Source organism: Catenulispora pinistramenti, assembly GCF_018274385.1.
In the GTDB taxonomy this organism is placed as follows: domain Bacteria; phylum Actinomycetota; class Actinomycetes; order Streptomycetales; family Catenulisporaceae; genus Catenulispora; species Catenulispora pinistramenti.
This window is the reverse complement of sequence record NZ_JAAFYZ010000003.1, coordinates 57,672-142,234: the sequence shown is the minus strand read 5'-3', so window position 1 is coordinate 142,234 and position 84,563 is coordinate 57,672. Positions and strand designations below refer to the sequence as shown.

78 protein-coding genes, 1 tRNA gene and 2 pseudogenes (1 of these 81 only partly in view) are annotated in these 84,563 nt (G+C 66.7%); 36 read left to right on the top strand and 45 right to left on the bottom strand.

Annotation, left to right across the window (positions count from 1 at the left end; all coding sequences use genetic code 11):
- Nucleotides 1–38 precede the first annotated feature (38 nt).
- On the bottom strand, nucleotides 39–1,496 hold the full coding sequence (locus tag KGQ19_RS01595) for a class II fumarate hydratase (protein WP_212007216.1): 1,458 nt from the start codon (nucleotides 1,494–1,496) through the stop codon (nucleotides 39–41).
- 151 nt (nucleotides 1,497–1,647) lie between these two features.
- On the opposite strand from KGQ19_RS01595, the gene KGQ19_RS01590 reads away from it, so the two are divergent.
- On the top strand, nucleotides 1,648–2,304 hold the full coding sequence (locus KGQ19_RS01590; RefSeq protein ID WP_212007215.1) for a Bax inhibitor-1/YccA family protein: 657 nt from the start codon (nucleotides 1,648–1,650) through the stop codon (nucleotides 2,302–2,304).
- Between the two features lie 67 nt (nucleotides 2,305–2,371).
- Here the strand turns inward: KGQ19_RS01590 and KGQ19_RS01585 are convergent, their stop codons facing one another.
- On the bottom strand, nucleotides 2,372–3,595 hold the full coding sequence (locus tag KGQ19_RS01585; protein WP_212007214.1) for an LCP family protein: 1,224 nt from the start codon (nucleotides 3,593–3,595) through the stop codon (nucleotides 2,372–2,374).
- 356 nt (nucleotides 3,596–3,951) lie between these two features.
- Between KGQ19_RS01585 and KGQ19_RS01580 the strand changes: the two genes are divergently transcribed.
- Nucleotides 3,952–4,824 (top strand): DUF1003 domain-containing protein, encoded by an 873-nt coding sequence (locus tag KGQ19_RS01580; protein WP_212007213.1) that lies wholly within the window; start codon nucleotides 3,952–3,954, stop codon nucleotides 4,822–4,824.
- Nucleotides 4,825–4,844: 20 nt separating this feature from the next.
- Here the strand turns inward: KGQ19_RS01580 and KGQ19_RS01575 are convergent, their stop codons facing one another.
- The 3 genes from KGQ19_RS01575 to KGQ19_RS01565 all read right to left on the bottom strand — a co-directional run bounded on the left by KGQ19_RS01575 (nucleotide 4,845) and on the right by KGQ19_RS01565 (nucleotide 7,802).
- A complete protein-coding gene (locus KGQ19_RS01575) occupies nucleotides 4,845–5,609 on the bottom strand; it encodes a hypothetical protein (RefSeq protein WP_307856310.1) in 765 nt (254 codons plus the stop codon).
- A 91-nt stretch (nucleotides 5,610–5,700) separates the two neighbouring features.
- The gene (locus KGQ19_RS01570) at nucleotides 5,701–6,585 is read right to left on the bottom strand and encodes an RNA polymerase sigma-70 factor (RefSeq protein ID WP_212007211.1); all 885 of its coding nucleotides are present in this window, start codon (nucleotides 6,583–6,585) and stop codon (nucleotides 5,701–5,703) included.
- Nucleotides 6,582–7,802 carry an NAD(P)/FAD-dependent oxidoreductase gene (locus KGQ19_RS01565; protein WP_212007210.1) on the bottom strand — a complete coding sequence of 407 codons (1,221 nt, stop codon included), beginning with the start codon at nucleotides 7,800–7,802 and terminating at the stop codon, nucleotides 6,582–6,584. Before KGQ19_RS01565 ends, KGQ19_RS01570 begins: the two co-directional genes overlap by 4 nt.
- A 166-nt stretch (nucleotides 7,803–7,968) precedes the next feature.
- Here KGQ19_RS01565 and KGQ19_RS01560 point away from each other — a divergent pair, with 166 nt between their 5' ends.
- The gene (locus tag KGQ19_RS01560) at nucleotides 7,969–8,406 is read left to right on the top strand and encodes an SRPBCC family protein (RefSeq protein ID WP_212007209.1); all 438 of its coding nucleotides are present in this window, start codon (nucleotides 7,969–7,971) and stop codon (nucleotides 8,404–8,406) included.
- 143 nt (nucleotides 8,407–8,549) lie between these two features.
- Nucleotides 8,550–8,972 (top strand): annotated as a pseudogene (locus KGQ19_RS01555) (MarR family winged helix-turn-helix transcriptional regulator); the annotation flags it as partial.
- A gap of 33 nt (nucleotides 8,973–9,005) precedes the next feature.
- Here the strand turns inward: KGQ19_RS01555 and abc-f are convergent.
- The 3 genes from abc-f to KGQ19_RS01540 all read right to left on the bottom strand — a co-directional run bounded on the left by abc-f (nucleotide 9,006) and on the right by KGQ19_RS01540 (nucleotide 12,699).
- Nucleotides 9,006–10,631: a ribosomal protection-like ABC-F family protein gene (gene abc-f, locus KGQ19_RS01550; RefSeq protein WP_212007207.1), complete on the bottom strand. Its 1,626-nt coding sequence runs from the start codon at nucleotides 10,629–10,631 to the stop codon at nucleotides 9,006–9,008.
- Between the two features lie 244 nt (nucleotides 10,632–10,875).
- Nucleotides 10,876–11,586, bottom strand: coding sequence for a TetR family transcriptional regulator (locus KGQ19_RS01545; RefSeq protein ID WP_212007206.1), 711 nt, complete (start codon nucleotides 11,584–11,586; stop codon nucleotides 10,876–10,878).
- A 156-nt stretch (nucleotides 11,587–11,742) separates the two neighbouring features.
- Nucleotides 11,743–12,699, bottom strand: coding sequence for an amidohydrolase family protein (locus tag KGQ19_RS01540; protein ID WP_212007205.1), 957 nt, complete (start codon nucleotides 12,697–12,699; stop codon nucleotides 11,743–11,745).
- A gap of 203 nt (nucleotides 12,700–12,902) precedes the next feature.
- Here KGQ19_RS01540 and KGQ19_RS01535 point away from each other — a divergent pair, with 203 nt between their 5' ends.
- Both KGQ19_RS01535 and KGQ19_RS01530 read left to right on the top strand, forming a co-directional pair.
- Entirely contained in the window at nucleotides 12,903–13,319 is a 417-nt protein-coding gene (locus tag KGQ19_RS01535; RefSeq protein WP_212007204.1) for a YidB family protein, read from the top strand.
- A gap of 183 nt (nucleotides 13,320–13,502) precedes the next feature.
- Nucleotides 13,503–13,575 (top strand) — tRNA-Ala (locus tag KGQ19_RS01530).
- Between the two features lie 301 nt (nucleotides 13,576–13,876).
- Here KGQ19_RS01530 and KGQ19_RS01525 read toward each other — a convergent pair.
- The 5 genes from KGQ19_RS01525 to KGQ19_RS01505 all read right to left on the bottom strand — a co-directional run bounded on the left by KGQ19_RS01525 (nucleotide 13,877) and on the right by KGQ19_RS01505 (nucleotide 17,601).
- On the bottom strand, nucleotides 13,877–15,238 hold the full coding sequence (locus tag KGQ19_RS01525) for a tyrosine-type recombinase/integrase (RefSeq protein WP_212007203.1): 1,362 nt from the start codon (nucleotides 15,236–15,238) through the stop codon (nucleotides 13,877–13,879).
- Between the two features lie 66 nt (nucleotides 15,239–15,304).
- The gene (locus KGQ19_RS01520; RefSeq protein ID WP_212007202.1) at nucleotides 15,305–15,532 is read right to left on the bottom strand and encodes a helix-turn-helix transcriptional regulator; all 228 of its coding nucleotides are present in this window, start codon (nucleotides 15,530–15,532) and stop codon (nucleotides 15,305–15,307) included.
- Nucleotides 15,472–15,810 (bottom strand): hypothetical protein, encoded by a 339-nt coding sequence (locus tag KGQ19_RS01515; RefSeq protein WP_212007222.1) that lies wholly within the window; start codon nucleotides 15,808–15,810, stop codon nucleotides 15,472–15,474. Before KGQ19_RS01515 ends, KGQ19_RS01520 begins: the two co-directional genes overlap by 61 nt.
- A complete protein-coding gene (locus KGQ19_RS01510; protein WP_212007201.1) occupies nucleotides 15,807–16,736 on the bottom strand; it encodes a TRM11 family SAM-dependent methyltransferase in 930 nt (309 codons plus the stop codon). The genes KGQ19_RS01515 and KGQ19_RS01510 overlap by 4 nt, the downstream gene beginning before the upstream one ends.
- A gap of 349 nt (nucleotides 16,737–17,085) precedes the next feature.
- Nucleotides 17,086–17,601 (bottom strand): hypothetical protein, encoded by a 516-nt coding sequence (locus tag KGQ19_RS01505; RefSeq protein WP_212007200.1) that lies wholly within the window; start codon nucleotides 17,599–17,601, stop codon nucleotides 17,086–17,088.
- A gap of 919 nt (nucleotides 17,602–18,520) precedes the next feature.
- On the opposite strand from KGQ19_RS01505, the gene KGQ19_RS01500 reads away from it, so the two are divergent.
- Complete coding sequence (locus KGQ19_RS01500) at nucleotides 18,521–18,775, top strand: hypothetical protein (protein ID WP_212007199.1); 255 nt, start codon at nucleotides 18,521–18,523, stop codon at nucleotides 18,773–18,775.
- Between the two features lie 11 nt (nucleotides 18,776–18,786).
- The gene (imuA', locus tag KGQ19_RS01495; RefSeq protein ID WP_212007198.1) at nucleotides 18,787–19,509 is read left to right on the top strand and encodes a DnaE2-dependent mutagenesis accessory factor ImuA'; all 723 of its coding nucleotides are present in this window, start codon (nucleotides 18,787–18,789) and stop codon (nucleotides 19,507–19,509) included.
- A gap of 102 nt (nucleotides 19,510–19,611) precedes the next feature.
- Here imuA' and KGQ19_RS01490 read toward each other — a convergent pair whose 3' ends face one another.
- From KGQ19_RS01490 to KGQ19_RS01465, 6 genes are all read right to left on the bottom strand, one after another.
- Entirely contained in the window at nucleotides 19,612–20,445 is an 834-nt protein-coding gene (locus KGQ19_RS01490; RefSeq protein WP_212007197.1) for a hypothetical protein, read from the bottom strand.
- A 143-nt stretch (nucleotides 20,446–20,588) separates the two neighbouring features.
- Entirely contained in the window at nucleotides 20,589–20,957 is a 369-nt protein-coding gene (locus KGQ19_RS01485; protein ID WP_212007196.1) for a PadR family transcriptional regulator, read from the bottom strand.
- 112 nt (nucleotides 20,958–21,069) lie between these two features.
- Nucleotides 21,070–21,510: a hypothetical protein gene (locus KGQ19_RS01480; RefSeq protein WP_212007195.1), complete on the bottom strand. Its 441-nt coding sequence runs from the start codon at nucleotides 21,508–21,510 to the stop codon at nucleotides 21,070–21,072.
- The gene (locus KGQ19_RS01475; protein WP_212007194.1) at nucleotides 21,501–23,657 is read right to left on the bottom strand and encodes a site-specific integrase; all 2,157 of its coding nucleotides are present in this window, start codon (nucleotides 23,655–23,657) and stop codon (nucleotides 21,501–21,503) included. The genes KGQ19_RS01480 and KGQ19_RS01475 overlap by 10 nt, the downstream gene beginning before the upstream one ends.
- Nucleotides 23,654–25,516 (bottom strand): hypothetical protein, encoded by a 1,863-nt coding sequence (locus tag KGQ19_RS01470; protein WP_212007193.1) that lies wholly within the window; start codon nucleotides 25,514–25,516, stop codon nucleotides 23,654–23,656. The genes KGQ19_RS01475 and KGQ19_RS01470 overlap by 4 nt, the downstream gene beginning before the upstream one ends.
- 27 nt (nucleotides 25,517–25,543) lie before the next feature.
- Nucleotides 25,544–27,001 carry a site-specific integrase gene (locus KGQ19_RS01465; RefSeq protein ID WP_212007192.1) on the bottom strand — a complete coding sequence of 486 codons (1,458 nt, stop codon included), beginning with the start codon at nucleotides 26,999–27,001 and terminating at the stop codon, nucleotides 25,544–25,546.
- Between the two features lie 356 nt (nucleotides 27,002–27,357).
- Here KGQ19_RS01465 and KGQ19_RS01460 point away from each other — a divergent pair, with 356 nt between their 5' ends.
- From KGQ19_RS01460 to KGQ19_RS01365, 20 genes are all read left to right on the top strand, one after another.
- Nucleotides 27,358–28,143: an RNA polymerase sigma factor gene (locus KGQ19_RS01460; RefSeq protein ID WP_212007191.1), complete on the top strand. Its 786-nt coding sequence runs from the start codon at nucleotides 27,358–27,360 to the stop codon at nucleotides 28,141–28,143.
- Nucleotides 28,144–28,241: 98 nt separating this feature from the next.
- Nucleotides 28,242–28,601, top strand: a complete 360-nt coding sequence (locus KGQ19_RS01455) for a pilin (protein WP_212007190.1) — start codon at nucleotides 28,242–28,244, stop codon at nucleotides 28,599–28,601.
- Nucleotides 28,602–28,604: 3 nt separating this feature from the next.
- On the top strand, nucleotides 28,605–30,350 hold the full coding sequence (locus KGQ19_RS01450) for a TrbL/VirB6 family protein (RefSeq protein ID WP_212007189.1): 1,746 nt from the start codon (nucleotides 28,605–28,607) through the stop codon (nucleotides 30,348–30,350).
- A gap of 5 nt (nucleotides 30,351–30,355) precedes the next feature.
- The gene (locus tag KGQ19_RS01445) at nucleotides 30,356–31,240 is read left to right on the top strand and encodes a PrgI family protein (protein ID WP_212007188.1); all 885 of its coding nucleotides are present in this window, start codon (nucleotides 30,356–30,358) and stop codon (nucleotides 31,238–31,240) included.
- Between the two features lie 12 nt (nucleotides 31,241–31,252).
- The gene (locus tag KGQ19_RS01440) at nucleotides 31,253–33,076 is read left to right on the top strand and encodes a VirB4 family type IV secretion system protein (RefSeq protein ID WP_212007187.1); all 1,824 of its coding nucleotides are present in this window, start codon (nucleotides 31,253–31,255) and stop codon (nucleotides 33,074–33,076) included.
- Nucleotides 33,077–35,584, top strand: a complete 2,508-nt coding sequence (locus tag KGQ19_RS01435; RefSeq protein WP_212007186.1) for a helicase HerA domain-containing protein — start codon at nucleotides 33,077–33,079, stop codon at nucleotides 35,582–35,584.
- Nucleotides 35,581–36,405, top strand: a complete 825-nt coding sequence (locus KGQ19_RS01430; protein WP_212007185.1) for a replication-relaxation family protein — start codon at nucleotides 35,581–35,583, stop codon at nucleotides 36,403–36,405. Before KGQ19_RS01435 ends, KGQ19_RS01430 begins: the two co-directional genes overlap by 4 nt.
- Before the next feature lie 26 nt (nucleotides 36,406–36,431).
- Nucleotides 36,432–37,025, top strand: a complete 594-nt coding sequence (locus KGQ19_RS01425) for a C40 family peptidase (RefSeq protein WP_212007184.1) — start codon at nucleotides 36,432–36,434, stop codon at nucleotides 37,023–37,025.
- A gap of 648 nt (nucleotides 37,026–37,673) precedes the next feature.
- Nucleotides 37,674–37,898: a hypothetical protein gene (locus KGQ19_RS01420; protein ID WP_212007183.1), complete on the top strand. Its 225-nt coding sequence runs from the start codon at nucleotides 37,674–37,676 to the stop codon at nucleotides 37,896–37,898.
- 341 nt (nucleotides 37,899–38,239) lie between these two features.
- Nucleotides 38,240–38,629: a hypothetical protein gene (locus tag KGQ19_RS01415; protein ID WP_212007182.1), complete on the top strand. Its 390-nt coding sequence runs from the start codon at nucleotides 38,240–38,242 to the stop codon at nucleotides 38,627–38,629.
- A 41-nt stretch (nucleotides 38,630–38,670) separates the two neighbouring features.
- A complete protein-coding gene (locus tag KGQ19_RS01410; protein ID WP_212007181.1) occupies nucleotides 38,671–40,038 on the top strand; it encodes an AAA family ATPase in 1,368 nt (455 codons plus the stop codon).
- A gap of 95 nt (nucleotides 40,039–40,133) precedes the next feature.
- Nucleotides 40,134–41,930, top strand: coding sequence for a vWA domain-containing protein (locus KGQ19_RS01405; protein ID WP_212007180.1), 1,797 nt, complete (start codon nucleotides 40,134–40,136; stop codon nucleotides 41,928–41,930).
- A gap of 182 nt (nucleotides 41,931–42,112) precedes the next feature.
- Nucleotides 42,113–42,529, top strand: a complete 417-nt coding sequence (locus KGQ19_RS01400) for a hypothetical protein (protein WP_212007179.1) — start codon at nucleotides 42,113–42,115, stop codon at nucleotides 42,527–42,529.
- Nucleotides 42,530–42,633: 104 nt separating this feature from the next.
- Nucleotides 42,634–43,326, top strand: coding sequence for a hypothetical protein (locus KGQ19_RS01395; RefSeq protein WP_212007178.1), 693 nt, complete (start codon nucleotides 42,634–42,636; stop codon nucleotides 43,324–43,326).
- Entirely contained in the window at nucleotides 43,323–43,898 is a 576-nt protein-coding gene (locus KGQ19_RS01390; RefSeq protein WP_212007177.1) for a hypothetical protein, read from the top strand. Before KGQ19_RS01395 ends, KGQ19_RS01390 begins: the two co-directional genes overlap by 4 nt.
- Nucleotides 43,895–44,200: a hypothetical protein gene (locus KGQ19_RS01385; RefSeq protein WP_212007176.1), complete on the top strand. Its 306-nt coding sequence runs from the start codon at nucleotides 43,895–43,897 to the stop codon at nucleotides 44,198–44,200. The genes KGQ19_RS01390 and KGQ19_RS01385 overlap by 4 nt, the downstream gene beginning before the upstream one ends.
- Nucleotides 44,201–44,233: 33 nt before the next feature.
- Nucleotides 44,234–44,470: a hypothetical protein gene (locus KGQ19_RS01380; protein ID WP_212007175.1), complete on the top strand. Its 237-nt coding sequence runs from the start codon at nucleotides 44,234–44,236 to the stop codon at nucleotides 44,468–44,470.
- A 22-nt stretch (nucleotides 44,471–44,492) separates the two neighbouring features.
- Nucleotides 44,493–44,960: a hypothetical protein gene (locus KGQ19_RS01375; RefSeq protein ID WP_212007174.1), complete on the top strand. Its 468-nt coding sequence runs from the start codon at nucleotides 44,493–44,495 to the stop codon at nucleotides 44,958–44,960.
- A 225-nt stretch (nucleotides 44,961–45,185) separates the two neighbouring features.
- Nucleotides 45,186–45,980, top strand: coding sequence for a hypothetical protein (locus KGQ19_RS01370; RefSeq protein WP_212007173.1), 795 nt, complete (start codon nucleotides 45,186–45,188; stop codon nucleotides 45,978–45,980).
- Between the two features lie 312 nt (nucleotides 45,981–46,292).
- Nucleotides 46,293–47,402 (top strand): beta/alpha barrel domain-containing protein, encoded by a 1,110-nt coding sequence (locus KGQ19_RS01365; protein ID WP_212007172.1) that lies wholly within the window; start codon nucleotides 46,293–46,295, stop codon nucleotides 47,400–47,402.
- On the opposite strand, the pseudogene KGQ19_RS53355 reads toward KGQ19_RS01365, so the two are convergent.
- The 3 genes and pseudogenes from KGQ19_RS53355 to KGQ19_RS01350 all read right to left on the bottom strand — a co-directional run bounded on the left by KGQ19_RS53355 (nucleotide 47,396) and on the right by KGQ19_RS01350 (nucleotide 50,957).
- A pseudogene (locus tag KGQ19_RS53355) lies at nucleotides 47,396–48,426 on the bottom strand (transposase). The gene KGQ19_RS01365 and the pseudogene KGQ19_RS53355 overlap by 7 nt on opposite strands.
- Before the next feature lie 106 nt (nucleotides 48,427–48,532).
- A complete protein-coding gene (locus tag KGQ19_RS51630) occupies nucleotides 48,533–49,459 on the bottom strand; it encodes a VRR-NUC domain-containing protein (protein WP_212007170.1) in 927 nt (308 codons plus the stop codon).
- A 538-nt stretch (nucleotides 49,460–49,997) separates the two neighbouring features.
- The gene (locus tag KGQ19_RS01350) at nucleotides 49,998–50,957 is read right to left on the bottom strand and encodes a restriction endonuclease (protein ID WP_212007169.1); all 960 of its coding nucleotides are present in this window, start codon (nucleotides 50,955–50,957) and stop codon (nucleotides 49,998–50,000) included.
- A gap of 126 nt (nucleotides 50,958–51,083) precedes the next feature.
- Between KGQ19_RS01350 and KGQ19_RS01345 the strand changes: the two genes are divergently transcribed.
- The gene (locus tag KGQ19_RS01345; protein WP_212007168.1) at nucleotides 51,084–51,476 is read left to right on the top strand and encodes a transposase; all 393 of its coding nucleotides are present in this window, start codon (nucleotides 51,084–51,086) and stop codon (nucleotides 51,474–51,476) included.
- Nucleotides 51,477–51,493: 17 nt separating this feature from the next.
- Here KGQ19_RS01345 and KGQ19_RS01340 read toward each other — a convergent pair whose 3' ends face one another.
- From KGQ19_RS01340 to KGQ19_RS01320, 5 genes are all read right to left on the bottom strand, one after another.
- Nucleotides 51,494–51,916, bottom strand: coding sequence for an ATP-binding protein (locus KGQ19_RS01340; RefSeq protein ID WP_212007167.1), 423 nt, complete (start codon nucleotides 51,914–51,916; stop codon nucleotides 51,494–51,496).
- 9 nt (nucleotides 51,917–51,925) lie between these two features.
- Nucleotides 51,926–52,222, bottom strand: coding sequence for a hypothetical protein (locus KGQ19_RS01335; RefSeq protein ID WP_212007166.1), 297 nt, complete (start codon nucleotides 52,220–52,222; stop codon nucleotides 51,926–51,928).
- Entirely contained in the window at nucleotides 52,215–52,958 is a 744-nt protein-coding gene (locus tag KGQ19_RS01330) for a class I SAM-dependent methyltransferase (protein ID WP_212007165.1), read from the bottom strand. The genes KGQ19_RS01335 and KGQ19_RS01330 overlap by 8 nt, the downstream gene beginning before the upstream one ends.
- A gap of 14 nt (nucleotides 52,959–52,972) precedes the next feature.
- Entirely contained in the window at nucleotides 52,973–54,427 is a 1,455-nt protein-coding gene (locus tag KGQ19_RS01325) for an asparagine synthetase B family protein (protein WP_212007164.1), read from the bottom strand.
- A 92-nt stretch (nucleotides 54,428–54,519) separates the two neighbouring features.
- Nucleotides 54,520–54,678 (bottom strand): hypothetical protein, encoded by a 159-nt coding sequence (locus KGQ19_RS01320; protein WP_212007221.1) that lies wholly within the window; start codon nucleotides 54,676–54,678, stop codon nucleotides 54,520–54,522.
- A gap of 105 nt (nucleotides 54,679–54,783) precedes the next feature.
- Here KGQ19_RS01320 and KGQ19_RS01315 point away from each other — a divergent pair, with 105 nt between their 5' ends.
- Nucleotides 54,784–56,073: a helix-turn-helix domain-containing protein gene (locus KGQ19_RS01315; RefSeq protein ID WP_212007163.1), complete on the top strand. Its 1,290-nt coding sequence runs from the start codon at nucleotides 54,784–54,786 to the stop codon at nucleotides 56,071–56,073.
- Here KGQ19_RS01315 and KGQ19_RS01310 read toward each other — a convergent pair.
- The gene (locus KGQ19_RS01310; RefSeq protein WP_212007162.1) at nucleotides 56,059–56,682 is read right to left on the bottom strand and encodes an HAD family hydrolase; all 624 of its coding nucleotides are present in this window, start codon (nucleotides 56,680–56,682) and stop codon (nucleotides 56,059–56,061) included. The genes KGQ19_RS01315 and KGQ19_RS01310 overlap by 15 nt on opposite strands.
- Nucleotides 56,683–56,877: 195 nt before the next feature.
- Between KGQ19_RS01310 and KGQ19_RS01305 the strand changes: the two genes are divergently transcribed.
- On the top strand, nucleotides 56,878–58,425 hold the full coding sequence (locus tag KGQ19_RS01305; protein ID WP_212007161.1) for a P-loop ATPase, Sll1717 family: 1,548 nt from the start codon (nucleotides 56,878–56,880) through the stop codon (nucleotides 58,423–58,425).
- A gap of 90 nt (nucleotides 58,426–58,515) precedes the next feature.
- On the opposite strand, the gene KGQ19_RS52525 is transcribed toward KGQ19_RS01305, so the two are convergent.
- The 14 genes from KGQ19_RS52525 to KGQ19_RS01235 form a co-directional block, all read right to left on the bottom strand.
- Nucleotides 58,516–59,091: an ATP-binding protein gene (locus KGQ19_RS52525; protein ID WP_212007160.1), complete on the bottom strand. Its 576-nt coding sequence runs from the start codon at nucleotides 59,089–59,091 to the stop codon at nucleotides 58,516–58,518.
- 11 nt (nucleotides 59,092–59,102) lie between these two features.
- A complete protein-coding gene (locus KGQ19_RS01295) occupies nucleotides 59,103–59,819 on the bottom strand; it encodes a MarR family transcriptional regulator (RefSeq protein ID WP_212007159.1) in 717 nt (238 codons plus the stop codon).
- A 1,305-nt stretch (nucleotides 59,820–61,124) separates the two neighbouring features.
- Nucleotides 61,125–63,746 carry an AfsR/SARP family transcriptional regulator gene (locus tag KGQ19_RS01290; protein WP_212007158.1) on the bottom strand — a complete coding sequence of 874 codons (2,622 nt, stop codon included), beginning with the start codon at nucleotides 63,744–63,746 and terminating at the stop codon, nucleotides 61,125–61,127.
- Between the two features lie 212 nt (nucleotides 63,747–63,958).
- Nucleotides 63,959–64,384: a hypothetical protein gene (locus KGQ19_RS01285; protein WP_212007157.1), complete on the bottom strand. Its 426-nt coding sequence runs from the start codon at nucleotides 64,382–64,384 to the stop codon at nucleotides 63,959–63,961.
- Nucleotides 64,381–64,845 carry a TadE/TadG family type IV pilus assembly protein gene (locus KGQ19_RS01280; RefSeq protein ID WP_212007156.1) on the bottom strand — a complete coding sequence of 155 codons (465 nt, stop codon included), beginning with the start codon at nucleotides 64,843–64,845 and terminating at the stop codon, nucleotides 64,381–64,383. Before KGQ19_RS01280 ends, KGQ19_RS01285 begins: the two co-directional genes overlap by 4 nt.
- The gene (locus KGQ19_RS01275; protein WP_268907662.1) at nucleotides 64,838–65,242 is read right to left on the bottom strand and encodes a TadE family protein; all 405 of its coding nucleotides are present in this window, start codon (nucleotides 65,240–65,242) and stop codon (nucleotides 64,838–64,840) included. The genes KGQ19_RS01280 and KGQ19_RS01275 overlap by 8 nt, the downstream gene beginning before the upstream one ends.
- Complete coding sequence (locus KGQ19_RS01270) at nucleotides 65,239–65,424, bottom strand: hypothetical protein (RefSeq protein ID WP_212007154.1); 186 nt, start codon at nucleotides 65,422–65,424, stop codon at nucleotides 65,239–65,241. Before KGQ19_RS01270 ends, KGQ19_RS01275 begins: the two co-directional genes overlap by 4 nt.
- A gap of 75 nt (nucleotides 65,425–65,499) precedes the next feature.
- Nucleotides 65,500–66,393, bottom strand: a complete 894-nt coding sequence (locus KGQ19_RS01265) for a type II secretion system F family protein (protein WP_212007153.1) — start codon at nucleotides 66,391–66,393, stop codon at nucleotides 65,500–65,502.
- Nucleotides 66,394–67,266 (bottom strand): type II secretion system F family protein, encoded by an 873-nt coding sequence (locus tag KGQ19_RS01260; protein ID WP_212007152.1) that lies wholly within the window; start codon nucleotides 67,264–67,266, stop codon nucleotides 66,394–66,396.
- A 4-nt stretch (nucleotides 67,267–67,270) separates the two neighbouring features.
- Nucleotides 67,271–68,641, bottom strand: coding sequence for a TadA family conjugal transfer-associated ATPase (locus KGQ19_RS01255; protein WP_212007151.1), 1,371 nt, complete (start codon nucleotides 68,639–68,641; stop codon nucleotides 67,271–67,273).
- Nucleotides 68,638–69,387 (bottom strand): hypothetical protein, encoded by a 750-nt coding sequence (locus KGQ19_RS01250; RefSeq protein ID WP_212007150.1) that lies wholly within the window; start codon nucleotides 69,385–69,387, stop codon nucleotides 68,638–68,640. The genes KGQ19_RS01255 and KGQ19_RS01250 overlap by 4 nt, the downstream gene beginning before the upstream one ends.
- A 3-nt stretch (nucleotides 69,388–69,390) precedes the next feature.
- Nucleotides 69,391–69,933 (bottom strand): SAF domain-containing protein, encoded by a 543-nt coding sequence (locus KGQ19_RS01245; protein ID WP_212007149.1) that lies wholly within the window; start codon nucleotides 69,931–69,933, stop codon nucleotides 69,391–69,393.
- Between the two features lie 184 nt (nucleotides 69,934–70,117).
- Nucleotides 70,118–70,438 (bottom strand): hypothetical protein, encoded by a 321-nt coding sequence (locus tag KGQ19_RS01240; RefSeq protein ID WP_212007148.1) that lies wholly within the window; start codon nucleotides 70,436–70,438, stop codon nucleotides 70,118–70,120.
- Nucleotides 70,439–71,019: 581 nt separating this feature from the next.
- Nucleotides 71,020–71,391 carry a hypothetical protein gene (locus tag KGQ19_RS01235; RefSeq protein ID WP_212007147.1) on the bottom strand — a complete coding sequence of 124 codons (372 nt, stop codon included), beginning with the start codon at nucleotides 71,389–71,391 and terminating at the stop codon, nucleotides 71,020–71,022.
- Nucleotides 71,392–71,856: 465 nt separating this feature from the next.
- Between KGQ19_RS01235 and KGQ19_RS01230 the strand changes: the two genes are divergently transcribed.
- The gene (locus KGQ19_RS01230) at nucleotides 71,857–73,830 is read left to right on the top strand and encodes an ATP-binding protein (protein ID WP_212007146.1); all 1,974 of its coding nucleotides are present in this window, start codon (nucleotides 71,857–71,859) and stop codon (nucleotides 73,828–73,830) included.
- 430 nt (nucleotides 73,831–74,260) lie between these two features.
- Here the strand turns inward: KGQ19_RS01230 and KGQ19_RS01225 are convergent, their stop codons facing one another.
- The 3 genes from KGQ19_RS01225 to KGQ19_RS01215 all read right to left on the bottom strand — a co-directional run bounded on the left by KGQ19_RS01225 (nucleotide 74,261) and on the right by KGQ19_RS01215 (nucleotide 81,142).
- A complete protein-coding gene (locus tag KGQ19_RS01225; RefSeq protein ID WP_212007145.1) occupies nucleotides 74,261–74,674 on the bottom strand; it encodes an Imm1 family immunity protein in 414 nt (137 codons plus the stop codon).
- A gap of 23 nt (nucleotides 74,675–74,697) precedes the next feature.
- Nucleotides 74,698–79,113 carry a polymorphic toxin-type HINT domain-containing protein gene (locus KGQ19_RS01220; RefSeq protein ID WP_212007144.1) on the bottom strand — a complete coding sequence of 1,472 codons (4,416 nt, stop codon included), beginning with the start codon at nucleotides 79,111–79,113 and terminating at the stop codon, nucleotides 74,698–74,700.
- Between the two features lie 742 nt (nucleotides 79,114–79,855).
- The gene (locus KGQ19_RS01215; protein WP_212007143.1) at nucleotides 79,856–81,142 is read right to left on the bottom strand and encodes a plasmid pRiA4b ORF-3 family protein; all 1,287 of its coding nucleotides are present in this window, start codon (nucleotides 81,140–81,142) and stop codon (nucleotides 79,856–79,858) included.
- Nucleotides 81,143–81,394: 252 nt separating this feature from the next.
- On the opposite strand from KGQ19_RS01215, the gene KGQ19_RS01210 reads away from it, so the two are divergent.
- From KGQ19_RS01210 to KGQ19_RS01195, 4 genes are all read left to right on the top strand, one after another.
- Nucleotides 81,395–81,826, top strand: coding sequence for a hypothetical protein (locus KGQ19_RS01210; protein ID WP_212007142.1), 432 nt, complete (start codon nucleotides 81,395–81,397; stop codon nucleotides 81,824–81,826).
- Nucleotides 81,827–82,510: 684 nt separating this feature from the next.
- On the top strand, nucleotides 82,511–82,723 hold the full coding sequence (locus KGQ19_RS01205) for a DDE-type integrase/transposase/recombinase (protein WP_212007141.1): 213 nt from the start codon (nucleotides 82,511–82,513) through the stop codon (nucleotides 82,721–82,723).
- A gap of 75 nt (nucleotides 82,724–82,798) precedes the next feature.
- Complete coding sequence (locus KGQ19_RS01200) at nucleotides 82,799–82,996, top strand: IS3 family transposase (protein ID WP_212007140.1); 198 nt, start codon at nucleotides 82,799–82,801, stop codon at nucleotides 82,994–82,996.
- A gap of 515 nt (nucleotides 82,997–83,511) precedes the next feature.
- Nucleotides 83,512–84,563 carry the 5' portion of an RNase A-like domain-containing protein gene (locus KGQ19_RS01195; RefSeq protein ID WP_212007139.1) on the top strand. Its footprint extends 391 nt past the window's final position, so the window shows 1,052 of its 1,443 coding nt (coding positions 1–1,052); the start codon lies at nucleotides 83,512–83,514; its stop codon lies beyond the right edge, outside the window.

Below are 84,563 nucleotides of genomic sequence, written 5' to 3'. Positions count from 1 at the left end.
TTCGCTCCCCCGCCCTCCCCGCCCTACCCGTCAGCCCGTCAGCCCTCGCCCTGCCCGGTCATCTTCCGCGGATCGACGATCGCGTCGAACGCCTCGGCCGTGAGCCACCCGCTCCGCACCGCCGCCTCGCGCAGCGTCGTGCCCTCGGCGTCGGCCGTGTGCGCGATCTGGGCCGCGCGGTCGTAGCCGATCTCCGGCGTCAGTGCGGTCACCAGCATCAGCGAGCGCCCCAGGTCCCGGTCGATCCGGTCCCGGTCCAGCTCGATGCCCTCCAGGCAGTACACCCGCAGGTTCCGGACGGCGTCGGTGAGGATCCGCGCGGAATGCAGGAAGGAGGATGCGATCAGCGGTCGCATGGTGTTGAGCTCGAAGTTGCCCATACCGGCGGCGGTGGCCAGCGCGCCGTCGTCGGCCAGCACCCGCAGGCAGACCATCATCGTGGCCTCGCACTGCGTCGGGTTGACCTTGCCGGGCATGATCGAGCTGCCCGGCTCGTTCTCCGGCAGCCGCAGCTCGCCCAGGCCGTTGCGGGGGCCGGAGCCGAGCCAGCGGATGTCGTTGGCGATCTTGAGCAGGGCGGTGGCCACGCCGCGCAGCCCGGCCGAGGCCGCGACCATCGCCTCGGCGCCGGCCAGCGCGGCGAACTTGTTGGGCGCGGTGACGAACGGCTCGCCGGTCAGCTGGGCGAGTTCGGCGGCGAAGCGCTCGGCGAAGCCGGGCGGGGCGTTCAGGCCGGTGCCGACGGCCGTGCCACCGGCTGCCAGCTCGTATAGACCCGGCAGCGCCGATTCCAGCCGGTCGGTCGCGGCGGCGATCTGCGCCGCGTAGCCGGACCACTCCTGGCCGACGGTGAGCGGGACGGCGTCCTGCAGGTGCGTGCGGCCGGTCTTGGGGACGTCGGCCCACAGCCGCGCCTTGTCGTCGAGGACCGCGTGCAGCGTCCTGAGCTCGGGCAGCACGTGGTTCCGCAACGCCAGCACCGCGGCGACGTGGGTCGCGGTCGGGAAGCTGTCGTTGGAGGACTGGCCGAGGTTGACGTGGTCGTTCGGGTGGACCGGGGACTTGCTGCCCAGGGTGCCGCCGACCAGCTGGATGGCGCGGTTGCTGATGACCTCGTTGACGTTCATGTTGGTCTGGGTGCCCGAGCCGGTCTGCCAGACGTAGAGCGGGAAGTGCTCGTCGAGGTCGCCGGCGACGACCTCGGCGGCGACCCGGGCGATCAGGTCGGCCAACCACCGCGGCAGCCGTCCGGCCTCGCCGTTGACCAGGGCCGCGGCCATCTTGACGTAGCCGTAGGCGTGGTGGATGCCCTGTGGCATGTGGTCGTCGCCGACCGTGAAGTGCTCCAGCGACCGCTGGGTCTGGGCGCCCCAGTAGCGGTCGGCGGGGACTTCGATCGCCCCCATCGCGTCGGTCTCGCGTCGGGTGCCGGTCGCCTCGATGCCCACCGGGAGGTTCAGAATCTCCGGAGGGGTCCGCTGCTCCGAGTCCGTCATGCGACCTCCAGTCCGGGACACCAGAATCCGATGCGGTAACGCTAGCGGCCCAGCGTCGACTGTGCCTTCCGGGCAGGCCCGCCGGTAGGAGAGCATGGAGGCCAGCAGGCCCGCACTACTGAACGCCCCCGACCGGGGGTAGGAGGTGACCGTGTACGACACGACAATGCCCCGACGCGGCTATGGGATCTCGACGAACACCCTGTTCGCGCGCACCATGGCCTTCGTCGCCGCCACGGCGGCACTGTTCGCGCTCGGCGCCTACGCCGGCCGGAACCTGTCCAACGCCGCGGTCTTCATCGGCTTCATCGCGGCCTTCGTGTGCCTGATCGCGATGCGCTTCACGGCCGCGCGCTCACCGCAGGCCACGGTGGTGCTGCTCGGCGCCTTCGGCCTGCTGATGGGCATCGCGGTGTCCCCGACGCTGGTCTACTACGCGACCGCGAACCCGAAGGCCCTGTGGCAGGCCGGCGCCGCGACCGCGCTGTTCATCGGCGCCTTGGGCTCGGCCGGGTACGCCACCGAGCGCGACCTGTCCGGAGTGGCCCGGGCCAGCTTCTGGGCCCTGGTGGCGCTGCTGGTCTTCGGGGTGGTCGCGATCTTCGTGAACATCCCGCACGCCTCGGTCATCTACAGCGTGGCCGGCCTGGTGATCTTCGCCGGGTTCACGCTGGTGGACTTCCAGCGGCTGCGCCGGTCCCAGAACATCGCCTCGGCCCCGTTGCTGGCCGCGTCGATCTTCCTGGACATCCTGAACGTGTTCTTGTTCTTCCTCAGCCTGTTCGGCGGGGGCGGGCGCCGGAACTGACCGCTGTCTCCCGGCGCCGCCGCACCTCCATGTGGGCTAGTCCGGACTAGGTGGGGGCTAGTCCGGACTAGTTCACACAGGCGATGCCGTCCTTGGTCGTGGTGTCGGACTGCTGCCGCGGCGCGGCAGCCAGTCCGGCCCGCACGACCGAGTCTTGCTGGCTGCTGGCGCCGCTGCCGGAGCTGGTGTCTGTGCTGGATCCGGTGCCTGCGCTGGATCCGGAAGTAGTGCCTGTCCCGCTGCCAGTCCCATCGCCCGCATCGCCGGTGCCCGCATCGCCGGCCGTCCCGGACTTGGCATCCGAGAGGTACGTCTTCATCGCCGCCTGGATCTTCGCCGGATCGACCAGGTTGACGTCCTCCCCGTCCCGGGTCGCGAAGCCCTCGATCGGCAGCGTGTGGAACTGGATCCGGCCGGCCTTCAGGCTCCCGGCCTTGGAGATCAGGGACAGCACGTCGAAGCTGTCGTCCACCACGACGTCCCGCTTCACCGCGTCGATCAGGTCCGAGAGCTTGCCGACGTCCGACAGCACGCCGTCATCGGCGAGCTTGCGCTGCACCGCGGACAGGAACGCCTGCTGCCGCCGGGTCCGGTCCAGGTCGCCGCCGGGCAGGCCGTGCCGCTGCCGGACGAAGGCCAGGGCCTTCGAGCCGTCCAGGGTCTGCACCCCGGCCGGGAAGTCGGCACCGGAGTAGTCGTCCTGCACCGCCTTGTTCAGACACACGGTCACCCCGCCGAGCGCCACCGCGACGTCGTAGAAACCGGCCAGGTTGACCTCGGCGAAGTGGTCGATCGGCACGTTCAGCAGGCTCTGCACCGCGGCGATCGCCGAGGCCCGCCCGGCCTCCCGCCCCGCGGCCTCCAGCGCGTCCCCGGTCGGGCCGCCGGGGGTCTTGACCAGCGTGGTCTCCTGCGCCGCCTTGGCCCGGCCGTACGCCTCCTTGATCTTGTGCCAACCCAGGTTCGGGATGTCGACCCAATCGTCGCGCGGGATCGAGACCGCCGTGGCGGGTGAGCCGTCGGCCGGGACGTGCAGCAGAATCAGGGTGTTGGTGTTGTAGCCGCCGATGTCGCTGGAGGAGCCGGCGTGCAGTTTGTCCAGCATCGCGGCCGGCAGGTCGTGGCCCTGGTTGTCCTTGCGCGAGTCCAGGCCCATCAGCAGGATGTTGACCGAGCCGTCGTGCGACTTGGGGATGGTGCCGCCGAGCGCCGCCGAGCGCTGGAAGCCGCCGTCCACCGCGGCCCGCAGCCACGCTCCGGTGACGCTGATCAGCAGCACCGACATCGACATGGTCGAGGCCGTGGCCCACAGCCAGCGGGAGCGCCGGCTCCGGGGCTCGGGCTGGCGAGGCCGGACCCGGGGTCCGGGCCGGGGGCCTTGGGGGCCTTGGGGACCGCGGGGTCCTCGCGGCCCTTGGGCTCCCCGCTTCTGGGCTTCCCGACGCTGCGCTTCCCGCCCCTGTGCGTCCCGGCTCAGGGTTTCCCGACTCTGGGCTTCCCACCCCTGCGCGTCCCGACCCTGGGCTCCGGCGGCGTTCGGCGTTCCCGCTGATGGTTCGTGCACAGATCCAGCAAACCGCGTGAGGCGGCGTCGGCCGCGGGCGACACGCCTGGGTGTGTGAGGGGGTTCAGCTACTTTAGGCGTTTGTGAGCCTTTACACGTCTATGCGCCACCCGCACGTCCACATGCGGCGCCGGCACGGCCACGCCCGTATCGAGCACGAGTACGTCGGGATCAGCGGACGGCTCGCGGCGTGGATCACCCGCAGGCTGGGGTCGATGTGGACGGTCTACGCGTGCGTGGCGGTCACCGCGGTGTGGATGCTGTTGGGCTCGCGGGCACTGTTCGGCTTCGACCCGTATCCGTACCCGTTCATACTGTTCCTGGGCAACGTGGCGCAGCTCCTGCTGGTCTTCGTCATCCTGCTCGGCCAGCAGATCCTCGGCCGGACCGGCGACCGGCGCGCGGTCCAGACCTTCGAGGACGCCGAGGCGATCCTGCACGACTGCGCACAGATCCAGAACCACCTGATCGCCCAGGACCGGCACCTGGCGGCGTGCGTGGTACTGGACGAGACCGAACAGTTCCAGCTCACCGCCGCCGCCGAACGCTTCGCCGCCCCGCCCTCGATGGCCGACGAACACATCGGCCTCAACTCACGCCTGGCCGCCCGGATCACGGAGCGCTGCGGCAGCATGAGGGCCTTCTATCTGGCGGCGGCGTTCCAACTGGTGTGGATCGTGCTGGCGGAGGCCGGCCTGCTGCACTTCGACCCGTACCCGTTCGCGTTCCTGCTGTTCCTGTCCAGCCTCGCGCAGCTGCTGCTGATGTTCGTCATCATGCTCGGCCAGCAGGTCATCGGCCGCGCCGCCGACCGCCGCGCCGAGATGACGTTCCGCGACGCCGAGGCGGTGCTGCACGCCTGCGAGCGGCTACAGGCACACCTGCGGGCCCAGGACCTCGCCATCCGGCATGTGGTGGAGCACATGTCGGCGTGTGGGACGGAGGAGCCGGCGTGAGCACCGGTCCGATCAGCCGGTCAGATCAGGCCCGTCGCCACGAGACCGCCGACGAGCAGCAGCGTACCGGCGGTGAGCAGGTTGGCACCGCGGTCGATCCAGGAGGCGGTCACGAGCTTGGCCCCGGCCGCGGCGGCCACGGTCAGGCCGACGATCGTGGCGATGGTGGCCCCGGCGAACGCGGTGAGGGAGCCGATCGCGGCGCCGGTGCCCAGGGCTCCGGCGGCTAGGAAAACCGGAAGGATCGTGAGGTCCGGGGAGGCTGCCGCGCCGAAGGGGATCAGGACGGCGAAGCGGCCTCGGTTGTGGTCTCTGTTGTGGTCTCGGCCCTGGTCGCGCTCATGGTGGTCGTGGTCGCGGTGGTCGTTGCCAGCGCCATGGCTGTGGTCATCATGGCTGTGGTCATCGTGGCCATGGCCATCAGATCCGTGGCCGTGACCATCAGGCCCATGACTGTGCCCATGACTGTGCCCATGACCGCGCCCGCCAAGCTCCATGGCCAAGAACACCAACCCCGTGACCAGCAGAATCCCCCCGATCACCAAATCAGTGTGCCGCGACACCGTGTCCCGGAACTGCAACCCGACCACGATCAGCACCGCACCGAGCAACAGCGAGACCAGCACATGCGTGACCCCGGCCGCCAGCGACAGCCGCACCGTCCGCCGCGTCGAATAGCGCCGGGTCCGGGACAACACCGCCAGCGGCATCCAGTGATCGGGCATGACCGCGTGGCCGAACCCGACTCCGGCGGCGGCGAGCATCAAGGCGGGAAGCGTCTTCACGGCCCCCAGCATAGCTTCCCATCTTCGCATTGACGAATATGAGCAACCATTGCAAGGAGCTCTCACCTGCGAAGACCTCGCAGGTGAGAGCTCACCGCGCCACTGCCGCCGTCTCCACCCCGGCCCGCGTCAGCTTCTCCGGATTCAGCACGTAGTACATCCCGGCGACCCGCTCCCCCTCGACGTGCAGCGCCATGATCCCGTCGAGCACGCCGTCCACCCGCACCAGCAGCCCGGGGTGGCCGTTGACGTCCGTCAGCTCGGTCGTGACCTCGACCCCCGCCTTGCGGATCCCGCCGAGCACGTAGCGCACCACCCGCTCCGCGCCACTGATCGGCCGCAGCCCCGCGCGCCGTACCCCGCCGCCGTCGCCGATCAGCACGGCCTGCGGTGCGAGCACGTCCATCAGCCCCTGCATGTCCTGCGTCTCCAGCGCCCGCTGGAACGCCGCCACCGCCGCCTGCGCAGTACGCTGCGACGCCGACGTGCGCGGGCGCCGCGCGTCCACGTGCCGCCGGGCCCGGTGCGCGATCTGCCGGACGGCCGCCGGGGTCTTGCCGACGGCCGCCGCGATCTCGTCGTAGTCCACGTCGAACGCCTCGCGCAGGACGAACACCGCGCGCTCGGTCGGCGACAGCGTCTCCAGGACCAGCATCAGCCCGATCGACAGGTTCTCGGCCAGTTCGAAGTCCTCCGCCACGTCCGGCGTGGTCAGCAGTGGCTCGGGCAGCCAGGTCCCGACGTAGGCCTCACGCCGCCGCTTCACTGTCCGCAGCCGGTTCAGCGCCTGCCGCGTGGTGATGCGGATCAGGTACGCACGCTGGTCCTGCACCTGGTCCAGGTCCACCTCGACCCAGCGCAGCCAGGTCTCCTGCAACACATCCTCGGCGTCGGCGGCCGAACCGAGGACCTCGTAGGCGACCGTGAACAGCAGATTGCGCAGGCTGACGAAGGTCTCGGTGGCGACCGGGTTCATCGCGACGTCAGCGCCTTCTCCCGCAGAGCCTCCTCCCCCAGCGCCTGCACCCGCTCCCGGCGCTCGGCGTCCTTCGTCCACCACGTGTGCTTGCCCGGCTTGCGGCCCTCCGTCTTCAGCTGCCAGACCGTGCCCCTGCATATGAACTCCTTGATCCGAGCGCCGACGCGGCCGCCGATGTAGATGTTCTTGGGCGTGTCGTCCTTGTGCAACATCTGGAAGACCGCCGCGCGCCGGCCCAGACTGACGCACAGCGCCACGAAGCCCACGTCGATCGCCGCCGGCTCCCGACCGGCGAGCCGGGCCAGGATCGTCTCGGCGGCCTGCGGGCCGAGCTGCACCGCCGACTGGCAGCTCATCCGCAGCGGCATCCCGGACGGCGCCGCCGAGTCCCCCGCCGCCACGATCCGCGGGTCGTCCACGCTGGTCAGCGTCTCGTCGGTGAGCAGCCGACCGACCGCGTCGGTGCTCAGACCGCTGCGCGCGGCCAGATCCGGGACGCTGAACCCGGCGGCCCAGACGGTGATCGCGCTCGGCAGCTCGCGGCCGTCGGCCAGCCGCACCGCGTCCCGCTCCACCGCGGTCACCACCGACCCGGCGCCGTCGACGACCCGCACGCCGAGCTTGGCCAAGTGCCGCGCCACCGAAGCCCGGCCCTTCTCGGGCAGCGACGGGCCGAGTCGGCCGCCGCACACCAACGTCACCGCACGGCCCTGCTCGGCGAGTTCGGCGGCGGTCTCGATGCCCGCCGGACCGGCGCCGACGACCGTCACCGCGACGGACCTCGGCTGGGCGTCCAGCACCGGCTTCAACCGCTTCGCCTGCTCCAGGCTCGCGATCGGATAGCCGGACTCTGCGAGCCCGGGCACGTCCGCGCCGCTGCTGGCACTGCCGACGGCGTAGACGAGGTAGTCGTAGCGCAGCGCCTCGCCGTCGGCCAGCGCCGCAGTGCGGTTCGCGGCATCGATCCGGGTCACGCTGTCGACCACCAGCCGGACCCGCTGATTCAGGACTCTGCCGTAGTCGGCGAGCGCGGTGTGGGTCCCGGCCACGGCCTGGTGCAGCCGGATGCGCTGGACGAAGTCCGGGCGCGGGTTGACCAGCGTGACGTTCACGTCGTCCCGCTGGGTCAGGCGGTTGGCGGCCATGACGCCGGCGTAGCCGCCGCCGATCACGACGACTTCGGTGGGCGTTTCGGTGAGCGCTTCGATGTGCATGGTGTCCCTCTCGGATTCTCGCTCTTCGGCGGGTTCTCGCTCTTCGGCCCCAGGACACCGGGTGATCGATTTTTGTGACGCGATGTGGCGCAGGTCACACTGGACGAGGTAGACTGTGCACAGATAGTCTGTGCGTAGAGTAATTCGCCGACGGGAGGGGCACGCCGTGTGGAACTACGAATTCAGCGCCGAGGCCGAGGTCACCCCGCACGCCGTGTGGACGCTGTGGGCCGATCCGCTGGGCTGGCACACGTGGAACGAGGGCGCCGGCAAGGTCGAGATGGACGGGCCGTTCGCCGCCGGGACCCGCTTCACGATGACGCCGCCCGGCCAGGACCCGATCCGGATGACCATCACCGAAGTGGTGCCGGACCAGGCCTGGGTCGACGTCTGCGAGCTGCCGGAGCTGGTCATCACCACGCACCACCTGATCGAGGAGATCGGTCTGATCGGGGAGGCCGGCGACAGTCGGACGAAGGTGGTCTACCGGACCGAGATCACCGGCGAGGCGGCCGACGAGGTCGGGCCGGAGCTGGGGCCGCAGATCTGTGCCGACTTCCCGGAGGTCGTCGGGAAGCTGCTCGAGCTGGCGGCGCGCGCCTGATGGCTGAGTCCGACAGCAGCCCTGGCAAGCCCGGTAGCTCTGGCAGCCCCGGTAACCCCGGCGGCAGCAACCCAAGCAGCCGCAGTGACCCCGATACCAGTGGCACCCGTGCCACCCGTGACACCCGTGACACCCGCGGCGGCCCCGCCGACCACCCCGGCTTCCTCCTCTGGCGCGTCACCCTCAGCTGGCAACGCGAAATCGCGGCGGTTCTGGCTCCGCTGGACCTCACCCACGTCCAGTTCGTCCTGCTCGCCTGCACCTACTGGCTCAACGAGCAGGGCCTGGTCCCGAACCAGGCGACCGTCGCCGAGCAGGCCGGCACCGACGTCAAGATGACCTCGCAGGTGATCCGCACCCTGGAGACCAAGGGCCTGATCACCCGCGAGGTCGACCCGGCCGACACCCGCGCGCGCCGCCTGCGCGTGACGCCGATCGGAGCCGACCTCGCGCCGCGCGCCATGGCCGCTGTCGAAGCGACCGACGCGGTGTTCTTCGATCCGGTGACCAGCTCTCACACCATCAGCATGCTGACCAAGCTGGCCCGCATCGAGGACGGCGGCTGAGAGCGTGCGGCTTTGGCGGCCGGGCGGCGCCCTCTAGGCTTTCGGCCGTCCCAGCCGGCCGCCGGCCAGCTCGATCCGCCGCTCCACCTTGATCTCCGCCAGGAATCGCTCGTCGTGGCTGACGACGATGAACGCCCCCTGATATCCGTTCAGCGCGTTCTCCAACTGCCCCACGCTGACCAGATCCAGGTTGTTCGTCGGCTCGTCCAGCAGCAGCAAGTGCGGGGCGGGTTCGGCATACAGCACGCAAGCCAGCGTCGCCCGCAGCCGCTCTCCCCCGGACAACACCCGCACCGGCAGGTGAATACGCGCGCCACGGAACAGGAATCGCGCCAGGACGTTCAGCCGCTGCGAGTCCGGCAGCGACGGCGCGAAGGCCGCGAAGTTCTCGACGATCGTGCGGTCGTCGTCCAGCAGGTCCAGCCGTTGGGACAGGTACGCCACGCGTCCCTCGGCGCGCCGGATCGTCCCGCTGTCGGGCTCCAGATCGCCGTCGATCAGGCGCAGCAGCGTCGACTTGCCCGAGCCGTTCCCGCCGGACAGCGCGATGCGCTCCGGTCCGCGGATCGTCAGGTCCACACCGTCGCCGGCGAAGATCTCGGTCTCGCCGAGACGTTTGCGCACCTGCTCGGCGACGAACAGCGTGCGGCCGGCCGGGACCCGGGTGTCCGGCAGTTCGAGCGCGATGCTCTGATCGGCGCGTACCGCCTTGGCGGCCTGGTCGGCACGCTCCTTGGCCTCGCCGACCCGCGAAGCGTGCATCGTCTGCGCCGTGCCCGCGGACTTCTCGGCGCTGCGCTTCATGTTCCCGGCGAAGATCCTGGGCAGCCCGGCGTTCTTGAGGTTCTTCGACGCGTTACTGGCCCGCCTATCGGCCCGCTCGCGCGCCTGCTGCATCTCCCGCTTCTCGCGCTTGAGGTCCTGTTCGGCGTTGCGCAGGTTGCGCTCGGCGGTCTCCCGCTCAGCCGCGACAGCCTCCTCATATGCACTGAAGTTGCCGCCGTAGAAGCGGACCTCGCCGCCTTCGAGCTCTGCGATGCGGTCCATCCGGTCCAGCAGTTCACGATCGTGGCTGACCACCAGGACGCAGCCGCGCAGGCTGTCCAGGACGCCGTAGAGCTTCTGGCGGGCGTCGGCGTCCAGGTTGTTGGTCGGCTCGTCGAGCAGCAGCACGTCCGGCCGCCGCACCAGCAGCGCGGCCAGCCCGAGCGAGACCACCTGGCCGCCGCTGAGCGTACCGAGCGGTTCCCGGAGGGAGACGTCTCCGAGGCCGAGCCGGTCGAGTTCCACGCGGGCCCGGTCCTCGACGTCCCAGGCATCGCCGATCGTGGTGAAGTGCCGCTCGTCGGTGTCTCCGGCCTCGATCGCGTCCAGCGCGGCGATCACGTCGGCGACGCCGAGCACTTCGGCGACCGTGCGGCCGGCGGTCAGCGGCAGGTCCTGCGGCAGGTAGCCGAATTCGCCGTCGACAGTGACCGAGCCGGCGGTCGGGGTGAGCGCGCCGGCGATCAGCCGGAGCAGGGTGGACTTGCCGGCGCCGTTCGGGGCGACCAGGCCGACGCGTTCGGACTCGACGGTGAAGCTGAGGTCGTGGAAGACGGGGGTGTCGTCGGGCCAGGTGAAGGACAAGGCGGAGACGACGACGGGGGAAAATGCCATGAAGGTGCCTTCGAGGAGAAGCGACGAGGTGAGACGAGAGGGCGTTCGAGTCGCGGATCAGATGATCAGAACGCGCTCGGCGGCCCGGGACATCAGTGGGTGATGTCGTCGCTCAGCATGTCGGCCTCCTCGGTCGGGACGTTCAGCAACGTAACACGCGCCGCGTCTCCGAGCGGACCCGATTATTCGGCCCTGGCGATTCCTGGATGGCTCCTGGACGATTCCTGGACGGCTCCTGGACGGTTCAGTCCAAGGCTTCCCGGACCTGCTGCACGACCCGCCACATCGGGGTCCCGCGCCGCGCGACGACCACCATGACCTCGTCCTCCGGCTCCGCGATGCCGGGGGCTGAGGGGACGTCGTCGGTGTAGGTCGCGTAGACCCAGCCAAGGGCGTGCTCGACCAGTTCGGCGGGGTCACCTTGGCCGTCGGAGCGGAGCCAGCCGCGCAGCGCGTGGTTGTGGGCGGCAACTACGGCTGCTGAGACGACATCGGCGCGGAGGCCGCCGTCGGCGCGTCCGGCGTAGCGGGTACGCAGGAAGGCGGCGAGGGCGCTCTCGTAGCGGCGGACGACGGACAGCTCATGGGTGCGCAGGGCCGGGACCTGGCGGGTCAGCTTGTAGCGGGCCAGGGAGAACTCGGGGTCGGCGGCATACATGGCCAGGACCATGCGGGCGGCGTCGCAGACCCGGGCCACGGGATCCTCGGCGAAGCCGGACTCGTCGGCGAGGAAGTCCGACATACGGCGGAGCGTGCCCTCGTGGTCGGGGAAGACCACCGACTCCTTGGAGGGGAAGTAGCGGAAGAAGGAACGGCGGCCGACCCCGGCCCGGGCCACGATGTCGTCGACCGTGGTGGCGTCGAAGCCGTGTTCGGCGAAGAGGGCCAGGGCCGCCGAGACCAGGGCGTCGCGCATCGCCGGGCGGGGCTCGGCGGAGGGCTGGTCGGCGGGCATGGGTGGACGGTAACACCACGTGAGGGGACACCCGAAGCCGGTGCGTGCTGCGTCACAATAATGCCCGCGGCCGTGCCTGCCACTGCATCCGTGGCCACATCTCCAGCTACGTCTCCGGCTGCTTCTGCTTGCTTCGCGTGGTTCATCCCCCACTTGCTATGTGTGGTTCATTCCCAGGAAAGCCGCCGCGTTCATATCAACAATTGCCTTCGCCTGCTCATCCGCCAGCCCGGCCGCGAAGAGGTACTCGACGTGGTCCCGGAGCGAAGGCCCCTGCTCAAAGGGGTAGTCGGTGCCCAGCAACAGGCGGTCGGGGCCGACGACCTCCGCGGTCAGGCGCAGGGCCGCCGGGAGCGGGTTGGCGGTGTCGTAGGCGATGCCGCGCATCAGCTGGCCGGCGCTCGGGGCGTCGTCCGGCAGGTACCAGTCCCGGTGCCGGTCCAGGCGCTGGATGAGGAACGGCAGGTAGCCGCCCATGTGCGGGGCGATGACGCGGATGCCGGGGTATTTGACGGTGAGGCCGGCCTGGAACAGCTGCAGGATCGCGGTCGAGACCTCGGCGGCGTGGCCGATGACCCAGTCCAGCTTGGCCGCCCGCATCAGCGAGGAGCCGGCCGAGTCGCCGTTCGGGTGCACGAACAGGACCGCGTTGCGCCTGTTCAGGGCGGCGAAGACCGGCTCGAAGTCGGGGTGGCTCAGGGGGCGGCCGAGGATCGAGGTGCCGACCGCGGCGCCCGGCATGCCGTCCTGCTCCATGGCCCGGTTGAGCTCGTCGACGGAGGCCAGGATATGCGGCAGCGGGAGCGTGGCCAGGGCACGGAAGCGGTCGGGGTGCTGCGCCGCGGTGTGCGCCAGCGCCAGGTTCGCACACCTGGCCGCCTCCACCGCCGCGGTCGGATCGCCGGTGTAGGGGCCTTGCGGGCAGGTCGAGAGCAGCTGCACGTCCACGCCGACCGCGTCCATCGCCGCCAGCCGCAGGCCCAGCTCCCGCTCACTGTCACCGCCGCCCAGCTCCCGGACCTCGCGCGTGCCGTCGCCGCCGTCACCCCGCATCTCGTCCAGCAGGTCCAGGTAGACGGCGGGGAACAGGTGCGCGTGGACGTCGACTCTCATGCCGCCAGGCTGGCGGCATGGCGCGCGGGCGGCGTCCCGGGACCACGCCACACCCGGCCGTCCGGACGAAGCCGACGCCGCCGCTACCCCGAACGGCTGCCTCCACCGGCGCACCCCGGGCTGCCGTACCGAAGGCTCGTACAAGACCCGCGTACACGGCCCGACGCCACCCGGCCCGGGCCCTCCTCGAAAGGCGGAACGCCATGGCCGATACCCCGGACCTGGGCAAACTCTGGAAGCAGCTGACCGACAACGTCGGCGGCGGCATGAGCGAGGCCCTGGACAAGCTGAAGAAGAGCAGCATCGGCGAGCAGGTCCAGTCCTGGATCGGCAAGGGCGAGAACAAGCCGGTCAACGCCGACCAGGTCACCCAGGCCATCGGCCAGGACCAGATGGAGCAGATCGCCCAGCAGGCCGGCACCACCCCCGAGCAGGCGGCGCAGGCCATGGCCGACAAGCTCCCCGGCATGGTGGACAAGATGACCCCCGACGGCCAACTCCCCAACCCCCAGTCCATCAAGGACAACGTGGCCGGCGCCCAGAACACAACCAACGCCGCGACCGCGATGGGCACCGCCGCCACAGGCCAGGCCCCCCGCACCAGCCCCCCGGCGATGTAAAGACCCACCACCGAAGGCACCACCCCCACGGCCGGACCCCGCACCCCGGGGCCCGGCCGCGCCACGCCCAAACCCCCAGGTCCCGAATCGATTTCCCATCCACCGGCAGCTCTGGCTAATATAGGCAACGCCCGCCGGGGAGATCAGCAAGATCGATCGGACGATCTCACCGGGGGACCAGATGGGGCTTTAGCTCAGTTGGTAGAGCATTTGTCTGGCAGACAAAAGGTCAGGGGTTCAAGTCCCCTAAGCTCCACATAGTAAAAGTGGCGCCCTCGGAAACGGGGGCGCCACCTTGCTGCTCAGGGCGATGCCGCCCAGGTCGGGGCGGTTTTCTCGGGATAGCACGTCAAAGGAACTTGTCTCGCCACGGCTCACTATCGATCACCTCTTATCGAAGATCGCGAGCCATACGCGAGCCAGTCCCCGGCGGCTTGCCGGCGCCCGGCTGTGAGCGGTGTCACTAATCCGGGTGAACCCCCTGTCAGTGCCCCGATACACCCACTGAGCAGACCACACCACCACGTCCGATACCTGATGGCACGTTCGGTAGACGTCTAGTCGCGGAGTTGATCTTCGATGCGGCGGATGTCCCGTTGCTCGTGCCCGTCGATGCATTTGGCGTAGACGGAGAGCAAGACGTCGACACTGTGGCCGGCCCATTCGGCGACCTGCGGCGCACTGACGCCGGCGTTCAACCACGTTGAAACCGCAGCATGACGCAAGTCATAGGGGCGCTTGCCGAGAGGAGAGAAAAACTGCTCGGACGAGAACGCGGCCTTACGGGCCATCGACCAGATATTGGCGAAGGTCGCATAACGGATGTCACCTCCGTTCGCGCGAACGAAGAGCCGGCCGTCACGAGCCGTGCCGAACTTCTCGATGTGCGCTCGCAGGTGCGCAACCAGCTCCGGATGAGCTGGAACGTTTCGGCTCTCGTGCTTGGCACGGTGTTTGAGGGCTTTGCGTGGCGAGTCGTCACCGCTGTCGGTCCAGGCGCCCCCGGCGTACGGGCTGGACTCGGCAAACCGGAGACGCCCCCAGCCGTTCTCGGGCAGGAAGCAGTCCTGTTTGCGCAGTGCCAAGACCTCGCTGGGACGTAGAGCTGCGAAGTACATCGTCGCGAAGAACGCGACGTACCTCGCACCGGTCGTACCTTGCTGTCCGACCGCCGCGAGCAGCGTGCGGGCCTGTGTCGGGTTGATCACCACGCGGCTGTCGACCACGGTGGTGGTACGCGGTGGCGGCGTGCTGATCCGATCCAGTGGGTTACGCTCCAGTAGATCAAGTTCGATTGCGTATTTGATAGCGCCGTTCAGGCCTTTGACCTTGTTCTTATAGGTGTTGGCCGCGTATGGCTGCCCGGAAGGGCTGGTCGTGGTGGCGTCGTATGCTGCCCGCGCCGTCCGTGGCTCGCGCAACGCCGTGATGGGCACCGAGTGCCCGCGGACCCAGTCGATCGCTGCGGCGAACTCGGCCGACGGGTCGCCGGCCATGCGGGCATGCCGGTTGAACGACCAGTTGACCAGGGCTGTAAACGCGTCGTCGTAGTCCGGCATGCCCCGCTGGTCGGTGACCAGCGCGAGGGTCGCGGTGGCCAGCGACGTCGCCAGAGCGCGGCGGCTGCCGGCTTCCAGGGCCGGCCACTTCATGTCCAGGAACGCCACGGCATGGTCGTACCAAGTGACATCCGACTTGTGCTTACGGGCTTCGGATTCGGGCAGCCCCGATTCGGTGTCGAACCCTTCGCCACGACGTTGGGCCAACAACAGTTCCGCACGCCGGCTATCGGCGAGCGCCTTGGTATCGAAGTCGGCGGAGAAGATGCGCTTACTGACGACCCAGCGCAGTTGATAGGTGGTCTTCTTGGTCCGCACACGTGTGAGGATGCTCCAGATACGGACGTCGAAGGTGTTCACGTGGTGCTCCCGTAGGGCGGGCGGCTCGGCAGCTCAGGCTGCCGAGCCGCAATTGGTGTGGTCAGGTCAGTGACGGGGCTCCTCGCATGTGGCGAGGAACGCGTCAAGGTCGGAGCGGCGGACGCGGATGGAGCCGTTGGGCAGGCGAAGGCCCGTCGGTCCTTTGCGCAGGGACCGCCAGCGGTAGAAGGTCGCCCGGCTGATCCCGAGTTCCGCGATGACCTGGGGGATGCTCAGTAGGGGGTCGTCAGCTGAGCTTCGGGGCTTGCGGACTGGGACGTGCCTGGGCGGCATACGCACTCCCCGTTTGAGGCCTGCGGTCCTGCCGGGGGCGTGATGCAGCAGTGTGCATCCAGCCGATCGATCAGCCCTTTGGCTGAGTTAGGATCCTTTCTGCCCACGTCGATGATGTGATCGGTGCTGGGTGCAGGCAGACCATAGCTCGACTTCTGCCGATCTGGACCGGAATCATCAGATCCTGCTGAAGTGACTTCCTGCGGGAAGTCCTGAGTCAGCCAGATCGCCAGTTGACCGAACAGGTCGCCGTCGTCATCGGCCTCTGCGCTCTTCATGCGTCCCCCCGTCCCTCCGGTGCGAGAGGCACGGAGGGCACGCAGCCACAGCCGACGTCCTCATCGCGGGGCCGGGCGACGATCACTTCCTCGTGCGCGGTGACGTGCGTTGGGTTTCCGGCGGCGAACGCGTTGCGGGCGTTGACCAGCTGGAAGAAGGACGCACGCGCCAGCAACCCGTCATCGCGCGCCGCCGCCAGCAGCGCGACGCACCGTTCGTGCAGGACATAGCCGGCGGCGATGGCGGCCTGTGTGGCCAGGGTCGGGATATCGATCATGCGGCCGGTGCGGCGGTACGGCCGAGCGGTGATGACCAGGAACCCGCCCGGGCGTAGCAGTGCTCGAGAGCCGGCCAGGATCCGGGTGAACCCGTCGGTCAGACCGTCTACACCTTGGCGTGCCAGGTTGTTCCGATCTTCGCCGTAGCGGTGGTTCCGCTTCCTGATACCCGGTTGGTCAGCGTCGAAGGAGGCTCTGACGTGGCCATGTGTCGCCGGCCCGTACGGCGGCGAGGTCAGCACGAGCGCGGCTTTGCCGTGCGCATCGGCACCGACCAGCCGCTCGATCTCGCGGGCATCGCCGCGCACGACCGTGCCGTATCCCGCGGCGCCCCGGTTGACGGCACGTTCCACGTTCCGGACCGCCAAGTCGACCCAGCGCTGCTCGTACTCCACGCCGATGGCCATGCGGTCCAGGTGCATGGCCTCGACCAGCGTGGTGCCGATCCCGCACATGGGGTCGATGACCAGGTCGCCAGGCTGGGTGTAGCAGGCGATGGCGTGGGCGGCGATCGCCGGGAACATCTTCGCCGGATGTGCTTCCGACTCTTGCAGGTAGCGGCCCCGGCGCTGGGCCCGCGGACCGTCCTGGGCGGTAGCCCACACGGACAGCGGCGGTTTGTCGGGGACCAGTGGTGAGGCGTTCAACCCGGGACTCCTTCGTCACGCCCAGCCCTCCGGGTGAGGGCCGGCTCGGTGACAAAGGCCGGTGATGCGTGCAGGACCGGGGTCTACGTTGCTCTGTTGACCCCGATCAGGGCTTGGGCCGGACTGCTCGCGCTGCGGACAGCCCGGGCTGTTCGAACGGCCGGACTACTTCGCCTCGAGGCCATCACAGCTCCACCTGTCGAGCCGCGGCCGTGACACAAGTCCTGCCACAGGGTTCCGGCAGCCCTGTCCGCATCATCCGTCAACGGCGTGCCAGTCTTGTGGTTCGCGACCCGCGCCTCCGGTTAGACACGTCGTACAGGCGACAGTCGAGCTCACCGCGCGGGCGTCAGATTCCCCACCGGCTATGTGTCCAAGCGCTGGCGAGCACACCACCATTGCCTAAGGCGAAGACAAGCGCTTGTAGGCATCCAGAGGCGGAGGTGGAGCTGGAAGTGCCACTGTAGTTGGAGGTCGAGCTGGCGCCGGAGTTGATCTGATAGTTGCAGAAGATCTGGTTGGTCTGCTGAACGTCCGAGCGCAGGTAGTTCCAGATCCACGAGCCGGGGTGCCGGTGTAGATAGGCCGCCTGGTCGATGGAGACACCGTCCGGGATGGAGAACACGATCCATGCAGTCGGCGGGCAAAACACGAAGATCTCTACAGCTGCGTCCGGTGCCGTACGCAGCCATGACGCACCGATACCTTCAGCCGAAGCGACGTCGTAGCGGTCCAGATGGGCTTGCAGGCTCCAACGGGCCAGCTGTGGGGACTCGAATGACTCCTGATGTGCGTAGAAGTACGGGCCTCGCCCGTACTTCGGATACCGCCACCGGATTTGAATCCATCCCCATCGGTACCCCATATAGACTGCCCCCTCGGTCGCACTCAGAGCTACGCACCAACCACCCCAGGTCACTGGATCCATCATGGGGGCGCCAGTTGCCCCCGTCATTACCTTCCGGCGGATTCATAGGCAATCCTTCGCACCGTCTCAGCCCATGACGTAGCCGTCAGCATGAGCCGCCCGCGCCAGGACCCTTTGTCCGTGGCCTGACCAGTCACCCATCGTCCTCGGCCTGAGGGAATCAAGGCCCTACACCACATGGCCGGTCTCAATCAGCTCTAGGATCGCCTCCGGGCGAGGCGGTGCAGGCAGGGGACGTGGGTGCGCAAGCTCAGAGACGCGCCCATAGGCTCGATGTGCTCCGCTGTAATGCTCGCGGCCGCCGCGTTGACTGCTGGTACTGGGGCGGCGTTGACATGGATAGACGAACGCGCCATGGTACCCGCCACCTACGCCTCGGCCGCGCTCGCAGTGGCACCGGCAGCGAACAGGACGGCACGGCTAGGCGGTTGCGGACCGGCGCCGCGCGCCATCGCCGGCCATGGGTCTGTGCGGTAGCCGTTCGATCAAAGCTGGGTGTCCGCCATCGGGACTGCCATGGCGCAAGCGGCTGCCACAGGGATGGAACAACAGCTGGTCCGAGGAGCCGGCACGCCGCCAAAACGCCACCAGAGCGCTCGCTCCGAAAGGGCGCGCGGATCCTTGCTCGGCGGGCCAAGGCCGTCACCTTTAACGGCCCCAACCCATCAGTAGTGACCGCTGTCGTAGTGCCCAAGGTCGTAGTGACTTCCGCTGTCGTGATGCCCGCTGTCGTAGTGACTTCCGCTGCCGCAGTGATGGCTGTGTCAAGTACCGAGTCACGTCACAGGTCACCCGATCTAGTGAACGGGTAGCTCGCTCCATTGTCCGCGAACATTTGTTCGAATACCCTGCATCGGTGACCTCCGAACCCCTCCAGCCCATCGCTGACGCCATCACCCACGAGATCGTCCGCCTCGAAGCCGCCTACGGACTCCCTCTCGGTGTCGCCGTCACGATCGACCCGCGGGCCGGCACGATCACCGCACACGGCGAAGGGCTCCGCCGGAGCGGCCCGCGAGAGGAACTTGTCGCCACCCTCACCCGCAACGGACTGCCCCACGCCACCCTCAGGTCGTCGGCCACGATCGTCGTGTACCCGTCGGCTGCCTGACCGCCTGGGTCATGGCTGTCCCGTTACCCCGGCAGGACCGCGACGCCGAGCTCACGCGCCTCCGGCAGCATCTGGTCGACAACGGCACCGCCCCCGAAGTCCGACGACGTGAACCGTCCGACGGCGGCGACATCCCCCTCCACCCGCTCCTGCGCCCGCTGATCCCCGGCGGTGTCCTCGCCCGCGGCACCATCGTCAGCGCGCCGCCCCGGACTGGCAGCACCTTCGCCGGCAACGGCGCCATCTCCTACCTCACGCTCTCACTCGTGGCCAGCGCCACCGCCGGCGGCGCATGGGTCGGGGTGATCGGCTATCCGAACTTCGGCATCGCCGCTGCCTCCGGCCTCGGCGCCGACCTGTCCAAGGTGCTGATGCTCGACGAGCCCGGAGAGCGCTGGCCCGACGCCACCGCCGTGCTCGCCGGAGCGGTAGACCTCGTGTTGCTCCATGCGCCCCGCTCGCCTAATGCCGCCCAGCTGCGCCGGATCACCAACGGCGTCCGTCCCTCAAACAGGCAGCGCGGATGTGTGCTCGTAGTCACTGGGCTGTGGGAATCAGCGCATATCGCGCTGACGGTGCGGGACCCCCAGTGGACCGGTCTCGGGGACGGAACCGGCAACCTCGGCGGGCGCCGAGTCACCATCAGCGCTTCCGGACGGGCCACCCATGGATGCCCACGCGATGCCGAACTCTGGCTCCCCTCCGTTCTCTCGCCAGTGCTAGCAGACCAATGAATCGTTTCCGTCCTTCCGTTTGCGCTGGTCAGATCCGTCTGTGGCCTGGAGGCTAAGCAACATGACTGTTGCTGCCGCCTTCAGTCTCCGAACCCTAGTTAGTTAGGCGGCCGTGGGCGGTTCAGTATCCGAGATGGGAGGGGCAAGGCGGTTCGGCCACCACGCGCCGACCATCACCCGTGTCACGGAGAACATCGCCGCAGCGATGAAGAGGGCTTCGATCGCGAGTGCGGGTCGGAAGGAGTGCCCGGAGAAGTATCCCCAGTTGTTTATGATCCACTTCAGTCCGCCAGAGGATCCCCAGTTGCCCAGGAACGGCAAGCCAAGGGCCGACAACCCGAGCGGCCAGGCCGGTGACTTCTGGACGTGGACTGCGATGGCGAGCACCGCCGCTGTGACGGTGATCTCGACCAGGTTCGCGATTCTTTCGTCATCGTGCTTTGCGAACATGACGCACGCCGTCGTGCCGATCAGGGCCAGGGTGCCGACCCACCAGCGGCGGCCCTTCACCGGCGGAGCCGACCTGATGAAGGACGCCAGCACGGCCAAGACGGTTATAGAGGCGACGACCGCTGTTTCGGACGTGTCGCGCTGGCGAACCACGGTGATGATCGTCCCGATGAAGGCCAACACAGCCAAGACACGACCGGTGCGCCTGGACCCCTGGAGCAAGAGGATGAACGTCGCCAACCACAGGGCGGGGACCACCAGGGCGTAGACGACGTAACTCCAGTACCCGTGATCACTCAGGTCGCCGTGCAGGATGTCTCTGCGGAACAGCGGTAGCGTGCCCCACATCGCCGCCGCGACGACGCCGCCGACCGCGAAGTAGAACGTGCCGGCCAACGCCATCATCCGCAGCGCGAACCCTGAAGACGTCAGCGCGGCCTCGGGAGCGGTAGCGCCGGTACGAACGCGCAGCGCCAGCACGGCCACGCTCGCCGCCTCATCGATCCGCGGCCGCTGCTGCCCTGGAGCGGCGCCGTCCAACAGCGTGCCGAGCATCTCCTCACCGCGCTGCTGCCGGTATCCGCTGGGCAACAAGGCCAGAAGCCGTCGATACCGCCATTCCAGAATGTTCATACCGCCCCTCCCGCGATAGCTCCCCGGCCGTGGCCCCCGGCCCTTCGCGCCCGCAACCTACCCAGCGCCACCTGGGCCTGAGCGGCCATTCGCTCGGCATCAACCGCGAGGACCTGCGCGCCTGCGTCCGTCAGCCGGTAGTACCGACGCAGACGTCCGGACACAGTCTCCTCACGGTCCAGAACTAGAAGCCCTTCAGTCGTCAGCCGATCCAGTGCGCCATATAGGGTCCCGACCCGAAGCTGCGTCCGGCCCTCGGAGAGCCGGCCAACTTCCTGAATGATCCCGTAGCCGTGTAGCGGCTCGTCGACCAATGCCGTCAGGATCTGGAACGTCTGCTCCGTCCTGCCACTCGATGAGCTCATGGTCGATATATATCGGCTAACGGAGTATTGAGCAAGAGGCCTGGCCATATACGAGCTGAGAGTGGCGCAGTATCGCCGATAGGACGTGCTCGATCCCACTAGAACGCCTTGACTAGGGCCTGTGCGACGGCCGGCGGGGCGGCAGGATCTGGACCTTGGCGGCGTCGTTGCTGCGATCGGCAAGGGCGGCGTTCTCTGCGGCGAGCAGGCTCAGTGCGGTGGCGTATGTGTCGAGCCGGTCTTGGAGGAATCGGCAGTGGGCTTGGAGCTCGGCGTGTCGCCTGTTGAGCTGCTCGAATTCGTCGGCGGATCGCAGGGCTGCGGAGCGGCGCGCTTCCTGCTGACCGGCCTGTTGCTGGAACAGGTCTTTGAGATCGGTGTGCTGGTGAGTGAGGACCCAGCGCTTGACGCCCGCCTCAATCGCCAGCTGACTGATGCTCAGGCGCCCGGTCGAGCGCTGAGGGGTGTGCCGAAGCAGCCGGTTCATCGCGGCCAGGATGGCTTTGCGGACCGGATCGGATTCGCGTTCGATTGAGATGGCGTTCACCGGCATGCTCCGTCTGTCTCGTGGCCAGCGATGATCTTCAGTAGTCGGTCGAGTTCGGATCGCTCCCGTGCGTGACGGATCGGTGGCGCGAGCGGGTCGGCAACGATGTCCTCTATTTCGGCGGCCCGCTGTTCGATCCAGGCGATGTCGCGGTCGGTTCTGGCGATGTTGGGGCACTTGGGCCGGCAGTCGTCGATGTCCGGCGTGACCATCGAGTCATCGGCGGAGCCGCGGATTTGGCAGGCGGCGGTGACAGGATTGAAGACGCAGGTCATGCCCTCGCCATGATGGATCTGGAGCAGGGGGTTGCCGAGGAGGTCGCGGACGCGGCGTTCCCCGATGATGACGCGGCCAGCGAACTCTTTGTTGGCTGCGCTGACGCGGAAGCGGTAGTTGTCAGCGGCTGGTCCGGAGACGCGTTCGCCGTCAACAAGTGACTTTTCATCCTCCGCCAGGGTGTCCAAGCGGAACAGGTAGTCCTCGAACGCGTATTCATCGGGGAACCCGGATGCGTAAGAGCCGGCGTAGCCCTGTGTCATCCGGACATGGGCGTGGCCGTACTGGATCGAGGCAGCGATGAGTCCGCGAGGGCGGCGGCGGATAAACCAGGCAAGCGTGCGGCGGAGCCGGATAGGGGCCAACGGCTTGCCGTCATCAGGGATGGCGTCGCGGCGTCCCAGCCGGGAGCACTCGGCGTTGATCCATTCGACGAACGCCGCCAGGTCGGTGGCCATAACCCGGTCGCTTCGCGCCTGACCTTGGCGCAGGCTGTTCGCCTGCCTTGTCAGGTGCGGCTTGAGGTGGTTGGGGAACAGCAACGGGCTGGTGTGTAGCCGTTCCAGGACAGACACGGCTTTGACTACCGGTTCGATGATCACCCAAGGATCCGGTCGGAGCTGCCCTTCGGGGATCTTGTTGCCGTGTTCATCTTCGGCGCCCTTGAAGTAGAGCCCATCCATAAGCCAGAGCCCTGTGCCTTTGTCGTGTCGCACGCATCCCCGGCGCAGGTTCAACACCTCACCGACCCTCGCGCCGGACAGATAGCTGACGACGACGAAGCAGGCTGTACTCAGCAACCGGGCGAACATGTGGGCCTGTTTGTATTCGATCCCAGGATCGCGCCAGGGTCGGCCGTCAAGCATGCCGGTAATGGGGGTCGGCAGCCAGGTCGTCTCCCCGATGGGCAAGCCGGAGTTCTGGATTAACGCCCCGGTCGTGGTGTGTTCCAGCGAGGAAGCGCAGTCGAACATCAGCGATAGGTGGCCCCACCGGATCTGCAACTGCCCGCCCTCGTCGCGATAACCCGGTAGCGAGCCGCCGCTGCGTCGGAGGTCTTCAAGGTAGGTGCGGATCTTCGGCGCCAAGGCCCCGGGTTCGTGGCGAGACGCCCGAGCGTCCCGTCTCGGTCGGAGGTGGGCGCCGCGGGCAAGCCAGCGCTGGTGGTCACTCCAGGCGGCCAGGACGTCGTCGGAGAAATCCTCGACGAACCGCATGGCCCAGGCCAGCAGCATCTGCATGGTTTCCTCACCGATCCGGCGGGTGCGGTTCTCCCTGTCTCCGCGGGTCCGGCCCAGCAGGTCCCTGCTGTCCTCGCCGCCCCATGGCGGGGCCTGCGGTAGCTGCATGTGCTCCGGCAGGACGTCCCGGTGCTGCCAGAGCCGACGAACCTCGTTGATCAGCCGGTATCGGCGGTCGTAGGGAACGTTCTCGACCTCCAAGCTGCGCAAGTAGTCCCAGAGCAGGTCGGGGCTGACCTGGTTTAGGCGGGTCACCCCATGATCGGCGAACCACTGCAGCACGAATCGCAGGTAGCAGGTGAACAGGGTCCGGATCGACTGGATCGAGAGTCGGGACTCTTGCCCACCACGCAGCGCCCGCCCGCGGTTGATCAGAAACCAGATGTAGAGCTTCGCATCTTGGCGTAGCGCGGCCGGGATCAGCGCGAAGTTCAGGGATGCGGACCGCTGATGATGCTCGAACACTGCCGGATTGAGGTCCCACCAGTCGTCAGCGAAGCATGACAGCCTGGCTGGATCGGTCCCGCCGACCAAGGGGCGGTCCGTCAGCACCACGGTGCGCGGGCCGGGCCATGAGCCGATGCCCGGTGCGCCGGCGGCGGACAAGGTCGTGGTGGCGACAGTTGAGACGGTCATCGCAGGTCCAACTCTCGATTCAGGAAGCGATCGGCAAGGGCATGTTCGGCCGGGCTGGCGTGGGCTCGGGCGTCAGCGACCGCAGCAGAGTCGTGCTGGCCGAGCAGGTTGACCAGGCGTGCGTATGGCGTGGCAAAGCGCTGAGCCCAGCGCAACGCATCGATCTGCCCGCGGCGGGCCGCGAGCTTGTCATGTACTAGGACCTGTAGCGCGAGGTGGCGGGGAAGGGCTCTGGCGCACTCGCACTCCAAGCAGAGCATGAACGAGGCGCGGCAGGGTTGACCGGGCGTGTGCGGCCCGTTTTGGTAATCAGTGCAGGCTGCTAGCACCGTATCCAGCTTGCCGGCCAGCATCCGCTGGAGCGTCACGGGATCCAGGCCCTGTTGGGCGGCGACAGCTTGCGGATCCGTTGCCGCCCGCGCGACGTCCGTCGCGGACATCGTCGCCACCGTTCGTCGAGCATGAGCCTTTGCGGCCTCTTCAGCCAGGGCGTCGGCCACAATCTTCTGGTATTCGGTGACGTTTCCGCGGTTGCGCCCCAGGTAGGTGGACGCGGCGGTCTGCTCAGTGTGTGCGACCGGCTGCTGGTGCAGCTCGATGTAGGTCAGGCGCAGCCGGCCCAGGGTTGGAAGCAGCGGGGCCGGCCGGCCGTCGTCGGGGTCGTCTCGGATCAGATCCCACTTGCGGACCTGGTTGCGGACGAGGTGCGAAGTATGGTGTGGATTTATCGGCCGAAGACCGTGGCTGCCACCGCTTCTGTGGTAGCCGATCAGGAGCTTGTCTCCACCGACGAGTGCCCGTGACCCGGCGGTCAGCTCGTGCAGCAGGACGTAGAGCCCGAACGCGGTGTGCAGCTCATCGCGCGTGTTAATCTCCGGAGTGTCGGGGATGCTGATCCAGTCCGGGACATCTGACATCGCCAGTGTCATCCAGGCACGCCGTCCGCGTCGCAGCTTGAGCAGGTCGACCACCGCTGTCCCCGGTGTTCCGGTGAAGCCGTCGGGCCGGTGATGTGCCGCAGGAACCTTGACGATTACCTCCGGGTTCTCGCCGGTCATCACCGCCAGCAGCACCGCTGCTGATGCTGCCTCCCCGATGGTCAGGTGCAGCCAGGACACCACCAACGGAGCGGAACCGTGCTTCTGGACCCACGACAGCGGCGGCGGCGAAGGCCAGTTTGGGCGCGGTGACTCAGCGTATCGGGGAACGTCTCCGAAACGGTCGACGTAGTCCAGGAGCTCCAGCCTGCGAAGCAGGCCCGCATCGCCGCACACGGAGGGAGCCAACTCCCGCTCTCGGAACTGTCGCAGAGCCTCGCGGTTGCCCCGGATTCGCTTGGCCGCGGACCGCAAATCTGCGCGGGCGGCATCGGCAATCCGTTTGAACTCCGCGCGACTGTAGCTGTGCTTGGGCTCAGCCTCAAGCCTTGAGGGTCGTTCGCTGGCCATGCGCGCTGTGAGTGTCGTGTTGATGCCATCCATGCAGGCCAGTAGGCGCCGCAGATCCCCGACCTGGTTGGGCATGGATTTTGGGGAAGCGGCCAACCTGGCAGCGCAAAAGCTGTCGAAGTGCTCTGCGGTCAGCTGCGACGGTTCACGCGGAGGCCAACGAAGACCCGCGAGATAATCAGCGAACTGCCGCGCGATGCGGAAGGCATGGCCCATCGCCGCCATACTCGTCACCCGTGTTCCCGGCGCTGTGCGCCGCAAGAATGCCTTCATCAGCGCCTCGCGCAGAACCTCCGAACAGGGCAAGCTACCGAAGTCGAAGTCGCGGTGTTCTGTGCCGTCCTGGCTGAACCGGCGCACCACCATCCCACTGGAACCGTCCAGCAACCCGTGCGTGGTTGTCTGATCCATCGGAAGCGCAGCTGGCTGGCCGCGCATTTAGGCAGCCGCCAGTGGATCGGTGCGGACTCGGGGATGATCGGCGAACGCTGCGGCCATGACCTGGTCGATCGGGAAGTCATCAGCGTGTGCGAGAAGAATCTCAACGTCGAGCGTCCGGAACGGCTCCAGGTACGTGTTTTTGGTGGTCTCGACACTGCGGTGGCCAAGCATGGTCTGTACCAGGTGCCAGGTGTCGCCGAACTGCTCGCGGAAGTCTGCCCGCTCCCGCTCGTCCAGATGCCCGAGCTTGCTGGTGAACACCAGCTTCCCGATCGAATACCACTTCAGCGCGCAGCTGTGCCGCAGTATGTGCGCAGTCGCCGAGAAGCTGGTCAGCCCCAGTGCGGCGATCCGCTCGTTGGCGACGTCGAACGTGTGCTGCCAACCGCGGCCGTCGCGCGGCAGCCCGTCCTCGTTCAACCACAGCGCCAGCGGCTCCAGCCCCGTCTCGGTCCGGCGGAACAGCCGCAGCCGGGTGCGCGGGCCAACGTCGTTCCAGGCCCGCTTGACCGTGCCGCCGCGCGGGCCGGTCATCGTCACCGACGACAGGCCGGCGACGCTCACCTCGCGCAGACCGTCAAGCCGCTCATAGCGCCCAGCGGCCTGAGCTCGCCGCACCGCCGCTGCCCGGGGCCCCTCGACATAGCCCAGCGCCGCCTTCATCGGTGCCTGCGGGAGCCAGTAGGCATGGCCGTAGCCGCCCTTGGCGCAGGCGTCGGCCAGCAAGCACGTGTAGTAGCCGCGTCGCGGTTCGAACCGTGGTAGCTCCGGCAGCACCACGCTGGCCCACTCCGACACACGCAGGCCGGTGCCGAACAGGCCATCGCAGAACGCCGCGTCACGTTCCTCGTTGCGGCCCCGCCACCAGCCGTCGACGCAACCGTCAAGTCCCATCCCGCGTACCCCGAGGTCCCGCCAGCGCCGATAGCCGGCCGGATCCAGCCACTTCACGTTCTCCTGCCGAGCCGCCCGCGGAGCCTCGATGTCCTCGAACGGGTCCGCAACACCGTGTATCTTGCCCATGCGGGCGTAGAACTTCTTCAGCCCCGCCAGGTCGCGGGAGAACGAGTTCGCCGCGATCCGACGCTCGTTGGCCGGATCGGTCATCCGCCAGAACACAAACTCCTCGGCGTCATCCTCCGTGGCCTGCCACCAGTCCGCGCCCCGTGCCATCAGGAAGTTCAGCCACACGACGACCGAGTACGTGTAGCTCACCCGGGTCCGCTCGCCCAGGTTGCGCCACTTCGCCGAGCCCAGACACTCGTTGATCCGGAGATCTGGCAGCCCGTTCGGGCCGACGACGAACCGCTGTCCATCCTCGACTCCACGGACCCGTATCCACGACGGCAGGTCCGGCGCGAACCTCGCGACCAGCTCCATCAGTTCACCGCCCGGCCGCGACAAGTCGTACCGATGAACCTGCCAGCACCACGCACCGCTGTCGATCTCCGTCATAGACGGAACAACGATCAATCTCAACAACGGTCACCGGATACAGAACCGCCGCAAACGGAACGATCGGTGAGTTCGTGCCGGAGCGCGAGCAGCAGCTGGATACCGGGGCGGGGCGGCTGCGGATCGCCTAGTGACACCGGTCTGCCGCCCTGTCTGGATCCTGATCAGCTGCTGAACTAGCAGGTCAACACTCTATTAGCCGGTGCGCCGAAACCCTTCGTTCAGGTCGTTCAGATACAGCCCGACGCCTCGTTTCAGGAGCGAGCAAGGCGTCGGACAGCGCCCCTTCAGCACCGTGTCAGGCACCCCGCGAACCCGAAAGCAACACGTTCACCCCCAGCTTTCGGGAGCCACCGATGAAGATCGACATCGCCGCCTCAGCCTCGTCCGCCCTCTCCACGTCGCCGCTGCACGCCGTCGAATCCGCGTTTCTCACCTTGTGCGCCGACGACGCGCCGCTGGCGTTTCCCGCCTCCTTCCTCCTGACCGCAGCACCGGCGGGCCGCGACGAGGTGACCGTCACCGAACTCCGGAAGACCCTGCTGTCCAAGTCCACTCCCATGGCCGCGCGCGACACCGTGTGGGCCGAGTTGGTCCGCCGCTCGCGCGAAATGGCCGGGGCCTGGACCGTCGTCGCCGTCGCAATGGCGATGCCGGCGCTGAAGACGATCGCCGCCTCCTTCGCCCGCAGCTTCGACGGTCCCGTCGAAGACCTGGACGGCGAAGTCGTCACCGCCTTCCTGGACCACCTGGCCACGATCGACATCAGCCGCCCGGGCATCCTCCCCCGGCTCCGCTGGGCAGCTTTCCGCGCCGCCGAGCGCACCGTGGCATCCGAGATCGACTTCGTCCGCCACGCCTCGGCGTTCCAGTCCGAGCCGCCGCGGATGCCGTTCGGACACGAAGACCTGGTCCTGGTCCGTGCCGAACGGGAAGGCGTCCTGTCCGCGGCCGACGCCGATCTGATCGGCATGACCCGGTTGGAGGGGGTCGGGCTGGCCGAGGCTGCCGAGATGCTGGGCGTGACGCCGAACGCCGTGAAGATCCGACGGCAGCGGGCCGAGGCTCGGCTGGTCGCCTGGTTGCAGGGCCGGCCGGTGCCGTCGAAGTCAGCTCTCGTGCAGTCCCGGGGCCGGGCGTGAGCGGGGTCAGAGGAGTTTCCCAGACCCCGACTGTGCGTCGGCCCGCGGCCTTTGTGGACGAGGTATCGCCGATTCCACGAACCAAAGGGCTGCGCACGATGACCTACGACCCCAATCAACACGACCATCGCCGTCGGGCCGCCGTGCTACTGGCAGCCACCGCCGTTTTCGCGATCTTCGCCGTGACCCGCGTCCACGCCGCCGGCGGCCCCACCGCCCCGGGGCCGACGCTGCAACAGGTGATCGAGGGTGTCCGCACCTGGTTGGTCAACCTGCTGGTCGGCCTGGCAACGACGTTCCTGACGATCGGCGGGGTCAAGTACCTGATCGCCGCCGGGGACCCCGGTGAGGTCGAGCGGGCCAAGCACGCGCTGAGGTCGGCGGCCATCGGTTATGCCCTGGCGGTGTTGGCCCCGGTCCTGGTCGATGCCCTGAAGTCGATCGTCGGCGGGGGCTGAGACATGCACCGCCGCAGCTGCCACGCCCGCCGGGTGCTGCTCCTGGCCGGCGTGGCAGCAGCCTTGGTCGTCTTCGCTGCCGGGGCGGCAGCCGCCGCCCCGGCAGTGCCCGGAAACCCGAGCAGTCCCCCGCCGCAGCCGGTGCCGCCGGGGATCTACGGCCCCTTGATCGGCGGCGGCCAGATGTCCCCGCCCCCGGCTGTCGGCCCGGGTCTCGCGCCGGCCGGCGGGTCGGACCCGTCGTGGTGGGACGTCCCGGGGCAGATCGAGAAGGCGATCGACACCTGGCTCGGCAACCTGGTGAAGTCGGCGCTTCAACCTGTCCTGAAGCTGATCGGGTCGACGCTCCTGTCGAGCCCCGATGTGTCCAACGGCCGGATCGCCCAGATCTGGACCGGCGTGCTGATCATGGCCAACACGATCTACATCCTGTTCGTCCTGGCCGCCGCCGTCATCGTGATGGGCCACGAGACGGTACAGACCCGGCACTCGATCAAGGAAATCGCGCCGCGCCTGCTCATCGGGATAATCGCCTCCAACGCGTCGTTGTGGGCGATCAGCCAGTCGGTCTCGTTGGGAAACGCCCTGGCCGCGGGGTTGATGAACGGCCAGTTATCCGCCGAAGGGATCGATACGCGACTCACCTCGATGGTGGTCGACAAGATCTTCCAGCCGTCCGCAGTGACCCAGCTGTTCCCTGTCCTCATCGGCGGCGCCATCGCGGCCATGGGCGTGGCGCTGCTGGTGACGTGTGTCCTCCGCGCCGCGATCCTGCTCGTTCTCACCGCCGGATCCCCTCTCGCGCTCGCCTGCCACGCCCTGCCCCAGACCGACCCCCTGGCCAAGCTCTGGTGGCGGGCCATCATCGGCTGCCTCGCGACCCAGGCCTGCCAAGCCCTCGTGCTGGTGACCTGCTGCCAGGTGTTCTTCGACCCAAACGCCGACATCATCCTCGGACTTCCATCCGGCGGCGGTCTCGTCGATTTGCTGTTGGCCCTGGTACTCGTGTTCGTCCTCATCAAGATCCCGATCTGGGTGACGAGGATCGTTCTGGGACGCCGGCCCCTCGGCGCGACCCTGGCCGGACGCCTGGTGAAGTCCTACCTGCTGTACCGCGGGTTCGCTCTGGCCCGCGACCACTTCGCCCGGCGTCCGGCACCCCCGCGAGCCAACGGCACCTCGAACAACCACCACCGACCCGGACCGCCGACGCCCGGATCGGCTCTCGTTCCCGCGCGCGGACCCTACCCCGGGCCGGGCAGCGGCGGCATCGGAGGTTGGCAGCCGGCACCCGAGACGGTCACCGTGACGGCAGCCGTGGTTCCCGACGAACCCACCGCAGCGACGACCGGGGCGCCCCGCAGCGCCCGACCGCATGGACCGGCGCCGACCACCCCGCTGGGACCGGTTCGCAAGCCACTGGCCCTGCCACCCGGCCGGTCCACCCGGCTCGACCGTCTCCAAGAGCAGCATCTGAGCGCACCGCCGCCGCCCCGGGGGCGCCAGTACGGCTTGTTCGGCCCGGTCGAGAAGGAGCCCGGCGCGGCTCCTGCGCGGCCTGTTCCGACCAGGCCCGAACCACGGCCGGGCGCGGCCCTAAGGCACGAGCCTGCCTTCCCGAACCCGTCGCCGCGCAAGCGGGCACCGAACCCGCCAGCCGTGTTGCCCCTCGCCCCGGTCTTCCTTCCCCCAGTCCCTGACAAACCGCGCCGCCGCCGCGGCACCACCGCTCCCGAAGAAAGGGGCTGATACACATGACCAGCGACCACTACTCCAGCACAGTGAAGATCCCCCAGGATGTATCTCGTCCGGACAAAATCTTGTTCGGGGCGACTGCACGACAAGCCGTGATCCTTGGGGCGACGGCCGTCGGGGAATGGTTGGCCTGGCTCGGTCTGCGCAACACGGTGCCGCCTGTGATGTTCGCCGCCCCGGCCGCCCTGTTCCTCCTGCTGCTCGGGATCGCAGTCTCAGCCGAGCGCGACGGAATTAGCGTCGACCGACTGCTGCTGGCAGCTGTGAAGCAAGGGATGTCGTCAAGACGACGCGTCATGGCGCCCGAAGGAGTAGGCGAACACCCCCAGTTCCTGCGGGCCGCGCTGCGAACGCAACAAACGGCGAGTCCGTCCTCGCTGAATCTGCCGGCCCAGAGCGTGGATCCGAGCGGCGCCGTGGATCTCGGCTCCGATGGAGCCGCCGTGCTGGCCACCGCGTCGGCCGTGAACTTCACCCTCCGGACCCCGGCAGAGCAGGAACTACTCGTCGCAGGCTTCGCACGCTGGCTGAACAGCCTGACCGGCCCGGTACAGATCACATCGCGCACGACCCCGACCGACCTGAGCGCCGAGGCCCGGGTCCTCCGCGAATCAGCGGGGACCTTGCCACATCCGTTGCTGGAGTCCGCAGCTCTCAGCCACGCCGAGTTCCTGGACCAGATCGGCGACACCCGCGACGTACTGCATCGCTCCCTCCTGATCACAGCCCGGGAACCGGACCGCACACGCATTCCCCGCGCCCAACAACGGATCAGCGGCGCCGTTCCGGCGCTGTCAGCCGCCGAAGTCGACGTCACACCGCTCGATCCCACCTCGGCGGCGACCGTGCTGGCCGCCGCCCTGGACCCCGACGCCAACAGCTAAGGAGGCCTGGCCATGAGATCTCTGACAGCTCTCGTCGGCGACGCCGCATCGATCCTGCCACTCGCGTCGACCGTGAAGGCATCGCGCCGCGACACCCTGGGCCTGGGGCCATCCAGCCTCACCGTCGGCTCGAAAACCCTCGCGATCGGCGAGTCGACCCACGCCGCCAGCTTCGCGGTCGCCGACTACCCGGCCGAGGTCGGCAACGGCTGGCTGGAACCCCTGCTCTCCTACCCCGCACGCATCGACGTCGCGATCCACGTCGAACCGGTGCCGGCCACCGTGGCCGCGGACAGGCTGCGCAAGCAGCGGGCCCGGCTGGAATCCGGCCGCCGTCTCAGCGCCGAACGAGGAAGACTCGACGATCCGCTCACCGAGTCCACGGCGGCGGACGCCCGCGAACTCGCCTACCGACTCGCCTGCGGCGAGGGGCGCCTGTTCACCGTCGGGATCTACCTGACCGTCTTCGCCGACGGTGACGAGGCTCTGGCCGAGACCGTCTCAGCGGTGAAGTCGATGGCCGACGGCATGCTGCTGCGGTTGGTCCCCGCCACCTATCGCACCGTCCAGGGGTGGACCACGACGCTGCCGTTGGGCCTGGACGGGCTGCGGATCCGGCGGACGTTCGACACCGACGCCCTGGCGGCCTGCTTTCCCTTCACCAGCGATCAGCTCGCCCAAGTCGCCGATTCGACGACCCCGGTACTGCTCGGCGTCAACGGCACCGGGGCCGGCTTGGTGTGCTTCGACCGGTGGGCGTTGGACAACTACAACTCGGTGGTCCTGGCCCGGTCCGGAGCCGGGAAGTCCTACCTGACCAAGCTCGACATCCTCCGCTCCCTCTACTCGGGCGTACAGGTGATGGTCGTTGACCCCGAGCAGGAGTACGTGCGTCTGGCCGAGGCGGTCGGCGGGACGATCATCGAACTCGGCGTGCCCGGGACCAGGATCAACCCCTTCGACCTGCCTTCAGAGCCATCCGGCGATGCGGTTCGACGCAGGGCCCTGTTCGGCCACACGGTCGTCTCGGTGCTTCTGGGCAGCGAGCTCACGGCGAGCGAACGCGCCGTTCTGGACACCGCGATCCTGGCGGCCTACGCCCAAGCCGGGATCACCGATGACGTCCGGACTCACAGCCGCGCAGCCCCAACCCTCATCGACGTCGCCAACGCCCTGGCCGCGGACGGCGGGCCGGAGGCCAAGTCACTCGCCGGTCGCCTCGCACCACACACCACGGGCTCGTTCGCAGGACTCTTCAACGGCCCGACCAGCACCGCCGCGGAGGGGCACCTGGTGGTGTACGCGCTGAAGCACCTCCCTGAGGAGCTGAAAGCCATCGGCACGCTACTGGTCCTGGACGCGATCTGGCGTCAGGTGACGTCACCGCAGCGCCAACGCCGGCTCGTCGTCGTGGACGAGGCCTGGCTGCTGATGAAGGAGCCCGCCGGTGCCCGGTTCCTGTTCCGAATGGGAAAGGCGGCGCGAAAGTACTGGGCCGCCCTGGCCGTCATCACCCAGGACGCAGCGGACCTGCTCGGCTCCGAGCTCGGCCAAGCAGTCGTGGCCAACGCCGCCATCCAGATCCTGCTCCGTCAGGCACCGCAGGCCGTCGAGTCCATCGACGCGGCGTTCGGACTATCGGCCGGCGAGCGCGCCTATCTCCTGGCCGCCGACCGCGGCTGCGGGCTGATCACCATCGGCGCGAGCCGAGCCGCGTTCTCCGCGGTCGCCTCGGCTGACGAGCACGTACTCGCGACCACCGATCCCGCCGAGCTCGCGCGGATGGACGCCGCCAAGAACCCCCGGAATCCGAGCCCCGAGGACGGAGACTTCTGAATGCTGACGCTGCTGCGCACTGCGGAAGAGGCGACCGCAGCCACGACGCCGTCACCCCAGCCGGGGCTGCTGATCCGCCTGCTCGAAGATCCGTATGCCGTCCTGTCCGGGTTCGCTGGCGGACTACCCTACAGCGCGCTCGGCAACTGGGCGTTCGACGCCTCCGGCTCGATCGCCGTCCTCGGCGCGGTGGCCGGCATGCGCCTCGTACTGCGGGCCCGGCAGCACCGGCTCCTGGCCGACGGGGCACGGCTGATCGAAATCCAGATGCCTCCCGCAGTCGCCGCCGACTCCGCCGCGGCGTTCTGGTCGCACCTGCACGCGCTCCTACGGCCGGCCTGGCGACGCATGGTCGACGGCCAGCCACACCTGGTCTTCGAGTTCTGCTTCGACGTCTCCGGCGCCCGGGTCGGGATCTGGGTCCCCGGCGTGATCCCGCCTGGCGTTGTCGAGGCCGCTGTCGAGTCGGCCTGGCCTGGTGCCCGGACCACCGTTATGACGACGCCCCGGGCACCGCTGCCGCACACCGCGATCGCGTCCACCGGAGGCCGGCTGCGCCTGGCGAAGTCCGAGGTGCTTCCGCTCCACGCCAAGTTCGACTCGGACCCGCTGCGCGCACTGCTCGGGGCCGGGGCCGGACTGCACAGCGACGAGTACGCCACGGTCCAGGTCCTGGCACGCCCCACCACGGGCCGGCGCCTGCGCAGTGCCAGGCATCAGATGGCTCACCTGCGGTACAAAGCCTCAGGACATCGCCGGTCGAACGGCCGTGCCCTCGCTCTTTCAGCGCTCGACGAGGTCACCCTCGTCCACCGCAACGGTGCGTGGCCGCTGGTCAGTCGGATGGATCCGGCCGCCGCCGCCGATCTGCGTTCGGCCGTGGGCAAAATGACCGGCTCTATGTGGGAGACGGAAGTCCGCTATGCCGTCGCGTCCACAGTCCAGACGGAGTCGCCGAGGGAACTTCGGGCTCGGGTACGAGGCGTGGCCGACGCTATTGCGGCGACGTTCGGAGTCTTCGCTGAGCGGAACTGGTGGGCCCGCAAGCGCCTGGCCAAGCCGGTGGCCACGGCCGCAGCCCGAGCGTTCGGCCGTGGCAACCTGCTTTCGGTCGCCGAGCTGGCCGCCCTCGCGCACCTACCGCTCGACCCGTTCGCGCTCGGTGTCGCCCGGGCCGGCGCGCGGTCGATCGCTCCGCCTCCCGCCGTCGCGGCCGTCGGGAGCGAGGTGAAGCTGATGGGCGACGCCGACACCGGACCCGCCCGCCCGATCGGGCTGAAGATCGCCGACGCCCGTCAGCACACGCACATCCTCGGCGCGACCGGCAGCGGTAAGTCGACCCTGATGGGGCGGATGATCCTGGACGACATCACCGCTGGCCGCGGGGTCGTCGTCATCGATCCCAAGGGAGATCTCGTCACCGACCTGCTAGGACGCCTCCCCGCAGCGACCAGCCGCCGCCTGGCGCTCATCGATCCGTCCGAGCCCGGGCCGCGTGCGACCCTGAACGTGCTCGCCGCCGGGGACGACCAGGAACTTCTGGTGGACAACCTGGTCGGGATCTTCCATCGGATCTACGCAGCACACTGGGGTCCTCGCACCGACGATGTTCTCCGTGCCGCGCTGCTGACTCTGCTCGCGACGGCCGACGCCAAGGTGATGGCCAAGGTCAAGACGCCCACGCTGGCCGACGTACCCGACCTGCTCACGAACAACGTGGTGCGACGTCGGACGCTGTCCAGGCTCCCGGACTCCTACTCCGTTCTGCACGGGTTCTGGGACGGCTACGACAAGTTGTCGGAGGCGGGGCGGGCGGCCGTCGTCGCACCGCTGCTGAACAAGCTGCGAGCGTTCCTGCTGCGGGATTTCGTCCACACGACCGTCTCGCAGCCGGCCTCCACCATCGATCTGCGCGAAGTGCTCGACGGTGGGATCCTGCTGGTCCGGCTGCCCAAGGGCATGCTCGGCGAGGAGACCGCCCGGTTGCTGGGCTCGTTCATCGTCGCCGCGACCTGGCAGGCCGCCTCCGCCCGCGCGAAGTCGGCCGAGGGCGCACGCATCGACTCCGGCCTCTACCTCGACGAGGCACACAACTTCCTGAACCTGCCGATCCCGCTGGAGGACATGCTCGCCGAGGCCCGTGGCTACCGGCTCTCTCTGGCCCTCGCCCATCAGAACCTCGCGCAGATGCCGAGCGACCTTCGAGAGGGCATCAGTGCGAACACCCGCAACAAGGTGTTCTTCACCTGCTCCCCGGAGGACGCGCGGACACTGGCGACGCACACCGCTCCGATGCTCTCCGAGCACGATCTTTCCCATCTCGCCGGCTATCAGGCGGCTGCGCGGCTGAACGTCGACGGCGCCGCCATGCCGGCTTTCACCCTGCGTACCCGACCTCTCCCACCGTCTGAACCAGAGCTTGCCGAACGGAGTCGGCTGAACAGTCGGGCCAGCACCACCGCCCGTCACGCCGCGATCGAGCGCCTTCTGCCAGGAGACCACCAGTGACGACGACGTCCTCCGGCGCGGCGGACCGGATCACCGCCCGCGACGCCCGCATGCTCCGGCTCATCGCTGAGCACCGCGTTCTCACCAGCAGCCAGCTGACCACGGCCTTCTTCAACCATTCCAGCAAGGCCCGGCTCCGGATCGGTATCCTACGCGAGGCCGAGTTGATCGAGACCTTCCGTCCTCCGGGTGGAGACTCGGTGCTCCACTGCGTCGCGACCGCGAAGGCGCTGAAGCTCCTCGGCGTCAGCCGGTCCGCGATGCCGCCGGCCGGCAAGACACAGGCCGCCACCGCAGCCGCGCTCCGGCCGGACCTCGGGCACCTCCGAGGCGTCAACGAGTTCTTCTGCCAACTCATCGCACGTAGCCGACGAATCCGCGGCGCCGCGCTCGAAGAGTGGCGTTCGGAGTGGACGACCGCCGCCCTGTTCCCCGCCCGGGTACGGCCCGACGGCTTCGCCCGCTGGCGGGTGGGTGAGCAGTGGTGCGAGTTCTTCTTCGAGTACGACACCGGGAGCGAGCCCCTGCACCGGCTGGTGGCCAAGCTCAACGGCTACGACGATCTGATGCATACCGCCGACACCTGCTGCCCCGTGCTGTTCTGGCTGCCCAACGCCCGCCGCGAACAACACGTCCACCAGGCTTTGGGCGCCGCGAACGCCGAGGTCCCGTTCGCCACCGCAGCCGGCGATCCGGAACAGGCCGACGTCGCCGGCTCTGTGTGGCGACCGGTGTTCGCCGACCGTCGGCTGACCCTGGCCGAGCTCGGTGCGGCTGCCTGTGCTCATCTCGGGGTTCCCCACCAGCCGCATGCGCTCTGACGTCCGACCGACTCGAAGGGTCCGTCTTGACAGCATCCGGACGTGCCGCATCGTGTGCCGCGGCCTTCTTCTTGTTCCTGATCGTCCTCGTCGCCGCTGCCGCCTCGGCGGTGACGGCGGCGGTCACCAGTCCGCTCAACCAGGTATGGCACACGGTGGTCGACGGCCCGGTGAACACCTCACGTATCTGGTCGGCTGACGACTACGTTCACCTGATCGCGTTCGCCGAGCACGCCGCCCCCTCGCCAGCCGCCGCGAACGCCATCGCGTTCGCCGCCGCCCAGATCGGTAAACCGTACGTCTGGGGTGGCACCGGGGTCCCGGGATATGATTGTTCGGGGCTTACGCAGGCGGCGTATCGCAGTGCCGGCGTAGAGATTCCCAGAGTCGCCACAGATCAATATTCAGAAGGCGTAAAAGTCGATCTGAAAAGTCTTCTTCCTGGAGATCTCGTCTTTTACGGAAGTCCTTCGTTCGCGCATCACGTAGCGATCTTCATGGGCGTTGTCCGCGGAACCGCCGTCGTACTCAACGCACCCGCGCCGCACGAAACAGTGCGCTTCGATCCACTCGCCGCGGACGACCTCTTCGCGGCTTCGCGTCCCACGGCGGCTCGCTGAGCACTCCCCGTTGCGCCCGCAGGTACACGGACCGGTACATCGGCCGGTACACCGCCCGATACGCACTCCAACCTCGAACGCTCTCCTGAATCACCAGGTCAGATCGGCTTTTCAGGAGGCCTGCCGCGCTCCGACGATCGCGCTTTCCACGATCTCTTCCCAGCTGTCCGCCGCCATCGGCCGACCCGCGATCGCGACCTCTACCGAGCCTGCCGGCCCGCTCTACCCGACCGGGCCGGCAGGCTCTCGACGCTCCGCGTTCCGCGAGACACCGGCCCCTCCCGCACCCCGCTCTCCAGAACACCTCCCAGACATAACCAGACACCAATTGGCATTTATAATCGCGTTACAGTTATTAGGCCGGAAACTCGTAGTCCAAATGGGTGAATAAATGGGCGTTTTGAGCTTTGCCTCACGCATTGATCAAGATATTGTTGGGTACATCAAGAAGTGAGGGCGGAACGGACATCACGAACCGCACCGATTCAGATCGAGAAGAACGGGAGCACGTCATTCGCGCCCCACCATGACGACCGGCCCGCCTGGCCAGTCCAGTAAGCAAAGCCCGGCGGCGGGGTTGCGCCCCCGCCGCCGGAAACCGGCACCGACCACACCCAGCAACCGTCTGAAGTCAGCAAGGAGTACGTCATGAGCCTTGACCTCATTATCTCGCAGCTCCGTGAGTTGTCGGCGAACGCCACGCGGGCCGCGAAATCCCCGGCACCGTGCTGCGGCGGAAACTGCCCGCACGCCTACCGTGCTCAGACCATGGCCGCACGGTTCACCGAACTGGATGCCGCCATGTCGAATCTCGCACGCCTCCCCCGGGTCTGGTCCTCCCCGTTCGTCCCCGCTCCGCGCAACTCGCGCTGACCGGCCCGCGCGGCTGACGATCCGCCGCACCTGAACCGGCCGCCGGACGCCCTTCCGTCCGTGCGCGGCGGCCACCTCTCGCTCAAAACCCCCGATCCCGTTCCCGGGGCGGAGCCATGCCCAAATTGCGGCTACTCCGCCCGCTTTCCCCGAGTAGGAGCACCGCCATGCCCGAAATCACGCCCGCCCCGCAGGGCGCCATCGGTACCCAGGGCGACACGGCCACGGTCATCGAGTTCCCGAACCAGAACGGCGTGATGCCGTTCGGCTGAACCCTCCGCAGTCGGCCGAAACCGAACCGCGCGACACCAATCCCCACCCCGATCTTGAGGAGATACCCCATGACCCCCGACCAGAACATCCCCGTCCTCGACCCGAACCGACTGGCCGCGTTGTTGTCAGCTGCCGGATTCACCACCCGCGAACTCCCGGGCACGTACGACTTCGGCGCCGAGCCGCCGCGCGTCATGCATCACGCGATCACCGAGCACGGACAGCTGGTCGCGGTTCTGGAATGGATCGAGGACCACCGCCGTCCCGCTGCTCTGATCACCGAACTCGCGGTCTATCCGGACGCACGTGACCTCCCGGTGGCCGAACACGGGCCGATCAGCCGGATTCATGCCCGCGTGTTCGCCGCGACGTTCGCCGCGAACGTGCCCGCGTCCGTGGTCTGCGCCGCCGCGATCGCTGCGACCACCGCCCGCGTACCGAACCGCGCCGCGCGCTGACCGCCACCCTCTCAACCATCGAAATCGGGAGCCACCCCACCATGACCAACAAGTCGGTTCCGGCTGGCAAGACCAAAGCCGGTAAAGCCAAGACCGGTAAGACCAAAACCGGTAAGGACAAAGCCGTACGAGGCCAGTTGCGTGCGGCCGCCGCCGCTCATCTCGCGGCGGCACCGCACGATGAGCACACCGTGACGCAGGTCGCCAAGACGCTGGACGCCTCCGGCGGTGCGGTGGGCAACGCGCTGATGGCCCTGGCCGCAGCCGGACATGCCCGCCTGACCTGCGAGAAACCCCGCCGGTTCCGCGCGACCGACACCACCGCGTCCGCAGCGCGGTTCACGGTCCCGGTCACAGCGCCGAAGGCGACGCCTACGGCGGCCAGCCAGACCCCGGTTCCGGCACCGGCGGCGGTCACCGACGCCCCCGCCCCGGCGCCGACGACCAGCGCGGCAACCACCGGCACGCCCGCCGGTAAGCCCAGCGGCACGCCCGCCAGTACTTCGGCACCAGTCGCCACGGTCACCGCAGCGGAGAAGCAGGCCGGCCGCAAGCGCGACCCCAAACCAGTGGCATCGCTGGAAACAGCCCAGCCGGAGACCGCCCCAAGCGACGCGGGACCGGTGATCCGACCCAACGGCCAGGCCTATCACCCCCGTGACCTCGGCGGACACCGCGATGTAGAAGTACTGCGCCGCCTGCGCGACGCCGGGGTCGCAGCCCTGCTCTATGGCCCGCCCGGCACCGGCAAGACCTCGATGGTCGAGGCGGCGTTCACCGACCTGATCACCGTTGCCGGGGACAACGACACCACCGTGGCCGACCTGGTGGGCGAATACACGCAAAACCCTGATGGGACGTACGAGTTCGTTCATGGTCCGCTGGTCGTCGCGATGCGGGAAGGCCGCGCGCTGCTGATCGACGACGCGACACTCATCCCGGCCAACGTTCTGGCCGTGCTGTACCCCGCGCTGGACGGCCGTCGCGAGATCTACATCAAGGCTCACAAGAACGAAGCCGTGACAGCCGCACCCGGTTTCTACGTGATCGCGGGCCATAACCCTGGTGCTCACGGTGCCGTACTCACCGAAGCCCTCTCGTCGAGGTTCTGCTTCCAAGTCGAGGTGTCCTCAGACCTCGACCTCGCCAAGGACCTCGGCATCCATCCCAAGGCGATCACGGTCGCGAAGAACCTCCGAAGGCGAGTCGGAACCGGTGACGTCTCCTGGTGTCCGAATCTCCGGGAACTACTGGGGTTCCGCACCATCGCCGAGGTGCTGGGCGACGAAGTCGCATTCGCCAACCTCATCGGCATCGCGCCGGTCGAGGACCGCGAAGCCGTCGCGGAGGCCGTGACGACCGCCCTCGGTCGCGAAGTCGCTTCCCTGGCCCTCGGCAAGCGGCTCTGACTCCAGCATGCGGCGGACCGGGCGCACCCAAATTGCGCCCGGCCGCCACCAGCGAACCTATCAACCCGAACCACACAGAACAGGGAACCCGAACGATGACCGGCACCCCACACATCCACTACGGCGACGCGGCCGACGCGCCGACCGCACCGGAACCCCCGGCCCCGAGAACCGACGACCAAGTCATTGCGGAGCAGGCTTGGCTGGCGGTCTCCGCAGATCTCACCGACGCGGTCTGTGATATCGCCAACCGCGACGATTTGATCGTCAAGGCCGTCCCGGTCACAGCTGTCGGCGCCCCGGCCATGTTCGCGCCCGCGAAGGCGACCGTAGAAGTTGACCGCCACTGCTTCGACTGTTTGGATCCCGAATCGATCCGCGCGCATCTGCCCTCCGACCGCTATCGCTATCCAAACGCATGGGGCGCGCTGGTACACGAGGCGGCACACGCCGAACACTCGACCTGGACCCCCGCTGATGTACCGGCCACTCCGAGCAACGCCGTCGATGCGGCAATGCTTCTGGAGGAATCCCGGATCGAGGCCGCACACCTTACAGACCGACCTCAAGACCGCCTATGGCTTCGGGCCGGAACGATGAACATCGTCTGGCCTGAATTGTCGGCGCGGGAGGTGACCGGTCGCGCAATCGCGGGTCGTGCCGCTGCCCTGGTGCTTGCGCGAGTCGACGCCGGTGTCCTCACTCGCGAGGAGACAGAGCCCTTGCGCGCCGCCGCAGAGAGGGCTCTCGGTCATGACGTGCTCACTGGCCTCGAGAACATCTGGCGCCGGGCGCACATGCTGGACGACCACGAACGTGAGGCGATGCTCGATCTCGGCTCCCTTTGGTGCGAGGCTACGGGCCACGAACCGGACGCGGAATCCCCGTTCCACGCCGAAGGCACCGGTGCAGGCTCCTCGGGAGGCCCCTCCAACGGCGGGGATACCGCGACCGACACAAGTGGTGAGCTCATTGGTGAGGCGATCGCCAAGGCGGCAGCAGAGGTCGCGAGCCGGGTCGGCTCAGATGTCGCCGCGAGGACCGCAAGGGAAGCCAGGGAAGCGCAGGACGCGGCGATCGACCATGTCCGCACGATCAAGGGCGCACGTGCGGCCAAGAAGATCTTCTTCGGTCAAGACCGCTCCGCTATCCCGACCCGAACTCCGACGCCGCAGGAGCGCGGAGCGGCAGCCACACTGGCCAAGCAACTTCGCGCCGCCGCCTGGCGAAACCGCAGCACCACTCTGGTATCGAGTGAGCTGCCTCCCGGCAGGCTGCGTATGCGTGGCGCGCTGGTCCGCGACGCGCAGCGCGCCGCCGGAGCGATCCCCACTGCTAAACCGTTCACCGCTGTTGTGCGCCGCGTGGTCGAACATCCTCCGCTGCGCGTGGGGATCGCCGTCGACAACTCCGGTTCCATGAGCTGTGCTGAAAAGCCGCTCGCGTCTGCGGCATGGGTCATCGCCACAGCCGTGACCGCCGCCGACCCCGCCTCGCTGGCCGCCGCAGTCACGTTCGGCAGTGGGCGGGTCAAGGCCCTCACCACACCGAACAAGGCACCCGCCGCAGTTTCGGTCTTTCGCACAGGAGGGGGTGACGAGCGATTCTGCGAAGCCATCGATGTCCTCGACGCCGGCCTCGGGCTGTCGCACCCCGGCACTGCGCGGCTCATCGTCGTCGTCTCCGATGGCAAGTTCTACGACAACGAACGCCGTGATGGTGCTCAACGTGTCGCCCACCTGATCAGCTCCGGCTGTGCCGTCCTCTGGCTGACGCTCACCGGCAGCTCCACGATCCTGCGGGGTGCGGCGGAAGTCACCGTCGCCGACCCCACGAAGTCGATTGCCATGATCGGCCACGCCGCCGTCAAAGCCCTGGCCGTGGCGCGATGAGCCCGCGCCGTCTCACTTCCGCCCACACCGCTAAGGCGGACGGCTCAACGACGGCCGACGGCCGCGCCGCCTTCCTTGCCGTGCTGTCCAAGGAACTACTGCCGTCCGGTTGGGAGCGCTTCGACCAGGTAGGTGTCAGCCCGACAACCGAATTCCGACGCCGGAGCATCCGGCCCACTCTCATGGTCGCAACCAACATCCTGCACGGGATCACCGTGCATTTGTCGAGCAGCGGGACCGATGTCCCGTGGTATGTGGCCGCCGACAATCCCGACCCGTTCGTCGTCGCGGCAGCAACCGACGCCGCCCGCGACGAGACCGAGGGCCTGTGGACGCCCCTGGCAGATCTCCTCGCGGCAGAGGGTTGGCACCGCGCGGAGGTCGGGCACCAGCACGGGACCGTGAAATACGCGTGGACCTCGCTGGACGGACAACGCAACGCCGTCCGGTTCTCAACCAAAAACGACGTCCCCGGCGCTTGGCTGGTTTCCCGCCCGCCGACTCGGCACACACCCCGCCGGACCCAGTACGTCACATCGGCCTATACGCCTCCAGCCGTCCTGGCCGCCATCGCCCTCGGCGATGTGTTCGTGCCCTGACTCCAGACTCCCGGCGGGCGCGCAGGTGGCTCCCGCGCCCGCCGGGTCACACAACCTCGCCGAATCGCGGCGTACCAAGCTTTATTCGAACAAGGGCTTTGACAATGCGTATCACCCAACATCACGCCTCACTCTCCGTACAGAGAGCCAGGGCCGAGACCATCGGCTCAGGTCTGGCCACGCATGGCTTCAGCAAGCGACCCGAATCCTGCGACGACCACCCCGGCGCCCACGCCGTCACCCGGTACACACGGGGATACGTGAAGCTGCTGGTTCTGTCTCTGGGCATGCAGCGCGGCCAAATCGTGGAAATCGCAGGCGCACCCCGACCCCGCACCTTTCCGACCCGCGGCGGCCATGCGATCGGCGCCCGCCCGTCCTGGCGCCTGACCGCCTACGACCCACCGGCCGAAGCCATCCTGGCAGCAGCCTTGGCCGCAGGTGACAGTGCGCCGGAGCTCGGCGCGTTCGAGGTCGCGGGGTGGACCGCCGTTCGCCCGCACACCAGCAAGGTCAGTCGGCCACGCGTCGCGACCTACACCCGTCCGGACGGTGCCGTCGTCGCGTCCTTCCACATGCCGACCTTCACTCCCAGCTGTGAACGCTGCGCGGAGCACGGCGACCACGGAGACGCGGGAGGATGGCTCGTCGCAGGGCTGGGGGTTACGTGCGATGCCACGGCGCACACCCCAGGCTCCGTCATCTCCGCCTTCGCGCTGGCGTTGCCGAGCGCTCGGCTCTTTCCCAGCCGGATCATGCCCAAGCGCCCCGGGGCGGAATCGGAGGAAGGGAAATGAGCCCGCCCCCCTTCCACCTTCAGCGCCAAGTCGGCGAGGCTTTGCTAGCAGCCGGCTGGCATGCGGCTTCGATCGCCGTCGCCTCCAAGCCCGGTTCGGCCTGGAGCCTGTCGGATCCAGAACATCGGATCAGGGTACGGATGAGCGCCGACCTGGGCTCCCCGCTCTCAGAGCTCACAGCGGTGGGCCTGCCCTGCCGATACGGCGCCGCCGCCCCCTGGCGGTTGGTGATCCACCACGCGCCATCGGCGGACGTCGTCGCCAGCGCGTTGGAGGCACCGGAAGCCGCTCGCGGCGGCGGTGGCACAGAGCGACGCGCGGTTGGGAGAGCGCTGGAATCCTGCGGGATGCGGTGCGACCGAGGTCGGCTGGCCCAAGCCCTGTCCGGAATCGCGTGCTGGACCAGCCCGGACCACCGAGCCGAGGCCGTTTGGCTCGCAGCGTGCCGCGCCCAGCACGGCGGCTGGGTGATCCACACCGCTGCGGCGCTGTTGCAGGCGACCAGCGAGGCTCCGGCTGCCGTCCTCATTCCGCTGATCAATGCCGATCCTGTGCCGGGGGCGACGCCGTGAGCGACAAGGCGACCGACCAGAGCGCCGCCGACGAGGCGATTCTCGCCCAACTCGCGAACAACGAAGCCGTTGTCGAGGCAGCACGCGGAGTCTGGCATCACTCGGGGCGGCTCACAGCGGACCCAGGCCATCGACGCGGCGTCAAGCGCGACCTGCGGGCCGCAGTCGACGCCTACTCTTCGGCGATCCAAGCCAGCCGCATCCCCAAGCAGCAGGCCCGGCAGCTTGGCGCGGTCCTGATGGCGCGCCTGGGCCGTGGATGGCTCATCGCAGAACTCGACGGCCCCACAGACGAGCCCTAGAAGCCCCCGCCCCCGCACAAAGGAGAAGCCCAAATGCCTACCACCGCCCCCGACTCACGCACGACGAACGTCGGCCCGAGCCAGATTCCGCGCGGACCTCTGCCAAGCTCCGGCCCCGTCCTCCCTCCCGACGCCTGCGTGAACTTCAACCTGAACGACGGCCGGGTCGCGTGCCTGTCCGTGCCGATCGGCATCACCGAAGCCGACGCCGCGTTCATCCTCGCCGTGGTCCAAGCGCACATCACCGCCGTCGCGCGACGCGGTCGCTGAATCACGAGTCAGCGAGCGCCACATGCCGAAGAAAAAGAAGCACCGGACGAAGCCGCCGGCGTCGTTGAAGTCGCCGAGGCAGCCAGGCTCCCGGCCGGTACCAAGACACGAACAGCAATACGGACAAGTCGGAGACACCCTTTTCGATATCGAACACGCTTTCCAGGTATTGAGAACATCCCGCCGCCGCACCGTACCGATCGACGTCCCTTCCTGGGCGCGCATGTACGGCATGGACGATAACCCGTTCGCGCCCATGACGCTCGGGCCTCTCTTCGATCGCGCACACGCGATGTCCACCAACCTCGCGCGCCCGCTGATCCTGGCCACCATCGCGACCGGATCTACCAGGGCAGAAGACACCTTGCTGATCATCGACGGCTCACACCGGCTGTACCGGGCGTTCGTCGAGGGGTACGACCAGTTGCCCGCCCTCGTGCTCACGGAAGCTGAGACCGCCGCGATCACTGTCATCCGCCCAACCACTTAGGCGGATGGGCCGAGAACACCCGGTGTGGGCGACCCCGGTGGCCGCCCACACCGGGACTGCCGCTCACCGCACCGAGCGATCGAGTCCGCGACCAGACCCCTGAGCGCCGGCTCGCTCCCCTACCGCCCACGATCAGCCCAACAGCAGAACCCTGTGCGGCCGGCCGCTCAATGAGCGGCCGGCCGCACTTCGCCATGCCCACGACGGACCGCCTTCGGAGGCATCATGGCCGACCGGCACCAGGACCACATCACCCCCGTCAGCGCCGTCCGCATGGCGCGCATCGGCGGCACCATCGCCGAACTCGCCGCAGCGGCGATCAGCGCCGACACCCTCTACCACCTCGGCGGCCAACTCGACCTCGGCCCGGCCAGCGCATGGCTGCTGCCAGCCGCCCTCGACATCTACGCCTTCACCGCACTCGCCGTCGCCTACAACCTCCCCGCAGAGCACCCCGGCCAGAAGCCGGTGCTGCGCAACGCGCGCCTGGCCTTCGGAATGAGCCTGACCTGCAACGCCCTCGATCACTTCCTGAAGCGGGCCGGCCGTCTGGTCGACCCGCTCACGCGTGATCTTCTGCTGGTCGCCGTCGCGAGCCTCCCGCCCCTGATCGTGGAGCGTCTACTGAACCTTCAAAGCCTTCTGACCCGGCGTCACGACCGAGCTGCGGAAGACGAACGCACCGAAGCGACGCCCGTCGGTCAGCCGGCCACCGAGCCGGGCGAGGGTGCCCTCGCCCACACCGCGGCCACTGAAGCAGCGGCTGAGCCTCCGCTGGCGGGACATCTCGCCCAAGAAGTCATCCAGACCGGCCGCCCAGACTGGGTCGCTCATGGGCGGGGAGTCTTCGCCGACCTGAGCGCTCAGCTCGGTCGGCGACCGGCCGGCCGCGAATTCCAGGCGGCCTTGGCCGCGGAGGTTCGGCGGCTGAGTACTTCGGGCCACCTTCCCGCCGGGACACGGCCGCCGTCGATCAGCTCGGTGAAGCGCATCCGTGCCGCCATCGAGGCAGACACCTAGACGCTCCGATCAGCGGCAGGAAGCAGGCGCCGGACGTCCTCGATGGCTCCCCGAAGCATCGCGTTGATGCTACGAGGAGCCAGAGCTCATGAGCTCAGATCACACCGAGCCGACGCGCATATTTCATGCTCGCCATAGCCGCGCTGACCACGCCCCACAGCGACAGCATCAACATGATCAGGTCATGAATCGTGTCCATCGTGCACCTCCCTTCCCAGCCGGGCGGCCCGGCGCCGCCGTTCCAGACAAGATTGGCAAATCAGCAGCACCTCAAGGCTTCATGATCACGGGTAGGTGCCCTAGCCTGCGGTTATGACCGACCGCAGGACGTCCGTTGCTGACCAGGAGACGATCGTCGCCTGCCGCGAGCGCGGTGAGACGGGTGTGACCGCCCGCAAGCTGGAGCGCTGGCGACAGGCCGGCTGCCTGCCAGCACGCGACCACGTGCACGTTGCCGGTGTACCTGGGTCGCGAAGCACGAACCCGGACGGCTATGTAGATCAAGTCATGGCGGTCGCGACTCTGATGCGTTCAGGCATCAAGCTAGTTGAAGGACCGATTGCACTGTTCGCCGACGGGTACCCGGTCCGCCTCGAAAAACTGAAGGATTCGTACTCCCACTTCCTGACCTGGCTCAAACGTCGCCTTACCGAAATAGCAGTAAAGCAGATGCCTGAAGTCCACGTCGCCGCCGATATAGCAGATGCCGCCGCCCGGGTCTTGGCTCAACATGTCGCCGGGACGGTTCTGGCACCGTGGCGACAGCGGGCACGCAAAATGACGAAGTCGTCCCCTGCTGGGGAGAAGACATCGGGACAGCAGTACCTCGACGGTGCCCTCAGCACACTGCTGACGGCCGTCTTCGCCGGCGAGGTCCCAAGCAGTGAAGGAGTCGGTGAAGCCCTGACCGTGGCGGGATTCAACGACGGTCAGGATTTTGACCGGGCCGCCGAGAAGATGGCCTCCAGCAGCTTAGATCGCATGACCGAGGCCGTACACTCCGCATCGGTCGATGACTTCATAGCAGCACGGGAGATCGTTGACGGCGCCTATCGATACGCTGCGGCTCAAACCCGAATGGGGCAGGCACTCCAGCCAGGCGGCATGTCGTTACCCGGACTCGCCGAGATCGGTCCAGACATTCCTATAGCCCGCACGCTAATGGTTCCGTACCTTCTCAGCTTTACCGCGGAAGACCACGAGATCGCCCGAGCCAAAATAAGAGCGTCCGAGGCAGAGGACCACCTCATGGCGCATTTGCCGCCTCATCTAGTTCGGTTCATGGGCCCGATAGCTGAGGCGGATCTCTCAAAAGAGAGCCAAGAAGTACGCGACGAGGCGGCATCCTATTGGGAAAGCTTCGAGGTCTCGTATCCGGAGGACGCAGAAATCATCCGCAGGTCGGTTGAAGGGCTCTACTGAGGTTCAAAGGGTGATGTCGTCAGGATGAGTCCGGTGCCGGCTTGGGCGATGTCGATGAGCCAGGATCGGTACTGGATCGCGCGTAGTTCCTGGCGGATGGTGGCGATCGGGTGTTCCGGGTCGGCGAACGCGGTGTTGGCCAGGTTCCGGCGGATCAGCGGCCAGATGCCCTCGATCGGGTTCAGTTGTGGTGCGCAGGCTGGCAGTTGGTAGATGGTCAACCAGTCGCGAGCGGCGATGTACTGCTTCATCCCGGCGGTCAGGTGGGTGTTCAGGTTGTCCCAGACGAGCACGATCGGGCCGCCGAGCTGGGTATGTACCACGCTGACTAGATCCTGGTAGCCGGTCCAGGCGAAGCTTTTGCGGCCGTCGGTACGACGGTCCGGTGCCGGGCGGTAGACGAGCCGGGAGCGTTGACCGGGTTTGTAGCAGACCAGTGCCGCCACTGACAGGCGGCGACGTGAGCGTCCGCGCACTCGGGTGATTGGGGTGTGGCCGCGGCGGGACCAGGTGCGGGCGGCGGCGTCATCGAGCACCCGGCTTCGCCTTCGAAGACCAACCAGGCCGCGGACGCCGCCCGGGTGTTTCCACGTCCGGCTACATCTCCCGCATCCAGCCGGTGATCGGAGCCTCGTCGATCAGCCGTGGCGGCACGGCAGTAGTAGACGCCGGCAACGGTGTAGGACGTGTGGAATCGACGCCCGGTCACCGTTGTGATCCTGCCAGGCATCCATTTCTGATCCGGCCAGCTGCGCGCGGCAGGACCCCGCTCCAACTCGGCCCCCAACATCGCGAACTGCGCCTCGGACAGCTGCGGATGGTTCGGCGACGCTTTGGATACCAACGCCGCCTCACCGCCGGTCTCCCAGGCTGCCCGCCAACGCTGCACAGAGCGCACCCGAAGCGCCTTGGCCACAGCAGCGCTGTCCTCATCGGCGGCGAACCGCCCGGCCGCCTGTATCCGGATCTGCTCACGGAACGCCTGACGCTCCGCGGTCAGCCCACCTCCTTGCGGATATCGCACACGTCAGACGTACCGCTTTAACCGACCGCTGTCAGTCCTCTACAACAACGCCCTTTGAAGGTCAGTAGGCGGTAAGCCTAGACAGCCAACCATTCCCCTCCCGAAGCTACTCGGTCACTTGCATCCTCAGGGTACGGTTGACCTTCACGATCTCGAAGTCGAACCCGAGCGTCTCACGGTTACCTTCGATCCAGGTCTTTTGATCGTCACTGAGCCGGTCGGAGCTGGACTTGACCTCAACGAACAGCACGCCGCGTGGCCCGTCGGGCGTCTCATGCCAAGTCAGAAGGTCGGGCCAGCCCACGTAGCGATCCCAATACGACTCCGCCAGCCAACGCAGGATGGTCTTCACTCGCTCCACGCCGAGCACGCCAATGATGGTCCGCGCCCGTTGTTCGTCCTCCGCGCTGTAGGCCCACAGGTACTGCCGCAGCGGCCGGGAGTACTCAAGCCAGTAATCGAACGCCCACAAGAGGTCATCCGTCGTGCTACCAATGAAGTCGAGATGCGCTTCGAGCTCGGCCTGACGCCGATCGGCGTGCGCCTGCCGGCCGTAGTCCGCTGGAAGCAGTGTCCAGATGAGCTGGCCATCGGTGCCACCCTGGCCTTCGCGGCTGACGCCTGCTGGCCGAATCAGCGGGTCAGCAGGGTCCTGGACCCACAGATACATGAGGCAGCCGTAGAGCGCCTGGAATGGCAGAGACTCACAGAACATGACCTCGCGACCATCCGCCCGAAGTCGAGTCGCTACGAACTCCTCTACAGACTGGGCTTGAGTCTGGTCCGTGACACCCAGCGGGAGTACCAGCACTCGATCGCGGGTCGGCGTCAGATAGGCAGCTTTGGCATCCGTGACGCGGACACCATTAGCCTTCAGAACGTCAGCATCAGACGGCTCGTCATAGACGTACTTCGGGTGTGTCGCGTGCAACTGCTTGATCTCGGCGAGAACTTCGCGCTCGATCTGTTTCATCTGATCCTTGTGCTGCTGATGCTCAAGCCACAGCACCAGCGACTTGCCGGCATCGTCCACGGTCGAGATACCTTCGTCATCGCACCACTGGAGAAACCGCAGGTGACTTTCAGTCCAGAGCTCTCGCCAGTAGTAGCGATGGATCTTCGTCGTAGCCCCGCGCTGCTCAGATCGCGGGAAGGGCTTGGGTGGTAGGCCGCGACAGTCGTCACACACGTTCGGGGTCAGTGGATGCGTCACAGCCACCCTTGCCGCGCTGTAGCTGTCGGTCCCCGTCAAAGCCTGGTGCCGCAGAACGCGCGTTGCCAGGACTGCATCACACGAGCAGGTCAAGACTCCCCCGCAGGCTACGCAGGTGTACTTGCGGATGAGCTCCCAGGGGCTGAGAAGCTCGACCTCACGATGCTCACATGTATTCGGCGACGCATCTTCCATTATCACAGCCCTTACATTCTTAACGTTCTGCTACTGCGCAACCACGTCGCCGAGTCGAGGGCTCTGCCCGGTCACATCACACTGTCCCATGCAGGTCAGACATCACAACATGGGTTTTCCGTTCGCGACGGCTTTACGCGAAGACGAGAAACCAACTTGGTCATCAGCTCTGCGAGAACCACTCAGTCATCCCCGACTCAAGGTGCGTCATGCGGAGTGACGTGATCTTGGGATCGCTAATGAGTACTGGTGCTGTACAGACCACTGCCGTCCCGCGCGCGGTCACGGCGAACTTGTCTGGCTCCTCAAGGATCTCCCAGCTGTCATCACGTTGCATCGGGATGGCCGCGTCTGGCAGGTGAGAGACGTTGAACGCCTGCTCATCGAGGACGTCAACGAGTCCCCGGCACTCAGCCGGCTGGAACTTACCCAGCCAGGCCGTTGGCTGGACCGTGTAGACAATCGCGTAGTCCATGAGGTCCCGCAACTGCCTGTTGCCCGCAGCGTCAGTCACAACCGCCTCGACGGGCCTATCAGAGGTTAGGTGATGGCGCATCCCCGGGGCTCGATTGGCTGTCGGACCGTTCCAGTACCGCTCGAAGGTCGACATTGGATCAATAAGTGTCTTCCCACCATCAGCGGTGACTTGGATGCCGCGGGGATCGCCGGTAACGATACTGTCGCCAGCTTCAAGGTACGGCTTGCCGCCGATCCCGACCACCGGCATCAGCTCGTACCAGAGGATCGGGATCTTGAGCTCCAGCGACCAGTTGACCGACTCGGCGTCGTGGACGTTGAACAGCGAGATACCGCAGTTGCGGGCGTAGGTGTGAATCGACTCGGCGAAGCCACCACTGCACGCGAGCGCGCCGTAGTTGGCACCAACGTCTCGCATGACGCCGGTGAGGGCGTCGATGCGCTCGATACTCGCCGGCCTCTTGTAGTCCTTCGCGTCGATAATGCCGAGGAAGGCTGGTTCCTCGCGGCTGATGGACACGTCGATCTGGCGCTTGCGCCCGGACAGCCTGCCCGTGATGTGATCGTCCCAGGTGACGACCGCCTCAGGCTCAAGCTCTTTCACGATCTTGGCGAGCAGCTGCTCAAATTCGACTGACTTGCGCACCCGTGTGCTCCCGTATCAGCTGGTTTGCTCCTTGGGCAGCAGTTTGCGCCTCACCCCCTGGTAGCAATTCGGAGGCAAGGTACAACCACTCCAAACGGATTGTATGGACAAGGACTGACAGCAGGCATGACCGAGCTGTTGCACTCCTACAAAAGCTTCGCCCGGACCGGCTACCAGGATCTAATCGGCGTGGCACATACCCAGCTCGGCGGCCCGATCATGCTCGTCTGGGACAACCTGAACACCCACCTGACCGCCGGGATGAAGCAGTACATCGCCGCTCGCGACTGGCTGACCATCTACCAACTGCCAGCCTGCGCACCACAACTGAACCCGATCGAGGGCATCTGGCCGCTGATCCGCCGGAACCTGGCCAACACCGCGTTCGCCGACCCGGAACACCCCATCGCCACCATCCGCCAGGAACTACGCGCGATCCAGTACCGATCCTGGCTCATCGACATCGCCCAAGCCGGCACCGGACTCACCCTGACGACATCACCCTTTGAACCTCAGTAGGTGTCGGCGCCTTCAACTCAGGTCGCCAAAGAAGCAAGACTCAACTCCGATTGCGGACGCACCGGAATCGGGACGGCCGCCCACACCGAGCGCGCGTCACAGCCGCCGACCACACCCCACTCCAGCGACACCGCGGACACCAGCGCCAGCCCGCGGCCGGACTCGTCCTTCCCGGAGTCGGCGCAGCGGACCCGCGGCTCGGTCACCCCGCCGGCATCGTCCACGCGTATCAGCCAGCGGTCGGCCAGCACCTCCACATGCAGCGTGAAGGACCCACCCGGCCCACCACTCGCCGAGTGGACGATCGCGTTGCCCGCCAGCTCCGACGCCACCAGTTCAGCGACATCAACGCCGGGCACGTCACCGAGGACCTTGAGGATGAACTTGCGCACGTCCGACAGGTGCTCGGCGTGTCCTGGACAGGTCAGAGACCCGCGCATCACAGCGCCTCACCTCGATCCGCGGGATCGGCCCATGACCTGAGCTGCGTCCTCTATGTGCCGCTGCACCACGGCCGCCGCATCGCCGGGTTCGAGCTTCGCCTCGTGTATCGCAACGCACGTCAGCGCCGAGCGCAGTCCCTGAAGGTGCCCGGACCACTCGTCCCGCTCCGCGTCCGATTCAGGCCTCAGTTCATCAGGGTTCGTACCCATCAGCACTGCCACCAGCAGCAAGACGCCGTAGCTCCCGCTGTAGCCCTCCTTCGCGAGGGACAGGAGGACAGAGTCTTTCGGCGTCTCAGCCACTAGCAGCTCCCGTCCCCGGACCACCCACGCCTTCGCGGTGGAAGACAGTTACGCCGTCCCTAGTACTCCGCCAGACGTGGGTGAAGCCGACCGAGTTGGCGAACACCGCTTGCTCCTCGATGGACAGGACACGTCGACGGACCACGTCTGTTGTGCGCTCACCGTCCTCGAAGTTCCAGTGACGAGTCATGGTGAATGTCTCGTCCCTTGGATCCCGGGTGTACCTGATCACGACGCCCGCATGCCGTCCGGACACCTCCGCCTTCGCGTTCCGGTTCCTGTCCAGTGGGGGATAAACGGTGGGTGTCTGGATGATCAACAGGCCCCCGGGAACGCAGTGCTCGGCAAAGGTGGCGAAGGCTGCCTGGACGTCCTCGGGCTCGATTAGGTATGCCAGGGCATTGCCAACGCAGATCACAACGTCGAAGGACCGGCCTAGACGCACCGTACGCATATCACCAACGCGCAGGTCCAGCTCCGGGCGATGCTTCTTCGCGATGTCGATCATTCCGGGCAGCAGGTCGACGCCTGCCTGATCGGAGTACGTGCAAGCCAGCTGTTCCAGGACCGCGCCGGTGCCGCAGCCCAGGTCCAGCACGGATTTGGCACCGGACGGACCGTGAACGGCGGCTAGAGCGATGATGGCAGCGGCCCTGTCGATAGCGTCGGCGTCAGTCATCTGCGCATACAGCGCCGGCTCCCGGTAGAGCAGCGACGCCTCTTTCAGATGTTCCATTTTGGGAGAGTTTGTCACAGCTGACCCCACGCCTGACGAAGTCCGTGCTCCAGACGCAGGACATCTGCCAACCGGGAATCAACCGTCGAACCGGCACTCGCGGCATGGACCGCCGCCTGAAGCTCCGAGGGCTCGACGAAGCCGAGGTCCGCCAGCAGCATGCCGCGTTTGAGGTAGTCGCCGAGGAGCCGGAGGCCAAATCGTCGCATCCCGATCTGCATCACAGGGCGGAACGTCTCCGGAGATGGCTTGTGGGCGATCCGCTTGGGGATGTACTGGGCCAGGCGATGCCGCAGCAGGCGCTTGCCGACTACCAGGTCCTCAGGAAGCTGCTGGCAGAACCGGGTCAGCGCGGGGTCCGCAAACGGGGCGACCGGCCAGATGCCGGCAGCGAGCAGGCCAGGGGCATGTGAGGCAACCGCCATCAGGGTCGGCGTGCACAGATGCGCTGAAGGCGCCAAGTCGTCGTCCAGCTCCCGCGCCTCCGTACGTGCTTTGACACTGAGCCAGGCAGGCAATACCTCTTCGGTTGGCGTCGGCTGCGCTTCGGCGGGACAAGCCATCAATTCGTCGCCGCCGAAACCCGTCGCCATAACACGCACGCCAAGGGTGCCGGCCACGGCGGCAAGCGCGTCGAAGGCCTCGCAGTAATACGAGCTGGCCGGGTCGTGCAACCCACAGCGCCGACCGGCTCCGAACGGCGGATACGCCGCCGCGAGGATCGAGTTGTCCGCGAGCTTCAGCCCCTCAACGATCCCAGCACGACGATTCGCTTGGGCGAGGCCTTGCTCACCAGGCATGACCAGCCCAAAGCTCTGCATTCGACGACCGGACGCTCGGACGACCTCGGCGGCCACGAGCGCCGAGTCGGCCCCGCCCGACAACTCGACCCCGTCCACGGGCCGCTCTTCCACATGCCGGCCCAGCAATTCGCCGAGAACCGCCACCGGATCGATCCCGGGCTTCAGGGCACGCCGCGTGATCGGGCGTTCGACGGGCTCCGGGTACTGGACCCGCAAGCCCGATGCGCCGACGCTGATTCGAGCGCGCTCCGTCAGACGCAGGACGCCGTCGAAGACGGTGTCGGCCGTGTAGCGATGGCGGCGAGTCAGCTGCCTCGTCAGCTCTCGGCCGTTCACGGCGCCGACCGACAAGCCCTCCATCAGGTCACTGAGACGCCAGCCGCCCGCCAATCGATTGCTCCGGTACCGGACGTAGACAGGGGCACGACCAAGCGGTCCCGCCTCCACGGCAACCGTGGAACCATCGACGTGCAAGCGCACGAAGTCTGGCTTCTCACACCGTTCAGCGACTGTCAGACACAGACTGGCGCCGTCCGCGACCGCTGTCGCCTGCAACGCCGGATGTTCGAAGGGCCGCACCCAGCCGGCCGGGCCGACCCACGCGTCTCCGTCACGGCTCCAGGTGACGGAGCCGTCCGTCACCGTCGAGATATCGAAACTGAACATGGGGTTCCTTGCGCGTTGGCGGTGGGGGAAGCCGCGCCCGGGCCCGCGGAGCGCACGAGAAGTGCGCCAGCCCGGACGCGGCAGTCAGTGGATCAGCGCTGCACGCTGCAATAGTCGCCCTTGTCCTCGCCGTCGCCGTCGCCCGGCGACTTCTCCACGAGCGTCCCGCTCGGGACCGCGGTGACGAGCGGCCCGTCGAACAGTTCGTCAATGGTGGTCTGGTCCACGGTGTCCTCCTGTGGCAGTCTCAACACTCCGACGCTATCTGCGCCGGAATGAGCACACCGCGTCACCGGACGAGGAACAATGACCTAGACCGATCCCTAGGCGATCCCTTTTCTGACAAGGGCGGCATCATGGCGGACGAGCTTCGAGACGATTTGCGGGCGGCACGGCGCCGGTCCGGGCTGACGTTCGCCGCGTTCGCGCGAGAGGCGGGGTACGCCGAGAGTTACCTGCGCAACGTCGAGAACGGGACCAAACCGCTCACCAGCGATGTCGCCAGAGCCTACGATCGGGTCCTGGCGACCGGCGGCGAATTCAGCAACGCGGTCGACGGCCCGAGAAGGCAAGAGGCACCATGGAACCGCCAGGAGGCACTGACGATCCTGGCGGATATGGCAACAGGAGGCGGTGTGGACCGTCGGAGTTTCATCGTCACATCTGGCACAGCCCTGACCGCAGTGGTCGGTCACTGGTCGGACGCCCTCACCAAGCAGGTCAGACCGGTTGAAGTAAGCGACACGGCACCGGATGACGTGCCAAAACTGGTCGGCCACATCGAAGAACGCCTCGAATACCTGCGGCATCTCGACGACGAATTCGATAGCGGCGAGATGGCCCGTATGGCCCGCAATGAGCTAGCTCTGCTAGCCCGTCTTCTCGAGGCCGGAGGACTGGAAGCGACCACCGAGAGCCGCGCATATTCCCTGGCGGCAGAAGCCTCACGGCAGGTGGCGTGGAATTTGTTCGACAACAAGCGTCACGCCGCAGCAGAGCAGTACTATCACATGGCACTGCGATCCTCAGCAGAGGCAAATGACGTCTTGACCGGTGCGTACTCAATGTCCTTCATGGCCATTCAGCACTACACCGAAGGCGATCCGAACGACGCCGTGAAGCTCTTGGAAACCGCGGAAGAGACAACTCGCCATCGAGCCACACCCCGCATGCGGGCAATGCTCGCGGCGCGAAAGGCTCGCGCCCTTTCGAAAGCGGGCGACCGGCGGCGCTGCGCCCAGGCCCTCACGACCGCCAGAGACCTGCTTGACCTTGGGCCTTCAGACGAAGACCCGGAGTACTTGTACTGGGTCACGCGCGGCGAAATCGAGATGATCGCCGGCTCCTCGGCATTGGAGCTGGGCGATCCCGCACATGCAGTGCACTGCTTCAACACGGCGGTCCGGGCCGAGTCCCCCGAAGAGGTGCAGTACCCGAAGGGCCACGCGATCTATCTCGCCCGCGCCGCTGAAGCACACCTGGCCCTCCACGATTTGGACGCCGCAGTCGACCAGGCGCGCCACGCCGGCAAATGTCTCGGCTCGGTGGAATCGGCACGTTCGTCCTCGACCCTTGCCAGGCTGCGCCGCCAGCTTGGCGAGCACCGCGGTCATCCCACCGTGCGGGCGTTCCTACAGGACGGGTAGTTCCAGCAGCGTTCGCAGCCGCGACGCCAGCTTCCTTTCGTCGGCCGCATACACGATTGTCATGCCCAACTCGACAGCCGCTTGAAGATTCTCTTCGGAGTCGTCTACAAAGACGCACTCCTCGGCCCGTACGTCGAGCTTATCCAGGAGCAGGTGGAAGACCGCAGGATCTGGTTTGCGCATTCCGTGATCCTCGGACAGCACTACTTCGTCAAAGATCCCCCGCAGATCGAAACCCGCATATGGATCGTAGGGGGTGCGCCCCAGAGAGTTAGACAACACGGCGGTCTTGTAGCCGGCCGATCGGGCTTGTCGCGCGAACTTCAGCGTCTCGTGAGCCGGGAATGCGTCATAGAGATAGCGGGACATTAAACCATCCGGAGCGACGCCCATCAACGTGGCATAGCCCTGGTTCCAGTCAGTCTGACTGATCTCGCCGAGCTCCAGGCGGGTGAACAGCTCCTTGCCGCGGGGATCGGCCCAGGCCCGCAGGAACGTCCCGCGCGGGATCTGCTCCCGGTCCTCGAAACACTCGATGACCTCGACCATGTTCGAGGTCAGGACGCCGAAGAAGTCGAAGATGAGGCCTTTGAACCTTCGCACGCTCATGCCTCACAGCGTACGCGGAGGACGATCTCCCCGGCAGAGGACTGCAAGCCCATGCGTCGCGCCCCCACCCCGTCAATGGCAGGTCGGTGCGGGCGCCAGCCAGCCGGAGAGGCCAGGCAGACGAACTACCGACGGTCATCACTACACGACGCTACGATGCTTTCAGCAGTCTAGGGCGATGATGTGGGGGGTTCGATGAGCGAACAGATCGACGTCGTCTCGCGGCTGTTCTTCGGCCGCGATGACGCTGAACACGATATCGCCGATGGGTTGCTGAGCGTGAGCTTCCTGCCAACGATTGCATACGACGAAGCACTATCGGGCCGCAAAACCCTGATCATCGGCAGGAAGGGGTCAGGGAAGAGCGCCATATGCATGCATTTGGCGGCGCAGGGCTATCGGCCCGGGTCCACCGTTTTGATCACGCCGGACGAAGCGGTGGGCGAGGAGTTCAACCGTTTTGCCGTGGATGGCCTGACCGACGAAGGCTCGAAGGCCTTGATCTGGCGGTTTATATTCGCTTTGCAAGCCGCTCGCTTCCTTGTCGATCACCTGCAAGCAGACCACCCGAAGCACGTGCCTGCATCCGCCAAAGCACTTAAACGGTTTCTTCGCGACAATGGAGAAGTCGACGACGGTTCTCTGCATGAGCGCGTAGCACGAGCAAGCCGCATGCTCGGTACGTCGATTTCGCTTGAGGCATTCGGAGTAAAGGTCGCGATCGGCGCAAACAAGGTGGAGCTTCATATTTCACCCACCAAGCAGCTGGAGATCATCGAATCTGCCGTGCAGCACGCCTTCTCGGACCTGAAGTGCCAGAACGCACACCCACCGCTACTGATCATTGTCGACCAATTGGAGCAGATCTGGAAGAACGATCGCGAGAGCGATGCCATGATTGTCGGCCTGCTCCTCGCCGGGAAGCACACAGCCTTGACATACGGTCGATCGCTCCGCTGTATCAACTTCCTGCGTACCGACATTTACGACGCACTTGAGTTCAGCGAGGCCGATAAGTTTCACAGCGATGAGGTCCGGATCGACTGGACGGACGGCCTCCTGCGGCAGCTCGCCCTGAGGAGGGCGGAGGCCTCTCTGGGGCACCCCGTCACGGATACCGAAATGTGGGGCACGATATTCCCTCATGCCGTCGCCGGCGAGGACACTCCCCGCTACCTGTTCTCGCGCGTCCTTCCCAGGCCGAGAGACGCCATTCAGTTCCTCAACCTTTGCAGGGACAAGGCACACGCAAACGGAAACGCCCAGATCACAGAACAGGATGTCATCGAGGCGACGCTCCCGTTCTCACACTGGAAGGTGCTCGACCTAGCCCGAGAGTACAGGATGACCCTGCCTTTTTTGAGGGAGGTGTTGATCGTCTTCGAAAATTCGGGCTTCGAGCTTACCCGGCTTGGAATAGCAGAGCGCTTCGCGCCATTCAGAGCCACCTTGTCGGATAAATTCCCTGCAAGCGCTGACATCTTCGACCCTGATATCATCATTGACATCTTGCACGGTGTGGGATTTCTTGGGGTGCGGAGGGGCGGCACGATCATTTACGCCAACGGTGCACAGTCGGGAATCCGGCCCACGGAAACAGAGTTCATAATTCACCCCTGCTTCCGCCCGTATCTCAACGCCACCAATGCTCGCCGTCTCGAGGTGATCAATATAGTGACAGGGCATAATGTGGGCGTGGTGGTCCAGGGAAACGATATTTCCGGAGACACGCGTTTCCGTTAGACTCTGCGCACCGTGAGGCAGAGCATCGTGCGATGCCCTACCTCACGTGTTCTTTCAGCCCTCACCGCCGTGACAACCACCGCACAATATTCAGGTCTGAGAAGGCCGCTGCCGCGGTATTACGGCGACCACGGTCTTCCCATGGCCCGGTTCCGCAAAGACCAGCGGCCGACCTCCACAAAGCTCAGCAACGATTTCGAGCCCGCGTCCCGATTCAGTCTCTGCATCGACAGCACGTTGCCGAACCTCCACGGCCGACGCCGACGCCGGATCCCATACCTCTACCGCCAGCCGATCGACGAACAGCTTGAGGACCAGACGACATGTTGGAGCACCTTCAAGCATGGCCGCGTGTGTGAAGGCGTTGGTAACCAGTTCGGACGCGACAAGAACAGCGTCATCGACGAGTTCGGGAGCCCCCCAACGCAGCAGCGTGTCGGCGACACGGCGCCGGGCCCAGCCGGCCGCGCTCGCCGTGGCGGCGAAGTACTGAGCCCTCGCAGCCAGAAGACGGGGTCGTTTGATGACAGCCGGCTGTGAAATGGGCGTCGATCCCGGACGCCGCTCACGCTGTCGCGCGGACGGAGGGGGCAGCTTGGGACTCGGCCATGCCGAGCCGCCCGATACCGGAATCGGCGGCGGGTCGGACAGCGGGGAGCACGTCATCACGACCCCCGCTACCGCACATCAGCAAGGCCGGCGACAGCATGTCGGTACCTCTTCGGCGCCTCACACGTCCTGACGGCGGTGCCGGCCGCCACCTGGCGCTCAAGTGCGTTGGCGATGGCCCCGGACGAACGGCCGGAGAGCAGATGGCTGACCATCACCGGGGTGTAGTCGAGCTCGGGATGAGCAGCCAGTACCGCTGCCACCAGGTCTTCCAACCCGCCACGTGCCAGCCTCGGCGGAGAACCGACAGGCTTGTGCTCTGTCGCTGGCGCAGACGGAACCGCTGGTTCGCCAGCCTCCCGCGCTGGGTGTTCGTCAACATCCGCAGAGTCCGTCGACTCCCCGTCACGCTGAGGCACCGCCTCCTGCACATCAGATCCGACGGCCCCGGAACCATCGCTCGACCCCGCGTCGTCAGCGGCATGCGACGACAGAACGCGGCTCGCGTGACCGTAACCATCGCCTGTGCTCGCGGCGAACAGCAACGGGCCCAGCTCGGGCAGAGGCGACCACAAGTCAGATTCGCGGAATCCGCCGGTCTCCCGAACGAGCCGCGTCGCGGCGCCGGCTTGTTCCAACATCACTAGGGTCTTGCTGGCGGTCGACTTGCTCACGCCTGCCGATTCGCTGAGCGCCCCCACGGTCACCTCGGCAGCTCCGGACAGCGCGACCGCCACCGAGCGGGCTGCGGTCGAGAGGGTCGGGGCGGGGTTGGTGTCAGTCACATCTGGGCCCTTCGTCGATGGGTGTACCGCGATCGGCGGCAGCCATTCCATAGACGCTCTATCCGGGACCGATGTGAAGCGTGGTGGTCTGTTTCTGGGGTGCCAACTGGCAAGAATCGCCGCGATGAGTGACAAATCCTTGACAGAATGGAGTTCTAGAGCCTGCGCATGCCACGTTGGACATGCTCCCCAGCGCTCCCATTAATCACCTGCCAAAGATCGCGTAGAGGGTCGAGGCCGTGGTGGCGAGGCCGGCCACGAACCCGAGCACCCGGCGGGGGAACCGCTCGAGAACGAGGTGAAACCCACCGACGTGGATCGCCAGGGCTGGAAGCTTATTCGTGCACGTACATGCTGGCGTACGTCGAGCAATTGGAGGCATGGGACAGCTCCGGGAGCCTAGAGGGACCCCGGCCGGGAGCGCACGATGGCGCCTGCCGCTGGCTGAACAGTCAGCAGAACTGGGACGGCTGGCCGGGTGCCACCCCGCTCGCCAAGCAGGCGAGTGGAGGGGCCGTGCGCGTCAAGGTACCCACCAAGGCCGTACGGAACTGGGCGATGATCCGAGAGGGCGGAGGTTGATTTGGGCGTGACCATCGCGGACGCAACGCCGCTTGCAGCGCTCTTCGAGCCCGTGTGACGGCCCGGTAGAGTCGCCGACCGACGGTGTCGGCGAGCAGGAGGCGCCGGGCAAGTCGCTGCCACCGATCGCGCACGGCTGAATAGCCGGCCCGCTGAGGCAGGCTGAGTGCACACTCCGCCCGCCCTACAGCCAGGAAACACTCGACGATTACGCTCTCAGCATCGTCGAGCGATAGCTTCACAGGCTGGCCGTGACTGCGCAGATAGGGCACCGCATGGAACCCGCGCGGGGGAGCCACAACGCCCTGCGCCCGAAACGTCTCCTCGTGAGACTGGGCAGACCCAGCGGACCAGGCGTCCAAGGGCCGCACACGAAGCCGACGCAGATATTCCGAGGGTCCCGGCGCAGCACCAGCGGATTTCGGTCCGCCGAGCCATCTGGCGATGCGCTCTTCTTCCCGTTCGACCGCCAAGCGTGATGCTTCTAGCTCGGTCCCCAGATACACAGATTTTCCAGAATCGGGATCCGTGATCCTAAAGATGGAGAGGGTATGCGACCGCTTAGGCAAGTCAGTAAATATAAAGTACTGAGTCACGCCCACTCTCCTCCCCTCAAGAGGATATCAGAGTCCTGTATCGATGCTACCCCCACACGCTTCTCGTCTGCGCCCAATACAGGCGAAGGGCCAAGCAATCTTGTAACCGACGACACTGAGCAACAACCTAGCTGGCCTTCCGAGTCAGAGCCTGCACGAGTGTCCGCGTCGAGGGGTCGACCACAAGCTCGACTGCCTCGAACCGGGTCTCCAACAGGTTGAAAGTCCGCCGCACCGCATCGTGCCGGCCCAGGCGGGCCTGGCCACGCATGATCCGGCGATAAAGATCCTCGTTGAAGAGGTCGTGTTCAAGCAGCTGGTTGAGGATGGCGAGTCCGCGGTCGGGGTCAGTTCTGCCGACGATGCGGGCGAGGTCGCCGGCGGCATCGCGGTAGCGGCGTAGCCGGTCTTCGCGGTGTTCCAGGAGCCAGTCACCGCGGATGCTCTCGTCCAGCGGGCCGCGGTACAGCGCGCATGCTGCTTCGAGATGCGCGGCCTTCTGCGCGTCGTCGGCGGTGCGGGAAGCTCGGGTGATGAGCTGCTCGAAGCAGGTGAGGTCGGTGAGGATGAGGGCTCTGTTGAGGGAGATGAAGCCGGAGGCCCGGTCCGACGTGATGAAGTCGCCGTCGTGGCCGGCGGCGTCCGCCAGAGCCTTCTTGGTCTGGTACAGCCGGGTGTCGAAGCGCGTCCGGCGCTTCTTTTCGACGTTCTTGCCGTCGGCGTCGTCGTCCGTCCACAGCGCTTCGATGATCTCGGTTCTCCGGACCGGGCGCTCCCGGAGCGCTAGGTAGAGGAGAAGCGTCCGGTGGCTGGGGTTGAAACAGCCGGTGACGTCACGGCCGTCCATCTCCGCGGTGAAGGGACCGATGACGTTCAGCAGGAGAACGCCTTCTTCAGGCTGAGCTCGGGCCACGACCGGGGGCGCGGCTGGCGCCGTCGTAGCCGGCGCGGCGTCACCGTCCTCCAGCAGCTCCACGGTCGTCGGTTCGCCGTCTTCTGCCGTATCGGTGAACGGCTCGACGGCGGGCGACACCACCGCGGCTGCGTCCATCGCCGCGAGGATCTGCTCCATCTCGTCCATCGCGAGACCGAACGCTGAAGAACCATGCAGCCGCTCGGCATCGGGACCGGTCGCGGTCAGGGCGCGGCTGGAGTCGATCGTGGCGGTGGTGCCCGCGGCCCAGGGGCCCAGCAGCACCAGATGGGTATCGACCCTGGCCCCGGCCTTCGCGACCGCCTCCAGCCGGTGGCGTTCGGCGGCTTCGAGGTGGACCAGGAGGATGCGCGGGTGGAAGGGGTCGACGTTGTCGTATCGGCGGACGTCGCCGGCAGTCGCCTGCCCGTACTCGGCAACCTCTGCCGACCGGGCAGACTGCTCGCGCCGAGCATCGTCTAGCAGCTCGGCCAAGGCGTCGAACACCCTCAACCGCGCAGAATCGGGCGGCGGGACGCCGGGACCGAGTAGCTGCGACAGCGCCTGCGCCGTGGTGTGGACTTCGACGGCCTGGTCGATGGCCCTCGGCCCGCCGGCGGCCAGCGCACACGCCAGGAGAGATCGTGCGGCATCGGCGGCACCGTCGCCAGCCAGGCCGAGGCCGGCTGTCGTGACGTCGGCCAGGGAAACCGGCGTGTCTTCGCGCACCGCCACATGAACGTCCTCGGGGGCGTCGGTGGCGTCCAACACGGATCGTAGGCAAGGCGCGAAATGCGGCACGCCGCCAGGCTCGCCGGGCTCAGGCTTCAGCGACCACGCCGCTTCTTGCCCGCCGGAATCGGGCTGTGGCTCGACGCTGGGCGGCTCGTCGTCGACAAGCGGGTCGTCTCCGAAGTCCTCATCGTCCTGGAACAGGCCCTTACCCGGGGCACACAACGTCGCGTGGTGCGCACGCAGCAGCTCGGCTTGCACAGGCGCAACCAGCGGCGCGAGCGAGTCAGGATCCGCGGGAACGTCGACGGGCTGGATGCGTGTTCTGGCACGCGCACGAAGGCGCGCCAAGGCGAGCGCGGCGGCGACACCGGACGCGAGGCTGACGGGGACCACGCCACCGCCAGGCAGATGGACGGCCGCACGATCGCGTGGCGCGACTCGCTGTCTGGGAATCGAGGGCGCCGCTCGCATCGAGGCCGACGCCGAGGCTGGCGTCGGCGTCGGGGTAGGCGTGGGCGTGGGAACGCTGCCGGATGCTGAAGGCGGAACCACAACCGGTACGGCCGTCGGCACGGCGCCGGCGCTACCGGGCCCCGTCGCGGACTCCACGGACCCGGCTCCCCGTGAGGTGGGAGCCACGACGTTGTCCGGAAGCCGCAATCGCCAGCCCGGAAGAATCATCTGCGGATCGGACAACGCACCACCGTCAGGTTGGGTCCGGCCGGCGTTCAAACGGTAGATGTCGTGCCAGCGCTCCGGGTCACCGAGGTGCAGCTTCGCGATGTCCCACAGCGTGTCGCCGGATCGAACGACGTGGACATCCTCCTCGCTCGCAAGCCGGGCCCCGGGAACAGCCGGCGCGACAGAGGCGGTCCTGGCCGAGGGACTGAGGACATAGCCGGTTGCCTTCGCCGCGGCGGCAGCGCCGTCCGCCGCGCGTGGCGCGAGCAGCGCGATGGTGAACGCGGCGATCAAGCCGCTGGCGAACGCGGCCCCCGGGCCGGTGGCGACGTGCCGCCGCAGCGGTTCGCGTCGCCGCAGAACCCGGACGATGTCGACGATCGTGCCCGGGATCTGTACCAGCAGCTGCGCGACGAACACAGCCCAGCACGCCCACAGCAGATAGACGGCGAGCTCGATGAAGACGTGGACGTCGAACCGGGCGGGCAGGGCGTTCACGGCCTCGTGGACACCCGGGACGTGCTTCGGAATGGGATTTCCGACGTAGGTCAGCAGTGCCCACGGGACGCCGCAGGACAGCCCGATGGTGAGCCCCAGGGCGAGAACCGCCTTGGTGAGCCGAGCAATCAGGTTCACGGGAGCCTCCCAGGCTCAGGAGACACGGTGGCGCTGGCGGTCATGGCGAAAGTGCCGATCCCGACCGCCCAAAGGAACTGGGTGTGCACAGTCCGGGTGACGGTCACCGTCACCTCCGGTTCGGCATCGCCACCGATGCCGCTCCCGCGCCCCGGGTCCCCTACCTGGTTGATGCTGATCACCGCGTGGTCGCCGGTGGCGGCCATGTAGGCAGCTGCGCCGCTTCTCGCCGCCGCATCGTCGAGCACGATCATGTGATCATGATGCAGTGCGTCGATGTCGATGGCCTGCGAAGCGGTACGCGCGGCGGACATGGCCTCGTCAAGGGCGTCGGCGCGAGCGGCGAGTGCTCCCCCGCCGTCGGTCACCAGGCCGATCACCATTATCAGCACCCCGACGAGCAGCGTGACGAACACGGTCATCGCGAGCCTCCGGCCGCTGCCTGGCGGTATCGATCGATAGGGGACGCCGACGACTTGGTGATGCCGGTGTCGAGCGGGAGGAACCCCATACCGACCAGGTCGCCGAGTTCGGCACGGCACGTCACCGTGACTCTGACCACGCCACCGGGGCGGAACGCCGAGGTGTCCACGCCGACCCGTGGGTGGGGGCAGGACACACCGGCGGCACTGAGCGAACGGGCGGCCTCAGCGCCGGCCGCCGCGGCCGCTGCGGCCGGACTTCGCGCCAACGAGGCCGCGCGGGCGGCGGCCCCGGCCGCGGTGTCGACGTCGAGCCGCGCGGATTCCAGGCGGCCCGCCGCGACAGCCACGAGCAGAACCAGGATGAGAATCGGCGTGACGATGACGGTTTCCAGCACAGCGAAGCCATCATCAGCCCCGCCAAGACGCCGACGCCGCGGCAGGACCGGGACCTCAGCCACGGCGCCCGCCTTCGTCGAAGGCTTCTACCGGCCCGCTCGAAACGACATCGACCGTACCCGGCCAGAACGGCACGAAGTGCGGGGCGTCCGCGTGCAGGGCCACGGTGACCTCGCCCGATGCCCGCGTGACGCGCACGCGGGCATCGCTCAGAGAACCGTCGCCGACGACCGTCAGCACGTGCTCGGCCTGGGCCTGCCCGAATCCGGCTGTTCCGTGCTCGGTACGGGCCACCGCCACGGCCCGATCGACGGCCACCTTCGCGACTTGCCGCGCGTGGTAGTACGCCCCGGCCTGGATGATCAGCAGCAGGACGAAAACCACCAGCGGCATGCAGATCGTCATCTGGACCGAGCTGAAGCCCCGGTCGTTACCGGCTCCGGCGAGGACTCGTTTCAGAAATGCAGGGAGTGCGCTTTCGTGAGAACCAACTGGTAGATGATCGCACCGACGGTCAGGGCCATGGTCGAGACTACGAAAGTCCAAAGCACTGCTTCCACCGTGATCGCCCCTCTGTCCTCGCGCAACCGCTTGGCGACGGTCGACAGCCGGCCGAGGGCATACTTCAACATGCGTTCCATGAGCAGTACCTCTTTCTGATGGCGCTGAGCTGCGAGGCAGCCCGGTTTTCAACATGGTGTGGATAACCCCGCCCCTCAGATCTGCTTCGACGCCGCCGCCAACGCGGCGTACGTCAGGAAGCAGACGAATGACATCCCCAGAAGGCCGCCGGGCATCGCCAGGCGCTCACTGGCTGCTTCGACAGCCTCGGTCTGCGCGGCAAACTCCTTCTCCCGCATCGAGCGGGCCTTCGCGGTGATCGATGATTTGACCTTCGCGCCCTCGGCGCCGGCCAAGGTGCAGGCGGCAGCCAGCTCGCTCAGCTCCCGGATGCCCAGCCGTTTGCCGAGCTCGTCGAGGTGCGGCCAGGCCGGCTCGCGGGCCGCACGCGCGTCGGTGATCGCGTCGTGGATCGCCCGGAAGACCGGGCCGTGGCCATCGGCGGCAGCGATCAGCGCCTGCTCGATTCCGGCACCGCCGGCGAGAGTCGTGGCGGCCTGGTCCAGGAACGTGCGGACCGCCATCCGCCCGGCCGCCCGGAATTCCTCGACCTCGGAACCCAGCGCGAGGTCGGGAACGAAGAACAGCACGCCGGCCAAGACGCCGGCGGCCAGAAGGAGAACGGTCATCGGAAGCTCTACGCCGACGATGCTGAGGGCGGTGAACGAGGCCATGGGCAACATCACGCCAAGCGCCGCGCACCCGGCCTTCTGGGTCAGGAACGGCAGCACTTCCCTGTCCAGCAGCACGAGGTTGGCCCGCGTTCCCGCACCGGGCAGCCCTGAACGCGAGAGAACAGCCGCCACCCGGCCACCGAGTCGCGACGTGAACGACGCCTCCGGGGCGTCCGCACCGACTCGGCTCGGCACAGCAGACGTGGGGACGCGGGCCATCTGCTCAGCAAGGCTCAGCCGCGGCGGCACCAAGCCGACGAGCAGAAGCCACAAGCCGACACCGCCGGCAGCCGCAGCGATCACCAACAAGAGCATCTAAGCCTCCACCCGCCCGTTCGGATCGAGAAGTCGCGGTACCGGTTTGGGGCGCAGGATGATCTGGGCCCAGCACAACGCACCCGCGAACATGCCGACCACGACGGCCATCACGGCCTGCCCGCCGACGGTGTCGTAGGGCCGCAGAAACTGCGGGTAGAAGACGCACAGCCCCACCGCCATCACCGTGAAGATCACAGTGATGGCCCGCTGTGACGTCCGGTGTTTCGCGCGCTCCGCGTGCACCCGCACGGCGAGACTCACCTGCGCTCGCGCGGCGGCAGCCAGCTCGCCCAGTAGCTCGGCCAGATTCTTCGCCTGGTGCTTCTGGGCGTGGATCAGGGACACGATCACCTGGTCGGCGATCGGGTCGCCGAGCTGGGCGGCCAGAGCCCGCATCGTGTCGGGGAAGGGCCGCCGGGCGCGAAGGTCGGAGCCCAGGGCGGCCAGCGGTTCGGCAATCGCCTCAGGGGCCACGGTCGTCGAAGCGAGGACCGCTTGCTCCAAGCCGGCCGCCGACGACAGCACGTCCCGAAGCATCTCGGCCCACACCGCGATCGCCTCCACGCGGGCGGTCCGTTCGGTCTCGCCCACGTCGTGACCCAACACCACCGGCGAGAACCACACCGCCAACCCCGCGGCGGCAGCGGCCACCGGCCACCCTGAAAGCATGCCGATGGCCAGACCCACGGCGATCGAGACCGACAACTTGCGGCGCTGCGCGAATACCGGCCGCGGATCCAACCGCGCGACCCAGGCCGCCACCGCCTGGCTCTGCGAGGGCGGACGGAACGCGAGGATCAGCAGAGCCGCGCCGGCGACCAGCGTGAGAAGACCGCCGACCACCGTAAGGAAGAGCGTCACGTTGTCCATCAGGTCACCACGCCCTCGAACCGGACGCCATCAGAACGTCTGGATCGAGCCCCGCTGCCTCCAGCTTCCTGGCCCGCTTCTCTGAGATCGCACCAGTCGCACGAGCCCGATGGTCATCGTCGGGGGCGAACACCTCGTTGGTGACCAGCTGGTCGCCGTCAGCGCCGTTGACCTCACGAACCGAGGAGACCACGCGGGTGACGCCGTCAGCTGCGTAGTCGAGCTGCACGATCAAGTCCACCGCGGACGCGATGTACAGATTCACCTCCGCCACCCCGGGCCTGGACGGCGCCTCGGCGGCATAGGTCGCGAGCTTCACGAACACCTCGCGCGAATCGGAGGCGTGGATCGTCGCCATCGATCCGTCCGAGCCCTGGGACATCGCCTTGAACATCTGGACGACCTCTTCGCCCCGGACCTCCCCGACGATCACGCGGTCGGGAGCCTGCCGCAGCGCGGCCCGGGTCAGCACGGCCAAGCTGATCTCGCCCTCGCCCTCGATGTTGCCGGGGCGGGACTGGAAGGACCGCACCTCGGGATGCGCTTCCTCGTCGGCATCAAGGTTCAGTTCGCGGTTGTCCTCGATCGTGATCAGCGATTCGGCAGGGCTGATCTGTGACGCCAGCGCACGCAGGAGCGTGGTCTTGCCGGTCCCGGGCCCGCCGGCGATCAGGATGTTCAGGCGGGCCTTCACCGCCGCGGACAAGAAGCCGGCCAGTCCTTCGTCGAAGACTCCGAGGCCGAGCATCGTGGCCATCGTCGCTTTGGGGTGGCGGTGGATCCGGACGCTGAGCGTCGGCCGCCGGGACACCCACGCGACGCCGTTGATCCGTGAGCCGTCCGACAACTGGGCATCGACGATCGGCGAGCCGCGATCGAACCGCCGCTCATCCTCCCCGGACCGTACGGCGATCATCCGGATCAGGTCGATCAGCTCGTCATCGCTGGCGGCGACAGGCCATTCCCCGCGGACCCGACGGTTGCCGGTCAACCGCAGGAACACCTTGTCGTGCCCCACGATGTTGATGTTCTCGACGTCGGGCAGATCCAGATAGGGCTGGAGACCGCCGAGCCCGAACAGGTGGTCGCGGGCACGACGGGCCAAGTCCGCCTCGGCCTGCGCAGTGGGCATCGGCCGGCCGGCGGACAACTCGGCGTGAGCGATCGCTTCGAGCTCTTCAGCGAGGATCGCTTCAACGATCTCGTCCCGCCGATCGGCGTCGACCATCCGGCCGGTGGCCGACTCCTCGGCTCGGATCTGAACGGTCATTCTGGTCGTGACCGTCTTCACCAGGGTGTCTGCATTCGGGAAGTCAGACCCGTGCGGCAACGCCTGTACCGGGATGAACGGGACCGACACGACATCGATACTCACCGAAGTGCCTCCGACAAGTCAGGGGACACCAACGGGTCAGAGCCGGGTTGCTTCGTCAGAGCGGCCAGCCCTTCGGCCACCCGCACCACGACCGATCCGAAGGCCTTGCGCGAGCGTCGACTGACGAGTCGGGCAAACGTCGAGGCGCCCGGATCGATCAGTGGCAACACTCCCGCCGACGGCAGGTCCACAAGGCGCTCGGCATCTCGGTCTCGAAGGTCACCGATGTAAAGCACTCGGGTGTTCGAGTTCGTCAGACGCAGGTCCGCAGCTGCCTCAGCAACCCGGGCCACCTGCTCGGGCACGGCCCGGGAGACGACGAGCAGCGACGCCAGCCCTGCGAGCAAGTCCGCGGTTCCGGTATCACGGGGGTCGATCTCGCCCAGGTCCAACAGCACCGTCTCGGGTGAGTCGCGCAGAAGTCTTAGCAGCGGCATCAGCGCGGCGACGGCCTGCCGCGCCGGCTCACGCTCGGCTGGCGCGGTCACGGTCAGCACCATTGACCCGCCGACTGGCCGGGCATGGCCGGGCAGCATGGACGGCTCCGGGTCCAACCGGGCCGCGGCCGCCAACGACCGCAGTCCCGGGTCGGCCGCAAACCCGTACCGCCACGCGATATCGCCCCCGCGCGCGTCCAGCTCAATGACGGTCGGCGGGGCCAGATGCGCCGGCCAGCATCCGGCCAGCGCCAGGGTTGTCGTTGTGACACCGGGCGAGGACTTCAACGAGCACAGGCCGATCAGCATGGCTCAGCCTCCAACCGGCAGAAGGACCAGAGACAGCGACTCTGGTGTAGCTGAACTGACCGCCTTCGCCGAGTCCTGGTCCGCGAGGACACTCACCACGACGTCACCTGCATCGGAAGGTGCGGATACATCCGTCACCACCGCCGAATTCGCCACCACCTGCGCCGGTGTACCGGCTGCCGAAGCTGGAGCCACCACTTCGACGTGTGCGCCGACGACCAGATGCGGCGACAACGCCCCCGCCTTCAGCTGGGCGGTAGCTACGCCATAGCCGGCAGGAGGATACGCCGCAGTCCCGACCAACTGCTGGGTCAGGACTTCACCCGCGACCAAAGGCACGGCCGCCGGCTGACCGACGACCCGATCCTCGTCATCGGCGAGCATCACCTGCGCCAGGGTCCCGGGAGCAATGTCCACGACCTTCACATCGTCAGCAGTAATCACCTGGCCGACCTGCACAGGAGCAGCAACCACCAGCACCGGCACCCGGCCGCCGACTTTGACGAACGCGATAGCGCCGATCACGACGGCGCCGACGACCAGCATCGACCCCGCTACCGCATAGGGCACGCGCCGTCGATGGCTGGAGGAGACGGCACGGACTGCGTCCTTCGGCGATCTGGCCGAAGGTACGCGCACCGAAGCACGCGAAGGCGTTCTGAGACGCGACACGACAACACGACCTCTGTACGAGAGAAGACAGGTGATGGGAGAAGCGGAGCGACGATGTTCAGGGCTGGACGCGGGTGACCAGCGCCTGGATCTCTGAGACCCGCAGTCGCAGAGAGGAGGAGGTGGTGGTGAGATCCGGTTCGGTGCCGGTTAGGCCCGTCGTGGTGGCCCAGGCCACCTTCCAGTGCGTCGTCACCGACACCGGGAAGTAGCCGCCGGGCGCCGAAGACGACGGAGCGGAATACGTGTACCCGCAGTCCGGGGACCGCTCCGGCGGCTTCGCCTCGCGTGCTGCGGGGTAGGGAGTCCCCGCACCGCTGCACGTCACGGATCCGCCGTCGCCCATGGACCAGGCGGAGAGCGCTGGCGTCGCCGTCATCGTCAACGAGACCCCGCCCGCCGACACCGAAACTGACTTCGCCGTCCACTCCGACGCCGGAGTCCACGCCCAAAGCGGGACGCCGACGAACTCCGCAGACGCAGCGTCCGGTGACAAAGTCGCCTGCGGTGCGGGGAGCTTCATTGCCTTGGATGCCTGGTCCACCAGGGCAGGGATATCCGGGACGGGCGCCGCTGGCGCTGCCGGTGACACCGGCGTGAACGAGAGCGGTGTCCCAGGCTGCCCCGCACCTTTCGGACACACCTGCTCCTGGACAGACATCTGTGCCGGACCGCCATCAGCCTGGACGGCCGGCGATGTCGGGTACGTGAAGTCCGGCTTGTAGTAGCAGGTTGGCGGCGGAGGCGGCGACGACGGAGGCCCACTGACGGGTGGTGAGGCCACAGGCTGCTTGTTCTGCGTCACGACCAACTGCGCTGAACACGTCGGAGCCGAGGTCTGCTGACACTTCGTGTCCGTGGAGACGGTCTTCGAAACGGGAGGGAGGATGTCGTCCGCAGCCGCGACGGTACCGCCGCCGAGCACGTACGCCAACGTGGCACACGCCGTGCCGAAACGAGTCAGCACGATCCCACCTTGCCGGCGGCCAGCGTTGAGACCTTCCACTGGCCGCTCTTCATGACCAGCCCGGCGTCGACAAGGTGCCGGCCACCGGGAGTCGAGTCCTTTAACGCGCCGGTCGCGGCCACGTACACCAGCGCGTGCGACAGATCGACACAGTCGACGACTTCGGCAGTGGCGTTCCCGCCGGTGCCCGACACGCGCTGGACCACCGGGTTCAGCACCGGCGCGCCTTTACCGATCCAGCCGTTGTGCCCGTCTACCGCGAGCGCGTTCTCAAGATCCATGAGCGCTGCGCCGGTAGCGTGATTCACCGAAACCGGATTCCGCCAGTCCGCCGTCAGCAGATCCTTTTGGTAGTCAGCCCACATACCTGAATATGCAGCCAACACCGCTGATGCCACGGAGATCTGAGGAGTCGCGGACGCGGTGGAGGAGGTGGCGGACTTCGACTCTGAGGACGTCGATTCAGCTGAGCAACCACAAACCAGTACCCCGACAACCCCCACGTGCGCGACCAGCATCTTGGTGGCTAAATGCATCTCTGACCCCTTATTCGTCAACCCACAGAGGGCTATTTCATCCCATCCATGGCACGAGTCCGGGTTAGACACTCAGAATATTGCGAAGCCTCAGAAAAAGATTGATGCCGGAATCACTACCTAACAGAATGAGGCTCGAGAATGCCCACCGCTCAGGCGTGACGTCCCCGTTATCAGCCCTGGTCATGTCGGTCGCGCTGAGTACGCTGACTGTTGTCGACTGGTGCATCAGGAGTCTGACTTGATGGGGGGCAAGACATGACGCGCGTCCGGCTGAATGTGCAGGATGATCACGTGGCCAAGCTCGCACGCATGGATGAGCCGATTGGCGCGGTCGAGGAGCTGATCTGGAACGGCCTCGACGCGGACGCGCACCACGTGGCTGTCGAGGCGGAGCTCAACGACCTCGGCGGGATCGAGGTCGTCCGTGTGGTTGACGACGGTCACGGAATGGGTAACGAGGAGTGCCTGACCTGGTTCCAAGGGCTGGGCGGCTCGTGGAAGGCGAAGCAGCGGGTCAGTCGAAGCGGCCGGTTCCTGCACGGGAAGGCCGGTCACGGCCGTCTGCGGGCATTCGCTCTGGGCCGGCACATCAGCTGGGCGACAGTGGGCGAAGGCGTGGAAGGCCCGGCTACTACCCGGATCGAGTCCTCACGGGACGCGATCTGTGATTTCGAGATCAGCCAGCCGGCGCCGGTCTCCGCCGGGCTGCCCCTGGGGACCACGTTCGAGGCAACCGGCGGCGGAACCAGTCTGTCGAAGCTCACCGAACCGCGGGCCTTCCACCATCTCACCGCAAAACTGGCGCTGTACCTGGAAATGTATACCGATGTAGAGGTCTCCTTCCTCGACGAAGTCCTCAACCCTTCGACGATCCAAGCCGGATCGTACGAGTTCGACGTAACGGTCGAAGGAGCGGATGTTCCCGCCCGGCTGCGCATCATCGAGTGGAATAAGAAGATCAACAGACGCGAACTCCACCTCTGCGACGACCGCGGCATCCCGCAAGCTACCGTGCCGGTGCGGGTCCAGGCCCGGGGCTACGACTTCACCGCGTACCTCACGTGGCCGGCTTTCGGCGACGACCCCAACGACCTGCTCCTTATCGAGACCAACATCGAATCGGTCGAGGCCCGACTCGTTGAGGCCGCCCGGGATCGGATCAGGGAGCACTTTCGCGACCGGGCGGCCGAGCGCCAGACCGAACTCGTCGAGGGGTGGAAGGTGCTGGAGGTGTATCCCTATTCGGGACCTCCGGCGAATTCGATCGAGGAGCGCGAGCGCGAGATGTTCGACGCCGTCGCGTCCACGGTCGCCGAAAAGCTCCCGAAGGCTCGCAGCCCCAAGAAGGTCGCGCTTGGTCTGCTGCGGCACGCCCTGGCCGCGGATCCGGAGTTTCTGCGGCCGGCCATCAGCGAGCTCTTCGCCCTCGGCGACGCCGAACGCAGCGACCTGATACGGCTCCTCAACCGCACCCGGCTCTCCAGCATCATCCGTGCCTCCACGACGATTACCAACCGGCTGGACTTCATCGCCGCCCTGGAACAGATGGTCCTTGATCCTGAGGCCAGGCGCACCGTGCTCGAACGCTCCGAGCTACACGAGCTCCTTGAGGGCGAGCCATGGGTGTTCGGTGAGGAGTACGCGCTCCACGCCAGCGATCGGAGCCTGACCGAAGTCCTCAAACGGCACCTGGCACTCCTCGGACGACCACCCGCCACGCAACAACCGGTACGCGACGCGGACGGCCGAGTGACACGCATCGATCTCATGCTGTCCCGAGCCGGCTACCTCCTCAACCGACGCCATCACCTGATCGTCGAGCTCAAACGCCCATCGGTGGAGGCTGGCATAACGGAGTGGAACCAAGTGACCGGGTACGCGGACGCCGTCACCTCCGATGACCGTTTCGCATCCTCAGACGTGACGTGGGACTTCTGGCTCGTCGCCACGAAGATCGACCGCCGACTGCACAACCAGGTACATCAGGACCACCTCCCTCCCGGATGCGGCTGGAGCCAAGGCGGCGTCAGGATCTGGGCCCGCACCTGGGGCGAGGTTATCGAGGAGTGCCAACGGCGCCTTCGCTTCTACCAGAAGGCCTTGGAATACGAGTCGAGCGAGATGCACGCTCTGGACTACCTGCTCCAGTCCCCCGCGGACGGCGTCCCCGATATCCTCCGTTCCCGAGCCAACCAGGTCCCGGCCCAGCGCACATCGGATGCTGACGCAGCCCTGCCGCAGGCGCCCACCGCGAACGACGACTGATCCACAACAACAGCTCGGCCTCCACCGGCGCCCGGGCGCTAGAAAACCCGGGTCGGCCAATCTCCAATGTGCCATTTCACAGACGAAAACCGCGACCCGATCTACGCCGAGCCAGCACGACGATATCCAAGCCTCGCCGGCTACGAGCACGGGAACCGCAGACGTGCGAGAGGTCCCGCTACTGACGCTAAAGCAATTGGCAACTGGGCAGAACACAGTCCGTAGAGAACTTTTTAGTTACCCCCCTGAGACCCAAGGCATTAGCCCTACTCCCTATACGTGCACCAATACCACTGGACCTTCGAACTTGAATATCCTAGCGATGGTTCTGCACTAAGCCCTCGAGCCGAACGTGCATCCAATTCTGACGACCATCACACCACGTGATGGTCGCCAGATACCGCTACGTGGCGTTACGCACGCCGCCCACTCACCACGCTTCCGGCTTCCATTGCACGGAAGTTGGAATCTTGCCGCCAGATGAAAGAAATTCCTTGACCGCTCGCCGAAGATCGTCGACTGGGATTTCCGTTCCGCCAGGGTACTCAGTCGAGTGCCCGGTGATGGAATACCACACGCTGTCGAGACTGGGCGCCCCGTTGTCGGTAACGATGTTGCCCGCGTCCCCATCCATGAAAGCAAGAATGCCGACTGAACGTTCCGCGTTCACGCCCACCATCAACTCGTGGTCGAACATACCTGATGACAGGCGCTCACGTGCGGTTGAGAAGACCTGCGCCATGGCGTGGCTTGCAGGATTAGCCAGCAACGCGTCAATAAGCCGGTCTACCCCATCCGCGTCCTCAATGAGCACACGATTACCGGCATGCTCATTCAGGAACATGGCCTCGATAGGATACGACACCTTTAACCCTTCTTCGTCTTGTTCAGGCCCCTGTACGGCTCGGTACGCCATTTACCAGTAGCGTCCTTCCAATGGAGGAATATAGTCTGGTCATCGTTGAGAATATACGGCAGAGCCATATTACAACCAAGTTCGACCATACAGGGCCCGGTGGCGTTATTGATCACCAGATTGACGCTCTTGATCGCGGTCGTACCGTCATCGTTGAGCATCATCGCAGCGACAGTCTGCTCGACATCGTAAGCGCGCGCCGAAACGGCTGCACCTTGCAGGAGGTTCCACTGCCGGAGCCGATCGCTGACCCGACGCGCCAGCGCGGGGTAGGAAGGGTCACCGGACTTCGAGCTATCCACCATCGGGAGTTCGACGCCCCCGTCGGTGACTGCAATTCCGACAGTCGGTCCGTTGTTCCCAGGGCGGGCGGGAAGTTTTGCGAGAATACCGTCCCGGCATGAATCATTATGCACGAGGACAGACGTCGTGCCAGCTACTACGTAATAGGTGTGCAGTCCCTCGATGGTGAGGTCATAGGTGACCATCGAGCTGATGTAGTTGCGAACATTCAGCACGGTCACGGCCGCACCGGACGTCGACTGCAGCTTGTCTCCGATGCCAAGCTTGCTCGCGTCGATAAAGGCTTCGGCGTTCAGGTCGTAGTACGGGTGGTTTTGGGTACCGGTGACTGTGTCTTCGCCGTCAGGGGTCTGGACGGTCAGATCTGTAAAGTCTGTATCGGTGAAGGTCGTGTGGACCTGCTCGACCCGGTGCTGCTCTGTTTCAGCGGCGCCCGGAGTTGCGTTTGAGATCTCGTCGCCGACACGAATGTCCTGGATCGGCTCCACTGTCCCGTCGGCCATACGGACCCCGGTGCCAGCGGCGAAGCTGTGCGGTTTGACACATGCTGAGACGAAGGCTGCCACCTCGTCGTCTGTGATCCTTTTGGCAATCGTCGATGCCAGAATATCGGCGGCTTTTCCGCTTCCGGCCATCAAGGCCGCCGAGACAACTGCTTGCAATGCTACGTTTTTGACGTCTGAACAGTCCTCAACGCAAGCGGCGGCTGCGCCCGATATAGCTCCGACCGCTGCCAGACAGGTAGCTCCAGCAGATTCGGGGCATAGTGCCAGGCCAACCGTGCTGACCAACAGCCCGACAGCTTGGCCCTTTTCGGCATCCCATATCTCTGTCAGGCTCAGGTTGCCTTCGATAGCCCATCTGACCCGGACCATCAGAGCCTTGTTGGCATTGGAAGTTGGATCGTTCCAGTCGTTCGGACTCTCCCTCATGTACATCTGAATGTCGGCGCGCAAGGCCGCCAACCGGTCCGGCGGAATCTCAGAGAGTAGGTCGGCGGCGGCCTGCTGGTCAGCAGCAGCCTGATCACTGCCGTACCTGGTATCTAGAACGCTTTCGGCGGCCTGGTTTTCAGCCCGGACTCGGGCCTCGGCGTCCTCCGCCGCCTTCTCGGCTGCCGCAGCGTCGGCGGCGGCGTTGGCGGCAGCTGTAGCAGCCGCGGTGGCTGAGTCCTGTGCTGCTTTGGCTGCTGCCTGAGCAGCGGTTGCCTGGGCGGACGCGTCGTCGGCAGCGGCGTGTGCACCGGCCGCGTCTTTCTCGGCGGCGCTAGCGGAGTTCGCAGCGGCGGTCGCGTCTGCGGCGGCGGAGCTGGCATCCCTGCCTGCTGCTGAAGCATCGCTGGTTGCGGCCGCGGCAGCAGCAGCTGCGGCCTTGTCCGCAGTTTGGGTGGCTGCGGCATCAGCTGATGCGGCACTGGCTGATGCCCGAGTGGCGACCAGTGAGTTCTGAGCGGACAACGCATCGCTGGCCGCGCTATCGGCAGCTGTCGCGGCGGCCTTGGCATCGGCACTGGCTTGGGTCGCCAGGTTGTGGGCGTCAGTTGCTGCCCGAGCGGCATCGGCTGCGGCTGCCGCAGCTGCCGCGTCTTGTCGTGCAGACAAGCTCGTTGCGTTGTTGGCGACCAGAACCGCTAGGCCGGCGGTGGCGTCGGAGCGCTGATATGGCGTGCCGTAGAAGACTGCTTGGCCAGCTGAGACCGCGACTGCATGTGTTGCGTCGCGGGCGCTGGTCGCATAGTCGGCGGAAGCGGCCGCATAGCCGGCGGCCTTGTTCGCTGTGGCCAGCGCTGCGTCTGCGTCCCTGGCGGCTTCTCCGGCCTGGTTGAGTGCTGTGGCGGCATCGTTTTCGGCTGCCGTGGCATCGGTGGTTGCTTGGGCCACGTTGTTCGCTGCTGCTGCGGCGTTCTTGATCGCGTCGGCGGCGGCGGCATGTGCGTTCGCGGCGGCAGAGCGGGATCCGGCTGCGGCAGCATCGGCAGCGGAGGCATCGGATTTCGCCTTCGCCGCAGCCCCGGCTGCCCGAGTCGCGTCCGCACGGGCAGCCTGAGCAGCGGTAGTGGAGGCGTCAGCGGCACTTTGAGCGGTGGCTGCGGCATTGGAGGCAGTTGATGCGTCAGTGTCTGCTTGGTCTGCCGAGGACTTTGCCATCGCGGCAGCGGCCGAACCAGCTAGAGCCTGGGCTTGCGCGTCGAAGGCGGCTGCTTTGGCCTTGGCAGCGTCATCAGCCGCTTGCGCCTGCTGTGCGGCGTACCGATCATCAGCCGCCTTCTGCTCGGCGGCATCGGCAGTCTTCTGCTTGTCCGCTGCCTGGGCCGCTGCGGTGTCGGCATCCTGATGGGCCTTCGTTGCGATGTCCTGTTGGGTACGCGCGGTCGCCTCGGCCTGAGCCGCAGCGCTCTGCTGGTAGGCAGCGTCACCCCGGGCAGAGGCAGCAGTGGCGGCCTGGGTGTCGGCATCAGTCCGCTTAGCCTTGGCCACTGCGGCCTTGGCCTGGGCAGCGGACAAGGCAGCCTCGGCGGTGACCCGGTCGGTGTGCACGGCCGTGGCACTAGCTGCGGCAGCAGTGGCCTGCGCAGCCGCAGCGCCAGCAGCAGCATGCGCCTGAGCAGCCGCTTCCTCAGCCTCCGCCCTCGAGAACTGCGCCTGGACAGCGTGGGCCCGGGTGTCCGACAACGCCCACAGCGTCATCGCATCGCTCGCGCCAGCCTTTGCGGCGTCCCAAGCGCTCAGACCTGCCTGCCCCGCGGCCGTGGCAGCCGCAGCGCTGGCCTTGGTGACCTGGGCCGACTGCAACGCATAGGCAAGGCCCCGGCCGTACGGAGTGTTGTTCGCCTTGGCAATGTCGCCTGCGGTCGCTTCATCAGCGCTGACCTGGTCCGCCTTCGCCACGGCGTCAGCTTGCGCACTGTTGGCCGTGCTCAGATCACCGAACATCGCCCTGCCGATGGCGTCCATATCGGCGTTCATCGTCGGGATCAGATCGCACCAGGACTGATGGTTCCCATCGCACGTCCGATTGGCGATCGGGGCCACCCAGTCCACAGCATCAGGCGAGCATGTGGACCAGGTGCAGATCGTATGCGTCGGTGGTGGCCCCGGAGTGGAATGCGCTCCGATGTAGCGTTCGATGACCGTGATCCGCTGGGCGATGTAGGCCTGAGCCATCGCGTCGGCCATCGCATCGTTGGCCTTTTGCAGGTCAGCAGCAGCCGCAATAGAGGCGTTGACGATGTCATCACGCTGGCTCTTCTGCGATTCCAGCTCATCTTCCCACTCGTCCTGAGCGACCTGGACCTCGCCGCCTAGTACCTGGCGCGGATCCCATGGGTTGGAACTGGTGCAGGAAGCCCATCGCGCCTTGATCGCCTCGACATCGGTCCGGAACTCCAGCGAACTGGGATCCGGCGCGCTCTGTGGGAACCCGCCGATGGTGACGAACTCGGCGATGTCGGCGGCATCGGTCGCGTAGTGCCCCCCTGAGGAATTGGCGATCTTGTCCCGCAGTCCGCCCGCGGCGGTGAGCAAAGGGTCCGTGCTGGATGACACGATCGCCTTAGCCTTGTCCAAGGCCGGCTGGTCAGCTGGGACCACCACGTCGGGATAGCTGGAGGTCGGATCCGCTTCCTTGGCTGCGCGCTGGTCCAAGAAGGTACGTACCGGCCCGTTGTAGTCGGGGATCTGTGCCCACGCGACGTCAGCGCCGTCAGGCCAGTCGATCACCAACGAGTCGCCGTGGGCTTGGCCTGGAGCGGTCGGGACCGGCAACCTCGCCAACATCGCCTGGTCCGACGATCGAAGCGAATCCTGCGAGCTGTCCCAAGCGGCCTGCTGCGCGGCATCGTCCTTGACCGACTGGTCAAAGTCGTCCGACTTTAGGATGTCTACCAAGAAGGCTGCTGCGACGCTCTGTACCGCCGGACCACTCACGTGAAGCCGCTGCCCGGCCAGGCAGGCATCCTCCCGATCGCGCTCCCCCAATGGGGAGTGTAAATCCCACGAACCGGCGTAGACCGGAAGAGGAACCGACTTGATAGACGCCGCAGAGTAGGCCGAGGCAGAAGCCATCGGCATCGAAAGGGCCGAGCCGGCCAAGGCGCCGGAAACGAGGACTGAAACCGCCCGCCGTCGCCGTAAGAGCGCATGACAAAACCCCACCCGAAAACGCTTATGCACGAGATCTCCCCGGAACTCGTTAATGGAAGCGGCTCAAACCCGATGATGAGCCGCCGACGCATCCTGGCAAGCCGGCAGCCCACCAGAGCGATGATCAAGAATCTCAGCGGACTGCTGCCGCGCGCCACCAACGATGAGGTGATCTATATCACAGTCGCGAGGAAGGTTTGCGGCCGGGAACCAGTCCTCAGGCCGAGAGAATCCCAGTCGCTCCAACAGTCGTCACCACCCGCTCCAGACTAGGAGACCTCTGACTATCAGTCCTTTGATTATCAGCGACGTACTCGCGGCCCCATCCCTGGTCCCGACCCATCGACTGCGGCCTGTCCACGCCGGCCTCGCCATAGCAACGTCGCCCTTTGATGTTCAGTAGATCCTCGTTGGCCGGTCGGCCAGCTGAGTTTGTAGAACCAGCCGACGAGCACACTCTGGAGGTCGCGTGGCCGCTGTTCCCCTTGACGCCATGCGCGAGCCATTCGCGAACCGATCATGACTGCGGGCCTCACGTCAAGCGTCAATGGCCAGGTCAAGACCCTCGTTTAAATCATCTGGTTGACATCCCCTAAGCTCCACAAATACTACAAAGCGGCCCGTTTCGGATGATTCCGAAACGGGCCGCTTTGCGTTACTCGTTTCAGTGTGTGCTTCGCCTGCGCTGGTCTGCTGTGATCCGGCGGTTGGCCGCGTTCAGGTCGAAGGCGGTCGCATCGAACTGGGATCCGTTGTCGATGCCGAGCCAGTCCAGCATCTCCCGGTGCTCTTCGGCGGCGGGGTTGGCCAGGGTCTCGCGGAGATCGTGGTAGCCCCACGGGCCTCCGCAGTCTTCCGGCGGACAGGCGTTGGATCCTTCGATGCAGCGGAGGTGGGGCATCGCCGAGTCGGGGGAGCTCACGGCTTCGATGAGGACGGTGTGTTCCCAGCCGTCGCCGAAGTCGTATTCGTAGCCGATGACTGTTCCTTCTGTGGCGATGTCGGCCAGGCGGACCGTGTGTTCGGGGATGACGCCCTCGCCGAAGTCCGGATCGCGCCAGCCGTAGCGGGTGTCGCCGAGGGTGAACAGGTGCAGATGTGAGTCCGTCCAGCCCAGTGCGGCCTGGAGCACTCCGTGCAGCCGGTCCAGCCGGATCGAGGAGGGGACGAGTAGGCGTCGCCACACCTCGGGTTCGGTGTCTTGCAGAACAACGCGCAGCTGGAACAACTGGTCGGCTGACGTGTCGCTGTCGTGAGTAGTCGACGGCATAGCCGGTGTGTTCTTGTCGAGGTGGATGCGGCCCTTGTCGTGGCGGACCATTCCGAGTTCGGCCCACAGCGCGACGAGGATCGCGACATCGCGGTCGGTGGCCTCGTGGAGCCGGGTCATCTGACCGGGGTCCAGGTTGTCCAGGACGAATCGGCCGGTGAGGTCCGCCCAGACCGCGTTCTGGAGCATTTCAAGATCTGTGCCGCCGGCGAAGCCAAGCACAGACCGGAGTACCGCGCAGGCCTCAGGCAGTGCTTCCAATACCAAGGAGGTGATCCACTGGGATGGCACCACAGCGTCGGCCGGCACTTTGGCGAACGACTCGGAAAGTACTGTTCGCAGCGCGTCGGGATCGGCTAGGAGCTTGGCGTTCTTCTTGACGGGTACCAGTCGGCCGCTGACGACGCGAGTGAGCCCGGCCGCCTTGGACCACTCGAACAGCAGGTTCAGTCGTACCAGCTCTCGGCTGGACGGGGTACGGAACCTTCGGTCGCCGATCACCGGGTCGACTCGGTCGCCGGTGCCGAGCAGCGGTACGAGCACCCGGGCGTCGGTCATGGTCAGCCGTCTGGTCTGGGTCAGCTTGCGCCCAGCGGCGATCCACTGCGCGAAACCCTGAACTTGCTCCAGCAGCGACGGACTGCTCCCGTACACGCTGCTCGCGCTTGCTTGCCCGGTCATAGTGACGATCCTTGCAGAGTCGGGACCCGCGCAATCACAGGAGTCCGCGGCCAGCGGCACTGTCTCTCACACCGGAGTGGTTGCCCCATTCACCGGTTGTCCAAGGCCGGTGGCGTTCAAGTACCGCAAGATCAGCTCCACATTGCGCCTGGTGATCGAATGATCACCAGGCGCTCTGCTGTATGCCGATTGTCCGGAGCGCCGTCTCCAATCGGCTATCATCCGCCTGGAATCGAGCGAGCGGGGCAGCCTGTGGACATCGCATGGATCTTCCTTGAGACGGGTCGGCAGATCGATTTGATCCGTCTCGAGGTTGTCGGCACCTACGATTTTCTGGAGGGCTACCCGACAGCGTCGTGGAATGACCGGCTGCTCGCAGGGCTGGCTGAGCGGATGAAGACGGGCTATCCGCGGGCCACCAACCACATCGTGGAACCATCACGTACGACGCCCGATGACGGACCCAACAGTCCGTTCGGGCCGATGGAGCTGTTTCCGCCGATTACATGCATCGGCTTGTTCCGGTCCGGGCCGATCGATGAGGAGGCAGATTCCATGCTGACGGAGTCAGTGCTCGCTGTGGCCTGGTTTCAGGATGGACCGGACCTGCCTGTCTCAGATGCCATGCGTACCGCGTTGGAGCGCCTGGACTGGGATGCTCTCGCACACGACCGTGAGCGTTGATCGCGGTTGGCCAACCGACTGGCGACAACGACCCGGATCAGTGTTGCGGCAGGTCAGCGGTGTTCAAGTAACACAAGACCAGCTCCACGGCACGCCCCCGATCTGCGAAATCGCAGGTCGGGGGCCGTTTTTTGGCGAGATGGTTGGAGTCGCCCGAACTCCATAAAGAGCTTCGCGAGCGACGATCGAACAGACAGGTACCGGCCCCAACTCCAGGTTGAGACCGTTCTGGCGCAGGCCGGGCTCGAACGCCGATTCTCATCTCATCCCGTTTTGGATTCTGATTCGTCGCCGTCCGCGGTGAATTGATGGTGGCGTTTCACGCTCATAGGGAGTCCGGACGGGCCTCTGACACGGGCCGCTAAGCTTGCCCTTCCTTCCCGGGCTCCTTAAGGGAGGCGACACTGGTCGCCGGAAGGAATCTATGATGCTGGAGCCTCATCCTCCGGAGTTCCGGCCGTAGAGTTGGTCCGTGCCGGAAAGACGCCGATCGGTCAGCTGGCGAGGATCTGGGGATCTCGTACTCGTGTCTGCGACGCTGGATGGACCAGGCCAAGGTCGTCGACGGCCTGGCCGGGATCTATCAGCGCCACGCACGTGGCCGCACTCGCGCCGACCCGTATGCCGATCCGCATCCGGACCTGGTGAACCGGGCGTTCACCACCGACGGCCCGGCTGTGGCGTATGGACATCACCCAGCACCGCACCGACCAGGACTGGATGTACCGTGCGGTCGTGCTGGACGCCATCAGCCGGCGGGTCGTGGTCTGGTTCATCGCCGATTACCTACGCACCGAGCTGGTCTGCGACGCCCTGGAGACGGCCCGCTGGCACCGCCGGCCTGCGGCCGGGCAGACCGTGGCCCACTCCGACCACGGCAGCCAATACACCTCCTAGGTATTTGGGCCAGCGGCTGCGCACCGCAGGGCTGCCCGGCTCGATAGGCACGATCGGGACTGCTTCGACAACTCGATGGTCGAGTCCTTCCTTGCCGCCCTGCAGCTGGAACTGCTGGACCGCCAAACCCGGGACACCCGCCAGGAACTCGCCAAGGCGATCTTCGAGTACATCGATGCCTGGTGCTACCCACACCGCCGACACTCCGCGATCGGTATGCTGAGCTCCGTAGAGTTCGGACAAGCACACACCGCTCACGCCATCGTGGCGTGAGCCACCGGAACCGGCCGGAAAACCGGGAGAAGCTCGGTCGTGCCGCCGTCGGTCCACGTACTGCCAGCGTAGGGGCTGGACTCGGCGAAACAGAGCCGACCTAAGCCAGTTTCGGACAGCAGGCAGTCCTGCTTCCACAAGGCTGGAACCTCGCTCGGCAAGAAGCGCCGCGAGGTACGTGGTGGTCAACAACCTGCGGTCCGGTCCCGACCCGCAGGCCGAGCTTGAGTAAGAGCACGTCGCCAGTCGTCACGGGAGCAATTATCGCGAACTGTGAGCCTGTACCCCGACCGGTCCGCAGATGCTTGTGCCATGGGGCCCGCGTCCTCTGCCGACTCCGGCTTCTGAACAGCATGAAGCACCTCGCTGGCGGCGAGTTCATGTGCACAGGATCGGTGAGCAACTGATCGGTACTCGCGGGTTACTAGTATCGCAGGCCCCTTGTATGCTCGTTCTCACTGTGCGGGGAAGCTTCATACGTGGGCTGAGCAGAATCATCCGGGGGGGGTGGACTGATGGCGCGTCCATCTGGCTGGGACATTCTGAGTTTGGATGGGGATCCGACGCCGGGCGTCGTGGAGTCGGTTGAGGCTCTGGCCAAGGAGTTCGGGGACTTCGCGCACGATGTGGAGTCCGCTTATCGGAGTCTGAATTCCTTCGGCTCGGATGCGACAGCGTTGCAGTGGGTGGGCCAGACCGCTGAGGCGTTCAAGGATCAGTTCGGTCCGCTGCCGGGGCGTCTACAGAAGTTGTACATCTCCTATAGCGAGGCCTCCGACGCCCTGTCCTCGTACGCGCCGAAGCGGCAGGCTGCGCAGACCAAGGCGGACTCGGCGTTGCACCAGGCCAAAGACGCCGCGGTCGATCTCCAACGTGCCACCACCGCTGCGAACGGCGCCGCGTCCGACTTGAAGTCGGCCCAGCAGAGCCATGCCGTCAACCCCGACCAGCAGGCTCTTGCCGATGCCCAGACCGCGCACGACAGTGCGCAGGCCAGCCTGAAGAACGCCCAGGCACACATGGCCGCGCTCACCGCGCAGGCGAAACAGGCTTACGACGACCGCATCGACGCAGCCAAGAACTGCGCCAAGGCGTTGCATCACGCACAGTCCGACGGCATCCACAACAAGCACTGGTGGCAACACGTCGCCAGCAGTGTCCTGTCGACTGCCGGCGAAGTCCTTTCGGACGTCGGACACTTCGCCGAAGGCATGGCGTACGAACTCGAAGACGTCCTCAAGGCGCTGTTCAGCCCGAACTCGCTTCTCGGTATCGCCCAGACGCTCGCCGGGCTGATGTTGATGGTCGCGGGTGTCGGCGGCGAGGTCGGCGGCGTGGTGCTCGATGCGACGGGGGTCGGTGCCGTCCTCGGTATTCCGGCGGCCGGCGTGTCGGCCGGGCTCATCACCGCTGGCGGCGCTCTGGCCGGCAAGGGGTTGTACGACTGGATGGCCGCGATGGCCAACGGCGACTACAACGCCTGGCCCCGGGGCAAACGGGGCGGAGCGAAGCCGGCGAAGCTCCGCGATGCCGACCCGGGCGGAGATCAACAATACGGCGGCCACGC

Coding starts and splice junctions, on each gene's coding strand:
- KGQ19_RS01595 (WP_212007216.1), bottom strand. CDS start 1,496: ATGACGGACTCGGAGCAGCGGACCCCTCCGGAGATTCTGAACCTCCCG.
- KGQ19_RS01585 (WP_212007214.1), bottom strand. CDS start 3,595: ATGTCGATGTCGGTGCTGCTGATCAGCGTCACCGGAGCGTGGCTGCGG.
- KGQ19_RS01570 (WP_212007211.1), bottom strand. CDS start 6,585: ATGAACCCGGTCGCCACCGAGACCTTCGTCAGCCTGCGCAATCTGCTG.
- KGQ19_RS01565 (WP_212007210.1), bottom strand. CDS start 7,802: ATGCACATCGAAGCGCTCACCGAAACGCCCACCGAAGTCGTCGTGATC.
- abc-f (WP_212007207.1), bottom strand. CDS start 10,631: ATGGCATTTTCCCCCGTCGTCGTCTCCGCCTTGTCCTTCACCTGGCCC.
- KGQ19_RS01545 (WP_212007206.1), bottom strand. CDS start 11,586: ATGCCCGCCGACCAGCCCTCCGCCGAGCCCCGCCCGGCGATGCGCGAC.
- KGQ19_RS01540 (WP_212007205.1), bottom strand. CDS start 12,699: ATGAGAGTCGACGTCCACGCGCACCTGTTCCCCGCCGTCTACCTGGAC.
- KGQ19_RS01535 (WP_212007204.1), top strand. CDS start 12,903: ATGGCCGATACCCCGGACCTGGGCAAACTCTGGAAGCAGCTGACCGAC.
- KGQ19_RS01520 (WP_212007202.1), bottom strand. CDS start 15,532: ATGCCGCCCAGGCACGTCCCAGTCCGCAAGCCCCGAAGCTCAGCTGAC.
- KGQ19_RS01515 (WP_212007222.1), bottom strand. CDS start 15,810: ATGAAGAGCGCAGAGGCCGATGACGACGGCGACCTGTTCGGTCAACTG.
- KGQ19_RS01505 (WP_212007200.1), bottom strand. CDS start 17,601: ATGGGGTACCGATGGGGATGGATTCAAATCCGGTGGCGGTATCCGAAG.
- imuA' (WP_212007198.1), top strand. CDS start 18,787: ATGGCTGTCCCGTTACCCCGGCAGGACCGCGACGCCGAGCTCACGCGC.
- KGQ19_RS01485 (WP_212007196.1), bottom strand. CDS start 20,957: ATGAGCTCATCGAGTGGCAGGACGGAGCAGACGTTCCAGATCCTGACG.
- KGQ19_RS01480 (WP_212007195.1), bottom strand. CDS start 21,510: ATGCCGGTGAACGCCATCTCAATCGAACGCGAATCCGATCCGGTCCGC.
- KGQ19_RS01475 (WP_212007194.1), bottom strand. CDS start 23,657: ATGACCGTCTCAACTGTCGCCACCACGACCTTGTCCGCCGCCGGCGCA.
- KGQ19_RS01470 (WP_212007193.1), bottom strand. CDS start 25,516: ATGGATCAGACAACCACGCACGGGTTGCTGGACGGTTCCAGTGGGATG.
- KGQ19_RS01465 (WP_212007192.1), bottom strand. CDS start 27,001: ATGACGGAGATCGACAGCGGTGCGTGGTGCTGGCAGGTTCATCGGTAC.
- KGQ19_RS01460 (WP_212007191.1), top strand. CDS start 27,358: ATGAAGATCGACATCGCCGCCTCAGCCTCGTCCGCCCTCTCCACGTCG.
- KGQ19_RS01455 (WP_212007190.1), top strand. CDS start 28,242: ATGACCTACGACCCCAATCAACACGACCATCGCCGTCGGGCCGCCGTG.
- KGQ19_RS01450 (WP_212007189.1), top strand. CDS start 28,605: ATGCACCGCCGCAGCTGCCACGCCCGCCGGGTGCTGCTCCTGGCCGGC.
- KGQ19_RS01445 (WP_212007188.1), top strand. CDS start 30,356: ATGACCAGCGACCACTACTCCAGCACAGTGAAGATCCCCCAGGATGTA.
- KGQ19_RS01440 (WP_212007187.1), top strand. CDS start 31,253: ATGAGATCTCTGACAGCTCTCGTCGGCGACGCCGCATCGATCCTGCCA.
- KGQ19_RS01435 (WP_212007186.1), top strand. CDS start 33,077: ATGCTGACGCTGCTGCGCACTGCGGAAGAGGCGACCGCAGCCACGACG.
- KGQ19_RS01420 (WP_212007183.1), top strand. CDS start 37,674: ATGAGCCTTGACCTCATTATCTCGCAGCTCCGTGAGTTGTCGGCGAAC.
- KGQ19_RS01415 (WP_212007182.1), top strand. CDS start 38,240: ATGACCCCCGACCAGAACATCCCCGTCCTCGACCCGAACCGACTGGCC.
- KGQ19_RS01410 (WP_212007181.1), top strand. CDS start 38,671: ATGACCAACAAGTCGGTTCCGGCTGGCAAGACCAAAGCCGGTAAAGCC.
- KGQ19_RS01405 (WP_212007180.1), top strand. CDS start 40,134: ATGACCGGCACCCCACACATCCACTACGGCGACGCGGCCGACGCGCCG.
- KGQ19_RS01400 (WP_212007179.1), top strand. CDS start 42,113: ATGGTCGCAACCAACATCCTGCACGGGATCACCGTGCATTTGTCGAGC.
- KGQ19_RS01395 (WP_212007178.1), top strand. CDS start 42,634: ATGCGTATCACCCAACATCACGCCTCACTCTCCGTACAGAGAGCCAGG.
- KGQ19_RS01390 (WP_212007177.1), top strand. CDS start 43,323: ATGAGCCCGCCCCCCTTCCACCTTCAGCGCCAAGTCGGCGAGGCTTTG.
- KGQ19_RS01380 (WP_212007175.1), top strand. CDS start 44,234: ATGCCTACCACCGCCCCCGACTCACGCACGACGAACGTCGGCCCGAGC.
- KGQ19_RS01375 (WP_212007174.1), top strand. CDS start 44,493: ATGCCGAAGAAAAAGAAGCACCGGACGAAGCCGCCGGCGTCGTTGAAG.
- KGQ19_RS01370 (WP_212007173.1), top strand. CDS start 45,186: ATGGCCGACCGGCACCAGGACCACATCACCCCCGTCAGCGCCGTCCGC.
- KGQ19_RS01365 (WP_212007172.1), top strand. CDS start 46,293: ATGACCGACCGCAGGACGTCCGTTGCTGACCAGGAGACGATCGTCGCC.
- KGQ19_RS01345 (WP_212007168.1), top strand. CDS start 51,084: ATGACCGAGCTGTTGCACTCCTACAAAAGCTTCGCCCGGACCGGCTAC.
- KGQ19_RS01340 (WP_212007167.1), bottom strand. CDS start 51,916: ATGCGCGGGTCTCTGACCTGTCCAGGACACGCCGAGCACCTGTCGGAC.
- KGQ19_RS01330 (WP_212007165.1), bottom strand. CDS start 52,958: ATGGAACATCTGAAAGAGGCGTCGCTGCTCTACCGGGAGCCGGCGCTG.
- KGQ19_RS01325 (WP_212007164.1), bottom strand. CDS start 54,427: ATGTTCAGTTTCGATATCTCGACGGTGACGGACGGCTCCGTCACCTGG.
- KGQ19_RS01315 (WP_212007163.1), top strand. CDS start 54,784: ATGGCGGACGAGCTTCGAGACGATTTGCGGGCGGCACGGCGCCGGTCC.
- KGQ19_RS01310 (WP_212007162.1), bottom strand. CDS start 56,682: ATGAGCGTGCGAAGGTTCAAAGGCCTCATCTTCGACTTCTTCGGCGTC.
- KGQ19_RS01305 (WP_212007161.1), top strand. CDS start 56,878: ATGAGCGAACAGATCGACGTCGTCTCGCGGCTGTTCTTCGGCCGCGAT.
- KGQ19_RS52525 (WP_212007160.1), bottom strand. CDS start 59,091: ATGACGTGCTCCCCGCTGTCCGACCCGCCGCCGATTCCGGTATCGGGC.
- KGQ19_RS01285 (WP_212007157.1), bottom strand. CDS start 64,384: ATGACCGTGTTCGTCACGCTGCTCGTCGGGGTGCTGATAATGGTGATC.
- KGQ19_RS01270 (WP_212007154.1), bottom strand. CDS start 65,424: ATGGAACGCATGTTGAAGTATGCCCTCGGCCGGCTGTCGACCGTCGCC.
- KGQ19_RS01265 (WP_212007153.1), bottom strand. CDS start 66,393: ATGCTCTTGTTGGTGATCGCTGCGGCTGCCGGCGGTGTCGGCTTGTGG.
- KGQ19_RS01260 (WP_212007152.1), bottom strand. CDS start 67,266: ATGGACAACGTGACGCTCTTCCTTACGGTGGTCGGCGGTCTTCTCACG.
- KGQ19_RS01250 (WP_212007150.1), bottom strand. CDS start 69,387: ATGCTGATCGGCCTGTGCTCGTTGAAGTCCTCGCCCGGTGTCACAACG.
- KGQ19_RS01245 (WP_212007149.1), bottom strand. CDS start 69,933: ATGCTGGTCGTCGGCGCCGTCGTGATCGGCGCTATCGCGTTCGTCAAA.
- KGQ19_RS01240 (WP_212007148.1), bottom strand. CDS start 70,438: ATGACGGCGACGCCAGCGCTCTCCGCCTGGTCCATGGGCGACGGCGGA.
- KGQ19_RS01235 (WP_212007147.1), bottom strand. CDS start 71,391: ATGTGGGCTGACTACCAAAAGGATCTGCTGACGGCGGACTGGCGGAAT.
- KGQ19_RS01225 (WP_212007145.1), bottom strand. CDS start 74,674: ATGTTCCTGAATGAGCATGCCGGTAATCGTGTGCTCATTGAGGACGCG.
- KGQ19_RS01220 (WP_212007144.1), bottom strand. CDS start 79,113: ATGGCTTCTGCCTCGGCCTACTCTGCGGCGTCTATCAAGTCGGTTCCT.
- KGQ19_RS01215 (WP_212007143.1), bottom strand. CDS start 81,142: ATGACCGGGCAAGCAAGCGCGAGCAGCGTGTACGGGAGCAGTCCGTCG.
- KGQ19_RS01205 (WP_212007141.1), top strand. CDS start 82,511: ATGGACATCACCCAGCACCGCACCGACCAGGACTGGATGTACCGTGCG.
- KGQ19_RS01200 (WP_212007140.1), top strand. CDS start 82,799: ATGGTCGAGTCCTTCCTTGCCGCCCTGCAGCTGGAACTGCTGGACCGC.